This is a genomic window from Methylomonas stagni (assembly GCF_050154735.1).
GTDB lineage: Bacteria > Pseudomonadota > Gammaproteobacteria > Methylococcales > Methylomonadaceae > Methylomonas > Methylomonas koyamae_A.
In genome coordinates this window covers 4,180,861-4,293,003 of sequence record NZ_CP189557.1, presented here as the reverse complement: position 1 = coordinate 4,293,003, position 112,143 = coordinate 4,180,861, and the positions used below count along the sequence as shown (strand labels likewise).

Annotated in this window: 118 protein-coding genes, 1 tRNA gene, 1 pseudogene and 1 riboswitch (2 of these 121 cut by a window edge); of the genes and pseudogenes, 51 read left to right on the top strand and 69 right to left on the bottom strand. The window is 56.1% G+C overall.

From position 1 onward, the window contains the following. On the bottom strand, positions 1-599 hold the 5' end (the start) of the coding sequence (locus ACP4CD_RS19880; RefSeq protein ID WP_426992265.1) for a multifunctional CCA addition/repair protein. Its footprint begins 652 nt before the window's first position; only the first 599 of its 1,251 coding nucleotides appear in the window; the start codon lies at positions 597-599; its stop codon lies off the left edge, out of view. A 242-nt stretch (positions 600-841) separates the two neighbouring features. Between ACP4CD_RS19880 and pqqA the strand changes: the two genes are divergently transcribed. From pqqA to pqqE, 7 genes are all read left to right on the top strand, one after another. Beyond that, positions 842-916 (top strand): pyrroloquinoline quinone precursor peptide PqqA, encoded by a 75-nt coding sequence (gene pqqA / locus ACP4CD_RS19875; RefSeq protein WP_054760176.1) that lies wholly within the window; start codon positions 842-844, stop codon positions 914-916. A gap of 105 nt (positions 917-1,021) precedes the next feature. Further along, positions 1,022-1,933 carry a pyrroloquinoline quinone biosynthesis protein PqqB gene (gene pqqB, locus ACP4CD_RS19870; RefSeq protein WP_426992264.1) on the top strand — a complete coding sequence of 304 codons (912 nt, stop codon included), beginning with the start codon at positions 1,022-1,024 and terminating at the stop codon, positions 1,931-1,933. A gap of 12 nt (positions 1,934-1,945) precedes the next feature. After that, entirely contained in the window at positions 1,946-2,674 is a 729-nt protein-coding gene (gene pqqC / locus ACP4CD_RS19865) for a pyrroloquinoline-quinone synthase PqqC (protein ID WP_426992263.1), read from the top strand. 2 nt (positions 2,675-2,676) lie between these two features. Then, complete coding sequence (locus tag ACP4CD_RS19860) at positions 2,677-3,234, top strand: Uma2 family endonuclease (protein ID WP_426992261.1); 558 nt, start codon at positions 2,677-2,679, stop codon at positions 3,232-3,234. A 9-nt stretch (positions 3,235-3,243) separates the two neighbouring features. After that, entirely contained in the window at positions 3,244-3,720 is a 477-nt protein-coding gene (locus ACP4CD_RS19855) for a Uma2 family endonuclease (protein WP_071158765.1), read from the top strand. Between the two features lie 9 nt (positions 3,721-3,729). Next, the gene (gene pqqD / locus ACP4CD_RS19850) at positions 3,730-4,002 is read left to right on the top strand and encodes a pyrroloquinoline quinone biosynthesis peptide chaperone PqqD (RefSeq protein ID WP_426992260.1); all 273 of its coding nucleotides are present in this window, start codon (positions 3,730-3,732) and stop codon (positions 4,000-4,002) included. Beyond that, positions 3,980-5,110, top strand: a complete 1,131-nt coding sequence (gene pqqE / locus ACP4CD_RS19845) for a pyrroloquinoline quinone biosynthesis protein PqqE (protein ID WP_426992259.1) — start codon at positions 3,980-3,982, stop codon at positions 5,108-5,110. The genes pqqD and pqqE overlap by 23 nt, the downstream gene beginning before the upstream one ends. An 18-nt stretch (positions 5,111-5,128) precedes the next feature. On the opposite strand, the gene ppa is transcribed toward pqqE, so the two are convergent. Continuing rightward, positions 5,129-5,674 carry an inorganic diphosphatase gene (gene ppa / locus ACP4CD_RS19840; protein WP_064031479.1) on the bottom strand — a complete coding sequence of 182 codons (546 nt, stop codon included), beginning with the start codon at positions 5,672-5,674 and terminating at the stop codon, positions 5,129-5,131. A gap of 70 nt (positions 5,675-5,744) precedes the next feature. Between ppa and ACP4CD_RS19835 the strand changes: the two genes are divergently transcribed. Then, positions 5,745-6,560, top strand: coding sequence for a DUF2797 domain-containing protein (locus ACP4CD_RS19835; RefSeq protein WP_426992257.1), 816 nt, complete (start codon positions 5,745-5,747; stop codon positions 6,558-6,560). A 1,084-nt stretch (positions 6,561-7,644) separates the two neighbouring features. Beyond that, positions 7,645-8,682, top strand: coding sequence for a DNA cytosine methyltransferase (locus tag ACP4CD_RS19830; RefSeq protein ID WP_426992255.1), 1,038 nt, complete (start codon positions 7,645-7,647; stop codon positions 8,680-8,682). On the opposite strand, the gene ACP4CD_RS19825 is transcribed toward ACP4CD_RS19830, so the two are convergent. Beyond that, a complete protein-coding gene (locus ACP4CD_RS19825) occupies positions 8,679-10,661 on the bottom strand; it encodes a BbrUII/HgiDII family restriction enzyme (protein WP_426992253.1) in 1,983 nt (660 codons plus the stop codon). The genes ACP4CD_RS19830 and ACP4CD_RS19825 overlap by 4 nt on opposite strands. Before the next feature lie 36 nt (positions 10,662-10,697). Then, on the bottom strand, positions 10,698-11,102 hold the full coding sequence (locus ACP4CD_RS19820) for a very short patch repair endonuclease (protein WP_426992251.1): 405 nt from the start codon (positions 11,100-11,102) through the stop codon (positions 10,698-10,700). 605 nt (positions 11,103-11,707) lie between these two features. Here ACP4CD_RS19820 and ACP4CD_RS19815 point away from each other — a divergent pair. After that, positions 11,708-11,869 (top strand): hypothetical protein, encoded by a 162-nt coding sequence (locus ACP4CD_RS19815; RefSeq protein WP_426992250.1) that lies wholly within the window; start codon positions 11,708-11,710, stop codon positions 11,867-11,869. Positions 11,870-11,905: 36 nt separating this feature from the next. Further along, complete coding sequence (locus ACP4CD_RS19810) at positions 11,906-13,042, top strand: SpoIIE family protein phosphatase (RefSeq protein WP_396642711.1); 1,137 nt, start codon at positions 11,906-11,908, stop codon at positions 13,040-13,042. A gap of 19 nt (positions 13,043-13,061) precedes the next feature. On the opposite strand, the gene ACP4CD_RS19805 is transcribed toward ACP4CD_RS19810, so the two are convergent. The 6 genes from ACP4CD_RS19805 to ACP4CD_RS19780 form a co-directional block, all read right to left on the bottom strand. Further along, positions 13,062-14,285, bottom strand: a complete 1,224-nt coding sequence (locus ACP4CD_RS19805) for a heme biosynthesis HemY N-terminal domain-containing protein (protein ID WP_426992247.1) — start codon at positions 14,283-14,285, stop codon at positions 13,062-13,064. A gap of 12 nt (positions 14,286-14,297) precedes the next feature. Next, complete coding sequence (locus ACP4CD_RS19800; protein ID WP_426992246.1) at positions 14,298-15,467, bottom strand: uroporphyrinogen-III C-methyltransferase; 1,170 nt, start codon at positions 15,465-15,467, stop codon at positions 14,298-14,300. After that, the gene (locus ACP4CD_RS19795; protein ID WP_426992244.1) at positions 15,451-16,233 is read right to left on the bottom strand and encodes a uroporphyrinogen-III synthase; all 783 of its coding nucleotides are present in this window, start codon (positions 16,231-16,233) and stop codon (positions 15,451-15,453) included. Before ACP4CD_RS19795 ends, ACP4CD_RS19800 begins: the two co-directional genes overlap by 17 nt. After that, entirely contained in the window at positions 16,230-17,156 is a 927-nt protein-coding gene (gene hemC / locus ACP4CD_RS19790) for a hydroxymethylbilane synthase (RefSeq protein WP_064023975.1), read from the bottom strand. The genes ACP4CD_RS19795 and hemC overlap by 4 nt, the downstream gene beginning before the upstream one ends. 167 nt (positions 17,157-17,323) lie before the next feature. After that, positions 17,324-18,043, bottom strand: a complete 720-nt coding sequence (locus ACP4CD_RS19785; protein WP_426992243.1) for a pentapeptide repeat-containing protein — start codon at positions 18,041-18,043, stop codon at positions 17,324-17,326. A 427-nt stretch (positions 18,044-18,470) separates the two neighbouring features. Beyond that, positions 18,471-18,674 carry a hypothetical protein gene (locus ACP4CD_RS19780; RefSeq protein ID WP_064023976.1) on the bottom strand — a complete coding sequence of 68 codons (204 nt, stop codon included), beginning with the start codon at positions 18,672-18,674 and terminating at the stop codon, positions 18,471-18,473. A gap of 547 nt (positions 18,675-19,221) precedes the next feature. Here ACP4CD_RS19780 and ACP4CD_RS19775 point away from each other — a divergent pair. Together ACP4CD_RS19775 and ACP4CD_RS19770 are read left to right on the top strand one after the other, a co-directional pair. Next, on the top strand, positions 19,222-19,905 hold the full coding sequence (locus ACP4CD_RS19775; RefSeq protein ID WP_426992242.1) for a hypothetical protein: 684 nt from the start codon (positions 19,222-19,224) through the stop codon (positions 19,903-19,905). A 139-nt stretch (positions 19,906-20,044) separates the two neighbouring features. Then, positions 20,045-23,143: an efflux RND transporter permease subunit gene (locus ACP4CD_RS19770; protein WP_426992241.1), complete on the top strand. Its 3,099-nt coding sequence runs from the start codon at positions 20,045-20,047 to the stop codon at positions 23,141-23,143. Positions 23,144-23,185: 42 nt separating this feature from the next. Here ACP4CD_RS19770 and ACP4CD_RS19765 read toward each other — a convergent pair whose 3' ends face one another. Beyond that, positions 23,186-23,515, bottom strand: a complete 330-nt coding sequence (locus ACP4CD_RS19765; protein WP_217631690.1) for a hypothetical protein — start codon at positions 23,513-23,515, stop codon at positions 23,186-23,188. Positions 23,516-23,666: 151 nt separating this feature from the next. On the opposite strand from ACP4CD_RS19765, the gene ACP4CD_RS19760 reads away from it, so the two are divergent. Further along, positions 23,667-24,143 carry a hypothetical protein gene (locus ACP4CD_RS19760; RefSeq protein ID WP_139306274.1) on the top strand — a complete coding sequence of 159 codons (477 nt, stop codon included), beginning with the start codon at positions 23,667-23,669 and terminating at the stop codon, positions 24,141-24,143. Positions 24,144-24,233: 90 nt separating this feature from the next. Here the strand turns inward: ACP4CD_RS19760 and ACP4CD_RS19755 are convergent, their stop codons facing one another. The 12 genes from ACP4CD_RS19755 to ACP4CD_RS19700 form a co-directional block, all read right to left on the bottom strand. Beyond that, positions 24,234-24,710, bottom strand: coding sequence for a NifB/NifX family molybdenum-iron cluster-binding protein (locus ACP4CD_RS19755; protein WP_426992240.1), 477 nt, complete (start codon positions 24,708-24,710; stop codon positions 24,234-24,236). 121 nt (positions 24,711-24,831) lie between these two features. Next, a complete protein-coding gene (locus ACP4CD_RS19750) occupies positions 24,832-25,149 on the bottom strand; it encodes a hypothetical protein (protein WP_426992239.1) in 318 nt (105 codons plus the stop codon). Positions 25,150-25,889: 740 nt separating this feature from the next. Beyond that, on the bottom strand, positions 25,890-26,504 hold the full coding sequence (locus ACP4CD_RS19745; RefSeq protein ID WP_281021510.1) for a hypothetical protein: 615 nt from the start codon (positions 26,502-26,504) through the stop codon (positions 25,890-25,892). Between the two features lie 7 nt (positions 26,505-26,511). After that, a complete protein-coding gene (locus tag ACP4CD_RS19740; protein ID WP_426992238.1) occupies positions 26,512-26,856 on the bottom strand; it encodes a hypothetical protein in 345 nt (114 codons plus the stop codon). After that, positions 26,849-27,598, bottom strand: coding sequence for a TIGR04255 family protein (locus ACP4CD_RS19735; RefSeq protein ID WP_281021512.1), 750 nt, complete (start codon positions 27,596-27,598; stop codon positions 26,849-26,851). Before ACP4CD_RS19735 ends, ACP4CD_RS19740 begins: the two co-directional genes overlap by 8 nt. A gap of 360 nt (positions 27,599-27,958) precedes the next feature. Continuing rightward, positions 27,959-28,714, bottom strand: a complete 756-nt coding sequence (locus ACP4CD_RS19730; RefSeq protein ID WP_426992237.1) for a hypothetical protein — start codon at positions 28,712-28,714, stop codon at positions 27,959-27,961. 238 nt (positions 28,715-28,952) lie between these two features. Beyond that, positions 28,953-29,093: a hypothetical protein gene (locus ACP4CD_RS19725; RefSeq protein ID WP_426992235.1), complete on the bottom strand. Its 141-nt coding sequence runs from the start codon at positions 29,091-29,093 to the stop codon at positions 28,953-28,955. Beyond that, positions 29,090-29,887, bottom strand: coding sequence for a flagellar motor protein MotB (gene motB, locus ACP4CD_RS19720; RefSeq protein ID WP_426992234.1), 798 nt, complete (start codon positions 29,885-29,887; stop codon positions 29,090-29,092). The genes ACP4CD_RS19725 and motB overlap by 4 nt, the downstream gene beginning before the upstream one ends. 13 nt (positions 29,888-29,900) lie before the next feature. Beyond that, positions 29,901-30,746, bottom strand: coding sequence for a flagellar motor stator protein MotA (gene motA / locus ACP4CD_RS19715; RefSeq protein ID WP_064030896.1), 846 nt, complete (start codon positions 30,744-30,746; stop codon positions 29,901-29,903). Between the two features lie 70 nt (positions 30,747-30,816). Continuing rightward, positions 30,817-33,495, bottom strand: a complete 2,679-nt coding sequence (locus ACP4CD_RS19710) for an MMPL family transporter (protein WP_426992233.1) — start codon at positions 33,493-33,495, stop codon at positions 30,817-30,819. Between the two features lie 2 nt (positions 33,496-33,497). After that, complete coding sequence (locus ACP4CD_RS19705) at positions 33,498-34,481, bottom strand: calcium/sodium antiporter (protein ID WP_168028137.1); 984 nt, start codon at positions 34,479-34,481, stop codon at positions 33,498-33,500. A gap of 45 nt (positions 34,482-34,526) precedes the next feature. After that, a complete protein-coding gene (locus ACP4CD_RS19700; RefSeq protein ID WP_313730469.1) occupies positions 34,527-35,354 on the bottom strand; it encodes an undecaprenyl-diphosphate phosphatase in 828 nt (275 codons plus the stop codon). A gap of 281 nt (positions 35,355-35,635) precedes the next feature. Between ACP4CD_RS19700 and ACP4CD_RS19695 the strand changes: the two genes are divergently transcribed. The 3 genes from ACP4CD_RS19695 to ACP4CD_RS19685 all read left to right on the top strand — a co-directional run bounded on the left by ACP4CD_RS19695 (position 35,636) and on the right by ACP4CD_RS19685 (position 38,824). Continuing rightward, on the top strand, positions 35,636-37,216 hold the full coding sequence (locus tag ACP4CD_RS19695; protein ID WP_426992232.1) for an AAA family ATPase: 1,581 nt from the start codon (positions 35,636-35,638) through the stop codon (positions 37,214-37,216). Next, complete coding sequence (locus ACP4CD_RS19690; protein ID WP_064030901.1) at positions 37,213-38,202, top strand: zinc-dependent alcohol dehydrogenase family protein; 990 nt, start codon at positions 37,213-37,215, stop codon at positions 38,200-38,202. The genes ACP4CD_RS19695 and ACP4CD_RS19690 overlap by 4 nt, the downstream gene beginning before the upstream one ends. A gap of 187 nt (positions 38,203-38,389) precedes the next feature. Continuing rightward, positions 38,390-38,824 carry a hypothetical protein gene (locus ACP4CD_RS19685; RefSeq protein WP_071158810.1) on the top strand — a complete coding sequence of 145 codons (435 nt, stop codon included), beginning with the start codon at positions 38,390-38,392 and terminating at the stop codon, positions 38,822-38,824. A 396-nt stretch (positions 38,825-39,220) separates the two neighbouring features. Here the strand turns inward: ACP4CD_RS19685 and ACP4CD_RS19680 are convergent, their stop codons facing one another. The 3 genes from ACP4CD_RS19680 to nikR form a co-directional block, all read right to left on the bottom strand. Further along, positions 39,221-41,431, bottom strand: coding sequence for a TonB-dependent receptor (locus ACP4CD_RS19680; RefSeq protein WP_426992231.1), 2,211 nt, complete (start codon positions 41,429-41,431; stop codon positions 39,221-39,223). A gap of 108 nt (positions 41,432-41,539) precedes the next feature. Then, a complete protein-coding gene (locus ACP4CD_RS19675; RefSeq protein ID WP_426992229.1) occupies positions 41,540-42,826 on the bottom strand; it encodes a HupE/UreJ family protein in 1,287 nt (428 codons plus the stop codon). Between the two features lie 172 nt (positions 42,827-42,998). Next, positions 42,999-43,466 carry a nickel-responsive transcriptional regulator NikR gene (nikR, locus tag ACP4CD_RS19670; protein ID WP_071158816.1) on the bottom strand — a complete coding sequence of 156 codons (468 nt, stop codon included), beginning with the start codon at positions 43,464-43,466 and terminating at the stop codon, positions 42,999-43,001. Between the two features lie 111 nt (positions 43,467-43,577). On the opposite strand from nikR, the gene ACP4CD_RS19665 reads away from it, so the two are divergent. The 6 genes from ACP4CD_RS19665 to ACP4CD_RS19640 all read left to right on the top strand — a co-directional run bounded on the left by ACP4CD_RS19665 (position 43,578) and on the right by ACP4CD_RS19640 (position 46,181). Further along, positions 43,578-43,706, top strand: coding sequence for a hypothetical protein (locus ACP4CD_RS19665; protein ID WP_426992228.1), 129 nt, complete (start codon positions 43,578-43,580; stop codon positions 43,704-43,706). A 29-nt stretch (positions 43,707-43,735) separates the two neighbouring features. Beyond that, a complete protein-coding gene (locus ACP4CD_RS19660) occupies positions 43,736-44,155 on the top strand; it encodes a hypothetical protein (RefSeq protein ID WP_426992227.1) in 420 nt (139 codons plus the stop codon). A gap of 16 nt (positions 44,156-44,171) precedes the next feature. Continuing rightward, entirely contained in the window at positions 44,172-44,576 is a 405-nt protein-coding gene (locus ACP4CD_RS19655; RefSeq protein WP_426992226.1) for a hypothetical protein, read from the top strand. Between the two features lie 21 nt (positions 44,577-44,597). Continuing rightward, complete coding sequence (locus ACP4CD_RS19650) at positions 44,598-44,981, top strand: copper resistance CopC family protein (RefSeq protein ID WP_426992224.1); 384 nt, start codon at positions 44,598-44,600, stop codon at positions 44,979-44,981. Then, positions 44,978-45,598, top strand: coding sequence for a hypothetical protein (locus tag ACP4CD_RS19645; protein ID WP_426992223.1), 621 nt, complete (start codon positions 44,978-44,980; stop codon positions 45,596-45,598). Before ACP4CD_RS19650 ends, ACP4CD_RS19645 begins: the two co-directional genes overlap by 4 nt. Before the next feature lie 91 nt (positions 45,599-45,689). Beyond that, positions 45,690-46,181 carry a hypothetical protein gene (locus ACP4CD_RS19640; RefSeq protein WP_426992222.1) on the top strand — a complete coding sequence of 164 codons (492 nt, stop codon included), beginning with the start codon at positions 45,690-45,692 and terminating at the stop codon, positions 46,179-46,181. 190 nt (positions 46,182-46,371) lie between these two features. Here ACP4CD_RS19640 and ACP4CD_RS19635 read toward each other — a convergent pair whose 3' ends face one another. The 3 genes from ACP4CD_RS19635 to katG form a co-directional block, all read right to left on the bottom strand. Beyond that, positions 46,372-46,740: a hypothetical protein gene (locus ACP4CD_RS19635; protein WP_426992221.1), complete on the bottom strand. Its 369-nt coding sequence runs from the start codon at positions 46,738-46,740 to the stop codon at positions 46,372-46,374. Between the two features lie 135 nt (positions 46,741-46,875). After that, on the bottom strand, positions 46,876-47,436 hold the full coding sequence (locus tag ACP4CD_RS19630; protein ID WP_426992220.1) for a HupE/UreJ family protein: 561 nt from the start codon (positions 47,434-47,436) through the stop codon (positions 46,876-46,878). A 758-nt stretch (positions 47,437-48,194) separates the two neighbouring features. Further along, positions 48,195-50,417: a catalase/peroxidase HPI gene (katG, locus tag ACP4CD_RS19625; RefSeq protein WP_426992219.1), complete on the bottom strand. Its 2,223-nt coding sequence runs from the start codon at positions 50,415-50,417 to the stop codon at positions 48,195-48,197. A 373-nt stretch (positions 50,418-50,790) separates the two neighbouring features. Here katG and ACP4CD_RS19620 point away from each other — a divergent pair, with 373 nt between their 5' ends. Continuing rightward, a complete protein-coding gene (locus tag ACP4CD_RS19620; RefSeq protein WP_426992217.1) occupies positions 50,791-51,666 on the top strand; it encodes a LysR substrate-binding domain-containing protein in 876 nt (291 codons plus the stop codon). A gap of 212 nt (positions 51,667-51,878) precedes the next feature. Here the strand turns inward: ACP4CD_RS19620 and ACP4CD_RS19615 are convergent, their stop codons facing one another. The 5 genes and pseudogenes from ACP4CD_RS19615 to ACP4CD_RS19595 all read right to left on the bottom strand — a co-directional run bounded on the left by ACP4CD_RS19615 (position 51,879) and on the right by ACP4CD_RS19595 (position 55,307). Next, a complete protein-coding gene (locus ACP4CD_RS19615; RefSeq protein WP_426992216.1) occupies positions 51,879-52,175 on the bottom strand; it encodes a type II toxin-antitoxin system RelE/ParE family toxin in 297 nt (98 codons plus the stop codon). Further along, positions 52,169-52,357 carry a hypothetical protein gene (locus tag ACP4CD_RS19610; protein ID WP_168028170.1) on the bottom strand — a complete coding sequence of 63 codons (189 nt, stop codon included), beginning with the start codon at positions 52,355-52,357 and terminating at the stop codon, positions 52,169-52,171. The genes ACP4CD_RS19615 and ACP4CD_RS19610 overlap by 7 nt, the downstream gene beginning before the upstream one ends. 207 nt (positions 52,358-52,564) lie before the next feature. Further along, positions 52,565-53,869, bottom strand: a complete 1,305-nt coding sequence (locus ACP4CD_RS19605; RefSeq protein WP_426992215.1) for a TonB-dependent receptor domain-containing protein — start codon at positions 53,867-53,869, stop codon at positions 52,565-52,567. 563 nt (positions 53,870-54,432) lie between these two features. Further along, positions 54,433-54,864, bottom strand: a pseudogene (locus ACP4CD_RS19600) (TonB-dependent receptor plug domain-containing protein); the annotation flags it as partial. Positions 54,865-55,007: 143 nt separating this feature from the next. Beyond that, entirely contained in the window at positions 55,008-55,307 is a 300-nt protein-coding gene (locus tag ACP4CD_RS19595; protein WP_426994714.1) for an ATP-binding protein, read from the bottom strand. Positions 55,308-55,524: 217 nt separating this feature from the next. On the opposite strand from ACP4CD_RS19595, the gene ACP4CD_RS19590 reads away from it, so the two are divergent. Then, a complete protein-coding gene (locus ACP4CD_RS19590) occupies positions 55,525-55,962 on the top strand; it encodes a hypothetical protein (protein ID WP_426992214.1) in 438 nt (145 codons plus the stop codon). Between the two features lie 96 nt (positions 55,963-56,058). Then, positions 56,059-56,352, top strand: coding sequence for a hypothetical protein (locus ACP4CD_RS19585; RefSeq protein WP_426992213.1), 294 nt, complete (start codon positions 56,059-56,061; stop codon positions 56,350-56,352). Here the strand turns inward: ACP4CD_RS19585 and ACP4CD_RS19580 are convergent. Next, complete coding sequence (locus ACP4CD_RS19580) at positions 56,328-56,993, bottom strand: response regulator transcription factor (protein ID WP_064030918.1); 666 nt, start codon at positions 56,991-56,993, stop codon at positions 56,328-56,330. The two genes, ACP4CD_RS19585 and ACP4CD_RS19580, sit on opposite strands and share 25 nt — an antisense overlap. Positions 56,994-57,050: 57 nt before the next feature. Further along, positions 57,051-57,452: a hypothetical protein gene (locus ACP4CD_RS19575; RefSeq protein WP_064030919.1), complete on the bottom strand. Its 402-nt coding sequence runs from the start codon at positions 57,450-57,452 to the stop codon at positions 57,051-57,053. Positions 57,453-57,562: 110 nt separating this feature from the next. On the opposite strand from ACP4CD_RS19575, the gene ACP4CD_RS19570 reads away from it, so the two are divergent. The 4 genes from ACP4CD_RS19570 (at position 57,563) to ACP4CD_RS19555 (ending at position 60,217) form a co-directional block, all read left to right on the top strand. Beyond that, the gene (locus tag ACP4CD_RS19570) at positions 57,563-58,963 is read left to right on the top strand and encodes an exonuclease domain-containing protein (protein WP_426992211.1); all 1,401 of its coding nucleotides are present in this window, start codon (positions 57,563-57,565) and stop codon (positions 58,961-58,963) included. A gap of 108 nt (positions 58,964-59,071) precedes the next feature. Continuing rightward, positions 59,072-59,698, top strand: coding sequence for a transcriptional repressor LexA (gene lexA / locus ACP4CD_RS19565; protein WP_426992210.1), 627 nt, complete (start codon positions 59,072-59,074; stop codon positions 59,696-59,698). Between the two features lie 14 nt (positions 59,699-59,712). Beyond that, positions 59,713-59,862 carry a hypothetical protein gene (locus tag ACP4CD_RS19560; RefSeq protein ID WP_157197959.1) on the top strand — a complete coding sequence of 50 codons (150 nt, stop codon included), beginning with the start codon at positions 59,713-59,715 and terminating at the stop codon, positions 59,860-59,862. A gap of 22 nt (positions 59,863-59,884) precedes the next feature. Continuing rightward, positions 59,885-60,217, top strand: coding sequence for an NGG1p interacting factor NIF3 (locus tag ACP4CD_RS19555; RefSeq protein ID WP_426992209.1), 333 nt, complete (start codon positions 59,885-59,887; stop codon positions 60,215-60,217). A 632-nt stretch (positions 60,218-60,849) separates the two neighbouring features. Here the strand turns inward: ACP4CD_RS19555 and ACP4CD_RS19550 are convergent. From ACP4CD_RS19550 to ACP4CD_RS19535, 4 genes are all read right to left on the bottom strand, one after another. Next, on the bottom strand, positions 60,850-61,389 hold the full coding sequence (locus ACP4CD_RS19550; RefSeq protein WP_064030923.1) for a hypothetical protein: 540 nt from the start codon (positions 61,387-61,389) through the stop codon (positions 60,850-60,852). A gap of 108 nt (positions 61,390-61,497) precedes the next feature. Next, complete coding sequence (locus ACP4CD_RS19545) at positions 61,498-62,340, bottom strand: endonuclease/exonuclease/phosphatase family protein (protein WP_064030924.1); 843 nt, start codon at positions 62,338-62,340, stop codon at positions 61,498-61,500. A gap of 30 nt (positions 62,341-62,370) precedes the next feature. After that, positions 62,371-62,583 (bottom strand): DUF6447 family protein, encoded by a 213-nt coding sequence (locus ACP4CD_RS19540; RefSeq protein WP_064030962.1) that lies wholly within the window; start codon positions 62,581-62,583, stop codon positions 62,371-62,373. Between the two features lie 125 nt (positions 62,584-62,708). Then, on the bottom strand, positions 62,709-63,869 hold the full coding sequence (locus tag ACP4CD_RS19535; RefSeq protein ID WP_426992208.1) for a PilT/PilU family type 4a pilus ATPase: 1,161 nt from the start codon (positions 63,867-63,869) through the stop codon (positions 62,709-62,711). Between the two features lie 118 nt (positions 63,870-63,987). Between ACP4CD_RS19535 and ACP4CD_RS19530 the strand changes: the two genes are divergently transcribed. From ACP4CD_RS19530 to ACP4CD_RS19510, 5 genes are read left to right on the top strand one after another with little or no spacing between them, the layout of a single operon-like run. Next, on the top strand, positions 63,988-65,031 hold the full coding sequence (locus ACP4CD_RS19530; RefSeq protein ID WP_426992206.1) for a tRNA (5-methylaminomethyl-2-thiouridylate)-methyltransferase: 1,044 nt from the start codon (positions 63,988-63,990) through the stop codon (positions 65,029-65,031). Next, positions 65,028-65,252, top strand: a complete 225-nt coding sequence (locus tag ACP4CD_RS19525) for a sulfurtransferase TusA family protein (RefSeq protein ID WP_426992205.1) — start codon at positions 65,028-65,030, stop codon at positions 65,250-65,252. Before ACP4CD_RS19530 ends, ACP4CD_RS19525 begins: the two co-directional genes overlap by 4 nt. A 44-nt stretch (positions 65,253-65,296) precedes the next feature. Continuing rightward, positions 65,297-66,511, top strand: a complete 1,215-nt coding sequence (gene argJ, locus ACP4CD_RS19520) for a bifunctional glutamate N-acetyltransferase/amino-acid acetyltransferase ArgJ (RefSeq protein ID WP_426992203.1) — start codon at positions 65,297-65,299, stop codon at positions 66,509-66,511. A 1-nt stretch (position 66,512) separates the two neighbouring features. Then, a complete protein-coding gene (mutT, locus tag ACP4CD_RS19515) occupies positions 66,513-66,974 on the top strand; it encodes an 8-oxo-dGTP diphosphatase MutT (RefSeq protein WP_426992202.1) in 462 nt (153 codons plus the stop codon). Beyond that, the gene (locus ACP4CD_RS19510) at positions 66,953-67,468 is read left to right on the top strand and encodes a thiamine phosphate synthase (RefSeq protein WP_426992200.1); all 516 of its coding nucleotides are present in this window, start codon (positions 66,953-66,955) and stop codon (positions 67,466-67,468) included. The genes mutT and ACP4CD_RS19510 overlap by 22 nt, the downstream gene beginning before the upstream one ends. On the opposite strand, the gene yacG is transcribed toward ACP4CD_RS19510, so the two are convergent. The 7 genes from yacG to thiC all read right to left on the bottom strand — a co-directional run bounded on the left by yacG (position 67,453) and on the right by thiC (position 74,901). Further along, complete coding sequence (gene yacG / locus ACP4CD_RS19505; protein ID WP_426994713.1) at positions 67,453-67,635, bottom strand: DNA gyrase inhibitor YacG; 183 nt, start codon at positions 67,633-67,635, stop codon at positions 67,453-67,455. The genes ACP4CD_RS19510 and yacG overlap by 16 nt on opposite strands. 21 nt (positions 67,636-67,656) lie before the next feature. Beyond that, a complete protein-coding gene (gene zapD / locus ACP4CD_RS19500; protein WP_426992198.1) occupies positions 67,657-68,427 on the bottom strand; it encodes a cell division protein ZapD in 771 nt (256 codons plus the stop codon). Next, positions 68,424-69,035: a dephospho-CoA kinase gene (coaE, locus tag ACP4CD_RS19495; protein ID WP_426992196.1), complete on the bottom strand. Its 612-nt coding sequence runs from the start codon at positions 69,033-69,035 to the stop codon at positions 68,424-68,426. Before coaE ends, zapD begins: the two co-directional genes overlap by 4 nt. Further along, positions 69,035-69,901 (bottom strand): prepilin peptidase, encoded by an 867-nt coding sequence (locus ACP4CD_RS19490; protein ID WP_426992194.1) that lies wholly within the window; start codon positions 69,899-69,901, stop codon positions 69,035-69,037. Before ACP4CD_RS19490 ends, coaE begins: the two co-directional genes overlap by 1 nt. 48 nt (positions 69,902-69,949) lie before the next feature. Further along, positions 69,950-71,167, bottom strand: a complete 1,218-nt coding sequence (locus tag ACP4CD_RS19485; RefSeq protein ID WP_281021546.1) for a type II secretion system F family protein — start codon at positions 71,165-71,167, stop codon at positions 69,950-69,952. A 2-nt stretch (positions 71,168-71,169) separates the two neighbouring features. Then, a complete protein-coding gene (pilB, locus tag ACP4CD_RS19480) occupies positions 71,170-72,885 on the bottom strand; it encodes a type IV-A pilus assembly ATPase PilB (protein WP_064030935.1) in 1,716 nt (571 codons plus the stop codon). A 147-nt stretch (positions 72,886-73,032) separates the two neighbouring features. Beyond that, positions 73,033-74,901 (bottom strand): phosphomethylpyrimidine synthase ThiC, encoded by a 1,869-nt coding sequence (thiC, locus tag ACP4CD_RS19475; RefSeq protein ID WP_071158861.1) that lies wholly within the window; start codon positions 74,899-74,901, stop codon positions 73,033-73,035. Positions 74,902-74,937: 36 nt separating this feature from the next. Beyond that, positions 74,938-75,046, bottom strand: a riboswitch (TPP riboswitch). 132 nt (positions 75,047-75,178) lie between these two features. Between thiC and recD the strand changes: the two genes are divergently transcribed. Next, positions 75,179-76,813, top strand: a complete 1,635-nt coding sequence (recD, locus tag ACP4CD_RS19470; protein WP_426992192.1) for an exodeoxyribonuclease V subunit alpha — start codon at positions 75,179-75,181, stop codon at positions 76,811-76,813. After that, positions 76,810-77,229, top strand: a complete 420-nt coding sequence (locus ACP4CD_RS19465) for a hypothetical protein (RefSeq protein WP_426992191.1) — start codon at positions 76,810-76,812, stop codon at positions 77,227-77,229. The genes recD and ACP4CD_RS19465 overlap by 4 nt, the downstream gene beginning before the upstream one ends. A gap of 111 nt (positions 77,230-77,340) precedes the next feature. Here ACP4CD_RS19465 and ispB read toward each other — a convergent pair whose 3' ends face one another. Beyond that, positions 77,341-78,345 carry an octaprenyl diphosphate synthase gene (gene ispB / locus ACP4CD_RS19460; RefSeq protein WP_071158868.1) on the bottom strand — a complete coding sequence of 335 codons (1,005 nt, stop codon included), beginning with the start codon at positions 78,343-78,345 and terminating at the stop codon, positions 77,341-77,343. A gap of 209 nt (positions 78,346-78,554) precedes the next feature. Here ispB and rplU point away from each other — a divergent pair, with 209 nt between their 5' ends. The 4 genes from rplU (at position 78,555) to proB (ending at position 81,380) form a co-directional block, all read left to right on the top strand. Continuing rightward, positions 78,555-78,866, top strand: coding sequence for a 50S ribosomal protein L21 (gene rplU, locus ACP4CD_RS19455; RefSeq protein ID WP_064030963.1), 312 nt, complete (start codon positions 78,555-78,557; stop codon positions 78,864-78,866). Between the two features lie 19 nt (positions 78,867-78,885). Further along, a complete protein-coding gene (gene rpmA / locus ACP4CD_RS19450; protein ID WP_064030940.1) occupies positions 78,886-79,143 on the top strand; it encodes a 50S ribosomal protein L27 in 258 nt (85 codons plus the stop codon). Positions 79,144-79,225: 82 nt separating this feature from the next. Continuing rightward, positions 79,226-80,272: an Obg family GTPase CgtA gene (gene cgtA / locus ACP4CD_RS19445; protein WP_426992190.1), complete on the top strand. Its 1,047-nt coding sequence runs from the start codon at positions 79,226-79,228 to the stop codon at positions 80,270-80,272. Further along, positions 80,259-81,380 (top strand): glutamate 5-kinase, encoded by a 1,122-nt coding sequence (gene proB, locus ACP4CD_RS19440; RefSeq protein ID WP_426992189.1) that lies wholly within the window; start codon positions 80,259-80,261, stop codon positions 81,378-81,380. The genes cgtA and proB overlap by 14 nt, the downstream gene beginning before the upstream one ends. Positions 81,381-81,397: 17 nt before the next feature. Here the strand turns inward: proB and apbC are convergent, their stop codons facing one another. Continuing rightward, positions 81,398-82,486, bottom strand: a complete 1,089-nt coding sequence (apbC, locus tag ACP4CD_RS19435) for an iron-sulfur cluster carrier protein ApbC (RefSeq protein WP_168028210.1) — start codon at positions 82,484-82,486, stop codon at positions 81,398-81,400. Positions 82,487-82,711: 225 nt separating this feature from the next. On the opposite strand from apbC, the gene ACP4CD_RS19430 reads away from it, so the two are divergent. Then, positions 82,712-84,001: a L,D-transpeptidase family protein gene (locus tag ACP4CD_RS19430; RefSeq protein WP_426992187.1), complete on the top strand. Its 1,290-nt coding sequence runs from the start codon at positions 82,712-82,714 to the stop codon at positions 83,999-84,001. Positions 84,002-84,008: 7 nt separating this feature from the next. On the opposite strand, the gene ACP4CD_RS19425 is transcribed toward ACP4CD_RS19430, so the two are convergent. The 4 genes from ACP4CD_RS19425 to ACP4CD_RS19410 form a co-directional block, all read right to left on the bottom strand. Continuing rightward, positions 84,009-86,279: an EAL domain-containing protein gene (locus ACP4CD_RS19425; protein WP_426992186.1), complete on the bottom strand. Its 2,271-nt coding sequence runs from the start codon at positions 86,277-86,279 to the stop codon at positions 84,009-84,011. Beyond that, entirely contained in the window at positions 86,276-86,614 is a 339-nt protein-coding gene (locus ACP4CD_RS19420; RefSeq protein ID WP_064030946.1) for a hypothetical protein, read from the bottom strand. The genes ACP4CD_RS19425 and ACP4CD_RS19420 overlap by 4 nt, the downstream gene beginning before the upstream one ends. A gap of 263 nt (positions 86,615-86,877) precedes the next feature. Further along, positions 86,878-87,141 (bottom strand): hypothetical protein, encoded by a 264-nt coding sequence (locus ACP4CD_RS19415; RefSeq protein ID WP_426992184.1) that lies wholly within the window; start codon positions 87,139-87,141, stop codon positions 86,878-86,880. A gap of 257 nt (positions 87,142-87,398) precedes the next feature. After that, the gene (locus ACP4CD_RS19410) at positions 87,399-87,797 is read right to left on the bottom strand and encodes a hypothetical protein (RefSeq protein ID WP_426992183.1); all 399 of its coding nucleotides are present in this window, start codon (positions 87,795-87,797) and stop codon (positions 87,399-87,401) included. A gap of 225 nt (positions 87,798-88,022) precedes the next feature. Between ACP4CD_RS19410 and metG the strand changes: the two genes are divergently transcribed. From metG to ACP4CD_RS19395, 3 genes are all read left to right on the top strand, one after another. Beyond that, entirely contained in the window at positions 88,023-90,083 is a 2,061-nt protein-coding gene (metG, locus tag ACP4CD_RS19405; RefSeq protein ID WP_426992181.1) for a methionine--tRNA ligase, read from the top strand. Continuing rightward, the gene (locus ACP4CD_RS19400; protein WP_426992180.1) at positions 90,049-90,651 is read left to right on the top strand and encodes an RnfABCDGE type electron transport complex subunit B; all 603 of its coding nucleotides are present in this window, start codon (positions 90,049-90,051) and stop codon (positions 90,649-90,651) included. The genes metG and ACP4CD_RS19400 overlap by 35 nt, the downstream gene beginning before the upstream one ends. 184 nt (positions 90,652-90,835) lie before the next feature. Beyond that, a tRNA-Arg gene (locus ACP4CD_RS19395) sits at positions 90,836-90,912 on the top strand. Between the two features lie 127 nt (positions 90,913-91,039). On the opposite strand, the gene ACP4CD_RS19390 is transcribed toward ACP4CD_RS19395, so the two are convergent. The 4 genes from ACP4CD_RS19390 to ACP4CD_RS19375 form a co-directional block, all read right to left on the bottom strand. Further along, positions 91,040-91,165: a helix-turn-helix domain-containing protein gene (locus ACP4CD_RS19390; protein WP_082885655.1), complete on the bottom strand. Its 126-nt coding sequence runs from the start codon at positions 91,163-91,165 to the stop codon at positions 91,040-91,042. A gap of 154 nt (positions 91,166-91,319) precedes the next feature. Next, a complete protein-coding gene (locus ACP4CD_RS19385) occupies positions 91,320-91,832 on the bottom strand; it encodes a GlcG/HbpS family heme-binding protein (protein ID WP_083386047.1) in 513 nt (170 codons plus the stop codon). A 51-nt stretch (positions 91,833-91,883) separates the two neighbouring features. Next, on the bottom strand, positions 91,884-92,372 hold the full coding sequence (locus ACP4CD_RS19380; protein ID WP_426992178.1) for a cupin domain-containing protein: 489 nt from the start codon (positions 92,370-92,372) through the stop codon (positions 91,884-91,886). Between the two features lie 150 nt (positions 92,373-92,522). Next, positions 92,523-92,939: a 4-oxalocrotonate tautomerase gene (locus tag ACP4CD_RS19375; protein WP_426992176.1), complete on the bottom strand. Its 417-nt coding sequence runs from the start codon at positions 92,937-92,939 to the stop codon at positions 92,523-92,525. Between the two features lie 162 nt (positions 92,940-93,101). Here ACP4CD_RS19375 and ACP4CD_RS19370 point away from each other — a divergent pair, with 162 nt between their 5' ends. Further along, positions 93,102-93,683: a TetR/AcrR family transcriptional regulator gene (locus ACP4CD_RS19370; RefSeq protein ID WP_426992175.1), complete on the top strand. Its 582-nt coding sequence runs from the start codon at positions 93,102-93,104 to the stop codon at positions 93,681-93,683. A 248-nt stretch (positions 93,684-93,931) separates the two neighbouring features. On the opposite strand, the gene ACP4CD_RS19365 is transcribed toward ACP4CD_RS19370, so the two are convergent. From ACP4CD_RS19365 to orn, 6 genes are all read right to left on the bottom strand, one after another. Then, positions 93,932-94,069 carry a GNAT family N-acetyltransferase gene (locus ACP4CD_RS19365; RefSeq protein ID WP_217631691.1) on the bottom strand — a complete coding sequence of 46 codons (138 nt, stop codon included), beginning with the start codon at positions 94,067-94,069 and terminating at the stop codon, positions 93,932-93,934. Between the two features lie 200 nt (positions 94,070-94,269). Next, positions 94,270-94,542, bottom strand: coding sequence for an acylphosphatase (gene yccX / locus ACP4CD_RS19360; protein WP_064030954.1), 273 nt, complete (start codon positions 94,540-94,542; stop codon positions 94,270-94,272). Then, on the bottom strand, positions 94,539-96,734 hold the full coding sequence (gene rlmKL / locus ACP4CD_RS19355; protein WP_426992173.1) for a bifunctional 23S rRNA (guanine(2069)-N(7))-methyltransferase RlmK/23S rRNA (guanine(2445)-N(2))-methyltransferase RlmL: 2,196 nt from the start codon (positions 96,732-96,734) through the stop codon (positions 94,539-94,541). Before rlmKL ends, yccX begins: the two co-directional genes overlap by 4 nt. Positions 96,735-96,881: 147 nt before the next feature. Beyond that, positions 96,882-97,271: a group I truncated hemoglobin gene (locus ACP4CD_RS19350; RefSeq protein WP_064030956.1), complete on the bottom strand. Its 390-nt coding sequence runs from the start codon at positions 97,269-97,271 to the stop codon at positions 96,882-96,884. Between the two features lie 192 nt (positions 97,272-97,463). Then, a complete protein-coding gene (serS, locus tag ACP4CD_RS19345) occupies positions 97,464-98,735 on the bottom strand; it encodes a serine--tRNA ligase (RefSeq protein ID WP_426992170.1) in 1,272 nt (423 codons plus the stop codon). Positions 98,736-98,860: 125 nt separating this feature from the next. Then, the gene (orn, locus tag ACP4CD_RS19340) at positions 98,861-99,406 is read right to left on the bottom strand and encodes an oligoribonuclease (RefSeq protein ID WP_071158897.1); all 546 of its coding nucleotides are present in this window, start codon (positions 99,404-99,406) and stop codon (positions 98,861-98,863) included. 93 nt (positions 99,407-99,499) lie between these two features. Between orn and ACP4CD_RS19335 the strand changes: the two genes are divergently transcribed. Together ACP4CD_RS19335 and rsgA are read left to right on the top strand one after the other, a co-directional pair. Then, positions 99,500-100,750 (top strand): M48 family metallopeptidase, encoded by a 1,251-nt coding sequence (locus ACP4CD_RS19335; protein WP_426992169.1) that lies wholly within the window; start codon positions 99,500-99,502, stop codon positions 100,748-100,750. Further along, positions 100,750-101,649: a ribosome small subunit-dependent GTPase A gene (gene rsgA, locus ACP4CD_RS19330; protein WP_426992168.1), complete on the top strand. Its 900-nt coding sequence runs from the start codon at positions 100,750-100,752 to the stop codon at positions 101,647-101,649. Before ACP4CD_RS19335 ends, rsgA begins: the two co-directional genes overlap by 1 nt. 492 nt (positions 101,650-102,141) lie before the next feature. On the opposite strand, the gene ACP4CD_RS19325 is transcribed toward rsgA, so the two are convergent. From ACP4CD_RS19325 to ACP4CD_RS19300, 6 genes are all read right to left on the bottom strand, one after another. Continuing rightward, positions 102,142-103,440, bottom strand: coding sequence for an NUDIX domain-containing protein (locus ACP4CD_RS19325; RefSeq protein WP_426992167.1), 1,299 nt, complete (start codon positions 103,438-103,440; stop codon positions 102,142-102,144). Then, positions 103,413-103,781 carry a hypothetical protein gene (locus tag ACP4CD_RS19320; RefSeq protein WP_426992165.1) on the bottom strand — a complete coding sequence of 123 codons (369 nt, stop codon included), beginning with the start codon at positions 103,779-103,781 and terminating at the stop codon, positions 103,413-103,415. Before ACP4CD_RS19320 ends, ACP4CD_RS19325 begins: the two co-directional genes overlap by 28 nt. 1,333 nt (positions 103,782-105,114) lie before the next feature. Next, the gene (locus tag ACP4CD_RS19315; RefSeq protein ID WP_426994712.1) at positions 105,115-106,452 is read right to left on the bottom strand and encodes a methyl-accepting chemotaxis protein; all 1,338 of its coding nucleotides are present in this window, start codon (positions 106,450-106,452) and stop codon (positions 105,115-105,117) included. Positions 106,453-106,484: 32 nt separating this feature from the next. Continuing rightward, positions 106,485-107,081 carry a hypothetical protein gene (locus ACP4CD_RS19310; RefSeq protein WP_426992163.1) on the bottom strand — a complete coding sequence of 199 codons (597 nt, stop codon included), beginning with the start codon at positions 107,079-107,081 and terminating at the stop codon, positions 106,485-106,487. Between the two features lie 56 nt (positions 107,082-107,137). Next, the gene (locus tag ACP4CD_RS19305; RefSeq protein WP_281021567.1) at positions 107,138-108,787 is read right to left on the bottom strand and encodes a methyl-accepting chemotaxis protein; all 1,650 of its coding nucleotides are present in this window, start codon (positions 108,785-108,787) and stop codon (positions 107,138-107,140) included. 361 nt (positions 108,788-109,148) lie between these two features. Beyond that, the gene (locus tag ACP4CD_RS19300; protein WP_064030746.1) at positions 109,149-109,679 is read right to left on the bottom strand and encodes a hypothetical protein; all 531 of its coding nucleotides are present in this window, start codon (positions 109,677-109,679) and stop codon (positions 109,149-109,151) included. Between the two features lie 171 nt (positions 109,680-109,850). On the opposite strand from ACP4CD_RS19300, the gene ACP4CD_RS19295 reads away from it, so the two are divergent. The 3 genes in view from ACP4CD_RS19295 to ACP4CD_RS19285 are tightly spaced (at most 53 nt apart) and all read left to right on the top strand, a layout consistent with a single transcriptional unit that may run on beyond the window. Beyond that, positions 109,851-110,333: a YajQ family cyclic di-GMP-binding protein gene (locus tag ACP4CD_RS19295; RefSeq protein ID WP_064030771.1), complete on the top strand. Its 483-nt coding sequence runs from the start codon at positions 109,851-109,853 to the stop codon at positions 110,331-110,333. Positions 110,334-110,340: 7 nt separating this feature from the next. Continuing rightward, on the top strand, positions 110,341-111,009 hold the full coding sequence (locus tag ACP4CD_RS19290) for a TlpA disulfide reductase family protein (RefSeq protein ID WP_426992162.1): 669 nt from the start codon (positions 110,341-110,343) through the stop codon (positions 111,007-111,009). A gap of 53 nt (positions 111,010-111,062) precedes the next feature. Continuing rightward, on the top strand, positions 111,063-112,143 hold the 5' portion of the coding sequence (locus ACP4CD_RS19285; protein ID WP_426992160.1) for a helicase HerA-like domain-containing protein. Its footprint extends 395 nt past the window's final position; 1,081 of the gene's 1,476 nt are visible here — the first part of the coding sequence; the start codon lies at positions 111,063-111,065; its stop codon lies off the right edge, out of view.

The window sequence follows — 112,143 nt, the reverse complement described above, 5'->3', positions numbered from 1 at the left end:
CAATCGCGCAACACTTGAAAAAACGCCGCAGGACGCGGTTCCACTAAAGCCTTGGACAATTCCGCCCAAACCCGCTCGGCTACCAAATAATCGGCCTCGCCGGCCGCGACCATGTCCGCCATCAAGGCCATCGTCTCGTCGGCCACGACAAAGCCCAAATGAGCGTAACGTGCCGAGAACCGCGCCACCCGCAGAATCCGCACCGGATCTTCGCAAAACGCCGGCGAAACGTGCCGCAACAAACGATTTTGCAAGTCGCGTTGGCCGTTGTAGGGATCGATCAACCGGCCGTCGGCGTCGAGCGCCATCGCATTGACCGTCAAATCGCGGCGTAATAAATCTTCGTCCAGCGTCACTTCGGGCGAAGCGTCGATGGCAAATCCTTTGTAACCCGGCGCGGTTTTGCGCTCGGTGCGAGCCAGGGCGTATTCCTCGTGAGTTTCGGGATGCAAAAACACCGGAAAATCCTTACCGACCGGTCGAAATCCTCGCGACAACATGGCCTCGGCGGTTTCGCCAACCACCAGCCAATCGCGCTCCGTCACCGGAAGATCCAGCAAACGATCACGCACCGCGCCGCCGACCAGATAGGTTTTCATGCACTCGAAACTCACCGCTTAATGACCAGTGCAACAGTATAAAGGACTCCCGCCGAGAGCGTCTGGCTTATTCCACCGCAAACACCCCGGCGCCGGGAACTTACGCAGGGTAGCGCGCTCGAAAAGCCCGCTACCCGAGGACGATTTGCGTCAGTTGCGGAATAAAACGCTTCATCGTATACTTCGGGCAGCTTTCTTGATCAAGCTAGCACACTACAACAAAGCCTCTGGAGGGTATACAAATGAAATGGGAAACACCTGCTTACAATGACATGCGTTTCGGCTTCGAAGTCACCATGTACATCTACAACCGTTAATCGCAACGGTTGTTCCTAAAAAGGGGCAATTTTCCTGCCCCTTTTTTTGCCTGGCGTTTTTGAATCCCGTATCATGCGGCGCTCTTTCATTCACGCGAATCACTCATGAAAATCAGAGTTCTCGGCGCCGGCGCCGGCGGCGGTTTCCCGCAATGGAATTGCAATTGCGACAATTGCGGCCGTTACCGCAGAGGCGAATTCAACGGCAAGGCCCGCACCCAATCGTCGATTGCCGTCAGCAGCGACGGACGCAACTGGTTGCTGTTCAACACCTCGCCCGATATTCGGGCCCAACAGGAAGCCTTTCCGGCCATCCAGCCCAAAACCGGTATCCGCGACACCGGCATCAAGGCCGTTTTGTTGATCGACAGTCAAATCGACCACACTACCGGCATGCTGATGCTGCGCGAAGGCAAGCCTTTGGAAGTGTATTGCACCGAGATGGTCAAGCAAGATCTGACCAGCGGTTTCCCGCTGTTCACGATGCTGAAAGACTATTGCACGATCAACCATCATCCGATTGCCTGCGACGAAACGCCGTTCGAGATTCCCGGCATAGACGACATTCGCATTTACGCCCATGCCTTGAAGAGCAAAGCGCCGCCGTATTCGCCGCACCGCCACGATCCCCACGACGGCGACAACATCGGCGTCGTCGTCGAACAAATTTCCACCGGCAAGAAGCTGTATTACGCACCGGGCCTCGGCGAAATCGAACCGCAGGTCATGGCGGCGATGCAAAACGTCGATTGCCTGATGGTGGACGGCACTTTCTGGACCGACGATGAAATGGTGGTGCGCAACATCAGCCACAAACACGCCCGCGAAATCGGCCACTTGCCGCAATCCGGCGCCGGCGGGATGATCGATGTATTGAACGGCGTGCCGAACGCCCGCAAGATTTTGATACATATCAATAACACCAACCCGATTCTCGACGAAGATTCGCCGGAGCGTAAAACCCTGGATGCCAACGGCATCGAAGTGGCTTACGACGGACTGGAAATTGACTTATAACCAAGGTGTTACATGACTGCAGATAATCAACCCTGGAGCCGCGAAGAATTCGAAGCCAAACTGCGCGGCATGGAAAAGTTCTACCACATTCATCATCCGATGCACACGCTGATGAATGAAGGCAAGCTGACCAAGCAACAATTGCAAGGCTGGGTCGCCAACCGCTTTTATTACCAGGTGATGATTCCGATCAAGGACGCCAATATCATGGCCAACTGCCCGGACCGCGAAACCCGCGCCAAATGGGTACAGCGCATTCTGGACCACGACGGCCATCCCGGCGACCCAGGCGGTATTGAGGCCTGGATACGTTTAGGCATCGCAGTCGGCTTGACTCGGGAAGAGATTACTTCGCTGGAACACGTGCTACCCGGCGTGCGCTTTGCCGTGGACGCCTACGTCAATTTCGCCCGCCGCGCCGAATGGCACGAAGCCGCCAGTTCGTCGCTGACGGAACTATTCGCCCCGAAAATTCATCAACAACGCCTGGACAATTGGCCGGACGTGTATCCTTGGGTCGAACAAGAGGGTTACACTTACTTCCGCAAGCGCCTGACCGAAGCCCGCCGCGATGTCGAACACGGCTTGGAACTGACCCTAGACTGGTACAAAACCCGCGAACAGCAAGAACGCATGGTGCAAATTCTGAAATTTAAACTGGATGTGTTGTGGAGCATGGCCGATGCGATGTATCTGGCTTATGTTGCCGAGATGCCTCCGTACTTCAACATCGAAAAATAACGATGCAAACCGCCGAGCGGCTTCGTTTTAGTGCCGAGGAGTATCTGGCTTGGGAAGAAACCCAGGCCGAGAAGCACGAATTCGTCGCCGGCGAGGTGTTTGCGGCGCCGGAAGTGCAACGGGATCATGTTATCGCCACGGGTAATATCATGGTCGCTCTGAAATTGCGTTTACGCGGCACACCCTATCGTCCATACATATCGCAGCTGAAGTTGCGAGTCGAAGCCGCCGACGCCTTTTTTTACCCCGACGTGATGGTGTCCTGCCATCCCGGAGACTTAGGCAACCAGCAATATATTTCCAACCCGTCGCTGATCGTCGAAGTCTTGTCCGAATCGACCGCCGATTATGATCGAGGCGGTAAATTCGTCGCCTACCGCAAGCTAGAATCGCTGAGGGAATATTTGATCGTCGACATCGAAGCCCGCCGGGTCGAATGCTTCCGCCGCACCGCCGACAACGACTGGCTGTTGCACGACTATGTCGGCGACATCGATTGCCAACTGCGCAGCCTCGGCATTCGCATACCGACGAGCGAAATTTTTGAAGATATTGCTTAGGAGGCAATCATGCGCTGGCAAGATGTACTCGCAGATCCATCGCTACAAAATCTGCCTTATAAAATCGAATTGAACGAAAAGGGGGTCATCGAAATGTCACCCGCATCATTCAGTCATAGCCGGTTGCAAGCCAAAATCGCCGTGCAATTATCGCTACAATTGGGCGGCGAGGTATTTACCGAATTGGCGATCCAAACCAGCCAAGGCGTCCGGGTTCCCGATGTCGCCTGGGGATCGGAAAGCTATACCCTGATGCATCAAGCCGAATTGTGGGCGTCTTCCGCCCCCGAACTGTGTGTCGAAATCCTGTCGCCCTCAAACACCGCCAAAGACATGCTGGAACGGGTCGAGCTATTCCTGCAAGCGGGTGCCATCGAAGTCTGGTTGGTCGAAGAAAACGGCACCGTCAGCCAGTACGACAGCACCGGCCAGATCACGACATCCCGATTCGCGGCCAATTTACATCATTGCTTTGCCAGCCATTGACATTAACCCATGAGCCTTAACCCCGACCAAATCCTGCAATTCTCGCCGCTGCACCGCCTGCAATGGGAAGAAGCCCAACAAAAATACGTGATTCTGTACCCCGAAGGCATGGTCGAACTCAACCAAAGCTCGGCGGAAATCCTCAAGCTGTGCGACGGCGCGCACAATCCAGCGCAAATCGTCGAAGAATTGGAAACCCAATTCGAAACGACCGGCTTGAGCAACGACATCCACAATTTCCTGAACATCGCTTTGCAAAATGGCTGGATCAAACAAGGCTAACATTACCCCGCCGCGCTGGCTGCTGGCGGAGCTGAGCTACAAGTGTCCGCTGCAATGTCCGTATTGCTCGAATCCGCTGGATTACGCCAAATATCCGGACGAACTTAGCACCGACGACTGGAAGCGGGTACTCAGCCAAGCCCGTAAAATGGGCGCGGTGCAACTGGGTTTTTCCGGCGGCGAGCCGCTCACCCGCCAAGACTTGGTCGAACTGGTAGGCCACGCCCGCGAGCTGGGTTATTACTCCAATCTGATCACCTCCGGCTATGGCCTGACCGAACAGAAAATCGTCGACTTGAAGCAGGCCGGCCTAGACCATATCCAAATCAGCATTCAGGCTAGCACTCAAGAGCTCAACGACCACATCGCCGGCACCGCGACCTACGAACATAAACAGGAAGTCGCTCGCCTGATCAAGAAACACGGCTACCCGATGGTGCTCTGCGTGGTCATCCACCGCGAAAACATTCATCAGATGCCACAGATTCTGGAAATGGCCGAAAATCTTGGCGCCGATTATCTGGAACTGGCCAACACCCAATACTACGGCTGGGCCCATATCAATCGCGACGCGTTGCTGCCGACCAAGGAACAGTTCGAGGAAGCCGAAAAGATCGCCCAGGCCTACAAGGAAAAAGTCGCCGGCAAGATGAAGATTTACTACGTCGTGCCGGACTTTTACGAAGACCGGCCGAAAGCCTGCATGAACGGCTGGGGCACCACCTTTTTGACCATCGCCCCGGACGGCACCGCGCTACCTTGCCATTCCGCCCGCGAACTGCCCGGCCTGGACTGTCCCAACGTCAAGGATTTCAGCATCGAACAAATCTGGAACGAATCGAAAACCTTCAATTTCTTCCGCGGTACCGAATGGATGCAGGAGCCTTGCCGCAGTTGCGACGAAAAAGGCAAGGACTTCGGCGGTTGCCGCTGTCAGGCTTTCCAGTTCAACGGCGACATGTACAGCACCGACCCGGTCTGCGGCAAATCACCGGAGCGGCACCGCATCGATGCGGCGATCGCCTCGGCACGAGAACTGACCTTATCCGGCGACGAAAAACCGCTGGTGTTCCGCAACAGTAAAAACTCGAAAAACCTGTTCGGTTAATCCGCCAATCGCCGGCGCTCAGCGTCGGCTGCTATGCGAGTTTTTGTAACGTTCGATACCTTCCAGGATTTCATTTCTGGCGTCCTCGACGCCGCCCCAACCTTCCACCCTGACCCATTTGCCGTCTTCCAGGTCCTTGTAATGCTGAAAAAAATGGGTGATTTTCGCCAGCTTGTCCGGCTGCAAGTCCCGGTAGTCGGTCACGTGATTGTAAAACGGCGTTAGCTGCGGCATCGGCACCGCCAACAGCTTCGGATCGGGTCCGGCCTCGTCCACCATTTTTAATATCCCGACCGGCCGGCAGTGGATCACGCAGCCGCTCAGCAGCGGCGCGGGGGTGATAATCATCACATCGACCGGATCGCCGTCCTCGGACAAGGTTTGCGGAATGTAGCCGTAATTGCAGGGATATTGCATCGCGGTACCCATGAAGCGGTCCACCGTCAACGCACCGGTGTGTTTATCCACTTCGTATTTAACCGGATCGCTGAAAGCCGGAATTTCGACCACTACATTCATTTCGAACGGTACGTTGCCGCCGGCGGCGACTTGCATAAACGACATCAAATCCTCTTTGAGCACGTGGGAAAGGCTGTCATTATAGTCGCTGTTCCCCAGTCTTCAGGATAAACAGGTGATAGGCAGTCTGGAAAAAATGCGCGGCGCACTGGCCAATCCGGTGCAGTACAGCTTGCCGGTCGGCGAGCAACAACTCCCGTTAAACCCGCTGATCGGCAAAACTTTGACGCTACGTCATACCGGAAAAATCTTTTGCGTGCATTGCGGCACTAAGACCAAGAAAAGCTTTAACCAAGGCTATTGCTACCCTTGTTTCATCAAGCTGGCACAATGCGATATGTGCATCGTCAAACCGGAAACCTGCCATTACGCCGCCGGCACTTGCCGCGAACCGAGCTGGGGCGAAGAGTTTTGCTTCCAACCGCACATCGTCTACCTGGCCAATTCGTCCGGCATCAAGGTGGGCATCACCCGCCGATCGCAAATTCCGACCCGCTGGATAGACCAGGGCGCCGTACAAGCCATTCCAGTATTCGAAGTCGCCTCCCGCCACTTGTCCGGGCTGATCGAAGTCGCGCTGGCCGAACACGTCAGCGACAAAACCAGTTGGCAGCAAATGCTGAAAAACAACACCGTCGAACTGGACCTGCCGGCCTTGCGCGACCAACTGCTGGATAAATGCCAAGCCGAACTGGCCGCCATTAACGAACGTTTCGCCGAGCAGCCGCCGACGCTGCTGTCCGACGCCGAAGCGGTGCAGTTGGAATACCCGGTGCTGGAATACCCGACCAAGGTCAAATCCTTCAATATGGATAAAGACCCGAGCGTGGCCGGCACCTTGCTCGGCATCAAAGGCCAATACCTGATTTTCGACAACGGCGTCATCAACATCCGCAAATACGCCGGCTACGAAATCGAAGTCGAAACCTGAGTCTCAAAACAGTGGGTCCTCGCCCGGCAACACATGCCGTTATTAACCCGGCTCTTAAATACCGTTCGCCTGTCGAAGGGCACGCCAGCCGGGGCTTCGCCGAGCTCGTCCCGAACGGAATAGCAGTGACCGATAAGGACCAAGTTAATCAGTTAAACCTTTCGTGGCGAGCTTGTAAATCGTTCCTGATGAACTCGTAAACCGTTCGCTACGAGCCTGTAAACCATTCATGGCGAACTGGTAAACAGTTCGTGGCGGGCTCGTAAACCGTTCGTGGTGAGCTTGTCGAACCATGGACGGTTACCAGTTCGCCCTTCCACCGCACTCCGGACCAACGGTTAACGTTACCGCATCGTCCCGGCGACAACCGGCAAGTTGCAGCCAGCAGGCTCCGAGAGTGGCGCTCAAGGTTTGGAGCATTGCGATTATTACTCGGAGTGTTGCGCGCAAGGCTTTTAGAGTTGCGAGCAAGGCTCGAAGCCTTGCGTTTATTACTCGGCGTGTTGCGCGTCAGGCTTTTCGAGTTGCGTTTAAGTCTAAAGGCCTTACGCTTGCTGCCGGGGAAATCATCGGCAACACGTGCAGCCTTGGCGATCCGGTTTTGAATCGTAAAACCCGATCCAGACGCATCGAACGGCGCAAACCCCGCTATCGATACTCGGCTCGAAACCCACCGGCCGGATTCGTCTATGCCGACAACCGGATTCGATTCGGGCTCGCTCGGCACGACGGAATGCCAACAGGCAAACCATAGCGTTCCCGCCCCATAAACGAAACGAAGACCGGCGTGTGCCTTTATTGAGCTTGTAAAACGTTTGCCGGTATATCTGTTTTCGCGCGTCAATCCTCTCGGGATTTTGGAAATCAATCGATCGTCGTCAGGTGTCCTCAAGATTATTTGGCGGGTCAATTCGGTCAGAAGCAGATTCCTAAATGACTGTCGCGAGTGACAGCAATAAATACGACATCTTTCCTTCAGGCTTTAGAGATTTGAAAGGCCGTTTTGCTTCAATCTATTGCTGCGGCTAGTCGGACGCACGGTATTATTTGGCGTTCGATTCAAAGCATTACTACAATATAGGTTATGAAAAATCACACAGCAATCGATTTATTTTGCGGTGCAGGCGGGCTGACATGCGGGCTTGAACAAGCTGGTTTTCGCGTGCTTGCAGGTGTTGAACTGCTGGACATTGCAGCCGAAACCTACCGCCATAACCACAAAAGAACCCTGTTACTGGAAGACGATATTTGCAACCTATCGCCGGCTGAAGTCATGTCTGCGTTGGGGTTGAAGCCCGGAGAATTATCCTTACTTGCAGGCTGTCCGCCTTGCCAAGGTTTCTCGTCGCTGAGAACCAGAAACAAAAAATCGAGTGTAGACGATCGACGTAACGATCTTGTTTTCGAATTTGTTCGCTGGGTAAAAGTGTTTCTGCCCAAATGTATAATGATGGAAAATGTCCCAACACTTGCGAAAGATACAAGAATGACCGATGCAATCGCACAACTTGGGGACTTGGGCTATCGGATCGGTGATTCAAGTTTACGTATCGATGATATTGCCGATTACGGCGTCCCTCAAAGACGTAAACGCATGATTTTTACGGCCAGTCGATTTGGTACGGTCGAACAACCGAAACCTGCTGAAACTAAAGCCATTGTAAAGGAGGCTATCGCCTGGTTACCGAAAGCCGGGGAAAGCGGCGATCCGCTGCACGACTTGCCTGAAATAAGGTCTGAAAAGGTCGGTAAGCTGATTTCTTTGATTCCCAAAAACGGCGGCAGCAGATCGGATTTACCGCAGGAATATTGGTTGGAATGCCATAAGCGTTATCCGGACGGTTTTAGGGACGTCTACGGCAGAATGCGTTGGGACGACGTATCACCGACCATAACTGGCGGATGCCACAATCCGTCGAAAGGTCGCTTTTTGCACCCCGAAGAAAACAGAGCTATCACTTTACGGGAAGCAGCATTACTGCAAACCTTCCCTAAAGATTACTATTTTTCTCTGCGCAGAGGCAAAGACTCGGCGGCGTTAATGATAGGCAATGCCTTACCCCCGGAATTTATTCGACAGCAAGGCGAAGCCATCTTGAAACATTTAGAATCCGTCGATTAGATTTTTTGCACCAATTGCTCGATTTTCGAGGCTTTTTGATGTGCATTCAAATATTCCTGATACACCCTGAATGCATTTTCTATTAAGCCTTTATAGGTAACGATTCTGGCATTGGCACTCTGAAGCATGTTTTTTTGATCCTCATCCATCGCAACGTCCTTTTCGAGCAGAAGGCATATATCGATAGCATCTACCGAGCCGTGAAAAGTATCAGGGTGATCGATAAGAAACTGTTTGACGGCATCTTTATATTTCTTAGCCTGTTTCAATAACTTATAGAAATCCGGCGTAATGCCCGGCTTTTTCAGTTCGATAATAATCTGACGACCAGCGCTGTTTCGATAAGCTATATCGATTCTGGCTCCGCTGTCCGCATCCGGTTTCGCTTTCTTTAATTCATCGGTCAGCGTCAATTCAAGATGCTCGGAGCCTTTAATTCTGTCCCAAGTCGGATCGAGAAGCCATAAATGCTCAAATAGATATTCTTGCGCGACTTTCTCAAGCTCTTTTTTATCGACGATATCTTTGAACTTTTCGATGATATGCAGGCGATTATTGGTGATGTCCCAATAATAGGTTTCCTCCATATCGTCCAACGAGCGAAATATCGCTTGAAACTCGGGGCTGGTAACACTGCTGATCGTTTCAAGTCTTGCCAACTGTTTCTTGGCCTTAAGTTTCTCGAATCCAATAATCGTACTTCGATATAAATCCTTTTTGTATTCGTCGTTTTGCTCTTGGTTGGAAGAGAATTGATTGTTGTAAACACTCATGATCAAGCGTTCGGCCGATTTTCTATCCCGCTTGTCGGTAAGACTGTTAAGCCAGTCTTCCACAAACGGATTTTTATCCGGCAAATTCTCGTACCCGAGAGCTTTACGCCAATCGTCCCAGGCGCCAGCCACTTTTTGCATCTGCGTTCTTAAATGGCCGAGCAATCCCATAAATTTAGGGTCGTTCTGCTTAATGGCTTCCCGGCTGGCCGTTGCCCTGTCTACCTCGTCTTGATCCAAAAAATCGGCGTGTATTTCACCGACCAAATAGCTATTGAAATGATCACTATTACTTAATATCGGCAACACATCCTCTTGAAAAACGCGGCCGTTAGCGAAAATCGATATTTGGTTGATATTGGTGTCCTTTTCCTTCAACTGTTTCGGCTTGGTGACCGAGGCGATATAACCCCGAAGCACCAAGTCGGAGTCATGCGGTACCGAAGGATCGAGCACCATTATTCTTTGGGCTTTCGTCTCTTTATCGACGGCGAGATTCTTACACAGTTTTAAATTGTCGTCAGCTTCGACGCCACCGAAGCTCCAGAAAAATTGCACGTCGTCATGAAAACCTCGGTCGGCGATAGTGACTTTGTCCTCGTTAATGTAAATCTCGAATGGCAACTCGCCGCTATTGCCGATGATGCTGAAGCGCCTGGACAGCCGCAGTTTTAAATTGGATTCCGTCGTCGAGATAATCGATTTATTCAATTGAGATAGCCGAATAACCGTTCCGTGAGAGCCATCCAGCTTAGTCGAAGGTGTTATGGAATTAAGCCTATATGGTTGGTGTTCGTTAATAGTGCTTTTTAGTTCGGGTACGTTTACCGAAACCCCTATCGCCTCTTTACTTTCTTGCTTGGTTGAAATATCGACAACGTCGGCCAGCGAAAACATAGCCAATTTTCCGATACCCTTTCTACCCATCACGCGCCGCTTCTTGTTAATCGTAAAGTCGGAAAAATTCCGCCTTGCATAACCGACGTTTAAAAACTTGTCTTGCAAATCGTCTTCGGACATACCGTGACCATTGTCCGCAATGGTAATGATATGCTGACTTTTATCGATGGAAATAGTCACTTCCGTAGCTTCGGCATCGTAGGCGTTCGCGATGATTTCCGTTAAAACAGCCGGCGTGCTGCTGTATAACCCCAATCCCAAATGATTCAACACGTTCAAATCGATTTTAAAAGCGAATTCCGTCATTAAATTATCCTTAACAATAGCGCGTCGCGCCGACGACTAAGTATTTAAAAAATTGATTATTGTTGTTTTTAAAGCATCTTTGTCTTTCAGTTGGCATTGCCAAATAACCAAAACCTTCCAACCCATGCTATCGAGTCTGCCGAACGTTTCTGCATCGCGTACTTTATTCTTTTCCAGCTTCGGAAGCCAAAATTCTTTGTTCGTCGCCGGTACGGTCCCGCGTTTGCAATCGTGACCATGCCAAAAACAGCCATGCACAAAGATAACCTTCTTACGGCTCGGAAAAACTAAGTCCGGCTTGCCGGGCAGGTTTTTGGCGTGCAGGAGATATCGATAGCCGAGGGAGAAAGTCAATTTGCGCACGGCAAGTTCCGGAGAGGTGTTTTTGCTCCGAACCTTGCTCATGATTTCGCCGCGTTTTTCTTTGGTAATTATGTCCAAAATAATTACGCGGCTAAGTTAGGTGGCTAAGAATCATTAACAAAAATCGATTTAACTCCCGTTTGACGCCAAATTATAGTCATCTCCTTTAAGCAATGCTAAGCGATTGCGCCAATTTGCCAAGTCCAGAAGCGGCCATTCAATCCTGATGTAATGTATCGGAATCGATGGCAGGGTTTGAATCGGAACCGGTGGCTGATTTGAATTGGAATAGACATCCCCACATGAGTTGACCGATTTTCGCGGGTAGGGCTTGCAGACCGCCCGTCAGCGATTCGGACTTGGCGGACTTTCCGCATACCTCGGCCACCCGCTCGCTTCACGGCTTTTGTCTACCGACCATCCGATACTAATCAACCTCGAATGCCTGAGTTCATTGGGCCGGAATTTTATCGCCGGCCAAGTCCCGAACGCCACGCCGGCTTCGAAGGCCGGTGATTGCTTTCTTCTCGGTTTTTTGGACGTTTTCCGCGCCGTGGCGCGGTCCGGGCGGACGTTCAAAAGTCGCAAAGTTTTTCGCTTAATTTTACTTTGTCAGATTCTCGGTAGTGCTCGTCATTTCGGCAGGGATTGCCGAAATCCAGACCCCACGGACGGATCGAAGCTTGCCATCCATGGCACTGGATGGCCGCATCCCGGCGGGCATGACGGCGTTGCTTAAATCCGACAAAGTAAAATTAAGCGGCTGTTCAATTTTTCTGGGCCGGCTACAGGATGAAGATGTGATTAAAAAGGTCGATGGGATGTGGGATCGCTGGTTCGTTTAAGCTAGACTTCCCGCTTTACCGCCAAGCCCACCGCCGATGAAAATCCTGGTCGCCGACGACGTTCCGGAAAACCGTATCTTGCTGCAAAAACTGCTGGCCAGGATGCAGCACCAAGTGGTGTTGGCCGAGGATGGCGAACAAGCGGTTGAGGTGTTCAGGCGCGAAGCGCCCGACCTGATCTTGATGGACATCATGATGCCCCGAATGAACGGCCTGGATGCGATCCGGGCTATCCGCGCCGAGGCGACCGACCGTTGGGTGCCGATCTTCGCGATCAGCGCGCTGGCCGAAATCAACGATGTGGTCAATGGCCTGCAGGCCGGCGCCGACGACTATTTGCCCAAACCCTTCAACCAAGCGGTGCTCAGCGCCAAACTGCTGTCGGCGCAACGCTCGGTGGCGATGCAAAAGCGCATCGTCGAAGACAGCCGGCAACTGCAGGCCTATCGCGACCAAAACGAAGCCGAACAGCAGTTTTTGCAGGGTTTGATCGAGCGCATGACCCGCCAAAACGATCTGAACGACCGCAGCCTGGCGGTGTGGCTGATGCCGGCCCAGCGTTTCAGCGGCGATCTGCTGTCGGCGCGGCGCATCAGTAGCGGCCAAATCTATTTTCTGCTGGCCGACGCTTGCGGCGAAGGCTTGGCGGCGGCGCTGCCCACCGTGATCATTCATCAGGCTTTTCAATCGATGACCAAGAAAGGCTTGTCGATTACCGTGATTATTCGGGAAATCAACCGCTTGCTGGGTGTGCAAATGCCGCCGGGACACACCGTTGCCATCGCGGTCGGCATCGTCGACAGCCAGCGGAATTCTATCGAATTGTGGAACGGCGGATTGCCTGACTTACTGGCGCTGGACGGCGACGGCCAACCGTTGTTCCGCTTCGAGTCGCGCCACCCGCCGGCCGGAACCGTCAACGACAGGGAATTCAGCGACCGCTGCGAAGTCTGGCATTGGCCGCAAAGCTGCCAATTGTTGATGTATTCGGACGGTTTGATTGCCGCCGAAAACGGCGAGGGTCAGCCCTTCGGCCGGGAAAGGCTGCTGGAAATTGCCGCCGCCGCGCCGCCGGCGCGCCGGGTGGCCGAATTGACGCAAGCGTTGACCGCGCATATCGGCGACCGCAATGTCGCCGACGACATTTCCTGTATGACGATTAACTGCGGATAACGCCGAGGCCGATTGGCCGTCAGGCGTTCAAGCCCCTGATCATTTCGTTGGCGGCCAGTTCGATACCGCGTTTGAAGTAGTCGCAAGCCTGATCCTTGTCGCCCTTGGCGAAAAACACTTCGCCGAGCAACTGGTAAGCGGCCACGCTGGCCTCGATATGCAGGCTTTTCAATAGATACTGCTCGGCCTTTTCCATCTGCCCGGCTTTCAGCGCCAATCGGCCCAGCACTTGGAACAATACCGCGCTGTTCGGATAAACCGCCAGCCATTGCTCGACACCTTGCAATTGCTTGGCGTCGTCACCAGTATCCACCGTTGCGTACAGGGCCAGCAGGGTTTCATCCCAATGCTTGGCGAGTTGCGCCATGATGGCGTCTTCGACGCGAACGCCGGCGCCGACGGCGATCATCGCCGCGAAATAGATATTGGCGATACCCGGCACGACTTTGATGTGGTTGGGTACGTCGGCCCAACAGGCGGCGATCGCGGGTTCGTCGTTGCTGGCGGCGGCCTGCTTCAACAGGCGACTGTAGGTTTCGGTTTCCAACAATTTGACTTCGGCTTCCATCAAGATTTTGTGCTGTTGCAAGGTCGGCAACAGTTTGCTCAAGCCTTCCCAATCGCCCAAATGCTGATAGGCCTGATGCATCATTTTCAACACCCTGGCGTGACCGGGATTGATCGAATGCAGCTTACCCAACGCTTGTAGGGCTTGCTCGAATTGTTTCTCCGACAAATGTAGTTCCGCCTGGGTCAGGCCGACGATCAAATCGCTGTCGGCCGATTGCTCGGCGGCTTTCTTCAGATATTCGTCGCGTTTATCCATCGCCCCGCGCGAATGCGCTGCCCGCGCCGCGGTCAGATAGTGCAGCAGCGGCGCGCCGCTGTGCGCGGCGTGCTTGATCAAGACTTTTTCGGCGCTTTCCCAATTGCCGTCGGCCGCGTCGACCAAACCGGCGACCAGCGCCTCTTGCGAGCGATTGAAGCGAATCGTCCGCCGACGTTTGCTAATCTGCGCCGGCATCCGAACGAGCACGCCCAACAGCCGGAACAGGCTGTACAACACGAAAAAACCCAGGACCTGGCCGACGGTAAACACGGTCAGCGAGGTTTCCAACGACCAATGCCCAAAGCCGATCAGCACGTAACCCGGATCGTTATGCTCGGCCAGCCAGCTATGCAATAAAAACGCGACCAGAACGGCGGTCAGCAGCGAACCGAGAAAATACATCAGATTCTTCATGACTGTACTCGCTTATGGCTGAGCGTTGCCGGAGGCGGGTTGGGCGGCCGGTTCGGCGGGCGCGCCGGTGATAATAGCCTTGTCGGTTTCCAGGCGCAGCTTGCCGATGTCTTTCAGCAGTTTCAACGAGCCGGAAACGTCCGGATATTGGCTGCGGATTTGCACGGCGGCGAGTTTGTCCAATTCGGCGACGAATTGCTCGGTCTTTTGGCCCTCGGCAAAGTTTTTCTTCAGCCATTGCTTGGCGTCGGCGATGCTACTGGCGAACAAGGTGTCGTTCTGCTGAACCAAGGCGATTTCGATCATTTCCAGCCGGACCTTCAACTGCTGCTTGAGAAAATGCGCTTCCTCGGGCGTCAGGATGGCGTTGACCGGTTGCTCGGTATGGCGTAACACGACATAACCTTCCAATTGCTTGGCGACTTGCTGGAGAATTTCATGACCGTTTTCGGACAAGTCATTATTCGGCTCGGCTTTTTCCGGCTGCTTGCCGGCATGCGGCAAAAATACCGACAGACCTTCGACCGCGTCCTGCAAGTGCTGGATACCGGCGTAAATGCCGACAATGTCCGGCACTGTCGCGCTATTCAGCAGCGCCAGTTCCTTGGCGATTTGCTCGCGTACTTTGAAAACCGCCGCGTCGCCGCTTTCCCGCAAACGTTGGTCGGCGGCTTCCAGCGCTTCGCGAGTAGTGTGGACGTCGCCGACCAGATGCAGACGCTGGTTGGCGACGGTCAGCAAGTATTCGGCGTCGGCCAACAACCAGTCGCCGCGCGTCTTACCCAATTGCCGCTGCAAAACTTGAATCGAAGCTTCCAGTTCCTTGCGGGCGGTTTCCAGCCTTTCCTCATGGAGTTTCGAGAAATCGGTCAGCGTTTGAGTAAAGTGATTGTCCTTGCCGGTCATTTCGGCGTTCAGATTGGCGAGCTGCGACTGCAGGCCGGACAACTGATCCTGCAAACCGTTGATTTCCTTATCGACTTCAATCAGTTTCAGATTGTCCTGATTGTTTTCGGTGTCCTGGCTGGCCCGCAATTGCTGAAAGAAATAAAAGCCGGCCGCCGCCAAGCCAATCACCAATAGAATCGCGACGATACCTATCCACAACCCGGCGAGAGACTTTTTTACCACCACGGTGGGGGTTTGATTTTCTTGTTGTTGTTCTTCAGTTACTTCCGCCACTGTTTTCCCCGTTCAATATCGTCGTCAAGGTCTCTAAAATCGCCGCGTCGGCCGGTTGCCGACACACCGCCACGCTGGAAAATCCGAGTTCCGTCGCGGCCGCGCCTATCCTTTCGCTGACCACTACCAACGGCAAGGCCCGCAACGCCGCCACCGAGGTTTCGTCCAACATGACCAGCAGATTCTCCAAGGCTTCCAGGCTGGTCATCGTTGTGGCGCTCAAGCGGCCCGCCGCCAACGCCGCCATGAGTTCCGTCGTATCGGTAGCGGGTCTGACCCGCCGATAAACCTCCAAATACGCCACGTCGGCACCGCGAGCGCGCAATGCCTCGGCCAGTTTTTCGCGACCGCCGACTCCGCGCACGATCACACATCGCTGCTCGGCGACCGCCTGCATCGGCGCCTCGGCCAATAAGCCCTCGCTGCTGAAATCGCAGGTCGGCACGCAGTCGACGCGCCATCCCGCCGCGCGCAAAGCCCCGGCAGTCGCCTCGCCCACCGCGGCAATCCTCGGCCGATGCAAGCCGGGCATTTTGCCACCGAACGCGGCGATAGCAAAATCCACAGCATTCGTACTGGTAAAAATCAGCCAGTCGCTAGCGGCAGCCAATTGCAGACTTGGCTCGGCCAACGCCTCGGCGACTATTTCCAGGACCGGGAATCGGACGGCCTGTCCGCCGGCGCTTTCGATCAAACCGCATAAACGCTGGGCTTGCGCGGTCGGCCGGGTGACCAAGATTCGAGCGCCGCGCAAACCCGGCGTCACTGATACAGCTCGCGTAGAATTCGGTCCGCGCCCTGCGCCAGCAATGCGTCGGCGACTCGTTCGCCCAGCGCCGTGGCGTCCGCCAAACCGCTTTCGGCTTCGGCACGGTAAAGCACCGAACCGTCCGGACTGCCGACCAAACCGCGCAGCGCCAGGCTTTCGCCGCGAATTTCGGCAAACCCGGCGATAGGTACTTGGCAGCCGCCATTCAAACGGGCATTCATCGCCCGCTCGGCGGTGACCCGGATGCTGGTGGTCTCGTCGTGAAGGACTTTTAAATAGTCGTGTATTTCGACATCGTCGCTGCGGCACTCGATGCCTATCGCGCCTTGCCCCATCGCCGGCAGACTTTGCTCCGGCGTCAGCGGCGCCGTGATCCGTTCAGCCAATCCTAAGCGTTTCAGGCCGGCCGACGCCAGAATGATCGCGTCGTATTCGCCGGCATCGAGTTTAGCCAGCCGGGTGTTGACGTTGCCGCGCAGGCTGAGAATCTCGGCCTTCGGGAATTTTTCCTTGATTTGGCATTGGCGACGCAGGCTGGAAGTGCCGATGCGAGCGTCGGCCGGTAATTCGGCCAAATCGCGGTAGCGATTGGAAACAAAGGCGTCGGTGGGGTCCTCCCGCTCCAAAATCACGGCGAGATGCAGCCCTTCGGGAAATTCCACCGGTACATCCTTCATCGAATGCACCGCTATGTCGGCCGCGCCGTCCAGCATCCCTTGCTCCAATTCCTTGACGAACAAGCCCTTGCCGCCCACTTTGGCCAACGGCGCGTCGAGAATTTTGTCGCCGCGCGTCACCATCTTGACCAATTCGGTACGCAATCCGGGAAACGCTTGTTGGAGCCGGGCCGCGACATGTTCCGCCTGCCACAAAGCCAGCGGACTTTGTCGAGTCGCGATACGAATGATTCTGTCGGCCAATTGCGCTCCTGACTATCGGCATCGGCTGGGCGATACCGGGGTTAAACGTAAATAGCCGCTATTGTAATCCGATTCGAACGGGAAGGTCTTTAGAAGTTGCTTTCCGGAACACGAGCAAACGTGCCGCCGGAGAGCGTCGAGAGGAATGTAAGCGAGCGCGGGACGCGTTAGTCCATGCCCGCCGCGGAACCGGCGCCCTTGACGCCGCGCAGGCTGGTGCCGTCGAAATTGGCGTTACGGAAATCGGCGCCGTCGACGTCGGCGTCGCTCAGATTGGCGCCCCCTAAATCGGCCCAGCGCAGATTGGCCCGGCGTAAATTGGCGCCTTGGAATTGCGCGTAGCTCAAAATCCCGTGCATCAGGTTGGCATCGCTGAGGTCCGCGCCGCGCAGTTTGGCGTTGTTCATTTCGACCCGAGCCGGTGCCATGCCCTGATTCGCCATATCCGCGCCCAAATTGGCACGCCTCAGCAGCGCACCGCTCAGATTTACGCCGTTCAACAAACCGATGATACGGCTGCCGCTCAGATCGGCGCCGCTTAAGTCGGCACCGTCCAACACCACCGCGTAAAGGCTGGCTCCAACCAACGTCGCTTGGCGCAAGCTCGCTCCGCGCAACTGCGCGCGGTTTAAATTGGTATTCGCCAAGTTCGCGCCATCCAAGCGGCAAGCGTCCAGATTGGCGGAAAATAAATCCGCGCCGCGAAAATCCAAGCCGGACAAATCCAGTCCCGACAAATCCTTGCCTGTCAATTTCGGACGCTGCGTAGCGCCGGAAATCTCGGCCGCCACTTGCTCGCGCGTCATCTCGGCGGCGACCGCCAAGTCGGGGATAAACACCGAACAAGCGACCGCCGCAAGCGCGACACGCCAGACCCCAACCGTCATATGCCCACCTGTTCCGAACGCCCGCCATTCGGGCCAGCCAACCCTAACAAGCGCCAGGACCACTGGCAAGGGAAAAATCCCCGTATCGCCTTTGACCGCATCTCGGCGCCGCCCAAACCTACTTTCGGGCAGCCAGCCTTCGCGAACCCCAAAGCATCGCGCCGGCCGCGATGGATTCGCAGGCCATAGATTGGGCATTGACCCGAGCGTTCCGCTCGGCCGCGAAAGCTGTAACCGGCCAATACCAGTCGGCTAGCAATCCTGAAACCGCTGTATCGCCCGGCGAATGGAAGTCAACGGCGCAAGCGGGGCTTTAACCACGATCGATAGCGCTCCGACACCGGCACAGCCTCGGCATTTCCAACGACCTTCATCGCATAAAGCGGCTTAAACCCGCTTCGCGCGGCGATTGCGGCCTGCAAATCCGCTAAGCTCCGCGTATCCAAGGCCTGACCATGTCGCGTATCGAGGCGCCGTGCTGGCGGTAGTCGTCGAACAGGCGGTGTATGTCCTGCGGATTGAGGTAAACGTAAACGCCGCAACCGGTGCGCGCGATGAATTCGCCGCTCAACGCGTCCAAAAAAGCGGCATGGGAAATATCGTTTTGCCGAAATGACGTTAAGGTTGACATGATTGCATCCTCCGAATTGTTATTTTCTAAGGCTCCGCCGGCGTGGCGAGGTTCCCATCCTTGCCGCCTCCGTCGCGAGGCTTAGCGCTCGCGATCGGGATTCCTCCCACGCTGACAGTCTACGGTCGCCCACATTGTTTACGCTGTCTGATTTTTCACTGACAAACTGTCGTATTTTCGGCACTTTCTCCGAACGGCCACCGAGCCTTTCGGCTAAAACCCCTCCGGCTCAATACCTGGGGAGCGCGGGCGGCCTCTTAGAGCCGGCATCACGTAAAACGATGGCTCGCGGCGATTTCAACACCAGCCATTTTTAACCCCCTCCGTTTGGTCGCGCAAAAAATAAGATCCCTCGATTCCGAGCCTGCTTGACCGGCCTTGCCGTGCAGGCCGCGCACGAGGGACCGACTTAACGCCCGGCCCCTCAACGGCACCCGGTTGTTATACATCCGCCCAGTCTCTTCTAAACTATCGGAACGCACGACTCGGAACGCAAACCCGGCGCCTGACGAGTCGCACTTTTTCCGTCCATTTTGCAAGGATACCCATGAAGACATTAAGCGCCGCCGCGCTGCTACTCTCGTCGACACTAACCGCATCGCCAATCCTGGCCTCTCCTATTTCAGGGGTCGTCGAGCAAGGTTTCGATCCGTTCGGCTGCGACCAAGTGTTCCCTTGCGACGTTCTGGAACTGACTCAAACCCTGTTCGGCGGTAAGCACGGCACGTTGATTTCTGTGGCCGACGACAACCCCGATAACGACAATCTAAGCTTGAATTTCGATTATCGGCTCGATACCGTCTATATCGAACGCGCCCGCTTGCGGGTCTGGCTGCGCGACGATACCCGATTGGTCGCGGACGCGTTGTTGTTCAATTCCGGTCTACTGGACACGCGCGAATATGCCGCCATCACCTCGATCAACGGCGAGCCGATCAGCGCCGACTGGGTTGAAGTGGGCGGTTTGAAACAATACCTGGAATTGGACATTACCGACTTTTTGTCGTTGAGCGGGGCCAACACCTTCAGCGCGACGTTGGGCGTCATGGACACCGGCAGCCGGGACTATCTATTCGCGGGTGCCGAATTTTTCGTCAAATACTGCGACCCGGCCACGCCTATCGATAACGGCGGCATCGGCACGGTGCCGTTGCCCGGCGCGATCTGGTTAATGGGCTCGGCGCTACTTGGCATCGGCGCGGTTAACACCAAATCGCGCCGGGCCGCCTAGCGTTTTCGAGCGGTTTCCCGCTGAACGATCCATTTAGCTCGGAACAAGCCACCGCGCCGGTCAGCGATTACGCGCGGCTGGCGTGGACCAAATTCGATCGGACAGGCAAAATAGCCGATTCGCCAACCGCCGCTCAAACATGCTCGCACTCCTGGTCCGTTTTTCCATCCGCTATTCCGGCATCGTCATCGCGCTGGCCCTGCTGCTATTCGGCTACGGCGGCTATCGCTTCGCCAATGCCGGCCTGGACATTTTTCCGGAGTTCGCGCCAAAGCAAGTCATCATCCAAACCGAAGCGCCTGGCCTGGCCGCCGAGCAAGTGGAAGTGTTGGTCAGCCAGCAGATCGAACAGGCCGTTAGCGGCCTGATCGGCCTGAAAAACTTGCGCTCGCAATCGATACAAGGCCTGTCCATCGTCACCGCTACCTTCGAGGAAAGCAGCGACGTGTACCGCAACCGGCAGTTGGTCGGCGAGCGGCTGACCGGCATCGCTCAGCGACTGCCGGCCGGAGTCGGTACGCCGATTCCGCTGCCGCTGTCGTCATCGTCGGCCACCGTGATGACGATAGGCTTGCGGGCCGGCGGCAAATCGTTGCTGGAATTGCGCAGCCTGGTGGATTGGACCTTGGTGCCGCGCCTGCTGGCGGTACCCGGCGTCGCCGACGTCAACGTGTTCGGCGGCGACATTCAGCAATTGCAAATCCAGCTGCTGCCGGCGGCCTTGCAGCGTTACAACTTGTCGGTCGACGAAGTGGTCACCGCCGCCGCTAGCGCCAGCGAAATCAGCGGCGCCGGCTTCATCGACAACGGCAATCAGCGCTTTTCGCTGCAGCTCAGCGGCCAACCGAGCAATCCGCACCAATTCGAACAGTTGGTGGTCAAGCGTTTGAACGGCAGCAACATTTTGCTCGGCGATGTCGCCGAGGTCGGCTATGCGCCCGCCCCGGCGATCGGTGCCGCGCAAATCCAGGGCCAGCCGGCCATCGTGATGATGATCATCGGCCAGTACGGCGCCAACACTTTATCGGTGTCGCGGCAAGTCGAAACGGTGCTCGAGGAGTTTCAACCGCTGTTCGAGCAACAAGCCATCGCCTTCCACGCCCATCTGTTCCGGCCGGCCGACTACATAGAAACCTCGCTGCACAATCTGGCCGGCCATTTGTTGCTCGGCGGCGCCTTCGTGTTGTTGGTGCTGTACGGCTTTTTGTTCGATTTGCGCAGCGCGCTGATCGCCGCTACCGCGATTCCGTTGTCCTTGCTGACCGCCGCCCTGGTCTTGCTGACTTGCGGCGTGAATTTAAACATTATGGTGCTGGGCGGGCTGGCCATTGCGTTGGGCGAAGTCGTCGACGACGCCATCATCGACACCGAAAACATCTTCCGGCGCCTGCGCGAAAACCGCCTGAAGATTCACCCCGACCCCAGCGACGAAGTGATCTACCAAGCGTCGCTGGAAGTGCGCGGTTCGGTGGTTTACGCCAGCTTCATCGTCGCGCTGGTGTTCGTTCCGCTGCTAACCCTGGCTGGCGTCAGCGGCCGTTTGTTCGCGCCGTTGGGCGTGTCCTACATTCTGGCGATCATGATGTCGCTGCTGGTGGCGCTAACCCTGACCCCGGCGCTCTGCCACCTGCTGCTGCGGCGGCGCCTGCCGGACACCGCCGAGCCGCCGTTGATCAAGCGCCTGAAACCCTGGTACGCCAAACATTTGCTGTGGACCACTCGCCATTTCAACGCCGTGGCCGGCATCGGCCTGATCGCTTGCGCGGCCGGTCTGGCGGCGTTTTTACAGTTGGATCATCAATTTCTGCCGGAATTGCGCGAAGGTCACTTCATCGTCCATACCGCCAGCGCGCCGGGCACTTCGTTGCAGGAATCATTGCGGGTGGGCGCCTTATTGAGCGAACAATTCGCCGACATCGAAGGCGTCGAGTCGGTGTCGCAGTGGGCGGGCCGGGCCGAACGCGGCGCCGACACCTACGGTAGCCATTACAGCGAATACGAAGTGCGATTGAAACCGCTGTCCGGCCGCGACCAACAACGGGTTTTGGACAGCCTGCGCGACGTGCTGGAACAATTTCCCGGCATCGGCTTCGAAGCCAACACCTTTTTAACCGAGCGGGTCGACGAAACCATTTCCGGTTACACCGCACCGGTGGTCGTGAATCTGTACGGTAACGACTTGAACGAACTCGACGGCAAGGCCCGACAATTGGCATCCTTGATCGCCGGCATCCCCGGCGCCGCCGACATTCAGATGCGCTCGCCGCCGGCCACCGCCACACTGCAAATCCAACTCGACGGCGAGCGTCTGAAGTTTCGCGGCATCAGCCCCGCACAAGTCATGACGACCCTGCAAACCGCTTACGAAGGCCGCATCGTCGGCAAGCACATCCAGGGCAACCGCATCTTTAACGTAGCGGTGACCTTGCCGCCGGAAAAGCGCAACGACCCGGAATTCCTGGGGCAACTGCCGTTGAAAAACGCCGACAGCCAGCGGGTGTTGCTCGGCGACATCGCCGACATCCGCCACGGCGAAGGTCGGTACAACATTCTGCATCAAGGCGCGCAGCGTATACAGACCGTGACTTGCAAGGTTGAGGATAGAGACATGGACGAGTTTGTCGCCGAACTGAAACGCCGGGTCAACAGCGAAATCGCCTGGACCGGCAGCGCCCATCCGCAATTCGTCGGCGCGGCGATGGAGCAGGCCGAAGCGCGCGAGTCCTTGCTCGTGCATGCCTTGCTGGCAGGCGTCGGCGTGCTGATTTTCGTGTACATCGCCCTGGGCAGCCTGCGCCACATGCTGCTGACCTTGCTGAATCTACCCTTCGCGCTGTTGGGCGGCGTCGCGGCCGTCGTCGTCACCGACGCCACCCTGTCGGTCGGCTCCTTCGTCGGCTTCGTTACCTTATTCGGCATCACCGTGCGCAACTGCATCATGCTGATTTCGCATTACCGGCATTTGATCGAATTCGAAGGCCAGGTTTGGAATCAGGCGACCCTGGTCCGCGGCGCCCAGGAGCGCCTGCCGGCGATTTTGATGACGGCGCTGGTCACCGCGCTGGCAATGTTGCCGATTGCCTTCGACAGCGACAACCCGGGCCGGGAAATCATGGGACCGATGGCAGCGATCATCATCGGCGGCCTGGCGTCATCGACGCTATTGAATTTACTGTTGATGCCGGCGATCCTGCAACGCTACGGCCGCTTTTCGGTGGAATTCGAGCCGCAGGTTTGACGGTTTGGCCGACGGCGGACCGGCGCGGTCATTCTCGCACCCTCAACCGCCGTCGATTTCCTGTTCCAGCAGGGTCCGCAAGCCTTCCGGCATTTCCAGCGTCAGCGGGTCCCAGCCCTCCAGGCTCAACACATCCTGCAGGCAATCCTCCATGATCCGATGCGCGGCCAACGTGGCCTCGGCGATGCGTTCGTGCACTTGGCTTTGCAATTCGCTACGGCCGCGCTCGGCGCAATCGGCTTGATATTCGTACAGCTTGCGCAGGCTGTCGATCTGCACGCCGACTTGCGACGGACAGGAACACAGATAGAGAATCGATTGTAAATTGATGCGCCGCAACTGCGCATTGCTGAACTTGGTTTCCAAACTCATGAATCCAAACCTCTCGGTTGCTGTTGTTATTATAATTTTTCGGTCGCGCGCAACCGCTATAAGACGGGTAGTCCGGAGAATGGCCGTCTAAACCCAACGCGCGTACCCGCTTGAAATCGAAACGATTTCAGCGTCGCCAACTTTACAGGGATTGCCTAAAGATGCAAGTTCGGCACCGTCGATACGCGGACACAACCGCCCGGAACGCTTGTATCCGGGCACGCGGGGTTTTGGGCGACGGACAAACCCAAAAGACATGGCATGGGCTTTGCTTTTGCAATATCTCCAAATCCATAGAGCCAGCCATTATTTCCGCCTCATGAGCAACAGTCATAACGAATTAAGCCCGGTACAAATCGAACATTTATCGTCGTTGCGATATATCAACCCAATCGATGAACACATGAAAATCGTATCCAGCGTCAAGGTGCTCGATAACGCTCACCCGCACGACACGTCGGCGCTTTTGATACTGGACATTTTTATTGACGACAAGCAAATCGACCGAATCAGTTTCAATTTACACCATTATGCCTATGAAGAAATCATAGAGCTTGCCCGGCATATTCGCGACAATGATTATATTTTGCGAGCGGTGGACGCCGCTCTGGCGGGAGATATTGAATAAATTCAGCGTTGCCACGCTAGCGATCAACTCGAAAGCGTGGCAAATATTAGAAGTTCGAAAGGCATTTAATTCAAATGACCGGACGTCGTTTTATTCATCCCATTCTTCGTCCGCCATCTCGTCAAAACGGCCCTGATCTTTACCGGATTTTTGTTTAAAAATGCGCTCCAGCAGCGGAGACAAGGTACCGGCCAATTCTTTTTGTATCTCGGTCACTACTTCTTCAATATCCGGCCCGCCTTTAACGATGACTGGATGCGCGCCCAATTTGATCAACTCGTTGGTCGCGGAGCCGCCAACCGAGCCGCAGTAGACCAAATCGCAGCCGTTCAACCAAGCCAGTTTCGGTTTCAGCTTGTCTTCGTTACCGTCGCGTAGCTCCTTGCCAAATGATTTAGCCGCCAACGGGGTCGCGCTATCGGCATCGATACCGTACACGTGAAACCCAGACGACGAGCCGAAATGCTGATTGATAATTTCCCCATCCGAGCTTGCAAACGCCACCAGCAGCTTATCGGCTTCGACTTCAAGATCCGCAACACAATTTACTTCGGCAAGTTGACTCATATAACACTCCTCAAAGACTATTTTGACTCGAAAACGATTAAGTTAATATCCGGCTATCGACGATAATTAGCGCCGGAAATCGCCTCCAAAATAACAGGCGAAATTACCAAAAACCACCGGATTACTTTCGCTGGCGATATTCCGCGACCAGCACTTTAATCTTCAATCGCATAATTTCTTTCAGCATACGCATTTTTCGATCGTGTTCCTGATGCGCAATATCGTAGATTTGTTTTCTCAGCGTTTCATGGCTATCTTCAGGCAGACTCAAGGACCATTCGGTGAAAAAGGTATCGAAGCCGTCTATCGTTTTAATCAATTCAAATCTCAGTTTCTCTCTGTCGTTCTTCGGAATGGCCTTTAGCGCATCGTCGATAACCGCATCGAGCTCCGATTTTTGTTGCCTGTCCGGAACGGGGAACAGAATGATTTCAGACATAAATACCGACAATTGATAAGCAAGCGAACACAACATTATTTTTGCATAACGTGCTTAATTCATATTTTACACCACTTTATAAGCAATTGATTTAACGACAAAAAGATTGTATTTGTTTGTTGTGTTTGTAACAAACAAGAGCCGGCCGCGAGCGCGATGTTTGAATGGTTACAGTGGCGGGTGAGTCCTGAGTCGCCACCCGTTTTGAAATGCGGCCGGAGGTGCCGAAGTACCGATCGCCCAGGCAGAGGATAGACAGCAGAGGGAGCAAAACCCGCATCGCGGCGGCGGAGTTTGTCCGTTGCGTCCGGCAATTGCCGGACCGCCCCATCCCCCCAATCGGCGACTCCGGACTCCCCGCGATAACAAGCGTTCAAGTTCGCACGGTTTCCCACTTCGCGGAATTCGCAGCGCGGGAACCTCTATCGCAAGGCCACTAATTCGGCCCGCAACGATAAACGTCCGAATAGCGGTGCTCCGAGCGGGCAACGTAAGCGCGGACCCTCGCGCAGCAATAAACCGCGCCTTGCAAGCGGAAACTAGCCGAGAACCATGCAATCCGGTTTAGCCGACACAAATTATGACCGATATTCGGTTCGCCCAGCGAAACACAATGCGGTACGCCGTTTGACAGTCTCAGGGCGAGGAAAAGGTAAGGCTTGATCGGCCAAAAGCTGTCAATGACCTATTTTTTTGAATGACCGATTAAGGTTACATAAGCCCCATTAGCCATGAGTATTCTAGGATGCCTGTTGCTGATCATAATCACGAAATACGTTTTCATGAAATCTGCAGAAATGTATAGACAGCTTAAACAGAAATAAGTAAAACCCAGCCTGACTAAGGGTAAATTGTTTTTTTCTATCTGTTTTTTTGCAGAAAAGTTGTACGGGCAATGTGTGCAAGTCATCTAGCACAGCAATATGATCTGACTCCAAACATCCTCCTTTGGGAAGATAGAACAACGAAGTCACTCGTTGTAGTTTAATTGAGCTAATTTTCGTTGAAACTTTCTCTACATCAATTCCGTTCCTAGTCAGCAAATTTTCATATAGAGAAAGAGGAATGATGGGGGCAAATATCATGCGCGCCGGAACCTCTCTTGGATTTTCCGGACTAATATCGCAACTGTTGCTAAGAATAATTCCTCTTATTGACTTCCGATCACCGCTTTCTAGATTAATTATATCAAGACCGTTCCAGCCATCGCCTTGCAATAATTCATCTTGGCATTTTGTCGTGTAATAATTAATTTTCTCAGGAAAATCTTTAAGTGCTTTAACAAGGCCATTTTTTGCTTCCTGAGTCAAATAATATGGGATGTGATCGTTAATGTTCTCTAAAGTAATACCCATAAATAAGTTAGCTTTGATACAAGTCCCATAAATTATCAAATAAAACCCGCTCAAATTCATGGCCTAGAGCTTCTTGATTTGAAGAAAGCTCCTCATAAAAACCAGTAATAGCAACTTCAAATATTGTTTCCTCTGATGCCGCGTATTGTCTGGTCAAAATATTCTTGTTTGGTTCATGCGTTGGAGATGTTCCAAGCAGAACAAAAGCATAATTATTGCTATTCGTGAAATTTAATGCACTTGAGGATGGCTCACTATTGCAATCGGAAGGCAAGAAGGTGCCGGCCAATATTCCTGCTATCACAACCGTGCCAAATGTTCGGGATGTCTGTGCAGTATGGTATTTATTCATATTCTGGCTCCAGTCGCGCGATAGTCTGTTCAGTAATGCAATCGAAAAATGTCTCTTTGTTTATCCGATGAATATGCTCAAGTGCGTTATCCAAATCTACCTCAAGCTGTTCAACGGAAATGCCGCCAGTGTCCTTTATAGTATCAATATCAATCACAACACCGTGACGTTCAGAGTTGTTTGGCATAAGCACTTTCGCTCCAGAAATAATCTGTAGGATGTTGATGAACCCCTCAACGGAAATTTCCATTCGCACTTGATAAGGCTCCTTAGTTAAGTTATGACTTCCAATTCTCAACGATAAATTAGCTAAACTAACTTGATCAGCGAAGTCATCAGATTCTATAAGATCAACATATTTGGTCGAATAGCGTACAACCTTGTCAATTAATCTACTTTTCTTTAAAATACCAATCAATTTAATAATTGTTGGCTTAAAATCATTCCATCCTTTATATGGCAAGTTGCAAGAAACAGCTATACTGCGATCACCAATTAAAAAACTATAATTATCTAAACGAATACGGACGAGTGGAACATATTGTAAATTTGGATCGCTGTTTCGTAACGCTTCTGGTATTTCGAACTGTGGAAGCCGTTCTAATTGCTTTTCTCCTTCAAATTCCGAAAACAGAATTCCAGGCAGTATACTGGACACGGGAAAATGAGTAATAAAACGACACTCAAAAAGGGCGTCCAATAGTGGTTCTTTGCAAAGTCGCTTTGGAAGTCTGTTGGCCATATTTACGCTAAGTATATGTGTTTTTTGAATTTAAACGGCAATGAATAGCTTAATTAATTACTATGCCCAGATGCTACCTTCACAGAGAAAGGCAAACTGTTTCGTGCCTGCAGACATACAAGCAATACAAGGAATTAAATATTTAATCGTAGATATACCACCAAATTTACTTCTATATAATATCGATTAAATCTGTGTATGTTTTTATCTATCCGTATATCATTGCCACGAGTTAGCAATGGCCGGTAAAGATCAAAGCAAAGACATTACACCAGATGGAGCGACTGACCGCAATGGGCCGAAACCCGCCATCCCCAAAATTCAGCGCGGCTCTAAAACGTCATCGGCGTAACTCACCGTTTATGTTACTCCTCCCGGTCCACCAAGCTCGGGCAGGCGGTAGCAGTATAGGCGGGTGCGGCGGGGATCGGAGAGTTCGACGACGGTTTCAGGCGGCCAATCCGGAATCGGGAACGACGAGGAAACGAACAGGCTGCCGGGGCGCATTTCGGCGCGGACTTTGCCGCCGATTTGGATCATCACGGCCGGAGACAGAAAGGCGTAACCCAAGTCGTATTCGGCCAAGGACTGCTGCCAGAGGTTGCAACGTTGGACCGCGACATTGGCTTGACCGCGACAGCGCCAGCGGGCCAGCAGCCAGGGCAGTGGCGCTCGCTCCCAGGCGGCAATCCTCAGTTTGGGACACTGCCGCGCCAGCGGCAGCGCGACGCTACCGACGCCCGCGCCGATTTCGACGCAGGTTTTCGCCCCCTCTGTTTTTGCAATGTCCGCCAGCGCCAGCGCCACGGCCGGCGAGGACAAGAACAACGGCACGTCGCCGCGAAACGTCCCCCAAAACACCAGCAGCGTGACCAAAAATCCGGCCAAGTACCAGACCGGCGACAATTGTAGAGTCGTAGCGAGTACCAGCGCCGGCAGGAAGACCAAATGGATAGGCAGCCACCACTTGGGTTGGCGAAGCAGACGAGAGAATACTCCGGCGGCGGCGGCCTGGATCAGTAACAGCCAGCCTAGCGGTTGCGGCCAGTAGCGATTTAACGAAGCGGTCAGGACGAGTGCGGCGGCTTGGCAGGCCAGAGCTTTGAGCCATTGCATTGCGACCTACTTCAGCCGGATTTCGCGTGGAAAGTCAGGACGGGAACGACGCTTTGTCGAAATTGGGTGTTGTTCTTCGGCACGAAGCTTCATTTTCCGGGACAATGCGGCGGCGTCATAACGGCGGCTCTAAAAATCCGTTTGGCAATATACCGTTCCGGTGCCGGAACGTCTTCGATCGCGGCTGAAGTCGCTCCGCCCCTCTTTTCATACTCCGAGACGAAAATCCGTTCGGCCGTCAGGAAGTCGGCCCGATCTTGGTATTTTGCTGTATCGCCGGAGATACATTTTGCAAGGCCGGCAGGTCCTCCGCTCCGTCGTGCAGCACCTGGTTTTCGGTCTTCTTGTTCATAACGATGATCGAAATACGCCGGTTCATCGGGTCGGTCGGGTCTTGCACGTTGTAGGAAATACTCGATGCCAGCCCCACCACCCGCAGTACCTTCTCCTCGCCCAACCCCCTTGGGTCAGCTCCCGGCGCGCCACGTTGGCCCGGTCGCTGGACAGCTCCCAGTTGGAATAGCCGCTCCGGTTGCTGGGAAACGGCAACGCGTCGGTGTGACCGTTGATCGTCACCTTATTGGGCAGTTCGTTGATCACCGGCGCCAATTCGCGCAGGATGGCCTGAGCATAGGTTTCAATCCCGGAACTGGCCAGCTTGAACATCGGCCGGTTTTGGGCATCGATGATCTGGATTTTCAGGCCTTCCGGCGTGGTTTCCAGTTTGATTTGATCCTTGTATTCGGCCAGTTTGGCGTTGGCATCCAGCATGGATTCGATTTTTTCCTGCAATTTTTCCAGCTTTTGCTTTTCCTGTTCCTCGGCCAGTTTTTCGATGTCCTCGGGCGAAGGTGGCGCCGGCGGTGGCGGCTTGTCCTCGCCCATGTGAACCTGACCGACATCCTTGGAGGCCAAATCCGAGCCGCCGGCCTTAATGATGTTGGCGCGGTCGCCGACGCCGGAACCGCTCATCGCCACGCCGAACGGGTTTTGGAAATACTCGGAAATCCCTTTCTTGGTGGCTTCGTCGGTCGAACCCAGCAACCACATCAACAAGAAAAACGCCATCATCGCCGTCACGAAGTCGGCATAGGCGATTTTCCAAGCGCCGCCGTGGTGGCCGCCGTGACCGCCTTTCTTGACCTTCTTGATGATTATCGGTTGTTCGGCCATCGCGGATTACCCTTTACTTGCCGGCTTTCAAGGCCGCTTCGAGTTCGGCAAAGTCGGGCCGAGAGTGATGCGGAATCGTGGTCCGCATAAATTCGACGGTCATGGCCGGCGACGTACCTTTCGCGCAATTCAGCAAGCCCTTCTGGGTGCATTTGTAGGCATTGCTCTCTTCTTCCAGGCGCGCTTCCATCACCGACGCCACCGGGCCGATAAAGCCGTAAGACACCAAGATACCGAGAAAGGTACCGACCAAGGCCGCCGCGATCAATTTACCCAGCTCGGCCGGCGGAATACCGACCGACTCCATCGTATGCACCACCCCCATCACCGCCGCGACGATACCGAAGGCCGGCATGCCGTCGCCGACTTTTTGGACGGCCTTGATCGGTTCGTTGCCTTCGGCATGATGGACTTCGATCTCGGCATCCATGATGTCCTCGAGCTGATTGACGTCGACGCCGGTCAGGATCAAGCGCAGTTTGTCGCAAATGAATTCCATCAAATGATGGTCGTGGACGATTTTTTCGCCGAAGATCGAGCTGCCTTCCGGATCGTCCACCACTTTTTCCAGGGATAACAAGCCTTCCTTACGGGCTTTTTGACTCAGCGCGTTAAAGCTCATCAGCAGCTCCATGTAATATTCCTTGGTATAGGTGCTGCCCTTCAAGGTGGCGGTACCGCCGGCCATGGCCGCCTTGCTGACCGTCAGCGAGTTGCTGGCCAGGAAGGCGCCAAACGCCGAACCGACGATGATCAACACCTCGACCGGCTGCCACAGCACCCCGAGATGTCCGCCGGCCATCAAGAAACCACCCAGTACGCAGCCCAGGATGATTACATAACCAATGATTACGAACATTGTTGCCCCTAAAAGTTAACTAGAACATTCAAGCGATGGATTTTGCCGGCTACGCGTTGGCCTCGCCCCGCTAAACCGATGGCGCCGGCAGCGGTTCGACCGGTTTCAACACCAATTTGCTGAGGGCCGGCAACACCACGAAGGTGCAGGTCATGATCCAAAAAATGCCTATCGTGATGACCAAGCCCATGCTGGCGATGCCTTGATGCGGCGAAAACGCCAGACCGATGAAGCTGGAAATCGTCGTCAACGCACCGTAGAACATGCCGCGGGCGGTACTGGACTGATAAATGTTTTGCTCCTCGGACAAGGAGTGGTGCAGTTTCTCGACCATGTGTATTCCGTTATCGACACCCAAGCCCATTAATAAAGGCAGCGCGATGATATTGGCGAAGTTGATCGGCGTGCCGGTAAACACGGTGGTCGCCATCGTGAACAAGCCGGCCAAGACCAGCGGCGCCATGACCAGCAGCGTATCGACGATGCTGCGCCGAATAAACAATAGCAGCAACGCGATGGCGGTCAATGCGATGATGATGGCTTCCTGGAACGAAGCGATAACGGCCTTCATCGACTCCCAATACATCACCGGCAGGTCGGTGGCGTCGGGCGCGACGGCCTGCACGTCGGTGATAAAGGTTTGCAAAGCGTCGAGATCGTTCAAGTCTTCCTTAGGAAAAATCTGGATCCGGTACAGCCCGTCCTTGCTCAGCCAGCGTTCGCCGATTTCCGGCGGAATGCTGGCCATCGTCACCGATTCGGCGTGAAAGCCGGTCAGCAACTGGTTCATCACGGTCGGCAAGGTCCCGAGCAGCGATGTCTGAATTTTTTCGATAAACACGCCGCGATCGGGCTGCAAGCGGGCATCCAGCTCGACCAACACGTCTTGCAACTCGCTTTTAAAGGTTTTTAGCGACTCGATTTCGGCGGGTTTGGTCTTCTTCGGCAAATTGGCGTCGATCGCCGCAATCATTCGCTTGATGGCCTGCAGCGGATCGGAGCCGACTTTCAATTGCGGAAAAGATTGACTTTGCGGCCCCAAGGTCAGCATCATGTCGTCGATGATCGCCAATTTATCGTCCTGATCCTCCGGCACGAAATCGAACAGACTAACGGTCTTGTCGACGGTTTTCAGCGCGGTCAATTTCTTTTGCATGTCGCGGGCCTCGGCTTCGTTCTTGGCCAGCACGGTCAGCGTCATCGGCGAGGTATCGCGCTCCTTCATCAAATCCTTAAAGGCAATGACCGATTCGGTATTCGGGTCGCGCAAATTCAAGGGATTGAAATCGGTCTGCACCTGGAAGACGAAATAAATCGCGGCCGCCGCCAGAACCAGCGTCGCGAACGCGATAGGCTTGGCGTAATGCAGCGTAAAGGTTGCCAAGCTGGCGGACAGCTTGGAGGCGCCGGGTTGTTCGCCGTGCAGATCGTGGAACGGCGGCGCCGGAATGACTTTCAGCAATACCGGCAAGACCGTCAGCGTCACGAACAAACAGATGAACAAACTGGTACCGGCCAACAAACCCAATTCCGAGATGCCTTGGTAGTCGGTCGGAATAAAGGCGTACAAACCGATCGAGGTCGTGCCGGCGCACAGCATCAGCGACGGACTGGTCGCCAGCAGCGCCGAGCGTATCGCCTGGGTCTTGTCCTTGCCGTGCAGGTCCAGATTGTCGCGGTAGCGCAGGCAGAAATGGATCGCGTATTCAACGCCCAAGCCGATATTCGACACCGCGAAGGCCACCGAAATCAGGTTCAGTTGCTTGACCGCGACCGACGCGAACAATCCGCAAAATACCATGCCCAAGGCCAGCGTCGCCAGCGTCGCCAACATCAGCAGCCAGGAGCGGTAAGCCACCAGCAAGATGCCGCACACCAACACCACCGAGAAGATGCTGGCCGTGAACGTGCCTTCGCTCATGCCGGCCATTTCGTCGTGTTCCAGGCCGACTTCGCCGGTGATCCAAACCTTGACCTTGGGTAGATTGGGGTCCTGGATCTTGTCTACCGCCCGGCGTATCGTGTTGATGGCCGGCTCGACCGGCAGAATCTGGCTGAAATCGAATTTAGGCGTAACGAAGATGAAGGCCTTGTCCGACTGCTCTTCGCTAATATTGTTTTCGGCGATCAATTTTTGCCAGGACAGCAGGTCGGTTTCGCCGTTCAGCGTCTTGTGCAGAGAGTTGCTGACCTTGTCGATCAATGAAATCAGGTCGATGGGCACTTCCTCGGTTTTGGTTTCGGCGTTCAGCGCGTCCTCGAAAATCGAGAAAAACCCGGTCAGGCTGGGATCGGCGGAAATACGGCCGATGAAGGGCTGGGCCTGGGCCAAGGTCACCGAAAAATCCTGCAGCTTGTCGGTATCCAGATAGAGCAAGCCGTTGCGTTGGAAAAACGCGTTTTCGTCGGGCCGGTAAACCTTGGTGAAATGCTCGGTGTCGGACCGCAACTGACGCGCCAAACGCGCGGCGGCGGCCTTGGTCAATTCCGGGCTGGAGGACTCGACCACCAGCAGCATCGTATGGATTTCCTGTCCGAAGGCCTTCTCGAAATTGCGACGATTTTGCTGAAACCGCGATTCCGGCGCGATCAACTCGGCGGTATCGGTATTCACGCTCAAATGCGTGCTGGTGTATTCGATCGCGCAATAGGCCAACAGCACCGCCACCGTCAACAGCAGCCCCGGCGAATACATCAGCCAATTGCCCCAGCGGAACACCGCGTTGCGCAAACCTTGTTCCCAGTTCATATTCAAGCGCTCACCACGGTTTCGATCAGGTACAAGGTATAACCGACGTAAACGGCCAGCAACAAGCCGCCCTCGACCCGGTTGATACGACCCGAGCCGCGTTTGCCGGCGTAGCCGAGCGCGAACAGCGACAACGTTAGCAAAGCCATGACCGGCCAATCGCGATTGACGATTTCGACCGGAATCGCCATCGGATGAATCGCGCCGGCCAAGCCGACCACGGCCAGGGTATTGAACAAGTTGGACCCTATGATGTTGCCGACCGCCAGGTCGTGCTCGCCCTTGCGAGCCGCGACGATAGACGAGGCCAACTCCGGCAGCGAAGTGCCGACCGCGACGATGGTCAGACCGATAATCAAATCGCTGACGCCCAAATCGTGGGCGATCGACACCGCGCCCCACACCAGCAAGCGCGAACTGATCACCAACAAAATCAAACCGCTGACCAACCAAATCATGGCTTGAGCAAACGACATCCGGTGTTCGTCCAACTCGTCTTCGATTTCGCTTTCCAACACATCGGCCTGCCGGGATGGGTCCTTGGCGCTTTGCCACACCATCCAGCCCATCACCGCCGCGAATACCGCCAATTCCAGGAAGGCGTCGCTACGCGACATGTCGCCGTCGTATAGCTGGCCGAACGCAAACAAGGTCACGCCGAACAGAATCGGCAATTCCTTCTTGATGATTTGCGACTGAACCACAATGGGACTGATCAACGCGGTAACGCCCAAAATCAACGCAATGTTGGTGATGTTGGAACCGTAAGCGTTACCCAGCGCGATGCCCGGATTGCCTTGCAAGGCCGACAAGGCCGACACGCTCAGTTCCGGCGCCGAGGTGCCGAAGCCGATGACGACCATGCCGATCAGCAACGGCGACATTCCCCAAAACCTCGCCAGCGCCGCCGCGCCTTCCACGAACAAATCGGCGCTCCAGACCAATACGATCAGCCCGATGACTATCATCAACAACGGCAAAGCCATAAACTACCCTTATAAAGCAAACATTAAAACCAAGAACACGACCGATCAATCGACGGTCCAGTTGACCCAGCCGCCATAGGCGGTGGCGATGACGACGATACCGAACACGATCCGGTACCAAGCGAAAATGATGAAATCGTGGTGGCTGATGTAACGCAGCAAGCCCTTCACCGCCAGCAGGGCGCTGAAAAACGCCGCGATCATGCCGACGCCGATCAAGGCCACGTCGCCGTCGGTTTTCAGCAAGTCGCGAAATTTGTAGAGTTTGTAGGCGCTGGCCGCGGTCAAGGTCGGAATCGCCAGAAAAAACGAAAACTCGGTCGCCGCCTTGCGCGACAAACCGAACAACAAACCGCCGATAATGGTCGCGCCGGACCGGGATGTGCCGGGAATCAACGCAAAGGCTTGGGCCAAACCCAGCTTCAACGCATCCAGCGGGCTAAGCTCGTCGACGCTCTCGACCCTGACAACGTGTTCGCGCTTCTCGGCCCAAATGATGACCAGGGCGCCGACGATAAAGGCCAACGCCACCGGCACCGGCCGGAACAACACCGCCTCGATTTGCTTGCCGAACAACAAGCCCAGCACCGCCAGCGGCATAAAGGCGATCGCCAGGTTCAACACGAATTTCTGCGAAGTCCGCTCGGTCGCCAGACCGGCGAATACCGAAACGATCTTGGCCCGATATTCCCAGCAAATGGCCAGGATGGCGCCCACCTGAATCACGATCGTGAACAGTTTGGCCTTGTCGTCGTTAAAGTCCAGCAGATCGCCGGCCAAAATCAAATGGCCGGTACTGGAAATCGGTAGAAATTCGGTCAACCCTTCGACGACGCCGAGAATCAGGGATTTGATGAGCAGGGTAATGTCCATGGTTTAATCAGGCTCCGCGCCTTGTCGACGCTAGAAAGGCTATCAGCATGTGGAAGGGATGTATCGAAAGACGACAAACGACTTTAAAAAAGCCACGCAAATGCGGCGGGATTATAGTCGAAAACTCCGCGGCGAGTCAGCATGGCTACTCCGCCGCGCCGGCCGTGCATTTCCAGATTTGGCGACCCGGTGGACCCGAGCGGCGAATTCGCGGTGCCGCGACTTTGCGCCGCGCCCGCCGATCTGCCAGAATGCGGCGTCGGCCGCTTCCGAGGCAATCCATGAACGCTACCCGCGAATACCCGCCGCTGATCGCCGCCTTGCTGAATCCGGCGATGTACCCGCATCCGGTCAAAACGGTGGCGATTCTGGAAACCCATATCTCGTGGGTCGTTCTGGCCGGGCGCTACGCCTATAAAATCAAGAAGCCGGTCGATTTCGGATTCTTGAATTTCACCGACTTGGCGCAACGCGAGTTTTTCTGCCTAGAAGAGTTGCGCCTGAACCGACGCCTGGCGAAATCGCTTTACTTGGACGTGGTGACGCTGGGCGGCACGCCGGGACACCCCGGCTTTGGCCTGAGCCCAACGGTGGAATACGCGGTAAAGATGCGCCGCTTCGGCGCCGGCAGACTATTGGATGAGTTGCTGAATCAAAATCGGCTCACGCCGTCGCACATCGATCATCTGGCCGACATCATCGCCCAATTCCACGACGGCCTGCCGCCCGCGCCGGCAACATCCGCATTCGGCACGCCGGACGCCGTCGCCGGGCCAGCCCGGCAGAATTTCCAACAGTTGGCCGAAACGGCGGCGGGCCGGAAATTCGCTGATCTAACCCAGCTGGCGGCCGCCAGCGCGGCCGAATTCGCCGCCGACGCCGACATCTGGCCGCGCCGCCGCCAAGCCGGCCGGATTCGCGAATGCCACGGCGACCTGCATCTGGGCAATATCGTGTTGCTGCGCGACCGGCCGGTCGCCTTCGACGGCATCGAATTCGCCCCCGAACTGCGCTGGATAGACACGATCAACGACAGCGCGTTTTTGGTTATGGACTTGCTGCATCGCGGCCGCGCCGATCTGGCCTACCGGTTTCTGAACCGCTACCTGGAAACCGGCGGCGATTACGCCGGCTTGGCCGTGCTGCGTTTTTACTTAAGCTACCGGGCCACGGTGCGCGCCAAAATCGCCGCGTTCCGCGCAGAACCAAGCGGCGACCCGATCCACCAGTCCGAATGCCACGCCTACCTAAAGTTGGCCGAAGCCAGTCTGCGGCGGCGGCGGCCGGTACTGCTGATCACGCACGGCCCGCCGGGCTGCGGTAAGACCGCGATTTCGCAGCTGTTATTGGAAGGTTTCGGCCTGATCCGACTGCGGTCCGACGTCGAGCGCAAACGCCTGTTCGGCTTAAGTCCCACCCAGGCCAGCGGCTCCGGGCTCGACGCCGGCCTGTACGCGGCCGAAGCCGGCCGGCAAACATACGTCAAACTTGCCGACACGGCCGGCGCGTTGCTGCGGCTGGGCTACCCGGTCATCGTCGACGCCGCATTTTTGAAACTGGAGCAACGCCGAGCGTTTCGCGATCTGGCCGCCGAACTCGACGCCGCCTTCATGATCGTTGCGGTGACGGCGGAAACTAGTCTGGCGCGCCGCCGCATCGAACGGCGCCTGACAACAGGCGGCGACGCTTCCGAAGCCGATCCGACGGTGCGGGCCCATCTCAGCGCCTCCGCGGAGGCCCTGACCGACACCGAGCTCGAACATACGCTGGTCTGCCGCAACGACACCACCCCACCACAGCTCCCCGAAATCTTATCCGCCAGGCTGCGGACTTTACTGAACCCGGAGGCGACCCAACCATGAAAGCCATGATTTTCGACCGTCCCGGCCTGCCGCTCCGGGCCGCCGAGCGGGATATTCCGGAATGCGGCGCCGAACAAGTGTTATTGAAAGTCAGCGCTTGCGGCGTTTGCCGCACCGATCTGCATATCGTCGACGGCGAACTGACCGAGCCGAAACCGGGATTGATCCCCGGCCACGAAATCGTCGGCCGGGTCGTCGCCAAGGGCGCCAGCGTAGAACGTTTCGCGATCGGCCAGCGCCTGGGCGTGCCGTGGCTGGGCCAGACCTGCGGCCACTGTCGGTATTGCCTCGGCGGACGGGAAAATCTGTGCGACCAGGCTCGCTTCACCGGATACACACTGGACGGCGGCTATGCGCAATACGCGGTGGCCGACCAGCATTATTGCTTCGCGCTGCCGGACGATTACAGCGACGCCGAAGCCGCGCCGTTGTTGTGCGCCGGCTTGATCGGTTACCGGGCGCTGGTCGCGGCCGGCGATGCCGAAACGGTCGGCATTTACGGCTTCGGAGCCGCCGCCCACATCATCAGCCAGGTGATGGTCTGGCAGGGCCGCAGCTTGTTTGCGTTCACCAAGCCCGGCGACGACGCGGGCCAGCGCTTTGCCCGGCAATTGGGCGCGTCCTGGACCGGCGACTCGAATAGCGCGCCGCCGCGCGCCATGGACGCGGCCATCCTGTTCGCGCCGGTCGGCGCGTTACTACCACAAGCCCTGGCACATACGGTCAAGGGCGGCCGGGTGGTTTGCGCGGGCATCCATATGAGCGAGATCCCGGCGTTTCCGTATTCGATCTTGTGGGGCGAACGCAGCATTCAGTCGATCGCCAACCTGACCCGCCAGGACGGCGAGGCATTTTTCGAGATCGCGCCGCGCGCCGGCGTACGCACCAGCGTGGAAACCTTTGCGCTCGGCGATGCGAACCTAGCGTTGGCTAGCTTGAGAGCCGGATGCATTCAAGGCGCGGCGGTATTGACGATGCCGGATTGAACCGTTTCCACCAATCGCGGCCTATAAACCGGCTATTCCCGACTTCGCCGAAATTTTCGTTTGGCGCTTGGCTAAGCGCGATTTCCGGGTAAATTAGCGGCCGGATAACCGCATTTCCTAGCAAGGGCCAACTTTGCTAAAATCACGCTCCCGCCTTCACGATAATAACTATTACTATTCAAGAGCCATGAACAAAAAGAAAATCATCATTTTCGCCGCCTGCCTCGCGGGCTTGCTGGCGATCCAAATCAAATTCTTCCTGCCCTTTATGTACGATATCGCCGCATCCGACCTGTTCTTGGTCGAAAGCAAAGACGCCGCCAACCCGATGCCGGTCAGCAACGATATGACCGCGGTGGCCTTTGCGCACTGCAACAACTACATCAAGGCCGACGCGGACGAAGATCAGAATTTTAATTTCGCCGGCCAACCCACCAACGTCTGGAGCTTGGGTAATTACGAATACATCGTCAACGCCGATGTCGAGATCAGCGGCAAGGACACCGCTCCGGTACTGCGTCACTACGCTTGCCGCATTCAATACACCAAGGGCGACGATACCTCCGGCGCGGCCGACATCGAAAACTGGTCGTTGGACGGCATCAGCGGCTTGAAGGACTAAGACGTCGGCCCAATCCTAATCCCAATCCCCCGCTTTAACCGTTTGCCCGACATTAAACCGGGCGGACGGTTGTTCAAGCTCCCCAACGACGGCGTTCGCCGTCAATCGATCCGCTTTAAGCCGACCCGCATCCGCCGATAGCTAAGCGGATAGTCGGAAATTACGCCGGCCCTTGCCCAAACGGCCGTCCGGCCGGTTCGACCGGAACAGTCCGCATAACCGACGAATAGAGACAGCGGCTCCGCTAACCGAAGTAGGCGGCGCTTAAACTGCCGCCACCACTTGGAATCTCGGCTTAAGCCTTACTCAACGGCCGCTACCATCCGTGTCAACGAAACGGGTTCCCAAACCATCCCCAGCCGAATCCGCAAGACTCGGCCGAGCGGCCGGGACCCGCTAAAAGTTGATCGTGATGGTGCCGCGTACCATGCGCGGCTCGACCGGATGCTTCAAAATGCCGGTGCCCGGATTATTGTAGGGATAGTTGTAATCGTAGGCGTAGGCGATGTCGTTGCTTTGCGAGCCGAGCAGGTTGAACACGTCGATTTCCAATTTATATTGCTTGCGCTTGATACCGGCGCCGAGATTGACGATGTTGGTATCGCCGGCCCAAAAGGTGCCGGATTCGTCCAGCGGTACGTGGCCGAAGTGGCGGAAGCGAAGCGTGCCGAACAAGCCGGTGCTGCCGGTCGGATCTTCGACGGTAATCCCGGTGCTAATCACCCGGCCAACCGAGTTGGGGACGAAGTTGTCGGTCGCGCCGTCCGGCCGCTCGGCGAAACGGGCCGTGGTCAACGCATAGTCGGCGTCCAGCGTCAGCCAATCGGTCGGCTTGTAGTAGTTGGTCCACTCGATACCATAGCGGTGCGACTTGCCGTTGACCTCGGTAGTGCCTTCGTCGCCGACGAACACCAGCTCCTGGCTGGACTCCAGCCACCACAACGCGAAGGTGCTGTTCAAGCCGGGAATGAAATTGCTGCGGATGCCGGCCTCGCCGCCGCGCGACCACGCCGCCGGCGTAATCCGCGCCGAGGAACCCGATAGCAAGGCGCCGCTGGTCGGCTCGTAATTGAGCGTCGTGCCTCTGGCATCGTTGGAATGGTAGCCGTAACCGATATTGAAGAAATACTCAGTGTTGTACCAGGGACCGATCACCAAGCTGAGTTTCGGGCTGATCATCGCCTTGCCGCGACTGCCGGAGTTGGCGGCGGCCACGTTGGCCGAACCGCTGCCGGTATCCAACACCTCGACGTCGTTATTGATGAAATCGCCGCGCAGGCCGGCAATCGTTCGCACTTTATCGTGCCAGTGGGTCGTGTTCTTGAAATAAGTGCCTATCGTGGTCACGCCGACATTACTTTTGCTGACGGTATTGACGATTTGGCGCGCTTCGGTTTTGTACAAGCCCAGGCCCATGATCTGATCGTTACGGAATTGCAAGCCGACGCTGTTATCCATATCGAAGCCGAACCATTTGTTGTAACGGGTATGTTCGAAATGACCGCCGGTCTGCACCCGGCGCTCGGTTTGCAGGATTTGATCGCCGCCGGGACCGCGTGTGAAACCGCTGAAGTTGGAATACAAATTCAAGTCGGTGTACAACACGTACAGATTGGCATCGTTTTTCCAGTCGCTGCCTTGGTTCCAAAAACTGCTGGAAACGCTGTAACGGTTGGTTTCGCCGCCGTCGGTCGGGTCCATGCTGCCGTAGAGTCCGATGCCGCCGTTGTCGACCGCCGCCTGCGGAATCTGGTTGGTCGCGGTCCAACTGTTCGAATACGCCTTGGCGTTCAAGGCCAGCCCCCAATCTTCGCCGCCCAATGAATAGCGCAGTTGGCCGTTGAATTTCTTGGAATCTTCCGGCACCTGCCAGACGCCGTTGTAAAGGTTGAACTCGCCGGCATACAGCAAGTCGCCGTCGCCCAGCTTCATCGAGTCGGCGACCAAGGTGCGGTAGTAATCGTACTGGCCGGCGGTGAATTTCAATATGCCTTGCGACAATTTATCCATCGTGTACATCTTGGCGTAACCGGCCGCCGAGAAGTCACCGACTTCCGCGTAGTAGGGCCCCTTGCCGTATTCGACTTTCTTAACCAACTCGGGAATGATGCTGTTGATGTCCATATAGCCCTGGCCGTGGGCGTGGGTGGTCATGTTCATCGGGATACCGTCCACATAGGTCGTGAAGTCGGTGCCATGGTCCAGGTTGAATCCGCGCAGGAAATATTGATTGGCCTTACCGGAACCGCTGTGCTGGGTGGCGACCGCGCCGGGTATGACTTCGACCAGCTCGCCGTTACGGGACAACGGACGATGCTCGAATTGTTTTTGGCTGACCTCGCCCTGCGAGGCCGATCCGGCAATGCCGATCAAATCCTTGGCGCGGCCGGGTTCCTCGACCTCGACGGCTTCCATCTCTTCAATCTTCTCCTGCTTGGCCTTGGTTTTGCGCTTGACGGACTCGGCGCGCGCCGGCACGGCCTCAGCGGTTTGCACGGTCTGGTCCGGTTCCGCCGCGAAGCCGAACTCGGCAAGACCCAATCCTAAAACCAACTCCAGGCCGATGGCCAAACGGGTTGTTCCTAATTTTCTGTTGTAACACTTCATGTCAGCTCCGTGCATATTGCCGAGAATGTAGATTTGACGCCGGCCAATCCTGACCGGCGCGATGGGCGGCGCATGGCGCCAATGATTGCGAATGCTTCATCGTCTTCCTCAAGTGTCGAAAATTTCGTTATTTTTATGGTTTTGGTGTTGACCTTGACCGGAACCGGCCAGAGTTTGGCTAACGCGAGCGGCGACTTGTCGGAAATAAGCCGGCGCGAACGAAACTTGAAATCCACCGATACGACGCGCTTCGGGACTACGAGAAGCTAGGTCCGGTGCGATCGCGAAACGCAGCGATGGGACAGGCAGGAGATCGACAGGGCGATACCGGCTATCGGAAAATGTTACGAAGGTAAGGCCGCCGGATACGGCAAGCATTGCGCGAAAACAGTGGTTTTCGGCGGGAAAAATCGGGAAGGTATCTAACGGGGCAAAAACGAAGCGAGCGGAAACGACGGGCAAGGCAGGCGGCGAAGTCAGGCCGACGCCGTTACTCAGCAGCGATTTGCCCGGCGTGTGATTAATGCTCGGAAAAAAATGCTTGAAGCGGATATGAGCGGAACCGCCGTCGTCCGGCGCAATCAGGGCTAAACCCGATTCGGGCCGCCCACCACCGTCGGCGGTTTCAGCTAATCCGCGACGGAGTTCGCAATCCGCCACCGCTTGAGCCATGCCGCGCCGCGCCGATGCCGACACCGCCTCCGACACGCGTTCGACCGATTGCCAAGCCGGGAGATGCCCGTCCTCGAAGCCCTCGATTGCCAAGCTTTCGGCCGCGAAAGCAGGCGGTGCGGCTTTCGCGAGCGCTATGTTCGAGAAACAGGCCGTCAGCAGAAAGGCGGCAACCAGCACCGCCAGCTTGGCGACCAGGAAGCCGGCGCCGTGCAGCAGCAGGGTCGCCAACATGAAACCTGCGGTATAGGACAATAAGCTTGCCGAAGCCGAAATTTCCTGGCCGTGCGCAAGCCCGTGGAAAAAAGCGAAAAACGCCACGATGGCCAGATTGACAGTCGTGCCGTAACTGACCCGCCGCCCAATCAACACCGCAAATACTACGCAAGACAGCAAAATCAGCCCTTCCATGCTGGGAATCGCCAACCCGGCCGCGCCGGCCAAACCGCCTAAACTCATCACGCCGACGAAGGCCAACGGCAACATCCAGACGGCGCGGCCGCGTAGTTGCGCGGCCCAGATACCGACGGCCAGCATCGTCACCAAATGATCCCAACCCTTCCAGGGGTGGTTGAAGCCGCTGCTCCAGCCGCCGATGTCGGCGCCGGCGAATGGCCCCGCCCAAAACCCCAAGCCCACCACCGACAACAAGCCCAACGCCAACCAACGCGCGAGCACGGGTCGCTGGCGATAGGCGGCGGTTATGCGAGTAGTGGGCGACATCGGAGATACTCTGGGAGTGGTTAGGGCTTAAAAAATATTTGTAGGATGAATTGACAATCTATCATACGGCAGATCATACTGCTTTCCGAATATGAATTTTAAAAAAACATCCCATCGCTACGGTAATCGAATGTTGCTGCTCGATTTACGCGCCACCAAAACTGTATCGCCTTCAACTATGCGGATGGAAATGGGTGTGGGTTTGCCCGTGATGGCTATGTTGATGCTGCACGGCCGCCAGTTTGACCGGCACCAAGTTCAGCGCGCTATGCCTAACGCCGGTTTCGGCGGAAAGTTTGTCGGCGAAACCGCGGATGCGCTGGGTCAAGCCGCGCAAAAACAAAGTCTCCAGGCAATCGTCGTGGTCCAGATGGACGTGCATCGACGACACCACCAAATCGTGGGCCTCGTGTTGATGACTGGTCAGGCGTTCGGACAAATTCCGCTCGTGATGGTTGTAAACGTAGGAAAGCGTCGCGATGCTGTAGATGGCTTCGTCTTCGATCAGGCGCTTGGTTTCGATTTCCTTGCGCAACAAATCACGCACGGCTTCCGAGCGGTTGGAGTAACCCCGAGCGCTTATCCATTGGTCGAATTCAACGGCCAATTCGTCGCTCAAAGAAATGGTAAATCGTTCCAAGACCGGCTCCTGTCGTTATTGTTATCGGAAACGCCCGATTATAACCCAAGCCGACCGGCGCCCGATCTGCAACCGGAAACACGCCGGCCTTGTCTCGTCAACGGAGCCTGAATGTCCTCCGGCCCCTACACTCACGATCATTTCAGCAAGATCTTGATTCGCGGCCAGGCGGCGATTGCACTGCTATTGCTGCTGCTACTGCCCGCCGCCAACTTTTTTATCCCACCGCTTACAGCCTGAAGGCCGGCCTGCACGGCGTCTGCGCGATATTGGCAGTCGTCGCCGGCACCTATCTGACCCACCGCGCGCTGCCGCTGGTCCGAGGACTGCCTGTCGATCAGACCTCGCTGCGGTATTGGCTGCTGACCGCGACACTGCTAAATCTGGCAGGCGCGATTAGCGGCAACTGGATCTACATGCGCTATCGCGGCCAGCACGGTCCGCGCGACTGGATATTGCAACAGGTGCCGGCCTTCCACAACGTGTTGATGGAATTCAAGGAATTCGTTTCGCTGTTTCCGTTTCCGCTAATGTTGTCGGCCACCTTTCTGTTGTATTACTACGGCCTGCCGAACGCGCTACGCCGCGACGTCGCCCGCTTTGTCGGCGTGACGATCTTAGTGTCCTGGAGTTTTCTGCTGCTGGGTTTCGCGGCCGGCCTAATCCTGGCGAAACTCCGCTTCGTTTGACCTTTACGAGCCGACCATGACAGATTCCACCGAAAACCGAACCTCATATTCCGGCCCGGCCGTCGCCGCCAGCCTGTCCTTGCTGTTGGCTTTTTTAACCTTGATGATCACCCACCACATCTCGCGCCTGACGCCGACGCTGGATAAATGGGTGCACGGTTACGGCTACTGGATACCCGGCTCTCGCGGCAGCGGACCGGACGGCAGCATCGGTTCCTATTCCGGCAAGGAAACCCTGGCGCTCGGGGTCTGGCTAGGCAGTTGGCTGATTCTGCATATTCTTTGGCGAAAACAGGAGCTGGCTCTGCAAACCTGGACGCGGCTGTTCGTGATCGGTTTGGCCTTGATCACCCTCGGTTTCTTCCATCCGCTCGCCGATCCCATCGTGTTGTTCATCGCCGGCTGGTTCGGCCTTCCCTAAAGCGCCATGCGGACAAAATTCATGCTTCGCCACACACTTATCGCGATCCTTGGTTTGGCAACAACTGCCGCCAGCCAGGCCGAAGGTATCCTGCTGAAATCCGATCCCAAGAACGGCGCCGAAATCGGCGAGTTCGACGGCACGGTCAAATTTTGGTTTAGCGGCAATGTTGGCGGTCGCTCGCCTTCGGTCGTGGTCGTCAACGGCAACGGCCAGCGGGTCGACAACGGCGATGCCCGCTTGGTTCTCGGCGAACGGCATCGACTAACCGCCACCACCAAGCCCTTGCCGCCCGGCCCTTACGCGATGCGTTATCGGGTGATTACCGAAGACGGCCTGATCGTCAGCGGCGTGTCGAAATTCGTGATCGCCGCAACCCCAGCCGCCCCGGAGAAACATCCATGAATCGCGCTCGACTGATTTTCGGTCTCATCCTGTGCGCGGGCGGCATCGAACAAGCCGCGGCGTCGGTGCCGCTCGGCGGCAACCGCAAGGGTGCCGGCGGCAGCTACGACCTGTACGGCTGCATGCTCAGCAACGATTACTACGTCGTCAATTTTGCCGCCTATCAGTTCGACCCGACCCAGGCCAAGGACAGCAAGGCCTTACCTCAAGCTGAATGCGTGGACATTCCGGCGACCGGCAAGACCCAGCTCAGCGTCGACTTGCTAGACCTGGACGTCCGCAAGAAACCGGTAGCCTTGAAAATTCTACGCGAGGACGGCCAAATCATCGCCGAGCTACCAATGACGGTCGCCAAGCAAGGCGTGCTGACCACCACCGTGGATTTCAAAACCCCCGGCAAATACCAAGCGATACTCAGTGTCGACGACACCGATCTGCATACCGCGCCCGAAGTCGGCGCGCTGCGCATGCCGCTGACGGTCGGGCTAGCCGTGGAAAGCACCGGCCCCGCTAGCCGCCTATCCGTTCTGATCGGCGCCGTCGGCATCGCCATTGCCGGCGCGGCCTATTTTGTGCCCCGCCTGTTAAAACCTCGACCGGCCGATTCGACCGGCTGAGCCGCGCTCATCATCCGGCCGACAAGGGTACCGCAAAATCCCGCTAAGGCAGGGACATCCACCGCTTATCCAACCGTCACAGGAATCGACGATGAAAACTCTGATTTTTCCACTGAGCTTGGTCGCGGCCTCGGCCTTGCTGTCCGGCTGCGCCCATCGCCACGACGAACAGAGCTCCGAGCAAATCCAACAAAACTTCGTACCCGGCCTCGGCGAATTCATGGCCCAAACCGCCGCCCGCCACGCCAAACTCTGGTTTGCCGGCCAAGCCCGGAACTGGCCGCTGGCCGCCTACGAAGTGGACGAACTGCACGAAGGCCTGGAAGATGCCGGCCGCTATCACCCGAGCCACAAACACATCAAGGAGCCGGTTCCAGCCTTGATTGCCGCGCATTTGGATCAACCGTTAGCCAGCCTGGAGCAGGCTATCGCGGCGCGAGACCCGCAAGCATTTGTCGAACATTACGATAAGCTGACCGAAGCCTGTAATAGCTGCCACCGGCAAACCGAGTTCGGTTTCAACGTGGTCGTCCGTCCCACAAGCAATCCGTTTACCAATCAGGCGTTCGGCACGTCCGAGTAATGACGAAGGTGGCGCCCTGCGTGGCGCTATCCCCCAAACGCTTTCTACCTCAAACCTGCCCGTTCAAGACAAGAATGCTAATCTCCGCCGGGCCCGGCAACACCTAAACAATAAAAAGCCGTCAGTCCAACGGACTTGACGGCTCAATGCCAGGCATCGAACTAAACTCGCTCGATGCCAAAACCCCCGTTTATTGGTATTTCGGCAGATTCGCGAAACCTTCCTTGGCAGTCTTCAGCTCTTGTTCGGCGCCGGCAAAATCGGATTTTTTCACCAGCTCCCTGGACTTTTTCAGCTTGAGTACCACTTTGTCGCGTTCGAATTCGAATTTGTAGTTGGCGCTCAGTTCGCTGGCAATTTCAGACGCATCCTTGATATGGGTCGCGATTTCTTGAGCATTCCCGGAAGGTAGCGCGTCCAATGCCGCCTGAATTTTCACATCGACTTCTTTCAAAATCTCGGGGATCGGTTTTTTTACTTCTTTCGCGAACGTCGAGCCGCTAAAGCCCAATAAAGACAAAAACAGCGCGAAGGCAACAAACATTTTTTGAAACGACATGGGGTCTAAACCTCTAAATATAACTGACTGATAATTAAAATTATTGTTTCGGATACATCATTAATTGCGCACTTACCTAAATACTCCTTTTTTATCAAACGTAAAAAACGGCGAATGGAACTCTCCGCTAACGATCTAGCGCGCCATCGGCCTTGCTTGCCGATACTTTCGCGCTAAACGACCGAGCAAGCTCCCGATTCCAACGCCGACAACCAGCAAGATCAACGTCGCCAGCGCAAAGCCCCCTGAATACGCGACGGCGTCGGCATCCAGCCACATGTCATAGGCATGCAAGTAACCGTGCAGCACTGCCACCAGCTCGACGCTCAACAGTCCGGCGCCCACCGGCACTCTCGCGCCCAAAACCAACAACAAGCCCAGAATCGATATCGAAGCGACCATGACCGCTTCTGCAAAGGGAATTTCAACGGGGATCAGCGTCAAGCCGCAACCGACTGCCATAGCCGCCACAAACCCCAGCGGCAACAAACACCGCAAAAGGCCGGAGGTTTGCGAAATCCATAATCCGACGGCCAACATCGTCAGCAGATGATCAGTGCCGGTCAACGGATGAAGTAAGCCACCGACAAAGCCGACGGATTCAGCCCCCCAGTGAAACGGATGGGCCTCGACAACCAGCGGCTGTAACAGAAGGACCGGAATCGTGCGTTGTAAAAAATCTGCCCTGCCATCCATCGCTACCTCCAATCAAGGCGGTTGAATACTGACCGATACCCCAGGCGTCTTGCCGGAAAAGGCGAAAAACTTGGCCCGGCCGAGCGGATTCAATCCAGGCAACCGCGCCAAGAGCGGACATGCCAACTGTGAAGACATGGCGGGGGCCGAGAAAACCGGCACTTGGACAGCAGTCCAAAATAGGCCGCCCCTAACCATTAGGGTATCGCTATGCCTTACCCAACCAAGCCTGGAATGCCTCAAGGCTGAGCGGATGAATAAGACGAGTTCATTTTAGCAGGAATAGGAATAAATAAAAATATTTCATAACAGTCTGATTTTTTTGCCGACCCAGCTCAACGCCGGCGTGCGAAGCGGCCTCAACCGGTCTCGGCGGATGCCGTCGGTACGCTTTACCAACCGGATTTACGATGGGAAATTAAGTTGAGCTGTTCTGCGACAATCCAATTGCGGCAACCACCTATTGACGATGGAGGAGTGGGAATTACGTCGATTTGCGGCGTAACTCCCTGTATCCGAACGCTAGAAACAATCGCAGTGACTGACCCGTGCGCTCGGCATTCCCGGTTTGGACACGAAAGTCAGCCTGAAGCTTGACGGCGATTATGGTCGCGGCGATTGATCAAATCGGCCGACAAATTCAGGACCACTCGCCGCAATGATCTGAAACGTCGGCGGTTAACATTAAGAAACTCAAGCTTAGTAACACGCCCCACTTGCCCGAGCACGGGACAAGCGAGACCGCGAACAAACGCTGCTCAGCGGGCGTCGAACCGATCCAAGTCCATCACCTTGGCCCAAGCCTTGGCGAAATCCCCCACGAACTTTTCCTTGGCATCGTCGGATGCATAGACTTCCGCGACCGCCCGCAACTCGGAATTGGAGCCGAAGATCAAATCCACCGGCGTTGCAGTCCATTTAAGTTGGCCACTAGCCCGGTCCTTACCGTCGTAAACGCCTTCGGTCGTCGACTTGCTCCACTGAGTTGACATATCCAGCAAATTGACGAAGAAGTCGTTAGTCAATTCGCCGGGCCGACTGGTGAACACGCCGTGCTTGCTATGGCCTGCGTTGGCATCCAGCGCGCGCATACCGCCGATCAACACCGTCATTTCCGGCACGCTCAGGGTCAGGTAGTTGGCGCGTTCGACCAGCATTTCCGCCGGCGAATGGGCGTTATCCTTGCCGAAGTAGTTACGAAAACCGTCGGCTTTGGGCTCGAGTACCGCCGCCGAGTTGACGTCGGTCTGTTCCTGCGAGGCATCCATCCGGCCCGGTTTAAACGGCACCTGTACTTTAAAACCGGCTTGCTTCGCGGCTGCTTCCACGGCTGCCGAACCGCCCAACACGATTACGTCGGCCAGCGAGACTCTCTTGCCGCCTTTCAAGGAACGGTTGAAGTCGGTTTGGATGGTTTCCAGGCGAGCCAGCACTTTGGTCAGTTCGGTGGGATCGTTGGCTTCCCAGTCCTTCTGCGGAGCCAAGCGAATTCTGGCGCCATTGGCGCCACCTCGCATATCGGTGCCGCGAAAGGTCGCAGCCGATGCCCAGGCGGTTCTGACCAATTCCGGTATCGTCAAATCCGAGGCCAGGATGGTTGCTTTTAATTTGGCGGTGTCCTTGGCGTCGATCAGCTTGTGATCGACTTTCGGGATCGGGTCCTGCCAGACAAAATCCTCGGCCGGCACTTCGGCACCGACGTAACGGGCCTTGGGCCCCATATCGCGGTGCAACAGCTTGAACCAAGCCCTGGCAAACGCGGCTTCGAATTCTTTCGGATTATCCAGAAAGCGCTTAGAAATTTTTTGATACTCCGGGTCCATTTTCAACGCAATATCGGTCGTGAACATGATGGGCGCATGACGTTTGTTGGGGTCGTGCGCGTCCGGCACAAAGTTTTCGCCTTTGTTATCCTTGGGAATCCATTGGGTGGCGCCGGCCGGACTCTTGGTTTGCTGCCAATCGAAGGTGTACAGCCAGGTCAGGTAGTCGTGGGTCCAACGGGTCGGATTGGTAGACCAGGCGCCTTCCAGACCACTACTGACGGTGTCGGCGCCATATCCGGTTCCGCATTTATTGGCCCAGCCCAAACCTTGCTGTTCTATGCCGGCGGCGGCCGGTTCCTTGCCGACGCATTCGTCGGGTTTATGAGCGCCGTGGGCCTTACCGAAGGTGTGGCCGCCGGCGATCAGCGCCACGGTTTCTTCGTCGTTCATCGCCATCCGGCCGAAGGCCTCGCGAATATGCTTGGCGGCCGCCAACGGATCTGGATTGCCGCCAGGACCTTCCGGATTGACGTAAATCAGCCCCATTTGCGTGGCGCCCAACGGTTTCGCCAGTTCGCCGTTGGCGTCATGGCGTTCGTCGGCCAGAAATTTCTTCTCTATGCCCCAGTTGACGACCTCGGCTTCCCAGTCATCGGCCCTGCCGCCGGCGAAACCGAGGGTTTTGAAACCCATATCTTCCAACGCGACGTTACCGGCCAGCACCATCAAATCGGCCCAGGATAATTTAGCGCCGTACTTCTGCTTGACCGGCCACAACAAGCGGCGGGCCTTGTCCAAGTTGACGTTATCCGGCCAACTGTTGAGAGGCTCGAAGCGTTGCTGGCCGCCGGAAGCGCCGCCGCGGCCGTCGAAGATACGATAAACGCCGGCGCTATGCCAGGCCATCCGGATGAAGAACGGACCGTAATTGCCGTAATCGGCCGGCCACCAGGGCTGAGAGGTATGCAACACGTCGGCGATGTCTTTTTTGACCGCTTTCAGATCCAGGGTTTTGAATTGTTCCGCGTAGTTAAAGGCCTTACCGAGCGGGTTGGACTCGGCCGCATTCTGGCGCAGCGGTTTCAAATCCAGTTGCTCCGGCCACCAGAAATTGTTGGTGGTGGGCTGTATGTCGGCCTGTACCGGCGCGACATGCAAGGCCGTGATAATAGCGACCGCCAAAGCGGAAGCCAGGAAGGTTTGTCGGGTTTTCATGATGCACCTCTAGTCCTGATGATGATTGGTCGAAAATGCTTGCCGTCGCCCGCTCGGTCAACTTCTCCGCTATCTGGCCAAACGAAGGCAAGCAAAATTGTAGAACCGATGTCCGGAATCGACCGACTCGGCCTTCGGCGGCGACGGCATTGCCGAACCGTTAAACGTTATGCAAGGACGCGCCATCGAATTTCGCGCTCGCCTTGTGATGTTGTCGGCGAGACTATTCAACCGAATTCCGCCATCGGACTGAAATTGATTTCTTGGATGGGCCGATAGCTCGCATCAATAGCAGCGGAACCCGCGCAATCATGGATAATGTTTCCGGCCGTCGGTTCCTTTCGGCACACCTTAAATACACGGGTCACCACGAATGAATTTGCGCGATTTAAGCTATCTGGTCGCGGTAGCGGATTTAAGAAACTTCAGTCAAGCCGCCGAACATTGTTCGATTAGTCAGCCCACCCTGAGCACACAGATCAAGAAGCTCGAGGAGTATCTGGGCGCGGACTTGTTCGTGCGGGAGAAAAACCATGTGGATTTGACCGAAGCCGGCCGCGAGGTTCTACCCCTCGCCCGCCGCATCCTGGACGATGCCCGCTCGATCCGGCAAATCGCCGCCCACGCCGGCGGACGCTACCGCAATCACTTATCGCTGGGCGCGTTTCCGTCGCTGGCAAGTTACGTACTGCCGGAATACGTGTTTCGCATCAAGCAACACTATCCGGAACTGAAACTGCAGTTGGTCGAGGAAAAAACCCAGGCTCTGATCGCGTTGCTGCTGAGCAAAAAGCTGGACGCGGCGCTGCTGGCCCTGCCGGTGGCCATCGACGCTCTGGAACAACGCACCTTATTCGAAGATCCGTTCACGCTGGCGGTTTGCGCCGACCACCCGTTGGCCGAGTTGGACGAAGTGGAGTTGGGCATGGCGGCCCAAGAGAATCTGCTATTACTGGACGAAGGCCACTGTCTGCGCGACCAAGCGCTGAAGCTGTGCGATCCGTCCCGATTCGTCGAACACGATTTCCGGGCCTCCAGCCTGGAAACCCTGCGCTATATGGTCAAGAACGGCGTCGGCGTGACGCTGATGCCGTCGGTAGCGGTGCAGCCGGACGACAAGGACATTCGCTACATCGCTATCCGCCAGCGGCCCAGCCGCACCATTGCGCTGGTGTGGCTGAAGACCCATCCCCGCGCCGGCTTGCTCGAAGATTTGGCCGGATTACTGGCTTACAAACCGCTGGTCTGAGATTCGTTCCACCGCCTTCGCGCGCCGATCTGCCGCGCGGAAGTCCCTTGAGTGCCTCTTGCTCGACGCGCCCAGTATGTGTTGACAAATTACCGCACTCGCACCACCGGGCTGGAAGCCTTTGCGTTGTAGGTAACGGCCAGCAACGCGCCCTGAACCGGCAACCGCTAGTCTGGAATACGGCACCACGCGCCGGACTCGCTTCGTTATTACTACTCGCGTAGAATCTCGTCCGTCCGTAAGTCGCGGCGCTTGTGAACGACTGCTAACACTTCAATATGGGAGGGTTTGATCTCGTAAAGGATGCGGTAGGAGTAAAGCGAAAGTTCGCGTACTGCCTCGTCGCTCAACTCCGGTACCATGCGCCCAATACGGGGCAGTTGATCCAAGTCAAGCGTTTTAGCGACCAACGCTTCGGCCACCCGTTTGGCATAAATCGGTGAGTCCTGTGCGATGTAGTCGTGAATGTGACGAAGCTGGCCCAATGCGTGATCGGTCCACTTCACCACGCTTGAATATCTCTCAGCACCTGTTCGGCGGGTACGGTTCTGCCCTGTTCGGCGTCTTTCCGGCCGCGACGGATATTTTCGAGCACATAGAGCCGGTACATGATTTCTTCCATGTCGGCGGTATCGGGTAAGCGCTGGATGATGGCAAGGGCTTCTTGTTTAGTGGTCCGTTGTCGTTGCATGGTGTACTTCTCCTTTGGTCGCTGACGGTTTTAGACTTATCCGGCATGGCCCGGAGCACTGATATAGTGTGCATTAGCGACCACCATTCTACCGGTTGGACGCGGTAACCACCATCGTCGAGAAACAGGACTCTTCAACACCGTCCGCGCAAGCCAGTTCTAAGGTGAAGCGGAAGACAAGATACACAACGTTGCGAGGTCGCCTCGCTAAAACTCGTACTTAAACCCCGCCTGCACCAAACGCGGCGCGCCGGGTTGGATGCCGCGCACCCGGTCGACGATGTAGGTGTTGTCCAGCATGTTTTTCATCGACACGAACAGGGTCAAGTCTTTTCGCACCTTGTAGGAGCTGGCGAAGTTGACCACCACGTAATCGTTAATCTTGCCGAACTGGCCGGATTTGATCAGCGCGTTGCGTTGAGCGGTGGTGCCGACATCCAACGGCAGGTCGCCGGCGCTGTTCAGGTTCATGAAGTCGGCGAATTGCTCGCCGACGAACACCGCTTCCAAGTGCGCATCGAAGCCGCTGGCATGCGAGTAGCCCAGCGTCGCGGTCAGCAGGTTTTCCGGCGCGTAGGGCGCGCGTTTGCCTGCCGCCGAGCCGAATACGTTCCCGCCCGGACAGAATCGGGTGAAGGTCGCGTTCTGGCTGGAGCCGGTCGCCTGGCCGCTGTCGGTCAGGCAATGAAACGGCGAGGTGGTTTCGGCGGTCGGCAGCCAGGTGTAGGCGACTTGCGCATACGGGTTATGCGTCCAGTTAAACACGTCACCGAAATCGGTCCGCGCCATCAACTCGATACCTTCGTACAACGCTTGGCCCTGCGCCACCGGGGTATCGACGCCGCCAACCGTACCCAAGGCAGTCAGGGTATCGAAATCGTTGTGGAAATAGGTTGCTTCGGCTTTAACGCCGCGCGCCGGTCTGGCCCTGACGCCGAATTCGGCGTTCCAACTAATTTCCGGGCCAATCTCCACCGCCGCGCCGTTGGCATTGTTGACGCTGTCCTCGACGCGCGGCGGCGCGAACCCGCGATGAATACCGAAAAACAACGTGGCCTGATGGATTGGACTGTAGGTCACCGCGAACGACGGCAGGATTTCGGTCATGCCGTTGCCGCCGGCGATCCCGGTTCGCACATCCTTACGCTGGTAACTCGCCGATTCGACCCGAACGCCGGGGTCGCCGTCCAGTTTCCCCAAATGAATTGATTTTGGAAAAAACCGGAATAGGCATCGGCGAAACGCTGATTGTTTTCCAGCAAGGTGCCGTCGCGCGCGGTCGGCGAGCTGCCCTGGATTTGCCGGCGGTATTGGTTCTCGAAGTGCGCGCGAAAACCCGCATCCAAATGGCTTTCGACGCCGAACAGATCGTGCTTGGCATGTAGAGTCGGGGCAATGCCCCAGGTTTCGTAATTGCGCTTGCGACCGATGTTGTAGTTGCAGTCGTTCATATCCACCGCGATACCGTTTTCGCGATTTTGCACGTAATTGGCGATGCCGCGGCTGCTGCATTGGTTTTCGGTCGGGAACTGATTCTGCTGCCGCCACCAGTTGCGTTCGTAGGCCGACCAGTAAAAGCTGGTTTCCAAGGTCACGTCCTTATTGAAGTTGTGCTCGTAGGTGGCCGAGGTGGACCAGCGGTCGTTGATGAAGCTGGCGTTCTTGTCCGGATTGTAACGAGCGCCCAGCTTGCGGTATTCGGCGTCGGTCAAGCCGAAGGCCGCGCCTTGCTCGTCCTGGTGGTAAAAATCGCCGCGTAGCGTCAGGCGATTGCGCGCGTCAAAGTCGATGATGCTTTTCAGGTTGGCGTCGTCCACCACGGCGAAGGTGTTGTCGCGATTTTCGATGCCTTCCTTGTGAATGTAATCGACCACGCCGCCGACCGCATCCAGGCCTTGCACGTTCTTGACCATGCCGCCGTAACGGGCATGGCCGTTCAGATAATCGCGGTTGCCGCCGGTAAAGCTGACGAAACCGCCGGGCGTGGTCGGTACCTTGGGCGTCAGATAATTGATCGCGCCGTTGATGGTTTGTGGGCCGAATTGGGTCAAGTCGGCGCCCTTGTAAATTTCGATGCCATCGTAGCGCTCGATCGGCGGATGGTAGTAGATGTCGTTATCGCCGTAGGGCGCGAAGTTGAACGGAATGCCGTCCTCCAAAAACAACACCTTGGTGGAGCGAAACGGGTTTTGGCCGCGAAACGCGATATTCGGCCGCAGACCGAAGCCTTCCTCGTCTCGCACGTAAATACCCGGCGCCTTGCGCAAGGCCTCGTTGACGGTGAACACCTGGTCGCGCTCCAGGGTTTGCTTGTCGATCACCGAGGTGGAGCCGGAGAAGGTCGCGGCCTTCTCGACGCTTTCGGCCACTTCGACGCTGGGCAGGGCCTCCGCCCGGTCGGCGTCATTGATTGGATCGAAGTTGACCTCGGCAGGCTCAACCGCCCAAGCGCCTTGAGCCAATACACCCACCAGCAACACCGGCCATACTCCGCATTTATTTCGCATTTCGTTCAGTTCCCGTTCGAATTTGAGTTGGCACATCCGCCGCCCCGGCCGGCTTTCCCGCCGGAATCCACCAACCGAAGCGAAGGATGCTTAACGCAATTTAACGAACACGCGTGAATCGAAACTGAAAATCGGCTCTGGATTTAGCGGCTCAACGGTAGACGCACCGTCGCCAGAAATCCGCCCAAGGCCTTGCTGCGGCCGAGGTGCAGGCTGCCTTTGTAACTATCGACGATGTCGGCGACGATACCCAAACCCAGGCCGTGACCTTGCACCGACTCGTCCAGGCGTGCCCCGCGCCGGGTTAACCCCGCCAATTCGGTTTCGGCGCAGCCCGGCCCGTCGTCGGCGACCCGCACCAACACCTCGTCGGCAAAGGCCAATTCGACGTCGATGCGCCGCCTGGCCCATTTGCAGGCGTTGTCCAGTAGGTTGCCGAGCATTTCCATCATGTCTTCTCGGTCGAAATGCACGGATGCGTCCGGGGCGGTGATCTGAATATCCAGGTCCTTCTCGGCATGGATCGCCCGCAGGGTTTTTTAACGCCACCAATTCCTTGCGGGGATTGAACGCGGCGCTGGCCTGCTGGTCTCCGGCGATCCGGGCACGTTTCAGTTCCCGCTCGATGCAGCGCCGGATGGTTTCGGTTTGCCCCCGCACTTGCTCGCGCAAGTCGGGATGGTCCAGAAACGCCGGTTCTTCGGCGACCCGAAACAGCAAGGCCAGCGGCGGCTTCAGCGCGTGCGCCAGATTGCCGATCGCGGTACGGGACTGCTGCAAGCGCCGGGCGACCAGTTCCAGCAAATGATTGATCTCGTTCACCAACGGCCTGATTTCGTCCGGCACGTCCAATTCGATACGCTGACGCCGACCGGCGCAGACTTGTTCCAGTTCGCCGCCGACCAGCGTCAGCGGCCGCAACGCGCGCCCGACATCCCAGCTCAGCACGCCGATCGCAGCCATCAGAATCGTCAGCGTCAACGCAAAGTAGGCGGCGCGTATCCAGGTGATATCGTGATCGACCGCCGACAAATCCTCGGCGATATGAATGTTGATTCTATGGCCCAAGCGCACCGCGCCCAGGCTCAACACCAGTAACGGTCGATTTTCCGGACCGGACAGATGATAAAGCGTCTGCTGTTCCGGCCCGACGGCTTGAATCGGTAACGGAAAATCCAGCAGCGACGGCGACGGATGGGCTTCGGCGTCGACTTTGACCAGATAGTAATGGCCGGACAGCGGCCGGCTGTAGACCGAGCTGATGCGCAAGCGGTTGAACGAGAGTTTATCGTCGTCGGCGTAGGCCAGCGATTCCAGCAAGGAATAACCGTCGTCGGCCAATCGATTCGCCATCTGACCCTCAGCGACGGTGCGGATGACCCAATCCGCCGCGATCCAATGCACGACGAAAATCACGCACAGCGCGGCGATCAGGCCGCGGCCCAGGCGCTCGCGCAACGCCATCATGGCCGGCTTCCGAACACGTAACCCTGGCCCCGGCGAGTCTGGATCAAATCGCTGCCGACGATCTTGCGCAGGCGCTTGACGTAGACTTCGATGACATTGCTGTCTGGCTCGTCCGATTCGCTGTAGATATGTTCGCCTAATTGCGACTTGGTCAGGACTTTGCCGGCGTTCATCATGAAATAGCGCAACAGCCGAAATTCGATCGCGGTCAGCGGGTAAGCCTCCCCGCCATTGACCGCTGCGGTTTGCTCGTCCTCGTCGAGCAGGACGCCCAGTACCTGCAACGTAAACTGATTATGGCGGTGAACCCGTTTCAAAATGGCTTGCAGCCTGACCAGCAATTCTTGCGGATGAAACGGCTTACCCAAATAATCGTCGGCACCGGCCTTGAAGCCGTCCACTTTCTCGTACCAAGCATCGCGGGCGGTCAAGACAATCACCGGCGTGGTATTGCCGGCATCCCGCCAGCGTTTCAAAACATCGAGGCCGGCCAATTTGGGCAAGCCTAAATCGAGTATCGCCGCGTCGTAATCTTCGGTAGCGCCGAGAAACTCACCGTGCTCGCCGTCCGCGGCCGTATCGACGACGTAGCCGGCTCGCTCCAAGTCCATCTTTAGCGGCGCCGCTAATGCAACGTCGTCTTCAACCAACAGCAATTTCATCGCCTAAGCTCCATGCTCCGCGTTTGCCGGGACAAGCGCCGACTCGGCGCGCGCCGATCACTGAATCCGCAATAAATACCCGTCGGTTTTCTCGCAACCCGGCTTGCTGTGCGCGGTGACGTTGAGCCGCGCGAAACCGTGCTCGATCGGCCGAGGCAATTTGCCCCTGACTTCGGTCTGACCATTTTTCAGCGGAAAAAACTTCAACTCCTTGGCGGATAAATGGTATTGAATAGACCCTGAACTGATATTGGCGACGATGGACGTCGTCGTGGTATTGGACGAAACGATAAAGCTGAACTCGGTAAACGATTGCAGGTATTTATTCGGCGCCGGTTGAAACTCAGTGAATATCGGTTTGTCGCAATGGCCGGAACTGGAAGAACTGCCGTATGCCAGCGCATCGCCGGCCGCCAAGCCCAACGCCAACGCGATAACGGTCTTGATTGAAGCCTTCATGTCTTACTCTCCCGTTTAGTTATTATTTTGGACATAGCTTATCAACAAATTCGCGACGAGCGGATGAATTCGACCCTGCTGCCCTTACAGTATTTTAGCGACTCAACACCATGCCAGCCCTAGCCTTTGTCGATTTGGAAACCACCGGCGCCTCGCCGCGACAAGACCGGATTACCGAAATCGGTATCGTCTTGGTCGATGCCGACGGCGTCCTGGAATGGAGCCAACTGGTCAACCCGCAAATGCGCATTCCGCTGTTCATCGAACAAATGACCGGCATCAGCAACGAGATGGTCTCAGGCGCGCCGCCGTTCTCCGCGATCGCGCGCCAAGTCTGGGAACTGTTGGAAGATCGAGTATTCGTCGCTCATAACGCCCGTTTCGATTACAGCTTTCTGAAAAACGAATTCAAGCGCCTGGACCTGCCGTTTCAGCCGCAAGTGCTTTGTACGGTCAAATTGTCGCGCGCACTCTATCCCCAATACCACCACCATAATCTGGACAGTCTGATCGAAAGGCACGGCCTGACCGCCAACGATCGGCATCGCGCGCTGGCCGACGCCCAATTGATTCATCAATTTTGGGAGCATCTGCATCGCGAATTCCCGGCCGAGCGTTTGACCGACACGGTGGCCGGTTTGCTCGGCAAATCCAGCCTGCCCTCGCGGATCGACCCGCTGTTGACCCACGAATTGCCCGACGGACCGGGCGTCTATTTGTTTTACGGCGAAAACGATTTGCCGCTCTACATCGGTAAAAGCGTGAATATCCGGCAACGGGTACTCGCCCACTTCGCGGCGGACCACCGCCACGACAAGGAAATGAATCTGTCGCAACAACTCAGGCGCATAGACTGGCTGGAAACGTCCGGGGAATTGGGCGCGCTGCTGACCGAAGCCAAGCTGATCAAACAAATGATGCCGGTCTATAACCGCCGTCTGCGCCGCAAGAATGCGCTGGGCGCTTGGCGGCTGGCGCAACACGGCGAACAAGTGCGCCCCGAACTGGTCTGGGCGGACGCGCTGGATTTCGGCGGTCAGGACAATCTGTACGGCCTGTACCACAGCCAGCGCGACGCCCAAAAAGCCTTGCGCGGTCTGGCCGAGCAACACGGCCTTTGCCTGAGCGTGCTGGGCCTGGAGAAAACCGTGCCGGGACGACCCTGCTTCGGCTATCAATTGAAAAAATGCGCGGGCGCCTGCGTCGGGGCCGAACCACACTTGGCACATGCCGGCCGCTTATTCGTTGCGATGCAAAAACTTAAATTGGCGACTTGGCCCTATCCCGGCCCGATAGGCGTTCGGGAAGGCGACGACATGCACGTCATCGACCGCTGGTGCTACCTGGGCAGCGCCCGCACCGAAGCCGACGTCGCCGAACTGCTCGAGGCCGGCCGGCCGGCTTTCGATCGCGATACCTATACCTTGCTCGCCAAGATGCTGAAAAAGGCCCGGATTATTCCGCTGGCAAGCCGCTCACCCGCTGGGCTCGATCTGGCCGACAACTTCTAAACTACTGCCCACCGAACCGCCGCCCGGCACGAGAATAGAACCAATAAAAAACACTTGTTCTTGATTTGTTTTGTTTGTATAGTCTTTCAAAACAAACACAGAACAACCATGACACTGACCCGTAAACAACAAGCGCTTTTCGACTTCCTGCTGCAAAACCAGGACAGCTTCACCCATCCGCCGACGCTGGAAGAACTGTGCGCGGCAATGGGCTTGAAATCGCGCGGTTCGCTGCATAGCCAAATCAAGGCCCTGATCGACGCCAACCTGGTCGAAGCGCCGGAACGCAAGCAGCGCGGCATCCGCCTGACCGATTACGCCAAATCGTTGGCCGCCCCGACCCAGGATTCCAGTCTGCTGCCGCTAGTCGGCTATATCGCCGCCGGCCGGCCGATCGAAGCCATCGAAAACATCGCCTACATGGCGGTGCCCGAACCGCTGAAAACCGACAAACCTTGTTACATCCTGCGGGTCAAGGGCGACTCGATGCAGGAAGCCGGCATCTTCGACGGCGATTGGGTCGTGATCGAGCAACGCAGCCACGCCCGCAACGGCGAAATCGTCGTGGCCTTGGTCGACAAGGCCGAGGCCACCTTGAAATTTATCGAGCAATACCCCCTCGAAACCCTGCTGGTTCCCGCCAATTCTCAGATGCAGGCCATGCGTTTTCGGCCCGAGCAAGTGGAGATACAAGGCGTGCTGGTAGGCCAGATGCGCAGTTACACCCACCCTTAAAACCGGAGGCAATCATGATTCGTCACACCGTCCATATGCGCGACCAAAAAGCCAACCAAGTCGCGATGCTGAACCGGGTCGCCCGCCAGTCGGCGATCAATATGCTGGAAGAAATCACGTTGGTGATCGTATTGTGGGGTGTGTTTTTGCTGGCGACCGGTTGACGCCAGCCTACGGATATTGACGATGTATAAGCTGTGCTTTTTCGTACCCGCCAGCCATCTGGAGCCGGTCAAAAACGCGCTGTTCACCGCCGGCGCCGGCCATGTCGGCGATTACGACCGATGCTGTTGGCAAAGCCTCGGCATCGGTCAATTTCGGCCGTTGCCCGGTAGCGTCCCCTACTCCGGCCGAACCGGCGAGGTGGCGCAAGTCGAGGAATACAAAGTCGAAATGGTTTGCAGCGCGTCCGCGATACGTCCGGCGCTGGCCGCGCTGCTCGCCAGTCACCCCTACCAGCAACCGGCTTACGAAATCCATCGCTTGATCGATCCCGACGCGCTACCCACAGCCGATTAGGCGACTCGCCAACCAGCCTCGCTCCTGCTCGAGACGTCGCCAACGCCGCATTTTTCGATTTTAAAACGGCTTGAAGACGTTGCCGGCGTTTTTTCAGACTTCCGGCACAGCCGCCCGCGCTTCCGCCGACGGTTATCGCATGCTAAACCGTCCCGACCGGATATAAAAATCTCCGGAAGGCAGTTACCGGAGTCTCGACCACACCCGCGCCACCCTCGGTGGCACGCTCAACATCGGCCACGGCGCCGCAGCAACCGGCGGTAGCCCCGCCGAAGCTGCTGGAAGTAGGGTCCGGCGCGTTTTGTACGCCTCCGGCCTGGATTTATATCCAGTCCATGTCAATGGAAGTATGGTCCAAACGAATTTTGAGCTGTTATTCGTCGTCAAGCACGCGGATTCCGCGACCTTAAGCTTCGTCCGGCGCGGACTTCGGCTCCTTCTCGCAAAAGGGTAGCCGAACCCAAACACGAAGATCGTTCGCATCCGTTATGCTGCACGGCGTTAACTCTTCCCCGGCTCAAGCTTCTTGGCCTTTCAGGCTTTCCGCGGATGGATGGCGCCCCCAGTCCTAGCCGAATTGGACGCTTCTCCGAGGCGGATCGATAGCGGGGCTATCTGGGGAAAACCGGTCTTCAATGAATTTCATTGAGCACATCGTCAACGATGTAAAAACGGTTTTCGGTAATCACGTCCGCCGCGATTCGGCTGTTTAGCAGGTTGTCCACATCATCCAGCACACGGTCGAGTACGCTCGGGAGTTCGGCGCGTTCGGCCGATTTGCGCAAGGCTTCGCCCCATATCGCGATATGCCGGGTCGTGATGCGGCGCACCGTATTATCCTTGGCCCACTCCGCCGCGATGGCGGCTCCCAAACGCTCCAGTTTTGCTTGCGTCTGGTGTTTTAGCGAGGGATCGGCAAGCTTGGTCGTCAAATCCCGGCTAATTTCAATCCAGCCCGTCGGATGCAGCTCCCAACCCCGGTAAAAACGTTCGACCCAGGTCAGATATTCCTGCAAACTTTGCAACTCGGCATTTTGGCGGTCTCGCTGGTAATGTTCGGCAAATCCGACCGGCGCCGGCATGCCCTCGGGCCAAGCGGATCGGCGGAAATCGGCTGTCGAGCAACCCCAAAGCAAACCCATCGTCAAGCAAATCAGAACGCGGACTTTCATTGCATTGCTTCCAGTTCGGAAAGGAATGCGGGGATTGTAGAGCGGCGCCGATGACAGGACGATTAAGGTCCGGTTACCGCAATTTGACGACAGCGCCGCCAGCCCGACTCAGAACAGCTCGAATCGAGCCAAGTAGCCGAAGTGGTCCGACACCGTGGGATAAAATTCGTCGTTGAAGATGGGTGTCATCTCGCGGATGCGCAACGGATGCCCGTTACGTTTGAAGATGTAATCGATACGCCGGGGCGGACTATGCCGCCAGCCGTCGATCTGCCCGCGAAAGGTCGGTTCGTGAAACCGATGCGGATGCAACTCGTAATATTGATCGACGTATTCGCCATTGCCGACGATATGGCAATAGGCGTGGTCGCCGGCCGGCGCATTGAAATCGCCAACGATCAAATCACCTCTGACGCCGAAATGCCGGCGGGAAGCGATCAACTGTTTCAAGCGGGCGTATTCCTCGTGGAAACCGTGATGCGCCCAACTCAGATGCACGTTGGCAACGTGCAGCAAGCCAAACCGAGGCAGGTCGATGCAGCTGACGGTCACATTGCGCGACATATAGTTATCTTTGCCGCGATCGTGAGACACGTAAGCGGCATAGTTATGATGCAACGGATAGCGGCTCAGGATGGCCGTGCCCTCCCGCCATAGCTGAAAGCCGATATGACTCCAGTCCTGGTGGATATGAAACCACTGCCCCCATTCCCGCAAACGCCGGCAAATTCGAAATGCCATATTCGACGGCGACTCGCCGTACGGGCGCGTTATCGGATCGTACCGGTATTCGCCGACTTCCTGAAAACAGACAGCGTCGATACGCTGCTGAGCGATGGCTTCGGCGATGATTTGCACTTCTCGCTCGTGCAAATGCATGGTTTCGAAACAGTTTTGCCGTGGATGTTGCTGATAGGTATGCAGATTCAGCGTTAACAGCGTGAACGCCATGGTTCTGGACGGCGGCCGATGCCGATGGCGTTAACCCAATTTGGCGAATTCGGCCTGCAAGGTGGCGAGAAAGGTTTCCCGCGCGACCTGGGCGATGCCCAACTGTTGTTGCAGCCGTTGGATTTCGGCGTCGACGATTTGCAGATTGGACAATTGAGTCTTGGCGATGTCGCTAAGGCTGTCGATCGGGTGAGTTTTGTCGCCTATCGTCAAGGTTGGAATGCTGGTGTTTGGATCGGCCATCGAATATTTCCGGAATAGATCAAAGTGAGCGGTTCGGCCCGCACGGCCGACCGTATGCGAGTTTAATCGGCGAATATGACAAATTCGTTTCGACGGCGCCGCCATTCCGGGAGTCAAACCGCCGATCAATGCCCGCCCTCGTCTTCATTTTCCTCAGGCTTGACGATTTCCTGCAACGACAAGGTATCGGCCAGGCTGGGTTTGTCGTCGCCGGTCGCCGAACCCAGGCCTTCGCTGAGATTGATTTTGAGTTTCAAATTGTTCGGCGAGTCGGAGTTGCGCAATGCTTCGTCCAGCGAAATCACTCCGCTTTTGTAGAGCTTGAGCAAATGGCTGTCGAAGGTTTGCATGCCGATGTTTTCCGATTTTTCCATCGCTTCCTTGATCGCGTGCACATCGCCTTTCTGAATCAAATCGCTGACCAGTTTGCTGCCCAACAAAATCTCGATCGCCGCCACCCGCTTGCCTTCCACGGTCGGCACCAAGCGTTGCGACACAAAGGCCTGCAAGTTCAGCGACAAATCCATCAACAATTGCGGACGGCGTTCTTCCGGAAAGAAATTGATGATCCGGTCCAAGGCCTGATTAGCGTTATTGGCATGCAAGGTGGACAGACACAGATGGCCGGTTTCGGCGAAGGCCAGCGCGTGCTCCATCGTCTCCTGACTGCGTATCTCGCCGATCAAAATCACGTCGGGCGCTTGGCGCAGCGTGTTTTTCAGCGCGTCTTCATAGCTGAGCGTATCGACGCCGACCTCGCGCTGATTCACCAGCGATTTCTTGTGCGGATGGACGAACTCGATCGGATCTTCGATGGTAATGATGTGGCCGGACGCATGGCTGTTGCGGTAATCGATCAAGGCCGCCAGCGAGGTGGATTTGCCGGAGCCGGTGCCGCCGACGAACAAGATCAGGCCGCGCTTTTCCATAATTTTGTCTTTCAGCACCTGCGGCAAGCCCAGGGTGTCGGCGTTGGGAATATCGACCTTGATGTTGCGGATCACCAGCGCGTAATTGCTGCGTTGCTTGAAAATATTCACCCTAAACCGGCCCACGCCTTCCTCGGCGATGGCTAGATTCATTTCCGGTACCTGTTCGAAGGCCGCGCGCTGATCGGCATCCATGATGGCATGGGCTATCTCTTTAAGTCTTTCGTTGGTCAGTCGAATGTTTTCCAGCGGCCGCAGCGTGCCGTGAAATTTAGCGGCCGGCGGCGCGCCTGCGGTCAGATATAAATCCGAACCGTCTTGTTGAACCAAAATTTTCAGGTAATCTTTAAATTCCATTGCACAGCCTCGCGTCGGGAAATCCGCCAAAGTGTAGGCCAAGCCCTCAACAAGTTGAAGCCCCGCCGCCCCGAACCGGTATAATGCCCGGCTTTTTCTCGATTAGACGTTTGCGGTTATGAGTCAACAACGTAAGGCAGTAGCGTTGATTTCCGGCGGCCTGGATTCCATGCTGGCCACCAAGGCTATCCTCGAGCAAGGCATTCATGTCGAGGGCATCAATTTTTTCACCGGATTTTGCGTCGAAGGCCATACCCACGCCATTCGTAAACAGGACGAAGCCAAAACCAAGCGCAACAATTCGCTGTGGGTCGCCGAGCAACTGGGCATCAAGCTGCATATCATCGACATCATCGAAGAATACAAGCAAGTTCTGCTGAATCCCAAGCACGGCTACGGCGCCAATCTGAACCCCTGTCTGGACTGCAAGATTTTCATGGTCAACAAGGCCAAGCAATGGATGGCGGAAAACGGTTTCGACTTCATCATCACCGGCGAAGTCGTCGGCCAACGGCCGATGTCGCAACGCAAGCAAACCATGCCCATCGTCGCCGCCGAATCCGGCGCCGACGACTTGCTGGTAAGGCCCTTGTCCGCGCAAAACCTGCCGGCGACCTTGCCTGAGCGCGAGGGCTGGATCAGCCGAGAAGCATTGTTCGGCTTCAGCGGCCGCTCGCGCAAACCGCAGATGGCGCTAGCCAAGCAATACGGTTTCAGCGATTACGCCCAACCGGCCGGCGGCTGCTGCTTTTTGACCGACGCCGCCTATTCCCAAAAATTGGCCGACTTATGGCAGGCGCGCGGCAAGCGCGACTACGACTTGGACGACGTGATGCTGTTGAAAGTCGGCCGGCATATTCGGCCCAAGCCGCATTTCAAACTGATCGTAGCCCGCGAGGACGGCGAGGCCCGCTTCATGAGCGGCTATAAAAAAGAATTCGTCAGCATGAACTGCGCGAGCCATCGCGGCCCGTTGGTGCTGATCGACGGCACCCCGGACGAAGACGATCTGCATTTGGCTGCCCGCATCCTGGCCCGTTACGGTCAAGGCCGCGATGCCGCGAACGTGGACGTAACCATCCGCGACCGGCAGGGCAACGAACGCCAAATCAGCGTGGCCCCGTTGGCGGCCGATCAAATCCCCGAGGCTTGGTTTGTATGAACGAATTCACGCTAAACGCCCGCCGCCTGCTCTGCCCGTTGCCGGTGATTCGCACCCAGGATAAAGTCAAAACCCTGCAAAGTGGCGACCAACTCACCGTGGAATGCACCGATCCCGGCGTGATGCAGGACATCCCGGCCTGGTGCCGGATTAACGGTCACGCCGTGCTGGAGACCCGCGCGGAAAACGGCGAGTATGTTATTGTTCTGCAAGTAGGATAAGTTCCACGTCAGAGTTTTCGGACCACAGGTTAACAGGATAGAAAATGGCAGTAGGTCACACCGAATTTCCGATCATGCACGCCATCCAAGGCGTCAAACTGGGTACCTGCAACGCAGGCATTAAACAAACCCAACGCGACGACATTCTGGTCGTCGAGATGGCCGACGGCGGCAGTTGCGCGGCGGTATTCACCCAGAACGCCTTTTGCGCCGCGCCGGTTCAATTAGCCAAATCCCATCTGAGCATGGCGCCGCGCTGGCTGTTGGTGAACTCCGGCAACGCCAATGCCGGCACCGGCAAGCAAGGCTTGCAAGACGCGTTCGCCTGCTGTGCCAGCCTGGCCGGCGAAGTCGAGGGCCTCGCCCAGCAAGTGCTGCCGTTTTCGACCGGCGTCATCGGCGAACCGCTGCCGGTCGCCAAGTTAACCGCCGCGCTACCTAAGGCGGTCGCCGATCTGGCGGAGACCCACTGGGACCAGGCCGCCCGAGCGATCATGACCACCGATACGTTCCCGAAAGGCGCATCGACCGTCGTCGACATCGGCGGCCATCCGGTCGCGATCACCGGCATTTCCAAGGGCGCCGGCATGATCCAACCCAATATGGCGACGATGCTGGGCTTCATCGCCACCGACGCGACCATCGACCAGTCCCTGCTGCAACAATGCCTAGCAGCGGCGGCGGAAGTCTCGTTCAACCGGATTACCGTCGATGGTGATACATCGACCAACGATGCCTGCGTACTGCTGGCCAGCGGCACCAGCACGGCGCCGGAGATTCTGGCCGACAGCGAGCACTACGCAAAATTCGCCGACGCAGTCACCGCCGTGTGCAAGCGGCTGGCCGAACTGATCATCCGCGACGGCGAAGGCGCCACCAAATTGATCCGCATCCGGGTCGAACAAGCTTCGAGCGCAGCCGAAGCGGTACAAGTCGCCAAGACCATCGCCCACTCGCCGCTGGTCAAAACCGCGTTCTTCGCCAGCGACCCCAACTGGGGCCGCATCCTGGCGGCGGTCGGCCGGGCCGGCGTCGTAAACCTGGTACTGGAAAACATCGAAATTTATCTGGGCACCGTCTGCATCGTCGAGAACGGCGGCCGCTCGCCGCTATATACCGAGCAAGACGGCCAACGCGTGATGAACCTGGAAGAGATTCTGGTCACGGTCCGATTGGGCCGGGGCGAGGCGTGCGAGGAAGTGCTGACCTGCGATTTCTCCTACGATTACGTCAAGATCAACGCCGAATACCGGACCTAATATGCTTGGCGCCAGCCGCCTCCTGCATGTCGCAGTCGGCGTGATTCGCGGCGGCGACGGCCGCATCCTGATCGCCGAACGCGCCAAGACCGCTCACCAGGGCGGACTTTGGGAGTTTCCGGGCGGTAAGGTCGAAACCGGCGAAACGGTACTGGAAGCCTTGTGCCGTGAGTTGCACGAGGAAATTGGTATTCGCGTCACCGACGCCGCGCCGCTGATCAAAATCGCTCACGATTACGGCGACCGCCAAGTGTTGCTCGATGTGTGGGATATTCGACGATTCGAAGGCCTAGCCCACGGCCGCGAAGGTCAGGCCATGCAATGGGTCGCCGCCGAACGACTGAACGAATTCGCCTTCCCGGCCGCTAACCGCCCCATCATTGCCGCCGCGCGATTACCCAGGAATACGCCATTCTGGAAGCCGCCACCCAACGACAAGCCTTGGACCGCTACCGCCTGTTGATCGATCAAGGCATCCGGCTGATTCAAATCCGGCTGAAATCGCTGCCGACGGCCGAATTGGCCGCCACGCTGGAAGGCATCGCCTCGGAAAGCGCCGGCGCCGACACCACATTGCTGATCAACGCCGATCTGCCGATATCCGACGCCGACTACGCTGGTTTGCACCTGAGCAGCCGGGCATTGCGCGCCTGCAAGACTCGGCCGGCCGGCTATCGCTGGGTCGCGGCGTCCTGTCACAATTTGGACGAGCTGCGCTTGGCGGAAGATCTGGGCTTGGATTTCGCGGTACTGGCGCCGGTCCAAACGACCGCCTCGCATCCGGGCGCGGCCGCGTTGGGCTGGGAACGCTTCGAAGCGTTGGTCGAGCGGGTCGGTTTACCGGTTTACGCGCTGGGCGGCTTGCAACGCGAAGACGGCGCCCGTGCCGCCGATGCCGGGGCGCAAGGCATCGCCGGCATCGGCGCGTTTTTGAACGCCGCTCAATCGCCGGGATAAGCGTCGTCGTCGGACAGCTCGTCGACTAGCGGCTCGCCGGGAATTTTATGGGCCTCAGTGGCCCAATCGCCCAGATCGATCAGCTTGCAACGCTCGGAACAGAAGGGTTTGAATGTTTCGGCGGCCACCCAGGCCACCGGTTTTCGACACGTGGGGCAAGCCACCATCGTTACTGAACGGTCGGCCATTTAGAACATGCAGCGGGTCAATTGGAAATCGATATCGTCGAGAATTTGGTTGGGGCGGTTTTCGTCGGTGGACGGCTTCATGAAGCGGATGCTGAAACGGTGTTTACCGCCGCTGATTTCAGCGAAACACGGCATGGCCGCCGCGATCCCCACTCGCAATAATTGCACCGGATGGCTTTTGTCCAACGCCAGTTGAAAGAATCCAGCCTTGGCGACTTCTTGAGTCGGCACGTGGCTTTGGCGGATAAAACCTAGGATCAAGTCTATCGCGACCCGAATCGCGACGAAGGGCTGAGTCCAGCGTTCCAAGTCCTTTTGTTGCTCCGCCTCGTCTTGTTCCAGCCAATAGTGGAACGCCGGCAAATCGAACGAACAACTACCGCCCGGTATCGAATTGCGTTGGGATATACTTTGGAACAAATCGCTTTCCATGACACTGATGCCGATCTTGCCGTTGGCGCTGTATAGGCTGCGGCTGGCCTGACTGACCTCGGCCAAAATCTCCTGGAGCTTTTCGCCGTCGACACCCTGGCTATTAGCCAGCTGATTCAAAACCTTGGTATGCCTGTCCAGCTCCTTAAGCAATTCGGATTTCAAATCGCTACGGCTGAAGATGGTCAATATATCCAACAAGACGGAGATCGCGGCGCGTTTGTCGAACACCGAGGCGCCCAACATGAAGTGACTAAGTTGTTGAAAGAGCTGCTCCAAGCGCATAAACACACGAATTCGTTCATTCAGAGGGAATTCGTAGATGGTGAGTGTATTCAAGCCGTGGGTGTCCTAACAGAGGCTAATAAATTATAGGAATTGTGCAGGCTTTTAACCTGTTCTGCAAGCCGCTCGGGATCGCCGCCGTTGTCCAAAACATCGTCGGCCCGCGCCAGACGCGCCTCTCGGGAAAGCTGGCTGGCGATAATCGCCCGCGCCTGATCGATCGCCAATCCGTCCCGAGCCAGCACCCGTTGCAGTTGCTCCTTCGGCGGGCAATCGACCACCAACACCCTATCCACCCGACGATCGCCATCGGTTTCCAGCAATAAGGGCACCGCGACGATGACGTAGGACCCAGTCAAACCCTCGACTTGTCTAGCGATTTCGGTATAGACCAAGGGATGCAATATGGCTTCCAAACGGCATTTTTGCTCCGGATCGGCAAACACCTTGGCCCGCAAAGCGGCTCGGTCCAACGAGCCGTCGGCTTGCAAAACCGCGCTTCCGAAGGCCGCGACGATGTCTTGCAAGGCCGGCTGACCGGGTTCGACCAATTGCCTGGCAATCAGATCGGCATCGACGATGGGCACGCCCAACGCCTCGAACAGCCGGCAAACCGTGGATTTGCCGCAGCCGATACCGCCGGTCAAGCCGATCGTCAACATCAATTCAATCCGGCAAAATGCAGATACCAACGGTTGATGTCGTCGCCCCACAGCATGGCAATCCAGCCGGCCGCCGCCAGATAAGGCCCGAACGGAATCGGCTTGGACGCTTCGCGCCGCCCGGTCGCGATCATCGTCACGCCGACCAACGCACCGAACAAAGACGACAACAACACGATCTGCGGCAAATATTGCCAACCGAACCAGGCGCCGAGCAAAGCCAATAATTTGAAATCGCCGAAGCCCATGCCCTCCTTGCCGGTCAGCAGTTTGAAGCCCTGGTAAACGCTCCACAGTACCAAATAACCGGCCGCCGCGCCGATGATCGCGTCGCGCGGTTCGGCATAAACGCCAAACAAACTCAGCAACAAACCCAGCCACAACATCGGCAAAGTGATGCTGTCGGGCAACAATTGATGGTCGAAATCAATGAAACTCAACGCAATCAAGCTCCAGGTCAACAACAAACCGAATGCCATTCCCAATCCGAAACCCAACTTCCAGGCCACCAGCGCGGAACACAATCCGGTGAACGCCTCGACCAGTGGATAGCGCCAAGCGATCGCGGTGCCGCAGTGCGCGCACCGGCCAGCCAACAGTAAATAGCTCAACACCGGAATGTTCTGATAGGCCTTGATCGGCGCGTTACAGGCCGGACAATGCGAAGCCGGCCACATCAGATTGAAAGCCTCGGTGGGCTCCGAATACGGCAGTTGTAAAAACTCGTGGCAATCGCGCCGCCAATCGCGTTGCAGCATTACCGGCAACCGGTAAATCACCACATTCAAGAAGCTGCCGACCAGCAGACCTAGCAGCAGCGCCACACCCATCAGTAGCGGCGGAAATTGTTCTAACATCGTCAGCATAAAATCTCGCGGAAATCCCGCCCGGCCAAACCGATCAGCGGAGGACGCCTATATCGCGGCGCCGAGCTTGAAGATGGGCAAATACATTGCGACGATCAGGCCGCCGACCAACACGCCCAAGATGGCCATGATAATCGGCTCCATCAGGCTACTGAGATTGTCGACCAGATTGTCCACCTCTTCTTCGAAGAAATCCGCCACCTTATCCAACATCGCGTCGATAGAACCGGATTCCTCGCCGATGGCAACCATTTGCACCACCATATTCGGAAACATGCCGGTTTGTTCCAATGCCACCTTCAACTGCTGACCGGTGGATACTTCGTCGCGGACGTTCATTACCGCATCGTGAAACAGAATGTTGCCGCAAGCGCCCGCGACCGACACCAAGGCCTCTACCAGCGGCACGCCGGCCGCCGACATCGTCGACAGGGTGCGGGCGAAACGGGCGATCGCCGATTTTTCCAAAATCATGCCGACCACCGGAATCTTTAATAACGACTTATCCAGAAAATGATTGAACGCTTTCGAGCGTTTTTTAAAGTAACTGAAGGTGTAACCGCCACCGCCGACCACCAGCAATACCGCCCACCACCATTCCTGTACCCAGGCGGACAAAGCGATCACGAATTGAGTGAAGGCCGGCAGGTCGGCGCCGAAACTTTTAAACAAGTCCTCGAACACCGGCACGACAAAGATCAGCAAAATCGCGGTCACGATGAAGGCAACCACCAACACCGCGACCGGGTAGGTCAGTGCCTTTTTGACCTTTTTCTTGATCGACTCGGTTTTTTCCTTGTAGGTGGCAATCTTGTCCAGCAAGGTTTCCAACACCCCGGCATGCTCGCCCGCGGCGACCAAATTGCAGAACAAATCGTCGAAATAGATAGGCCGTTTCGCCAAGGCCTGAGCCATCGTGTCGCCGCCTTCGATGTCGGCCTTGATCGCCAGCAACAGCTCGGCCATACTGGGATTGTCGTGGCCGCGGCCGATAATGTCGAAGGACTGCACCAGCGGCACGCCGGCTTCCAACATCGTCGCCAACTGTCTGGCAAATATCGCGATATCCGCGCTGGTGATTTTCTGCACCTTGGCGCCGAATAGCGGCTTAGCCTTGCGCTTGATGCCGACGACGCGTATCCCCATCCGCCGCAGCTCGGTTCGGGCAATCACTTCGCTTTTGGCCATGATCGTGCCCTTGGTTTTTTTGTTTTGCTTATCGAAACCGTCCCAATTGAACTCGATTTGCTCGTCTTGCTTTGCCATGTTTATTCCTTGGTGACGCGGTCGATTTCTTCGAGCGACGTAATACCCTGTCGTATTTTTAATAAGCCGGAAGCCCTAAGGTCGTTGATGCCTTCGGTTTTGGACAGCGCGGCCATGTCCATGGCATTGCCGCCACGCAAAATCAACGCGCGCATCGCTTCGCTGATCGGCATCACCTGATAGATACCCACCCGCCCCTTGTAGCCATTGTTGCAATGCTCGCAACCGACCGGTTCGTAAATTTTGAAGGTGCCGATTTCTTCCTTACTAAAGCCGGCCGACAACCAGATGTTTTCCGGAAAGTCGGCCTCCTTCTTGCAATGCTCGCAAAGCCGCCGCGCCAAGCGCTGGGCCATGATCAGATTCACCGCCGACACGATATTGAACGGCTCTATCCCCATCTGCACCAAGCGATTGATGGTTTGCGGCGCGTCGTTGGTGTGCAGGGTCGACAATACCAAGTGACCGGTTTGCGCTGCCTTGACCGCGATGCTGGCGGTTTCCAGGTCGCGGATCTCGCCGACCATGATGATATCCGGGTCTTGCCGCAAAAAAGCCCGCAAGGCTTCGGCGAAGGTCAAGCCGGCTTTGGCATTGACGTTGACCTGATTGATACCTTCGACCGTGATCTCGACCGGATCTTCGGCGGTCGAAATGTTCCGCTCGACGCTGTTCAGAATGTTCAAGCCGGTGTACAGCGACACCGTCTTACCGCTACCGGTTGGCCCGGTCACCAACACCATCCCGTAGGGCCGGTGAATGGCGTCCAAAAAGTTTTTTTGTTGAACAGGCTCGAAACCCAATTTTTCGATACCGATCTGGGCGCTGGTGGGATCGAGTATCCGCATCACCACTTTTTCGCCGAACAGCGTCGGACAGGTATTCACCCGGAAATCGATGGCCCGATTCTTGGAAATTTGCATTTTGATCCGGCCGTCCTGGGGCACCCGCCGCTCGGCGATGTCCATTTTCGACATGACCTTGATCCGGGATATGATCCGATTGGCAATACCGACCGGCGGACTGGCGACTTCGGACAAAATGCCGTCGGCCCGAAACCGGATCCGGAACTTCTTCTCGAACGGCTCCATGTGAATATCCGAAACGCCGCGCTTGATCGAATCGAGCAGAATTTTGTTGACGAAACGGACGATGGGCGCATCGTCGATGTCCGAGCCGCCGACTTCCTCGGCCGGCTTGGCTTCGTCGCCGGCCGAAATATCGATGTTATCCAGATCGTCGTCGAGCAAATCCTTCATGGATGTATCGGCCGCTTCCAGCGCGGTATCGATCATCTTCATCAATTTGTCTTCTTCGACCAAAATGTTCTCGGTATTGTGCCGAGTATGGAACTTGATCTCGTCCAGCGCCTGGAAATTGGTCGGATCGGCGGTGGCGACGAACAAGCGGTTACCGCGTTTGAACAGTGGCAGAGCGTGATGTTGGCGGATCAGCTTTTCGCTGACCATTTTGATAGGCAGCGACGCCACGTCTATCGCATCCAAATCGAAAAACGGCACGCCGAACTCGGCGGAAGCGATGGAGGCCACGGTCCGACTATCGAGCACTTTATGCTCGACCAGATAACTGACGAAGGCTTGCTTGCGTTTTTGGGCTTCTTGCAGATAGGCGGCGGCAGTCTCTTCAGTCAACAGGCCTTTTTGGATCAGGCACTTGGCCAAGCCGCTGAAATGAATATTGGAAGGAGCTGTCGCCATGAAATCGAGTCGGGAATGGATTTACTGGAAGTTTAGGCTGCAACTATAGATGATGTAAGGATTTAATCCAAACTCCACGTCGCGCTCAAATCGACTCCGCAGGCATCGGCACCCCCGGCCCGACTGACAGGGGGTGCCTAAATAGCCTTAAACCTCGTGGTAAATTGCCGCGCCTTCCTTCAGGAATTGCTCGGACTTTTCTTCCATGCCTTTTTTCAGCGCCTCTTCTTCTTCCAGGCCTTTTTGCTCGGCGTAGTTGCGCACGTCCTGGGTGATTTTCATCGAGCAGAAATGCGGGCCACACATTGAGCAAAAGTGAGCAACCTTGGCCGATTCCTTGGGTAAGGTTTCGTCGTGGAAGGAGCGGGCTTTTTCCGGGTCCAGCGCCAGGTTGAACTGGTCTTCCCAGCGGAATTCGAAACGGGCCTTGGACATCGCGTTGTCGCGAATTTGCGCGCCGGGGTGGCCTTTGGCCAAGTCGGCGGCATGCGCGGCGATTTTGTAGGTGACGATGCCTTCGCGGACGTCCTGTTTGTTGGGCAGGCCCAGGTGTTCTTTCTGAGTCACATAGCACAGCATCGCGCAGCCGTACCAGCCGATGTTGGCGGCGCCGATCGCCGAGGTGATGTGGTCGTAGCCGGGGGCAATGTCGGTGGTCAGCGGCCCCAAGGTATAGAACGGCGCCTCGAAGCAGTCTTCAAGCTGTTTGTCCATGTTGACTTTGATCATTTGCAGCGGCACATGGCCGGGACCTTCGATCATGGTTTGCACGTCGTGTTTCCAGGCGATTTGGGTCAGTTCGCCCAGGGTTTCCAGCTCGCCGAACTGGGCAGCGTCGTTGGCGTCGTAGATCGAGCCCGGACGCAAGCCGTCGCCCAAGGAGAACGACACGTCGTAGGCCTTCATGATTTCGCAGATTTCTTCGAAATGGGTGTAAAGGAAGCTCTCGGTGTGGTGAGCCAGACACCATTTGGCCATGATCGAGCCGCCGCGCGAAACAATGCCGGTCAAACGCTTGGCGGTCAACGGTACGTGCTGCAGGCGCACACCAGCGTGTATCGTGAAGTAATCCACGCCTTGTTCGGCCTGCTCGATCAGTGTGTCGCGGAAGATTTCCCAGGTCAGTTCCTCGGCCTTGCCGTCGACTTTTTCCAGCGCCTGGTAAATCGGCACGGTGCCGATCGGTACCGGCGAATTGCGCAAGATCCATTCGCGGGTTTCGTGGATGTTCTTGCCGGTGGACAAGTCCATGATGGTATCGGCACCCCAACGGATGCCCCACAGCATTTTCTCGACTTCTTCCTCGATCGACGAAGTGATCGCCGAGTTGCCCAAGTTACCGTTGATCTTGACCAAAAAGTTGCGACCGATGATCATCGGCTCCAATTCCGGGTGGTTGATGTTGGCCGGAATGATGGCGCGGCCCCTGGCGACTTCGGAACGCACGAATTCGGGCGTGATGAAGGACTGAATATTGGCGCCATAGGAAAAGCCCGGATGCTGGCCTTGGTAACGGTCGCGCATCGCTTCCAGGTTCTGGTTCTCGCGGATCGCGATGTATTCCATTTCCGGCGTGATGATGCCTTTGCGGGCATAATGCATCTGTGAAACGTTGTGGCCGGCTTTGGCGCGGCGCGGATGACGGGTTAGCTCGAAACGCAGGTGCGCGGTTTTGGGGTCGTGCAAACGTTCATGGCCGAATTTGGAGGTTGGTCCGCTCAGCAATTCGGTATCGCCGCGTTCTGCTATCCATAGTCCGCGTACCGAGTTCAAGCCTTGGTGCAGGTTAATGTCGACGTTGGGGTCGGTGTAAGGGCCGGAAGTGTCGTAGACGAAGATCGGCGGATTCTTCTCGGCTCCGAAATGCGCCGGGGTATCCGACAGGTTGATCTGGCGCATCGGTACTTGCATATCGGGTCGGCTGCCGGCGATATAGACTTTTTCCGAAGCCGGGTAGGAATCGATCCGGATGCTACTGCCGGTATCGGTCGTAATTTCGTTGCGGACAGCGCTCATGCTTATCTCCAAAAATCAGAATAAATCGCGAGCGCAGGGAAAAGATTTGGGCTTTCCTACGCCGGCATTAACCGGTTCAGGTTCGAAGGGTTTTTCTCAGCTTTCCGGATTAAAGTTTCGACGGAAAGCACCCCTAGCCTTTCAGGTGGTCGCTTACGGTATATGATTATGTTTGGAAATGCAAGTCCGCCAAGGACTAATCCCAACACAAAAAGCTTATAAAACAATGGGTTTTAGCCTTTTGCACCCAACAAGCCAGCTAAATTTAACCGCCTCGATGACTTCGCCCGAAACGCCTCACGACAAGCTGGCCAGCCACTTCGCCGACTTCCTGACCTCGCGCAGCGTTGTCTCAAGCGCCGACAACACCCGCCTTTACGCGCTGGCGAAAACGCTGGCCGAACAACAAGCCGCCGGCCATAGCTGTATCGAGCTGGACCCGGCCGACGCCAATTTGCTGCTGGCGTCCGGCCTAGCCTCGAATAACGCATTGACGCCGTTGATCGTTGAATCCCAGCGTCTCTACCTGCGCCGATATTGGCAGTACGAATCCCGACTGGCCATGCAACTGGCAACGCTCGCCGCCATTCAATTCGACATACTCGATCCGGAACCCGCGCTGGCGCGGCATTTCCCGACGGACCGACAGGAGTCCGACGCGCAGCAACAGGCGGCGCGCGCGGCGTTAACCCAAGCATTGACGGTCGTCACCGGCGGACCCGGCACCGGCAAGACCACCACGGTTTTGAAAATCCTCGCCTTATTGCTGGAACTGAACCCAAACCCGCCATTCATCGCCTTGGCGGCGCCGACCGGCAAGGCGGCGATGCGTCTGCAACAAACAATCGTTGCCAATAAAGCCCATCTGAATTGCCCGGAAACGATCAAACAAGCCGTACCGGAAAGCGCCTGCACACTACACCGCCTACTCGGCGCCAAACCGCCATCCCCGTACTTCCGTCACAATGCCGACTTCCCGCTACCCTACGACGTGGTCGTAGTCGACGAAACGTCGATGGTCGACCTCGCCTTAATTAGCAAACTGGTCGACGCGCTAAAACCGGGCGCGCGCCTGATTCTGCTCGGCGACAAGGACCAACTCGCGTCGGTCGAAGCCGGCGCGGTGTTGGCGGACATTGCTCGCGGACTACCGGAGCAAACCGTCGAGCTGCGCCACTCGCACCGTTTTCAAGGGCAAATCAAGGCGCTGGCCGAGGCCGTCCATCGCGGCGACGCCGAACAAGCCTGGCAATTGCTGCTGACCGGCGACGACGCGATCCACCGACTAAAACACGACGCGATCAGCTATATCGGCGAGCGCTATCGCCGCTATTTCGAACTGATAGCGGCCGGGGCCGGGCTGAACGAAATCTTCACCGAGTTCCAGCGTTTCCAGGTGCTATGCGCCAATCAACAAGGTCCGTACGGGGCAGAAGACATCAACCGTCGCGTGGAACGCGCCGCCGCCCAAGCATGGCCGCAGAGCATCGGCCATACCTGGTACCCCGGCAGGCCAGTGATGATTTCCCGCAACCACGCGGCTACCCAACTATACAACGGCGATATCGGCATCTGCCTGCCGGACCCCGCCGACGGCCAACCGCGCGTCTATTTTCCGGACCGTGACGGATTTCGCGGTCTGCGCCCTGCTCGGCTGCCCGCGTGCGAAACGGTTTACGCAATGACCATTCATAAAAGCCAGGGCTCCGAGTTCGACGAGGCAATGCTGGTACTGCCGGAACGCGCCAATCCGGTGCTCAGCAGGGAATTGCTGTACACCGGCATCACCCGGGCGAAACGCCGAGTAAGCGTGTTCGCCGAGCGCGACATCTTCGAAACCTGCGTCGCCCGCCCAAGCGTCAGACACAGCGGCTTGGGCGAAAAGCTAATCGCGACCGGGAGCCAAGCATGAAAACGACCAAAAAACGCGGCAAACAACTATTGAGAGACATTGAGGGACAAGCCGGCGAATTGGCGATGCTGACCGACGGGCTGAGCTTGCTGAGCGAACTCCACACTCTGGCGCGGCGGGTCTTGGAATTGGCGAACACACTGACCTTGCAAACCGAAGATCTGAAGAAGAAACACTACCTAAGCGCGCTAATCTCGTCCGAAGCCTTAGGCGAACTGGCCGAAATCGCCGACACCGACGCCGCCAGCCAACTCGAAGATCGGCTGTTTGCGGCAAACGCGGACTCGCAGGTGGCAAGCGACCGATTTTTTCAGGAGTTATTGGAGAAAATCGACGCGCGTTTCGCGCGTCTGACCGATGCGATACAGGATTTACTACATCTGGCCGAGCTGGATCCAGGCCGGGAAGACGATTAGAAGGCTATCCCCGTCCGGAATAGCCGTACGGCCTGACTGGGACAGCCCGCCCTCAAAACCAGGCCAACAACCGAAAAACTAGCAGCCGGAAAGATTCATCGCCGCGCGACGTTAATGACTGCGCTGCACCGAGAAATGAGCCAAGGTTTCCAAGGCGCGCTTGTAAGCCGAGTCCGGCAAGCATTGCAGTGCCTCAATGGCGGCCGCGGCGGCTCGATCCGCGCAACGCTCGGTGTATTCGATCGCGTTCGTAGCCTTGACGACTTCGTAAACTTCATTGAAAGCGTCCCGAGAGCCCTGCCGAATCGCATCTACCACCACTTTGGCCTGACGCTCGTCGCCATGTTGAATTGCGTAGATCAGCGGCAAGGTCGGTTTACCCTCTGCCAAATCGTCGCCCAGGTTTTTACCCAGTTCCTCACTGTTAGCCTTGTAGTCCAGTGCATCGTCGATCAATTGAAATGCCACGCCCAATTGTTGCCCATAGACCGCCAAGCCGTTTTCGACGACAGCGTCGGCGGCCGAAACCACCGCCGCCAACCGAGTCGCCGTGCTGAACAGGATCGCGGTTTTGCGGGCAATCACTTCGAGGTATTTAGCTTCGCTGGTTTCGGGATTGTTGCAATTCAACAGTTGCAACACTTCGCCCTCGGCGATAGCCGTGGTAGTTTTGGACATGATGTCCATCACCCGCATGTTGTTGGTGCGGACCATCATTTCGAACGCACTCGAATACAGATAATCCCCGACCAAAACGCTGGCGGCATTACCCCAGACCGCGTTGGCGGACTCCTTGCCGCGTCGCATCGCCGATTCGTCGACAACGTCGTCATGCAATAGCGTCGCGGTATGGATAAATTCGATGACCGCCGCCAGCGTCAAGTGATGATCGCCAACCTCGCCCAACGCCTTCGCGGCCAACAACAACAACATAGGCCGCAAACGCTTACCGCCGTTACCTATGATGTAATGCCCGATTTGATTGATCAGGACGACATCCGAACTTAATTCTTGCAAAATTAAGCGGTCGACAGCTTGAGACTCCTCGCTGGTCAAATTTTTGATCGAATCAAAATCTATGGCACCGCTAGTCGGCGCTGAATCTGTGGCTATCATGGAAAGAGTCTGAACGCTGATCACTACGGCAAATTTTGTCTGGTTAGCCGGTCATGCTATGAATAATACCGAATAGTGTCAATAGTACCAGTCCGAACATGGCTTTAAACCGTTAGTGCTAAAAGCATTTTTTGTTTGACGTAACTTGCCGCCAAACATATAATCCGCTGTTCACTATTAACAGTTTATGCTTGATGGAGCTTACGCCGATGTATGCGGTAATTCAAACAGGTGGCAAACAGTACCGTGTCGCAGAAGGTACTACCTTAAAAATCGAAAAACTGGAACTAGGCGCGGGCGACAGCGTGGAGTTCGACAAGGTATTGATGGTTCAATCAGGCGACTCTGTAAAAGTTGGTCAGCCTTACGTTGAAGGCGGAAAGGTCACCGCAACCGTGGTTTCTCAAGGCCGCCACAAAAAAGTCCGTATCATCAAATTCAGAAGACGCAAGCACCACATGAAAAAACAGGGGCATCGTCAATATTACACGGAAGTCCAGATCACTGGTATTTCCGCATAACATTCACAGAGGTTAGATCATGGCTCACAAGAAGGCAGGCGGTAGTACCCGCAACGGTCGCGATTCCAATGCACAACGCCTGGGCGTCAAACGTTTTGGCGGCCAAGTGGTTAAAGCGGGCAATATTCTGGTTCGCCAACGCGGCACTCAATTTCACCCTGGCACCAATGTCGGCATCGGTAAAGACCACACCTTGTTCGCGACTGCGGACGGCAAAGTGGTTTTTGAAGAAAAAGGCCCGAAAAACCGCAAATACGTTAGCATCGCAGCAGCGTAACATCGCCAGCAGTGCTGCAAGGCACCACTGAAAGGAAAAGCCTCGTTGTTTAGCGGGGCTTTTTTGTTTATACCGGTACATTATGAGATTTGTTGACGAAGCGGAAATCCGCGTGGAAGCAGGCGACGGCGGCAACGGCAAGGCGTCGTTCCGCCGAGAAAAATATATTCCGTTGGGCGGCCCCGACGGCGGCGACGGCGGCGACGGCGGCAGCGTTTATCTGGTGGCCACGGAGAACGTTAACACCCTGGTGGACTTTCGCTATCACTCGGTGCACCGCGCCCAACGCGGCCAAAACGGCGGCAGCCGCGACTGCACGGGTAAAAAAGGCGATGATTGCTTCGTCCCGGTACCGCCCGGCACGATCGTTTACGAAGCCGACACCGGCGAGAAAATCGGCGACCTAACCAAGCCCGGCCAACAACTTCTGGTTGCCAAGGGCGGCTTTCACGGCTTGGGGAACACCCGCTTCAAAAGCAGCATCAACCGCGCGCCTCAGCAAACCAGTAAGGGGACGCCGGGCGAACACCGCATGCTGCGTCTGGAATTGATGGTGATTGCCGACGTGGGCCTGCTCGGCATGCCCAATGCCGGCAAATCCAGCCTGATTCGGGCCGTCTCGTCGGCGCGCCCGAAAGTAGCCGACTATCCGTTCACGACGCTACATCCCAATTTGGGCGTCGTTCGGGTCGACGACATGCGCAGCTTCGTGATCGCCGATATTCCGGGCGTCATCGAAGGCGCGGCCGAGGGCGCGGGGCTCGGCCTGCAGTTTCTAAAGCACTTGTCGCGTACCGGCCTGCTGCTGCACATCCTCGACATCGCCCCCTACCAAAGCGACGAAACGCCGGTTTCCGCCGCCCGGAAAATCATTGCCGAAGTCGAAAAATGGAGCGACGAACTGGCCGAAAAGCCGCGCTGGCTGGTACTGAACAAAATCGACAACGTCCCGGACGACGAGCTCGACGCCCACTGTCAAGCCATCCTCGACGAACTGGACTGGAATGGCCCGGTATACAAGATTTCCGCGCTGAAAAACCAGGGCACCCAAGAACTGATGTACGCGATCATGGATTTTCTGGAAGCGCAACGCAATTCGCTGGAGCCCATCCCCGATGAGCCGGTCTGATTTCTCTAAAGCTAAACGCGTCGTCGTCAAAATCGGCAGCTCACTGCTGACCGACGGCGGCCGCGGCCTGAACAAGACCGCGATCGCCGGCTGGGTCGAGCAAATGGCGGCGCTACGCCAGTTGGGCGTCGACGTGGTATTGGTCTCGTCAGGATCGGTGGCGGAAGGCATGAGCCGCCTGAAATTAAAAACCCGTCCGAAAACGCTGCACGAACTGCAAGCCGCTGCCTCGGTCGGCCAGATGGGCCTGGTGCGCCGCTTCGAAGACGAATTCCAGACGCATGACTTACTGGCGGCCCAGGTCTTGCTGACCCACGACGACCTATCCGACCGGCAACGCTATCTCAATGCCCGCAGCACCTTGCTAACCCTGTTGGATTTCGGCGTCGTTCCGGTCATCAACGAAAACGACGCGGTGGCTACCGAGGAAATTCGCTTCGGCGACAACGACACCCTGGGCGCGCTGGTCGCCAATCTGGTCGAAGCCGATTTATTGCTGTTGTTGACCGACCAGCTTGGCCTGTTCGACGCCAATCCCAGCCTGAATCCCGCCGCCCAATTGATTTCCGAAATCAGCGTCAACGAAAGCCTGCTCGACGAAGTGGCCGGCGGCAGCATTAGCGGCCTAGGACGCGGCGGCATGTTCACCAAGGTTCGCGCCGCCCGGTTGGCGGCCAGATCCGGCGCCGCCACCGTCATCGTCTCCGGCAAGCTGGACCAAGTCGTCAACCGAGTGTTTGCCGGCGAAGCGCTCGGCACCTATATGATACCGAACATCGCCCCGCTGGCGGCCCGCAAGCAATGGCTGGCCGGGCAATTGCAGCTCAAAGGCAGCGTTACGCTGGACGACGGCGCCGTCAAAATTCTGAAAGCCGCCGGCAAAAGTTTGCTGGCCGTCGGCGTCAAGACGGTGAGTGGCTCATTCCAACGCGGCGACTTGGTATCTTGCCTGGACGCCCACGGCCAGGAAATCGCCCGCGGCCTGATCAACTACGGTGCCGACGATGCCGCCAAAATCGCCGGCAAACCCAGCAGCGAGTTCGAAGCCTTGCTGGGCTATGCCGATGACGACGAACTCATCCACCGGGACAATCTAGTACTGGTCTAGCCGGACCCAGCTCCGGATCAAGTATTCTGAATCACGATATTCGGGAATCGGCCGCTGAAATCCTTGGCTCTCAGCGCCAGTTTCGCGGCCATTTTGCGGGCGATGGCCTTGTAGATTTGCGCCGGCCGCCCGTCCGGATCGGCAACTACCGTCGGTCGGCCACTGTCGGCAAACTCCCGGATTTTAATATCCAACGGTAACGCACCCAACAGATCCACCCCGTTTTTGGCGGCCATCGCCACGCCGCCGCCTTGGCCGAAAATAGCCTCTTCGTGACCGCAGTTGCTGCAAATATGCAGACTCATGTTTTCGACCAAACCCAGAATCGGCACATTGACCTTTTCGAACATGCCCAAGCCACGCTGAGCGTCTATCAACGCAATGTCTTGCGGCGTGGTCACGATGACCGCGCCGCTGACCGGAATCTGCTGAGCCAGCGTCAACTGGATGTCGCCGGTACCCGGCGGCAAATCGATGATCAAATAATCGACGTCATGCCATTGGGTTTGACCCAACAATTGTTGCAATGCACCGGTTACCATCGGGCCGCGCCAAATCATCGGTTGATCGGGATCGACCAGATAACCAATCGACATGGTCTGGACGCCGAAAGACAACTTGGGTTGCAACATCTTGCCGTCCTCACTGTCCGGCTGACCGGACAAACCCAGCATGGTAGGAATGCTGGGGCCGTATATATCAGCATCCAAAATACCGACCTGAGCACCCTCCGCTGCCAGCGCCAGCGCCAGATTCACTGAAGTCGTCGATTTACCGACGCCTCCCTTGCCCGACGCCACCGCGATAATATTTTTCACATTCGGCAAGGGCTTCAAGGTCTTTTGCACGGCGTGCGACACAATCTTGAAGGACACTTCGACCTCCAGCTTCCCAAGCCCCGGCAACGCGCGCAAGCGTTGCTCCAACTCGGCGCGCAGCTCGCCAACGTAACTCTTGGCCGGATAGCCCACTTCGACGACAACGCTGACCGCGTCGCCGTCCACCGTAATCTTTTTGACGGCCTTAGCCGACACCAAATCGGTCTCGACATTCGGGTCAATGAAATTTTTCAATATATTTTCGACAGCCGCTTTTTCAATAGCCATTCACAACTCCTACAATAAGCCAGTAACCAAGCAAAATAGTGGGGGAAGATACCATCTTCCGGGAAGCCAAGAAACCCGGACAACCAAATCCACGGGCTTTCTTGCCAGGCCGCGCCAAACGCGCTACTCTCCGGGCGGAAACAACCATCCGACGCCCCCAGTCCCGTCACCGTCATGATCGCCTTAACCCGTCCGCCTATCCGCCATTCCCCGACCCACTCTCCGTTGCTTATACCATTCGCGCTGATACTGGCGTCGTTGCTAAGCGGCTGCCAAACCTTAGCCTTCTTTTCCGAACCGCAATCGGAAAAAGTCACCTGGACGGTCAAACCCAACGAAGTCGTCGAGACTCACCAATTCAGCCTCTCCGCCGACTTGAACATCGTCGGAGGCCTGGCCACGCTCTCCAGCCGGGAAAACGATACGCTCTCGGACATTGCTCGCCATTACGGCCTGGGATACAACGACATTACCCTCGCCAATCCCGGCCTGGATCCCTGGAGCTTACAGAACGACAGCACGGTATTGCTGCCCTTGCAATTCATAATCCCCGACGCGCCGCGCCAAGGCATCGTGTTGAACCTGGCCAACATGCGCATGTTTTACTTTCCGAACACCCGATCGGTCTTGACCTATCCGGTCGGCATCGGACGAGAAGGCTGGAATACGCCGCTGGGTCAGACGCAAATCGTCGCCAAGAAAGCCAATCCGGCCTGGACCGTGCCGGAATCGATCCAACGCGAACACCAGGCGCTGGGCGACCCTCTCCCCAAAGTCATCCGCTCCGGCCCGGACAATCCTCTCGGCTATTACGCAATGCCGCTGGGTTTTAAGGGCTATTTGATACACGGAACCAACAAGCCCTACGGGATCGGCATGCAAGTCAGCCACGGCTGCGTACAGCTCTACCCGGAGGACGTGGAAAACCTGTTCAAGCAAGTCGACATAGGCACGCCGGTACGCATCGTCCACCAACCCTTCTTAGCCGCCTGGGCGGGCGACGCGCTGTATCTGGAAGCCCACCAACCATTGGATAAATGGGAAAAGCAACGCAAGCAACTGGAAAAAGACCTGCGCGGCAAATTGAAGCAGCTCGCCGCGGAACGGCAAGCTACACTGGATTGGCCCAAGGTGGAAGCCATCCTCAAGCGCGCCAACGGCGTGCCGACACCGGTACTCGTCAACAGTCCGAACCTTGCCGAACTAAGCGCCGCCGCGCCGCAGATCGAACATCCGGAACGACTGTTCGGCCAACCGGAAATCGGCGAACTGGACGCCGACGCCTGGTCGACGATCATCGCCGATGTGTTCCAGAGCGAAACCGAAGCGCAAAAGCTGGCGGCCATGCTCAATCACCAAGGCCCGCCGATCCCGGCCCGCAAGATTGCCAGCAACGGCAATTACCGCGTCTTGGCCGGGCCGTTCAAAACCAAATCCGAAGCCAGAGCGGCGGCGAAACGCATCAAACAGAACTTCGATATCGACGCGATGCCGCAAGCACCGTCGGCAAACTAAGCCGCCGTCATTCCGACAAGGCCCCCGGCTTCAGCAACGCGGTGGCTTGCTCCACCGGCACCGGCTTGCTGAAGTAATAGCCTTGGCCGTAATTGCAACGCTGTCCGGACAGGAAGACCAACTGCTCCAAGTCCTCTATGCCCTCCGCGACCAACTCCAATTTCAACTGGCCGGCCATCGCGGTAATCGCGGCCACGATCGCCCGGTCGCTGTCGTCGGTGGAAACGTCCTTTACAAAGGCCTTGTCGATTTTCAACGTGTCGAGCGGAAAACGCTTTAAATAGCTCAGCGACGAATAACCGGTGCCGAAATCGTCCACCGAAATACGCACGCCCAGGCTCTTTAAGCCTTGCAGAGTGGCTAGCGTGGTATCCACATCGCGCATCATGATGCTTTCGGTGATTTCCAACTCCAATAATTCCGCCGGCAAGCCGGTTTCGGCCAACACGGTCGCAACCACGTCCAACAAGCCGCGTTGATGTTGAAAATCCTGGAACTGCCGACCGGATAGATTGACGGCGACGCGCACCGGCGTACCTGTCTCGCGCCAGCACTGGGCCTGTTCGCAAGCGGTCCGCAACACCCATTCGCCTATCGGCACGATCAACCCGGTTTCCTCGGCCAAACCGATAAACTGATCCGGCATCACCATGCCCAAGGTCGGACTATGCCAGCGCAACAGCGCCTCCATGCCGATTACCGCCCGGCTATCGATTTGCACTTGCGGCTGGTAGTACAGCGACAGCTCGCCCTGACCGAGCGCGCAACGCAAATGATGCTCAAGCTGCAGATACCGCTGCGCGGTACTGTTCATTTCCGACGTAAAAAACTGATAGTTGTTCTTGCCGAGCTTTTTGGCGTGGTACAGCGCGGAATCGGCCTGCGCCAGCAGTTCGTCCAGATTGCCCGAGTTCTCCGGAAACACGCTGATGCCTATGCTGGCCCGCGAATAAATCTGGTGTTGGTTAATGACAAAGGGTTCATTCAGTAGCCCCAAAATCTTGACCGCCACCTTGGCGGCATCCAGGCTGTCCTTGATGCCGGGCAACATGATAATGAATTCGTCGCCCCCCATGCGTGCCGGCGTGTCGCCTTCACGCAAGCACGAGGCGATGCGCTTGGCCACCTCTCTGAGCAATTCGTCGCCAACTGTATGGCCGAACGAATCGTTGATAGTCTTGAAATTGTCCAGATCGAGAAACAAAAAAGCCACCACCTCGCGTTTGCGCTGCGCGCGCGCGATGAATTGCAAGGCGCGGTCGGTCAGCAGCGTGCGATTGGGTAGATCGGTCAGCGCATCGAAATGCGCCATGTAATCCAGGCGCTGGCGAGCCCGCTTGACCTCTTCCATCTCCCTGGCGTTGTCGATCACCAACGATAACGAATGCGCGAAACTGGCCGCCAACTCCTCGTCGTTGGCGCTAAACGCCTCGCCGCCGACTTTGTCGCACAAATAGATCCGCCCGTACACCCGACCGTGCCGGGAAATCGGCACCGCCAACAGCGATTTCATCGGCGGATGATGCGGCGGAAATCCGATGCTACGCGGATCGGTGCGCATATCGCTCAGGCGTAGCGAAATATCCTCTTCGATCACGACGCCCAACAAACCCTTGCCTTGCGGCAGCTCGCCGATTTGCTTGGCCTGAGCCTCGCTGATTCCGGAATAAATGAATTCAGCCATCCCGCCGTGCTCATCGACGATACCAATCGCCCCAAAATCGGCGTCCAACAGCTTACGCAAGGCATCGAGCCCAGCTTGCAGCAATTCGGTTTCTATCGACGTCCGGGCCAACACCCCCAACAAGCTTCTGGCGGCCTCGTTGAGGGCGGCCAAGCGCTCGACCCAAATCACGGTCTGGCGATGGTTTTCCTCGGCAATGTCCCGCAAACGCACGCTTTCGAGTAACAACTGCCGATCGCGTTCCAGCAAGGCCTGCAAAATGCTTTCCCGGGTCACGACGCCGACAAATTCGTCGCGGCTCATCACGGCCAACACTTCCATGCCATGCTTCCGCATGGTTTTCAACGCGGTACGGATACCGGCACCGACCGGCACGGCCGCGAGCTTGCGATGCTCGACCAAGTCGGCAAAAATCCAGCCAGGGTGCAGGGAAATGTCATGGTGGGTAGCCACGCCGCAAAAATCGGCACTAAGTTCGCCATCGCGAAATACCGCGTACACGGTACTGCCATTCGCCCGCCCCTTTGGCCGGTCTTCTTCCCGGACCCTGACCACATCGGGCCAAAGACAGGCCTTTACCGTCAATTCCTTCATACCTTGGCGCTCAAGCGCACCGAGACGTCCAAATCGGCGTGCAAAATCTCGTCGATGCTCATCAGCGGCTTAACCTGACCTATCACAAACTCGATCAATGCCTCGCGCGAAGCCCGGTTCAACAGGCTTTTTCGGACCAAGATATCGCTGATGATTTCGTCGTCGCACTCGATATGCTCGAACGGCGCTTTCACCAATAATTCAATGGCGCGGCGCATCGCGATACAGCCGATTGGCGAATCGCGCCCCAAAATCAACATGTCTTTCAGTGGAGGAATGGTGTATTCGCCAAGCACGGCGGAGATATTGACCTGATTTTGAGTTTGCTTGAACATGCCGGTAACCTTATTTCCCTAAGTTTGACCGGTAATTTAGCAGAAATTAAGCACTCTCAGGACTGGGCCCAAGGACGGAACTCACCGGAGCGGGTTAATCATTACGGAACAACGGAAAGCCGAACCGCCGGGCAGACGGCTTGCAAGAACGAAAGACAGCAACGCCAATCCAGATCGGCGAAAGTGAAAATTGAGAGTTGGAACACAAAAAACCGGACGGTAAGGCTACCGCCCGGCTGACAGAGAAAACGCCGGCAGAAAAATTAGTTTCCGCCCTTGAAGCTAATTTGCAAAGCGTGCAGCGAATTCACGCAATCCGCGCTGGCTTGAAGGTTAGGATTATCGTGGCAGGTTTGGTTTTGCGCCTTCGCTTCCTTGATATTGGCCACATACCAAGCAACGGATTTACCCTCGGTAGCCGCCTTGTCTTCGTTAACCTCGGAACTAGCATTGGTTACATTCAGGATCACGGCTCCCCCGAGTACCGCAATCGCGGCGGCAGCTATAAATTTGTTGGCGTTTTTCATAAAGACTCCTTCGCTATCTGTTACCGGAAATTTGGAATCCCGTATTGGCGGGACACCGGTAATCTAACAAAAAAGTCTAGCGTTAAAAATGTGGCGGATTGCCGCGCGACAATCTGTCCGAATATCACGGCAAATAACATAATTTAATTAAAACATCGAACAAGTCAGCATAGCAAAGACACTAGCCGACTGTCTTAAGATTAGCCCGCGAGTAGCGGCGCACGGACCTTGCCGATCGCGCCGCGAAGCGGACTGGCTTATTTGATTTTCAACAACTCCTTGCCGTCGCTAGCGAATTTACAAATCCCGGCCGCAAAATAAGTACATTCTTCGGATTGCTCCAGCTTGGCGCCGTTTGGGGTCAAATGCACTTTTACCGAGCACGAACGCGCCTCGCCCTCGATATGCTTTTTCAAAACCAACTCGTTTTCGGCAATGACTTTAGCTTCGCCAGAAATTAGAGCAGAACATGCGTGCTTGCCGGCCTCGTCGGGATTCGGTTCGAAATCCACATCCACGGTGACATTGGTATCGTTGCCGACCGCATTAATCTTCAAATGCTGAACGTGGTTACCGTCGCGCAACAGATAGTGATCGGTCGCCGCCATTACGGAACCGGACATTAGCGCGATGGCCAAGAACAAGGTTTTTTTCATGATGTAGCCTCTTTTATTGTGATTTGAAATCGGGCAAGCCCCACGCGGAAAAATCCCGATCGGCACCCCGGCGTCGCCGAAGCGTCGAGCTTGGCGGCGATTGTACCCTACTGCCCGACGTTGCCCAAGAACCCTTGCCCGCCGCCGGCTTGTCGCGCCTTGCAATGAAAGCCCAGGCGATTTATGCCATAATCGCCGGCTCCTTTTTCCGGCCGTTTTACCGCCATGTCGAAACGAAAAATCCTTGTCACCAGCGCCTTGCCCTACGCCAACGGCCCGATCCACCTCGGCCATCTGGTCGAATACCTTCAGACCGACATTTGGGTGCGTTTTCAAAAACAACGCGGCCACGAATGCTACTACGTCTGCGCCGACGACACCCACGGCACACCGATCATGCTGCGCGCCGACAAGGAAGGCATTACGCCGGAACAACTGATCGCCGGCGTCGAGCAAGAACACCGCGCCGACTTCGACGCCTTCGGCGTGGCGTTCGACCAGTACCACAGCACCCATTCGCCCGAAAACAAGGCCTGCGCCGAACTGATTTACCTCAGGCTACGCGAGGGCGGCCATATCAGCAGCCGCAGCATCACTCAAGCTTACGACCCGGTCAAAAACATGTTTCTGCCGGACCGCTTCATCAAGGGAGAATGCCCCAAATGCGGCGCGCCCGACCAATACGGCGACAACTGCGAAGCTTGCGGCGCCACCTACTCGCCAACCGAATTGAAAAACGCGGTGTCGGTCGTGTCCGGCGAACAACCGATCGAAAAAGACTCGGAGCACTATTTCTTCGAACTCGGCCACTTCGCCGAAATGCTGAAAGACTGGACCACCGCCGGCCACTTGCAAGCGGAAGTCAGCAACAAAATGGCCGAATGGCTGCAAAACGGCTTGCAACAATGGGACATTTCCCGCGACGCACCGTATTTCGGTTTCGAAATCCCGGACGCGCCCGGCAAATATTTTTACGTCTGGCTGGATGCGCCGATCGGTTACATGGCCAGTTGCCGGCGCTTATGCGAGCGTACCGGTTTAATTTACGATGACTTTTGGAGCCCGGACAGCGACGCCGAGTTGTACCACTTCATCGGCAAGGACATCATTTATTTCCATGCGCTATTCTGGCCGGCCATGCTGCACGGCGCCGGCTTCCGCACGCCGAGCGCGATCTTCGCCCACGGCTTTTTAACGGTCAACGGTGAGAAAATGTCCAAATCGCGCGGCACCTTCATCAAGGCCCGTACCTATCTGGACCATCTGAACCCGGAATACTTGCGCTATTACTTCGCCGCCAAACTCAGCGCCGGCGTCGACGACATCGACTTGAACTTCGACGATTTCACGCTCCGGGTCAATGCCGACCTGGTCGGCAAAGTGGTCAACATCGCCAGCCGCTGCGCCGGATTTATCGCCAAACGCTTTGAAAACCGGCTATCCGCCGCCTGCGCCGAACCGGAATTGTTCGGCCAATTCGTCGCCGCCCATCAAGCCATTGCCGACCTTTACGAAAGCCGCGAATTCGGCAAGGCGATGCGCGAAATCATGGCCCTGGCCGACAAGGCCAACCAATACATCGACGAGAAAAAGCCCTGGCTGATCGCCAAGGAAGAAGGCCGCGACACCGAGTTGCACGACGTTTGCAGCATGGGCCTGAACTTGTTCCGCTTGTTGGTGGTTTATCTGCGCCCGGTAATACCGACGCTGGCCGCCAACGCCGAAGCCTTCTTGAACATCCCGCCGCAAGGCTGGCCGGCCGACGCCCAGCCGCTGACCGACCACGCCATCAACGCGTTCACGCCATTAATGACTCGAGTCGAGGCCGACAAAATCGCCGCGATCGTCGAAGCCTCCAAGGACAACCTGGAGAAGACTCCGTCGGTCAAGGCCAAGCCCGCCAAGACCGTCGGCGAAGCCGCCAAACCCGCCGAAAGCCAAAAGCTGGAGCCGATCGCCGAAGCCATCGAAATCGAGGACTTCGCCAAAATCGACTTGCGCATCGCCCGTATCGTCAAGGCCGAAGCGGTGGAAGGCGCCGAAAAACTGCTGCAGTTGACCGTCGATCTCGGCGACCACACCCGCAACATCTTTGCCGGCGTGAAGTCGGCCTACGCGCCGGACGATTTGGAAGGCAAGCTGACCGTCGTCGTCGCCAATCTGAAACCCCGCAAAATGCGCTTCGGTACCTCGGAAGGCATGATGCTGGCGGCCGGCCCAGGCGGCAAGGACATTTTCGTACTGTCGCCGGATGCCGGCGCCCAACCCGGCATGCGCGTCAAATAAAACGGAACCGAGCATGCTGGCCGACAGTATCGACGCCCTGCTGCCGCAGACTCAGTGCCGAAAATGCGGTTTTAACGGCTGTCGGCCTTACGCCGAAGCGATCGCTCGCGGCGAAGCCGACATCGACCGCTGTCCGCCCGGCGGCGATGCCGGTATCGCCAAATTGGCCGAGTTGCTGGGCATCGCGGCCAAGCCGCTGAATCCCGGCTACGGCATTGAACGGCCGCGCCTACTTGCGATCATCGACGAAGACGCGTGCATCGGCTGCACCAAATGCCTGCCGCCTTGTCCGACCGACGCCATTCTAGGCGCCTCCAAGCACATGCATACCGTCATTGCCGATCTGTGTACCGGCTGCGAATTGTGCGTCGCGCCGTGTCCGGTCGCCTGCATTGCCATGGTTCCCTCACTCAACCTCACTTGGACCGAGACCGACGCCGACCGCGCCAGGCTGCGCCATCTCGCCAAACAACAACGCCTGACCAAACTGGAAGCCGAAAAGGCCGAGCGCTTGCAACGTCAGAAGCAGCTATTGTCAAAAGCCAAATCCGCGAAAAACCAAGATTAACGCGATCGGCCATGACTTTAGCCGCAATTGCTTTTATAATAAGCAGCTCTGCAATACACGCCCGTAGCTCAGATGGATAGAGCCCAGCCCTCCGGAGGAAACAGTCAGCCGGATTTAGGGTTCTAGGGAAACGGTCAAAACCGTTTGACCGAACAGACTGTATCGTAAGACCGCAAATCCCATTGCGCCCGTAGCTCAGCTGGATAGAGCGCAGCCCTCCGGAGGCTGAGGCCAGAGGTTCGAATCCTCTCGGGCGCGCCATTTTCACATCTTCCACAAACTGCCATTTTCCCCTGGTTTGGCATAGGCGGCCATTCAGCGGCCAGCTAAAATTGATGTTATTTGTCGTCACCCGAATTTGACATTTGCCCTCAACGACCAAACATCCTTAATCTTTAGGGTTTACGTTTTGACTGCCTGTTAAAAGATCTTCAGAAACATATTCAACTAAATCTTCAATTCTGCAGTGAAAATAAGCGCAAAGTTTATCCAGATTGTCTGTACGGTGCTGTATTCTCTATGGTTTAGGAACCTCTGATTAATTCGTAACCTAGAATTCTATAACTAATTAAATCAATGACTTGTGTGTTCGAATGTTTTGAAAAACTGAATTAATCAGAGGTTCCCTAAGCACAATAACTGTAATTTTCCCATTTTGAATAGAATGATTATTCCGGCAATCTACTGCTGATTTTGTCAATACCCGCTTGAGCACAGGCTTCATCTTTATCGCCACCCGGTGCACCGCTGACCCCAATCGCACCTATTATATTTCCTTGCACTTTTATCGCTAATGCGCCGGGCAATGGCGTGACATTGGGGATGGTGAGTGCGGCATTATAAAACGCCGGGTTTTTGCTCATTAGGTCGGCCACTTGACCGCTGGTTTCTAAATGATAGTTGGGGCCAAACGTCACGATAGTGTAGGCTTTTCGATAGGCCGTCTCGAAGGTATGCGGCGTACTCTTGTCGCTTTTTAGCTGAACTTTGGGCTGACCGAACATATCGACAAAAGCCACCGAAACGTTATATCCCAAAGCTTCGCAGGAGCGTACCGTTTCGCTGGCAGCTTCGACCGCTAAAGTAAGCGGAAGCGTATAACTATTTCCCGCAGCATGCGCATTGGCTTGCAATAACAAAAGTATCGAAATGACCTGCAAACCTTTTCGTTGTTTATTCATAGCGTATTTCCGGTGACGTGATGTCCCAAATGCCCAATAAGCGCTTTGGCATTAAGGAACCATCAAAAATGGTTGGCCTTTTTGGGTGGTATAAGCGATTAAATACTTCAGCGGATTAATCCTGTCGGCATTGCGAAAAATCAGGTGTTGAGCGTTGGCCTTGTCTTGGTAGCTATCCCCTGCTCTGAAGGTTAGTATTGGCTCGTCAACGTACTGCGATTCCGCTATCCCCTCAAGAATGTAATTGAAACCGGCTGAGGGATGATGGTGAACTGGCAAGCCCACTCCTGGAGGATAGGTGGTCATGACCAAACGAAATTCGTTGCCTTCATTATCTTCATGACTTTGCAGGATAGTTCGAACGATACCGTCGCTGGAGACTGTCGTATTGCCCTGCGATGTGATTTGTGCGAACAACGGCGTCGCGGTGAATGCGCCTACCGCACCGACCATCCCAGCCAGCAACAGTCGTCGTTTGATATCGCATTCGATGTTAGGTGTCATGACTTCGACAGCTTTCGAGGTATAACCGTTTGACATATCTCTTCCTTTTATCAATGTGCGTTTACTAGACGCTAGCGTAATGTTTTGGCAGCTTTGCGGGCGGCTTTTGGGCATGGGCCGCCTGCCGAGTGAATAAACATTGTTACTCGCGGGCGATGAGAGATCGACCCGCGAATCGATCTAAATTTAACCTGTGGAAAGTGCCTCGCCTAACTGTTTATTGGTCAACGCCTGACCAGCGATTCCCCAGGCGCCATCAACAGCATGGACGACATTAGCCCAAATTTGGTGTTTAGGCAGGCTGCCGCCCGAGAGTTCATGAATAATGTTGGTGGCTTCTTCGATATGTCCCTGCTGAATTTCAGGTGTGTTAAACGCAAATGACGGCACCTTCCATTCGATAAAGGCGATGTCGGTTTCTTGCAATCCTGAATAGGTTTGATGTTTGGGCAGCAGATGGATAGCGCCAACGACATTGGGCGTCATCACCTTATTGCCGGATAGCCCGTGCCATTTCAACATCGAATCGCAAATTCTGCGAAAAGCCAGTTTTTCAGTTCCCGCGGGTAAGACACCTTCTGTGAGCGTAAGAGTAAGCGGCATGTCGGATTCCTGTTGTTTGGGGTTACGCGTAGCGGAAGCTACGCGACGAACATTAAATAACGATCGCTACACAATATTATATAACGGTCGTTATCTTGTCAAAGATGCCGATGCTGGCCATTTGATACAATGTCCATCCAAAATAGCATTGGATCTACCCGCGTGAGATATACAGCAGACCAAAAACAACAAACCTGCCAGCGCATTATTGAGGCGGCCGGGCGTTGCTTTCGAAAAGGCGGCTACAGTGGCATCGGCGTCGATGGTTTGGCAAAGGAAGCCGGCGTGACGTCAGGGGCGTTCTACGGACACTTCAGCTCCAAAGCCGATGCGTTTAAAGCGGCGATCATTGCCGGAATGGAGGACTTGAAATCCGGGATCGACACTTTTCAGCAGAAATATGGCGAAAACTGGTGGGAAGAATTTGCAACGTTTTACATGGGTCCAAAACGCACCTGCGATCTGGGCGACAGCTGCATACTTCAAAGTGTAACTCCGGAAGTCTGTCGCTCCGAGGAAACGATACGAGCTGCATTTGAGTCGGAGTTGCTAAAGATAGTCAAACTTGCGGCAGAGGGTACATCCCAAACAACCGATCAGGCGGCTATTGATAATGCGTGGGCTAACTTTGCAATGCTGATTGGCGGCGTAACGTTAGCGCGCGCGGTTAGCAACGAAAAAATCGCCAATGAAATTGCAACGGCCGTTCAACAAGCGGTGATCGCCCGACAAAAGAATACTTAAATTCAATGGATTCGTCCGGTCGTCCGAATTCCATCCACGCTTACCCAACCCAACCGCCGTCACAAAACGAAACCAAAGTACGCCGAGAACGATGCAGCTTGAAGCCCACCTCGCGAAGCGATACGGCACCCAGTTTACAGCCACATAGATTATGGCGCAGCGGGGTTAGGCAACAAATCCGCCATTTAGGTGTTCAACAAAATGCATACCCTTCGCCGATAAGCCTTGTCGGTAATAGCGTCGTTGTGCTAGCGGCATGTATATAAGCGGGTATCCAGAACCAGATTATTGCAGTTTGCAAATTGGGCTGCCTGTTTGACATATTCAATGAGACGTTTGCCTATACCCTGATTTTGCCGCTTACCCTTGACGACCAGATCATCCACATACAGATAGCGAGCATAGCGCAGATTCTCGCTGAATCGTTAGCCGACCAAGCCTTGCCAACCGAATTCGTAAAACCCTGAGAGATGATAGCCCGCCTGAAATTGGCGCAGGATTTGTGCGACAAATCGCGCCTGATCCGACAAATGTAGCCTGAGTGCTGTCATCAACGTTAGACGTTCGAGGTTGATTCAGCTCAATATCAACGAATCTCGAATGCTTGCCAATGTTCGTCGGGCTGATGGGCATTGACGACAAGCTCGGCAACCTTGGCCAATAGCGGCCCTTTGTGACACCAGGCCACCAGCTTTTGCAAATCGTCCGGGTGTCCGGAAGCGACGATTTCGACGCTGCCGTCTGGCAGATTTCGGACGAAACCGGACAGATTCAGTTTGACCGCTTGCTTTTGGGTGTAGGCGCGAAAATACACGCCCTGTACCCGTCCCTTGACGATGATGTGCAGGCAATCCTTCATCGCGTGATTCTCCAGCAATAATGAATTTTTTGGTCTCGGGCGAAGTCCTCGGGAATCGTCGTCGCACTGATGTCTTCGATGTCCAGGCCGGCCAAGGCCTCGCGGTCGAGTTTAAAGCGGCGGAAGTTGGTCGAGAAATACAACACGCCGCCCGGCGCCAGCAACGCGGACGCGTTTTTCAACAAAATCACATGGTCGCTTTGAATGTCGAAGGCGTCGTCCATTTTCTTGGAATTGGAAAAAGTCGGCGGATCGAGAAAGATCAAATCGAATTGCGGCTTGTTTTTTAATGCCGCCTGCTCGGCCAGCCATTTGGGACAATCCGCGCGCACCAGCTTGTGGTCGCCGCGGATGCCGTTGAGTTCGAAATTGCGCTTGGCCCAGTCCAGATAGGTGTTGGACATGTCGACCGTGACCGACGCCGCCGCGCCGCCGACCGCCGCGTGCACCGTCGCGCTGCCGGTATAAGCGAACAGATTCAGAAAGCGCTTGCCCCTGGCTTCTTGCTGAATGCGTAAGCGCATCGGCCGGTGATCCAGAAACAAGCCGGTATCCAGATAATCCTCGAAATTGACCCAGAACTTGCAGCCGCCTTCCTCGACCACGTGAAAATGGCCTTGTTCGCCGAGCTTTTCGTATTGGTCGCTGGCTTTTTGCTTGCGGCGGATTTTCAGAAACACCTGGTTGGCCGGAATTTCCAGCACTTTCGGAATCTCCGCCATTGCCCCGGCCAGGCGTTGATTGGCCTTGGCCGGATCGATGGTTTTCGGCGATTCGTATTCCTGCACATTGACCCAAAGCTTTTCGCCGTGGTAAAGGTCCACCGCGACCGCGTATTCCGGCAGGTCGGCGTCGTACAGCCGGTAGCAATGCACCTGGTTTTGCTTGGCCCACTTGGCTAGTTTCTTCAGATTCTTGCGCAAGCGGTTACCGAACATCTCGGCTTGCGGATCGACTTGTTCGACTTGGGCGCGGCGCCAGATCGATTCGGCACGCTCCTGTTGCGACTTGGCCTTGGGCTCGAAGAAGGCTTTTTCCTCAATGTTAAAACGCAGCAATTTGCACTCCAGCGCGCCGTTGAACAACGTGATCGGCTTCTGCGAACGGATGCCCAACCTAAAACCCAGTTCGGGGTCGCTGATGATCATCGCCGCCTGCCAGCCGGCGAAGCGCTGTTTCAGCACCTCGCCGAAGCGACGGTACAGCGCGGCGGTTTCTGCTTCGTCGCCCAAACGCTCGCCGTAGGGCGGGTTGCAGGCGATCAAGCCCTTGGGCCAGCTTTCCGCCGCAGCCGCATCGCCGATGTCGCGTTTTTCGATATGAATCTTGCCGGACAGCCCGGCGTTTTCGACGTGCTGAACCGCAGTGGTGACGGTACGCCGGTCCTGGTCGAAGCCGACGATGGTCGGCATTTTGTTTAGTCCTGTTTCCCGGCGTTGGCGGGCGTCGTCGAGCAAACTTTGCCACAAACCGGCATCGTGTTTTTTCCAGCCCAGAAAGCCGAAATAATCGCGCTGCAAGCCGGGCGCGATGTCGGCGGCGATCAGCCCGCCTTCCAACAGCATCGTCCCCGAACCGCACATCGGATCGAGCAAACTGCCGCCTTGCTCGGCGATCTTCGGCCAGCCGGCGCGCAACAAAATCGCCGCCGCCAGGTTTTCCTTGATCGGCGCGGCGATGCTGACGTCGCGGAAGCCGCGCTTGTGCAAACTCTCGCCGGACAGGTCCAGGCTGAGCTGGGCCAAGTCGTTGTGCAGATAAACATTGACGCGAAGCGACGGCCGGTCGGTATCGACACTGGGGCGCTTGTTGAATTTAGCCCGCATCTGGTCGACGATGGCATCCTTGACCTTTTGCGCGCCGAAGTGGGTGTTGTTGATCGCCTGACTGTTCTTGGCGTTGAAGGATACCGCCAGACTGGCGTCGGGCTGGATATGCTCGAACCAATTGATGCGCTTGACGCCGTCGTACAGGTCCTGCTGGGATTTGACCTCGAAACTGCTCAGCGGCAGAAACACCCGGTTGGCCACTCGCGACCACAAGCACACCCGGTAAGCCAGCGCCAGATCGCCGTCGAAGGCCACGCCGGCCAGTTTTTCCTTGACGTTTTGGCCACCGAGGGCGTGAATTTCGTTGGCGAGGATGCCTTCCAGCGCCTTAGGCGCGGTGGCGTAAAGAGAATGTAGCGACATGACGACGACCGAATACGGAATGGTCGGCTAGGATACTAAAACCGGACGGGGGCGGCGGAAAATTTGTAAGGCTCGAGCTAGCGCCGAGGATGAGCCATCCCCAGGATTGCCGCCACGCGCCGAACCGCGCGCATGGCGGCACCGACATCAACGGCCGAGGACTTCGCCGCGAACGCTTTCGACCAAGGCGGCCGCTTCGCCGATTAACTCGGCCGGCACGTTCAGTTCCTGCATCGTCGCGCCCAGGTGTTCCATCACGGCGTCGAAGTGGCTGTCACTCAAACCCTTTTGAACCAATCTGGCATGGCCGTCGCGCAAGGAGCGGCCGGTATACTGGTTGGGACCGCCGAAAGCGACGGTCATGAAGGCTTTCAAGTGCTCGACTTGTTTAGCCATATCGGTTTTTTCGAAGAAGCGGTTAATTCGATAATCATCCAACACCTTACCGTAAAACACATCGACCGCCGCGTTGACGGCGGCTTCGCCGCCCAGACGTTCGTACAGCGACGGCTCTTGTACTTGATTGTTCTCGCTCATGTTAACCCCAGTCAATTATTAAAATTATGGTCGGAGCCGAGCAGAACCGAAGAGCCCGCCGCAACTCCGGCGGCGATGATACTCCAGGTTAGTTTTGGTTCAAAACTATTTTGCCAATCCCAGTAGGGGCATAAAAAAGCCGGGGCAACGATTGGGTCGCTACCCCGGCTTACGGTGTCCGGCCCTAATCGCTTAGCGAATTTCCGCAAGTCCGCCCATATAAGGCCGCAAGGCTTCCGGTACCGTGATTGAGCCGTCGGCGTTTTGATAGTTTTCGATGACCGCGATCAAGGTACGGCCGGCCGCCAGTCCCGAGCCGTTCAAGGTATGCACCAACTCCGGCTTGCCGGTGTCCGGATTGCGCCAGCGCGCCTGCATGCGCCGGGCCTGGAAATCCTTGAAGTTGCTGCAGGAGGAGATCTCCCGGTATTTTTGTTGCCCCGGCAACCAGACTTCCAAGTCGTAGGTCTTGGCCGACGAAAAACCGGTGTCGCCGGCACACAGCAGCATTTTGCGGTAAGGCAGATTCAGCAGTTGCAAAATCTTCTCGGCGTGGCCGGTCAATTCCTCGTGGGCCTGGGCGGACGTTTCGGCGGACACAATTTGCACCAGCTCGACCTTCTCGAACTGGTGTTGACGAATCATGCCGCGCACGTCGCTGCCGTAAGCGCCAGCCTCGCTGCGGAAGCAGGGCGAATGACAGACAAACTTCAGCGGCATCTGCTTGGCTTCGACAATGGCGTCGCGGACGATGTTGGTGACCGGCACTTCGGCGGTTGGAATCAGGTAGAAGGTCGGATCGTTTTGCACCGTGAACAAATCGGCCTCGAACTTCGGCAACTGGCCGGTGCCGCGCAGGCTGTCGGCGTTGGCCAGGAACGGCACATAGGTTTCCTGGTAGCCGTGCTCGTTGATGTGGGTATTCAACATCAGTTGAATGATGGCCCGTTGCAATGTCGCCAGTTTGCCGGCCAGCACGACGAAACGGGCACTGGCGATCTTGGCGCCCCATTCGAAGTTCATGCCCAACGGCTCGCCCAGATCGACGTGGTCCTTGGGTTGAAAATCGAACTGGCGCGGCTCGCCCCAACGGCTGACTTCCAGGTTATCGGCATCGCTTTTGCCGTCCGGCACCGCCGCGTCGAGGATGTTCGGTATGCCGGCCATCAATGCGTTTAACTGGTTTTGCACGTCGTTCAATTCGGCTTCGGCGGCCTTGAGCTGGTCGCCCAAATCGGCCACTTGATCCAGCAAGGGCTGGATGTCGTCGCCCTTGGCCTTGGCTAGACCGATGGCCTTCGAGCGGGTGTTGCGTTCGTTTTGTAAATCCTGAGTCTTGACCTGAATGTCCTTGCGGCGGTCTTCCAGGGCTTGATAGGCGGCGGCATCGAATTGAAAGCCGCGGCGTTGCAATTGCTGGCAAACCGTCTCCAGTTCGCTTCTAAATAAACGGGGGTCTAGCATGGCTGTGTGGTACCTGAAATTAAAGGGCGTGGGGCGAGCCAGGCATCTGGCAAGCCGATCTATTGATTCCGTATCGCTGGGCCAAACTCCGTCGTTAATGCAGCAAGCCAACCCAAGTGGACGGATTAATATTTAAAAAAGTGCTCGCGATAATGCCGCAATTCCTCGATGGACTCGAGAATGTCGTCCAGCGCCTTATGCGAGGCTTGCTTGTTGTAACCGTCCTTGACCTTGGGCGCCCAACGCGCCGCCAGTTCTTTAACGGTGGATACGTCCAGGTTGCGGTAATGAAAAAACGCTTCCAGCTTGGGCATGTAACGGTACAAAAAACGCCGATCCTGGCAAATGCTGTTTCCGCACATCGGCGACGCCCGTTCCGGCAACCATTGCCGCAAAAACTCCAACGTTTCGGCTTCGGCGGCGGCGGCATCAATGCGGGAATCCTTGACCCGTTGAATGAGCCCGGATTGGCCGTGATGCTGTTGATTCCAGTCGTCCATCGCCGCCAACGCCGCGTCGGATTGATGGACGGCGATCACCGGGCCTTCGGCCAGGATGTTTAAATTTGGATCGGTAACGACGGTTGCGATTTCGATGATCAAATCGTTATCCGGATCCAACCCTGTCATTTCCAGGTCTATCCAGATAAGATTGTTTGCATCCTGAGCCATTGGCTATTCCCTAGATTATTTATAAAGTTGCGGCAAATTGTAGCATTAGCTAATCTGTACCGCTAATCGTTAACCCCCAACCTCACGGCCTTGATGAACACCTTTACCGTCCTATTTCTCGTCGCCCTCGTCCTGTCTTACGGCGTCCAATTCTGGCTGGCAATGCGCCAGAAAGCCCACGTGCTGCAACATCGCGACCAAGTGCCGGCGGCATTCCGCGACCGGGTATCGCTGGCCGCCCATCAAAAAGCCGCCGACTACACGGTGGAAAAGAGCAAACTGGGCGACCTGGACAGCGTGGTCGGCATTGTGTTTCTGCTGGCGCTGACGTTGGGCGGCGGCATCAGCCTGGTATTCGACTTCTGGGCGACCTTCGATTTGTCGCCGCTGAAAGCCAGCTTGGCGGCGATGGCCAGCGTCTTTTTGTTGATGACCGTCGTCGAAATTCCGTTCAGCCTCTATCAAACCTTCGTCATCGAAGAAAAATTCGGCTTCAACAAAAACACCCTGCCGCAATTCGTCAAGGATCAATTGTTGTCGGTCGCGCTGACGCTCGGCATCGGTCTGCCGATTTTAGCGTTGATTCTATGGGTAATGGACAGTATCGGCGACCTGTGGTGGCTGTATGCCTGGGCCATCATGATGGGTTTTTCGCTGTTGATGAGCTGGCTGTTCCCAACCCTGATCGCACCCTTGTTCAACAAGTTCGAACCGATGCAGGACAGCTCGTTGAAGCAACGCATTCAAACCTTGCTGGAACGTTGCGGATTCAACAGCAACGGCATTTTCATCATGGACGGCTCGCGCCGTTCCGGCCACGGCAACGCCTATTTCACCGGCCTGGGCAATAACAAGCGCATCGTGTTTTTCGACACGCTGGTCAAGTCCCTCGACGAATCTGAACTGGAAGCCGTATTGGCCCACGAACTCGGCCATTTCAAATGCAAACACACGATCAAGATGCTGATCGCCTCGTCGCTGATGACCTTGATCAGCTTCGCGATTCTAGGCTGGTTGATTACCCAAGACTGGTTTTTCGACGGACTCGGCGTAGGCACTCACTCCAATGCGGCGGCCCTGTTGTTGTTCATGCTGGTGTCGCCGGTATTCACCACCTTTATGCAACCGATCAGCGCGTTCTTTCAACGTAAATTCGAGTTCGAAGCCGACGATTTCGCCACCCGCAACGCCGAAGCCGGCAAACTGATCAGCGGCCTGGTCAAACTCTACGAAGAAAACGCCAGCACGCTGACGCCCGACCCGCTGTATTCGGCCTTCCACTATAGCCATCCGCCCGCCGCGATCCGCATCGCCCATATCGAAGAAAAGATACAAACCGCTTGATGAGTGCTCAGCGGGAAGGTCTGGTCGTCGCTCATCTCGGCAAAGGCATCGCGGTAGAGTTGGACGACGCCACGCCGCCCGTCCTGTGTCAAACCCTGCGCAAACTGGATACCGTCGTCGTCGGCGACCGCGTCAAACTAACGCTGTCGTCGCCGGAGCAAGGCCGCATCGAAGCGATCCTGCCGCGACGTTCCACCCTGTTTCGTCCGGCACGCGGCAACGAAAGCCGGCCGGTGGCCGCCAATCTTGACAGCGTATACGTGGTGTTGGCGGTCGAGCCGGCCTGCGATTTTCTGTTGCTGGATCAATATCTGGCGGTCTGCGAGAACAGCAATATCGACGCCGACCTAATCCTGAACAAGATCGACCTGCCGTTGCCGGCCGACATCGACGCCGAGCTGCACTACTACCCAACGCTGGGCTACCGGCTACACCCGGTCAGCGCCAACCGCCAAATCGGCATCGCCGAACTGGCCCATACGCTGCAAAACCGCGCCAGCCTGTTCGCCGGCCAATCCGGGGTCGGCAAGTCGTCGTTGACCAACGCGCTGCTGCCGGACAAGACGCTACGCACCAATACCATTTCGGCGATCAGCAAACACGGCCGCCACACCACCACCGCCGCCACGCTCTACCACTTGCCCGGCGGCGGCGATTTGATCGATAGTCCCGGCGTCGCCATTTTCGGTTTGGCCGGATTGACCGAGGCGCAACTGGCCTGGGGCTATCGAGAATTTCAACCCTACATCGCCCGTTGCCGCTTCAACGATTGCAAGCACGTCACCGACAAGGACTGCGCGGTCCGCGCCGCCGCGGAAGCCGGCGAAATCCCGCTGGCGCGCTATCGGCGCTTCTTGAAACTGCGGGAAAAAATGCCGCCGCCGTCGCGTGGCGGATAGATCTTTACCATGAAAGCACCGGACGCGGTTACCCAATTCGGTGTCGGAGCGCTGTCAATCGCGGCTAAAGCCGCTCCCACACCATTGGCTTTCATTTGCAGGGGCAACGCAGCCGTTGCATGAGCGTTAGGCCCAAGGACGGATCCTCCCCATTGCAAGCCATGACCGTTCGAAAATGAGGTTTCCAACCGAGATCGAGATGGCCGCCATATAGTTGCATATTCCACCCCAAACCAGCCACCGATTCCGATTGAAAACCGCCACCGGTTTTAATCCAAAGTCGGACTGGGATTCCAACTACAAAGTCACCACTGACGCCGACGGATATTTACTGGGATGAAGGCTCGGTTTCGGCCAAAAGCCGACCTTCAGGTAGATTTTCGAACGGCAGGTTAATGCCAGAAATTGATCGTTTAACGCAAAGTTAAGCGGTCTGAGCAATAGCAAAGTTCCGCTTGAACGTTGAGCTAGACATTTTTTTAATTAAAACAACTAAATAACAGAATCAACTGTATCTGAGTCAAATGATTCCGAAGCCAAGATAGCAGCAAGCCCCATGGGCATGGCGATCTTAGATTTGTCAAATGATATACCTGATTGAATAATAAGTTGCGAACCATCATTAACTTCCAGTATTTCATGATAAGTTACTTTTCGAGATATACATTCTCGGAGTAATGCCGGGGTTAAATATAATATTGCCGCTATCTCTTCTCGCGGATATGGATTGCCACCATCTACTAACTCACTATGGTACCCTAAAAGCCATACTGTGGATTGGATTTGTGAGGAAACCCCAGGGCGAGTTCTTTTGTAAATATATTTTGGAGAAACAGGATCATCAAGATTAATTTCTCCAATATCTGAGTGGCTTGAGAGAAGTTTAGTAGTAAGGGCGTGATTAACTTGAATTGATATCCCTATTTCTTCATTTACTTCCCTTTTTAGCCCTTCTATATAATCTTCATTTTCAGCAACTTTTCCGCCAACCGAGTGAAAAGAAATAAAATTTTCGGCAGCTATAAGAAATCGAATTGGTATTACAAACAAAAATAGTTTATTAATTTTTAATATGGAAGCAACCGATACTGTCTTTGTTTCCAGGTCAGTTCCTCGAAATAAATCTCGAATATTGCGTATGCCAGTGTAACTTTTGTCCCATTTATGTTCGAAATATCTATCAAAAATATAATACAGGGAGTCACTAACATCATTTTTTTCATCACGTTCAAACTTAAATACTGGTGATTTATTAGTATTTGAGCGTTCGTAAAGGTAAGGTTGAACATAAGCGTAATGATCAAATACAAACATTAACCAATAATAGGATTCGTTATGTTGCCGACTTTGAACTACGCCGATACTTCTACGCTTTAAATTGTTGAGTTTGTTAATGGCATATTGAATATCAGAAATCCATTCGTCATAGCTAGAACTACGTTCGTAGGCAACACGACGAGATAAACTAGGATTGGTTAATCCTGCATGAAGTATGCGGACGGTCGCACCTGCTTTTGTCGATTTCTCAAGATACTCATAGATATTTGGTGTTCCAACAAGCACTGTTTTACCAAGTTGCAAGAAAATTTTTACAGATTTGGAATGTGTAATTGCATCTAAGATTTCTTGCTCACAGGAAGGCAGATTCGGAAACACTTTGACCAATCCTGGCATTATAGGGTTGGGAGATTTTCCGTTACCAATGGAAGTTATTGGGGCTGGCCAAGGAACAGTCATCATTGCTATTTCTTGGGCAGCAGTAACTATTGACGAAAATAATTTTTTTCCCATCCAGCCTGTTTTACATCGTAAATTATTGTTCTGATATGTTGTAAATCGAATGGAATGTCTTTTTTGGAGTTTGCAAGAAGTATTGTAGGCTTACCTATAGCGTGGGCTAAACCAAGTTCATAAAAAACATTCGGATTTCTTCCGCTCATCTCGCAAAGCATTAAATCAGAGGCAATTATTTTTTCTCGGATATCATCAATTATGGGGCGAGGCGCAAACAGGTCGTCAACACGCGTAACTAAGTAACCAGTAGACTCTAGTGCAGGTTTGTAAATATGATCAAAATACCCATCAAAGGGTTTTTTAAACGGCATTATTATAAAAGCTTTTTGTATAGGCATATCAAAAATCAATATTTAGTTGTCGGGCTTGAAGGCATGATGTTTAAATCAATAATATTTCGTCTAACAAGGGATTATATGGTTTCCGTGTGTCTACCGATAAAGATTGTCCAAACGATGATCTATTGATCTACATATGACTTCCATTTCTGTATGTAATTGAAGGCGAATGGATACGGCTGGTAATCAGCAAATTTCAACCATTGAATCAGTTTGTGCGACATACCGCAACGGGTCTATCTCGCTCATTGCGCCGACGCCTTTGCTCCGTCGGAGCGCCAACGCTATCCACCAAAACGTCCATGAACCTTACCAGCACCGCAACTTGTCGATCGCGGCGCTTGGCAAGGCGAACGTCGGCGCGACGGACCTGGAGCTACACTGGCGCCGAGACAGAAGCTTGGCGCAGATCTGGCGGGTTCTTGCTCGATCCTTCGCGGTTCGAGCGAATCGAAGCCGCTCTGGGTCCTTTTATCACTCGACGAGTTGTCATTGCAACACCGACACTCCATTGCGGACACGGACCGATGTTAGATAAACACCCACCATCCTTTGCTGAACATCGAGCAACGCCTGATCAACAGGCAAGCTTCTAATGCAAACACCGAGTGCCGCGTGTTTAACACCGGCGCTCCGCAACTCGACGCCGGACGTCCGCCGATGAACAGGCGACGATCTCGACTAAACACCGAGCCGCCACTGATTGACAGGCAGCCGTCTCTGCCGAACGGCGATGCGTGTCCGATCAACAGCGGCGCTTGCGTGTTAAACAAGCGGCGCTGACTGTCCATATTAGAAGGCTGCGTGTTTAGCGTGAAGGTCTGCATGTTCGGCAAGGAAGCGTGGATGTTTTTGTGGCGATACCGCGTGTTGAGATAAGAACGCTGCCGGTATCAACGGCAACCTAGCCTGTCGCGACGATACCGCTGCCGGTCGAACGCGGACATCTGACTGTTCAAACCGCGCCGCAGCCGGTTTCGACGGGACCGGTGCGATTGATCGGCGGCACTGTCAATGAAGATCATGCGAGGCCGGATTTATTTTCCCCTATTAAGGCCGCAATTCACGGCGCGCAATGACATTTTGAATGACCGCTTCTTGCCTTTTTCGGCCACCGCAACTTAAACCTTATCTGGCGGGATGGAGTCGATTTCGGCAATTGGCGACTTCCAGAAAAACCTCATTCCCTACTGGCGCAATCATATCGAAATTGATGGCGGTTTTTCGACCGGAATCGGTGGTCGACCTTGTATTGGAACAGATGGCCGATTTCAATTGGAATGGCTGGCTGATTTGGGTCGGAATATCCAATAGCCGGCCTGTTGATGCTCCCTCACGCCACCTTAAATTGCGCGATCAGGTTTTGTAGGTTTTGATTGACGTCGGAAATGGCCGACGCGCTGAGTTTGTTGGTCTGGGCTTCGTGCGTGGTTTGTTTGGCCAGTTCGGCGGTATGCGAGAAATTGTTGGCGATTCGTTCGGCGACTTGCGATTGTTGCAACGAGGCCGCCGCGATCACCCGGCTTTGGCTCAATACCTCGCCTATCGACGACTTGATGCCGGCGAATACCTGATGGACATGATCGACCGCCTCGGCCGTGGTTTTCGCCGCCGCTTGTTGTTGATTCATCAGCTTGACCGTGGTTTCGGTGGCCCGATTGAGCCTTTCGATCAAGCCGCGAATCTGCTCGGCCGAATCCGCGGTGTTCGACGCCAGTTTGCGAACCTCGTCGGCGACCACCGCGAAGCCTCGCCCGTATTGCCCGGCCCTGGCGGCTTCGATCGCGGCATTCAAAGCCAGCAAATTGATCTGGTCGTTGAAACCCTGAATCACGCCGAGCACGGTTTCGATGCCGGCGGCGTCGCGGCGCAGATGTTCCAACGACGCGGCGGTTTCGTCGGTGGCCTTGGCCAGTTCGGCGACTTGGACCTGAGTATGTCGCATATAGGCCACGCCACTATCGATCAGGCCGTGCGCCGAAGTGGTCGCATGTTGGCTGTCGGCCGCGCTGTTGGCGACATTCACGAAAGAACTGTGTAACTCGGTCATTTGTTGGGCGCCGGCTTCGGTGGCCTGGCGTTGGTCGGCGGTAATCGATTCCAGGCTTGCCGCGACCAGCAATATGTCTCGTCCGTATTGGTTCAAGGCCGAGGATTCCTGATTGATGTGGCGTATTAGCGATTCGAAATAATCATGCAATTTGTGTAGAGATTCCTTGACCAAATTGATTTCGGCGATTCGGCTGCGCAACGAAACCGAGCCGCGCAAATCGCCGCGCGCCAGCAGATCGACATGGTTGCTGATATGGGCGATGACATCGGCCAAATGGCGTTTGATATAAATCATCAGCATACAAATAGCGATCAAGATCGCGGTGCAGATCGCGACAATCGTGTACAGGATATGTTCGTAATACTGATATTCGCCGGCGATCTCGGTTTGCAGATCGGCGAACCGTTGTTGCAGCGTTTGCAGTTGCGCGGCGGCTTGCGTCCGGCTGGCGGCTTTTTGGCGCGCGAACTGTTCGGCGCTACCCAGATCGATGTCGTAACGCCGAATCAGCGCGCCGATCTCGCTGATGGGCTCCTCGGCGAGGTCGCGCGCCTCGGCCACTCGCTCGGTCAACCCCAGACCGAAGTCCGGCTCCGCGTTGGCGGCGTCGCGCATCACGCCCAGCAACGGCAACTGTTTATAACGATCGGCTAGCGCCAGCAGTTGGCGCTGATAACGCTGAATGTTTTCGGCCGAAACCGCTTCGCGGGCCGCGAAAAGCTTTGTCTCGCTCGAGACAAATTCAACACTGCCGCTTGGGTTTGGCCTATCAATTCCCAGTAGGGTTGTTTCGTCTTGGCATCCACCGGCGCGCGAGACGCGTAGTCGATTAAGCTTTGCAAATGCCCGGACATTTGCTGTTCGTTGTTAATCAGCAGGATTTGCGGATCGGCCAATTTCCCGGCCGAGGTCAACTCGACGACGATGGATTGTTGAACGGTCCGCAACAAATCCAGAAACGGCGCTTTCAGCCGGTCGTCCACCTCGCGATTCGCTTCGATGTCGCGCACAGCCCGACCGACATTGGTATCGATGTCGGTTAACAAGGTGGCATCGCCGCTGGCCAGGTAATTGAAAACCGGCTGACTGATCCGGGTGTAAAACTGGTTCTGCTGTTGACCGACGAATTCGACGGCCTTGAAAGCGTGGTTAAGGTGTTGCAAGGAGCGAACCACCGCAACCGTGAAGCCGGTCAGGGTGAGGACCAACAAGAGACTGACAATTTTGGAGATACGGCTGATTTTCATGATGTCTGGCTTGGAACCCAAGAGGAATATGTACGGTTTAGCGTTCCGACGGATGACTAGGCTTTGAACTGCGATGCCATCGCGCGCATGTCGCCGGCCAGCGTATCCATCCGGCCGGCCGCGTCTTTTAGGCGCGCCAGCGAATCGTTGTTTTTGTTACTCATCAGTTCGATGGCGGCCACTTTGCTGGCGATGCTCTCGCTCACCACCGATTGTTCGGCCAGTGCCGTCGCGATCGTGTTGGTGGCGTCCACGACGCGGATGCTGCCTTCGCGAATGCCGCCGATGGCCTCGCCCGCCTGATGGGCCAACGCGACGTTTTGATCGACGCCCTGCACCACCTTACCGATATTGACGACGGCATCCTGCGCGCTGGCCTGGATGCGATCGACCAACTGCGTGATGTTTTCTGTCATCCGGGTGGTTTTTTCGGCCAGCGTGCGGACCTCGTCGGCGACCACCGCGAAACCGCGGCCTTGCTCGCCGGCACGGGCCGCTTCGATCGCGGCGTTGAGTGCCAACAGATTGGTCTGATCGGCGACATCCTTGATGGTTTGAACGATGCCGGAGATTTCCTGGGATTGCTGGCCGACCCGCTCCACGACTTTAGCGGTTTCCATCACGCCGTTCGAGGTGTTTTGCATCGCCGAGACGGTTTTTTCGATCACCGAACTCCCGTCGGCGGATTGGCGGGACGAGGTGCTGGAAATGGTGTTGGCGTTTTGCGACGAATCGGAAATATGAGCAATGCTGGCGGTCATTTCTTCGATAGCGGCGGCCATTTCCGTGGTCGCCGCTTTCTGCGCGCCGACGCTGTAAGACAACTCGGCAACCGACGCCGTCATGTCGCGCGCATAGCTGGCGACCGAATCGGCGCTACGCTTTATTTGGCCGATCGCATTCTGCCAAACCTGCAACAAGTCGTTGAAGCTTTTGCCGATCGCCGATATTTCGTCGTCGCCGGCGGCCGGCATCCGCAAGGTCAGATTGCGATTGGCGCTAATGCCGGAGATGACTTGCTGAAAGTCCGCGACCTGCCGCGCGATATGCAGCGCGGTGAACAATACCAGGCTGCCGCAGATCACCAACAGCGCGGCGAAGATCGCCAACTGAGTATTGCGGATTTGCCGAAACTCGTCTTGAGAGCTTTGGATTTGCCGGTTCAGGCGATCATGCTGGCCGGTTTCGAACGCTTCCACCAACTTGTTAATGCTGTCGGTGGTGCTTCTATCCATGCCCTTGACCAGCGCATCGGTTTTCTTGCCGGCTTCCGGGTCGGCCTGATCGAATTGCGCCAAGGCCGATCGGTATTTCTTGCCCATCTCCCGATGCTCGCTCAGCAGATTTTCGATATCGCGCGCAAACGGCGACCCCACCGCGCGTAGCGCCTCCAATGCCTGAGTCAGTTTGGTGCCGACCAAGCTTTCCGAAGCGGAAAAACCCTGGGAATATTTTTCGAAATTGGCCGCATCGTTACCGCGCAGCAAGATGTTTTTCCATTCCTGCACCTGGGTCTTGAACGCGATGTTAGCGCTCTGAATCAGCACCAGCGTATGCATGCCGCTTTCGAAACTGCTGTAGTCTTCCTTAACCTTGCCGTGGATTTGTTCGATCTGATACAGGCTTCCCAGCCCCAGAAGCATAAATCCGCTGACTGCCGCGGCCAGGATGACGTAGAGTCGAGCTTTAATCGTTAGATTAGCCATAAGCCTATACTCCTGTGAGAATTGCCGACGTCGGATCGCCGGAATATTAAACGGTGTTTATGACAGTTTTGTTACAAGCGGGCCGGCAATCCGCCGCGTTATTTGCAGTTGCGTCGAGCTGTAACCCAGCTAGAACAATTGGCGCGGTTCATCAGAGTTGACTGCATGACGCATCGCTAGTATTGCAACTTAGCCGATCAAGATTTTAGTGTAGAGCGTTTTGCAAAAACGGGCGCTTAATTTCCAAGCTTGCCGCTCAGGTATCGCGACGACTGGAAAATACGGCGATATCGCGCTGAATCAAGAGCTAAAATCGACCGGATTTTGGCCGGTCGAACGGTAATACCGAAAGCGGCTCCGGCTAGTGCCAGCCGCCGTACTGCGTGGTGGGATCGCCGCGAAAACCGGCGGTAGTTTTGTTGGCGTCCGGAACGTGAGCGGTATTTTCGGCGGCGCGTACCAGATTGTTGTGGTTGTATCCGCCCATCGCCTTCGCGCTCTTGGCGATCGCGGTCGTGGTTGGGTTGATGTCGTATTTGCTGATTTCCGGATAAATCACCACGCTGGTCATCGTGTCGCCGGATTTTCCGGGTGGCGGGGCGTAGGTCAGTAATACCGGTAGCGGCGTTCCGGCCGGCGCTTCGATTTCGTAACGCTGGCTGTCTTGCAATTCAAGGCTGGTCAGCACCTTGCCGGCCTCGGTCGACAGCGTAACCGTACCGGCCTTAACCGGCCCGGTATTGTCGCTGACCGTGCCGCGCAATGTCGTGGCCCGCGGAAAGGTTTTGAGCGGCGCGTTCGCCGCGATGGCGGTTTGGGCTTGCTCCTGGCCGCAACCGGCCAGCAGGATGCCGGCCAGGATTGGGCCGCTTAGGTAAACAATAGCTCTCATAGTGGTTTTCCCCCGTTGCAATGCGCCGGTTCCGTTCGACGAATGGCCGGCTTAGCCACAAGATAACGGCTTCTCCGCCGGCGGACAAGTCCGCCGCGACACCCACCACAGTTGAATAATGGTCGCGACGCCGTTATAGTGGCGCGACTTTTATACTTGCAAATCAACGCCATGCCATCTTTCGACATCGTTTCAGAACTCGACGCCCACGAAGTGACCAATGCCGTGGACCAAGCCAACAAGGAAGTCTCGACCCGCTTCGATTTCAAGGGCTCCAACGCCAATTTCGAACAATCCGACGACGGCATTCAGATGAAGGCCGAATCGACGTTTCAATTGCAACAAATGTTGCCGATTTTATACGCCAAGATGGGCAAGCGCGGCATCGACATTTCCGCGCTGGAAAGCGGCAAAATCACCGACACCGGCAAGACCGCGACTCAGACCATTACGTTGAAGCAAGGCATCGGCAGCGACGCGGCGAAAAAAATCGTCAAATTGATCAAGGACAAGAAAATGAAAGTGCAGGCGGCGATTAACGGCGACAAGGTGCGGGTTACCGGCAAGAAACGCGACGACTTGCAGGAAGTGATTCAGATGCTGCGCGCCGAGGACTTGGAACAGCCGTTGCAATTCAACAATTTTCGCGATTGAAGCCGGTTTGGACACCGCGATCAACGAAGCCCGCATCGGCCTAACCGCGCCGCCTCTGGCGGTCGACGCCTGGCTGCAAGGCGATCCCACCTCGCTCGGCGATCTGGCCGGCCGCGTCGTCCTGGTCGCGGTATTTCAAGTCAATTGCCCCGGCTGTTTTTTGCACTGCCTGCCGCGCGTCGAAGGCCTGCATCGGCGTTACCGGGAACAAGGCTTGACGGTGTTGGGCCTGGCGACCGCCTTCGAGGATTTCGATAAAAATACCGTCGCCAATCTGCGCCTGTTGTTGGAAGAAGGCCGGGTCATCGGCGAAACCGAAAAACTGTTGAGCCAATACGGCTTGCTGGAGCGCGGCACCTGGCCTTATCGCTTGAGTTTTCCGGTAGCGATGGACCATTTGACGCCGCGCGAAACGGACGGGACAGCCGCCGAAGTCGAGCGCTTCATCGAACAACGGATCGACGATTTTCAGGCGCGGGCGCCCGCCGAGCAGCACGCACTGCGCACCCATTTGCGCGACTATTTTTCCCGGCAACCCTTCCGGCCGGAAAGCTTCGAGCGTTACCAGTTACAAGGCACGCCATCCTACCTGCTCATCGACCGGAACGGCCATCTGGTCGCCAGCCGCTTCGGCGCCTACGAGACGCTGGAAGCGGACTTAATCGCGTTGCTGTAAACCTTCTTGAGTCAGCTCCGGGCTGATCCGACCTTTTTTCTCCAGGACTCGCCATGACCACACCCTTGCTGATCGCCAAAGCCGGCACCGCCGAATTGAACCTGCTACCGGCGATGGCCAATCGCCACGGTCTGATTGCCGGAGCCACCGGCACCGGCAAAACCATCACGCTGCAAACGCTGGCCGAGGCCTTTTCGGACATCGGCGTGCCGGTATTCGTGGCCGACGTCAAGGGCGATCTGGCCGGCCTGAGCCGGGCCGGCGGCGGCAATCCCAAAGTGGTAGCCCGCTTGGCGGACTTGGCTATCCAGGATAGCCGGCCGGCCGCGGCGCCGGTGCTGTTCTGGGACGTGTTCGGCGTGAAGGGCCATCCGCTGCGCGCCACGATCTCGGATATGGGGCCGCTGCTGCTGGCGCGGATGTTGAACCTGAACGACGTGCAGAGCGGCGTATTGACCGCCGCGTTCAAGATCGCCGACGACCAGGGCTGGCTGTTGCTGGATCTGAAAGACCTGAAGACGATGCTGCAGTACGTTGCCGAGCACGGCGCCGAACTGGCCGACGACTACGGCAAACTCTCGGCGGCCAGCGTCGGCGCGATTCAACGCGGCTTGCTGCAACTGGAGCACGAGGGCGGCGAACACTTGTTCGGCGAGCCGGCCCTGGATTTCAACGATCTGCTGCAAACCGACGGCTCGCGAGGGGTGATCAACATCCTGGCCGCCGAAACCTTGTACCAATCGCCGCGCGTTTACGCGACGCTGCTGCTGTGGCTGTTGTCGGAATTGTTCGAAAACCTGCCGGAAGCCGGCGACTTGGACCAGCCCAAATTGGTATTTTTCTTCGACGAGGCTCACCTGTTATTCAACGACGCCCCGGCGGCCTTGTTGCAGAAAATCGAACACGTCGTGCGCTTGATTCGTTCCAAAGGCGTCGGCGTGTATTTCGTCAGCCAAAATCCCCAAGATATTCCGGACATCGTTCTCGGCCAGCTCGGCAATCGCATTCAGCACGCGTTACGCGCCTTTACGCCCCGCGATCAAAAAGCCGTCAGGGCCGCCGCCGAAACCTTTCGCGCCAATCCCGGACTGGACGTGGCCGCCGCGATCGGCGAGCTGGGCGTCGGCGAAGCCT

Bases quoted from the DNA above. Each gene is read 5' to 3' on its own strand.
- pqqB (WP_426992264.1), top strand. From the start codon at position 1,022: ATGAAAATCAGAGTTCTCGGCGCCGGCGCCGGCGGCGGTTTCCCGCAA.
- pqqC (WP_426992263.1), top strand. From the start codon at position 1,946: ATGACTGCAGATAATCAACCCTGGAGCCGCGAAGAATTCGAAGCCAAA.
- ACP4CD_RS19860 (WP_426992261.1), top strand. From the start codon at position 2,677: ATGCAAACCGCCGAGCGGCTTCGTTTTAGTGCCGAGGAGTATCTGGCT.
- ACP4CD_RS19855 (WP_071158765.1), top strand. From the start codon at position 3,244: ATGCGCTGGCAAGATGTACTCGCAGATCCATCGCTACAAAATCTGCCT.
- pqqD (WP_426992260.1), top strand. From the start codon at position 3,730: ATGAGCCTTAACCCCGACCAAATCCTGCAATTCTCGCCGCTGCACCGC.
- pqqE (WP_426992259.1), top strand. From the start codon at position 3,980: ATGGCTGGATCAAACAAGGCTAACATTACCCCGCCGCGCTGGCTGCTG.
- ppa (WP_064031479.1), bottom strand. From the start codon at position 5,674: ATGTCGTTTATGCAAGTCGCCGCCGGCGGCAACGTACCGTTCGAAATG.
- ACP4CD_RS19830 (WP_426992255.1), top strand. From the start codon at position 7,645: ATGAAAAATCACACAGCAATCGATTTATTTTGCGGTGCAGGCGGGCTG.
- ACP4CD_RS19825 (WP_426992253.1), bottom strand. From the start codon at position 10,661: ATGACGGAATTCGCTTTTAAAATCGATTTGAACGTGTTGAATCATTTG.
- ACP4CD_RS19810 (WP_396642711.1), top strand. From the start codon at position 11,906: ATGAAAATCCTGGTCGCCGACGACGTTCCGGAAAACCGTATCTTGCTG.
- ACP4CD_RS19805 (WP_426992247.1), bottom strand. From the start codon at position 14,285: ATGAAGAATCTGATGTATTTTCTCGGTTCGCTGCTGACCGCCGTTCTG.
- ACP4CD_RS19785 (WP_426992243.1), bottom strand. From the start codon at position 18,043: ATGACGGTTGGGGTCTGGCGTGTCGCGCTTGCGGCGGTCGCTTGTTCG.
- ACP4CD_RS19780 (WP_064023976.1), bottom strand. From the start codon at position 18,674: ATGTCAACCTTAACGTCATTTCGGCAAAACGATATTTCCCATGCCGCT.
- ACP4CD_RS19775 (WP_426992242.1), top strand. From the start codon at position 19,222: ATGAAGACATTAAGCGCCGCCGCGCTGCTACTCTCGTCGACACTAACC.
- ACP4CD_RS19770 (WP_426992241.1), top strand. From the start codon at position 20,045: ATGCTCGCACTCCTGGTCCGTTTTTCCATCCGCTATTCCGGCATCGTC.
- ACP4CD_RS19765 (WP_217631690.1), bottom strand. From the start codon at position 23,515: ATGAGTTTGGAAACCAAGTTCAGCAATGCGCAGTTGCGGCGCATCAAT.
- ACP4CD_RS19755 (WP_426992240.1), bottom strand. From the start codon at position 24,710: ATGAGTCAACTTGCCGAAGTAAATTGTGTTGCGGATCTTGAAGTCGAA.
- ACP4CD_RS19750 (WP_426992239.1), bottom strand. From the start codon at position 25,149: ATGTCTGAAATCATTCTGTTCCCCGTTCCGGACAGGCAACAAAAATCG.
- ACP4CD_RS19745 (WP_281021510.1), bottom strand. From the start codon at position 26,504: ATGGGTATTACTTTAGAGAACATTAACGATCACATCCCATATTATTTG.
- ACP4CD_RS19740 (WP_426992238.1), bottom strand. From the start codon at position 26,856: ATGAATAAATACCATACTGCACAGACATCCCGAACATTTGGCACGGTT.
- ACP4CD_RS19735 (WP_281021512.1), bottom strand. From the start codon at position 27,598: ATGGCCAACAGACTTCCAAAGCGACTTTGCAAAGAACCACTATTGGAC.
- ACP4CD_RS19730 (WP_426992237.1), bottom strand. From the start codon at position 28,714: ATGCAATGGCTCAAAGCTCTGGCCTGCCAAGCCGCCGCACTCGTCCTG.
- ACP4CD_RS19725 (WP_426992235.1), bottom strand. From the start codon at position 29,093: ATGAACCGGCGTATTTCGATCATCGTTATGAACAAGAAGACCGAAAAC.
- motB (WP_426992234.1), bottom strand. From the start codon at position 29,887: ATGGCCGAACAACCGATAATCATCAAGAAGGTCAAGAAAGGCGGTCAC.
- motA (WP_064030896.1), bottom strand. From the start codon at position 30,746: ATGTTCGTAATCATTGGTTATGTAATCATCCTGGGCTGCGTACTGGGT.
- ACP4CD_RS19710 (WP_426992233.1), bottom strand. From the start codon at position 33,495: ATGAACTGGGAACAAGGTTTGCGCAACGCGGTGTTCCGCTGGGGCAAT.
- ACP4CD_RS19705 (WP_168028137.1), bottom strand. From the start codon at position 34,481: ATGGCTTTGCCGTTGTTGATGATAGTCATCGGGCTGATCGTATTGGTC.
- ACP4CD_RS19700 (WP_313730469.1), bottom strand. From the start codon at position 35,354: ATGGACATTACCCTGCTCATCAAATCCCTGATTCTCGGCGTCGTCGAA.
- ACP4CD_RS19695 (WP_426992232.1), top strand. From the start codon at position 35,636: ATGAACGCTACCCGCGAATACCCGCCGCTGATCGCCGCCTTGCTGAAT.
- ACP4CD_RS19690 (WP_064030901.1), top strand. From the start codon at position 37,213: ATGAAAGCCATGATTTTCGACCGTCCCGGCCTGCCGCTCCGGGCCGCC.
- ACP4CD_RS19685 (WP_071158810.1), top strand. From the start codon at position 38,390: ATGAACAAAAAGAAAATCATCATTTTCGCCGCCTGCCTCGCGGGCTTG.
- ACP4CD_RS19680 (WP_426992231.1), bottom strand. From the start codon at position 41,431: ATGAAGTGTTACAACAGAAAATTAGGAACAACCCGTTTGGCCATCGGC.
- ACP4CD_RS19675 (WP_426992229.1), bottom strand. From the start codon at position 42,826: ATGTCGCCCACTACTCGCATAACCGCCGCCTATCGCCAGCGACCCGTG.
- ACP4CD_RS19665 (WP_426992228.1), top strand. From the start codon at position 43,578: ATGTCCTCCGGCCCCTACACTCACGATCATTTCAGCAAGATCTTGATT.
- ACP4CD_RS19655 (WP_426992226.1), top strand. From the start codon at position 44,172: ATGACAGATTCCACCGAAAACCGAACCTCATATTCCGGCCCGGCCGTC.
- ACP4CD_RS19650 (WP_426992224.1), top strand. From the start codon at position 44,598: ATGCTTCGCCACACACTTATCGCGATCCTTGGTTTGGCAACAACTGCC.
- ACP4CD_RS19645 (WP_426992223.1), top strand. From the start codon at position 44,978: ATGAATCGCGCTCGACTGATTTTCGGTCTCATCCTGTGCGCGGGCGGC.
- ACP4CD_RS19640 (WP_426992222.1), top strand. From the start codon at position 45,690: ATGAAAACTCTGATTTTTCCACTGAGCTTGGTCGCGGCCTCGGCCTTG.
- ACP4CD_RS19635 (WP_426992221.1), bottom strand. From the start codon at position 46,740: ATGTCGTTTCAAAAAATGTTTGTTGCCTTCGCGCTGTTTTTGTCTTTA.
- ACP4CD_RS19630 (WP_426992220.1), bottom strand. From the start codon at position 47,436: ATGGATGGCAGGGCAGATTTTTTACAACGCACGATTCCGGTCCTTCTG.
- katG (WP_426992219.1), bottom strand. From the start codon at position 50,417: ATGAAAACCCGACAAACCTTCCTGGCTTCCGCTTTGGCGGTCGCTATT.
- ACP4CD_RS19620 (WP_426992217.1), top strand. From the start codon at position 50,791: ATGAATTTGCGCGATTTAAGCTATCTGGTCGCGGTAGCGGATTTAAGA.
- ACP4CD_RS19610 (WP_168028170.1), bottom strand. From the start codon at position 52,357: ATGCAACGACAACGGACCACTAAACAAGAAGCCCTTGCCATCATCCAG.
- ACP4CD_RS19605 (WP_426992215.1), bottom strand. From the start codon at position 53,869: ATGCAGCAGCCGCGGCATCGCCAATTACGTGCAAAATCGCGAAAACGG.
- ACP4CD_RS19595 (WP_426994714.1), bottom strand. From the start codon at position 55,307: ATGCTCGGCAACCTACTGGACAACGCCTGCAAATGGGCCAGGCGGCGC.
- ACP4CD_RS19585 (WP_426992213.1), top strand. From the start codon at position 56,059: ATGGGCTTCGGCGTCGACTTTGACCAGATAGTAATGGCCGGACAGCGG.
- ACP4CD_RS19580 (WP_064030918.1), bottom strand. From the start codon at position 56,993: ATGAAATTGCTGTTGGTTGAAGACGACGTTGCATTAGCGGCGCCGCTA.
- ACP4CD_RS19575 (WP_064030919.1), bottom strand. From the start codon at position 57,452: ATGAAGGCTTCAATCAAGACCGTTATCGCGTTGGCGTTGGGCTTGGCG.
- ACP4CD_RS19570 (WP_426992211.1), top strand. From the start codon at position 57,563: ATGCCAGCCCTAGCCTTTGTCGATTTGGAAACCACCGGCGCCTCGCCG.
- lexA (WP_426992210.1), top strand. From the start codon at position 59,072: ATGACACTGACCCGTAAACAACAAGCGCTTTTCGACTTCCTGCTGCAA.
- ACP4CD_RS19560 (WP_157197959.1), top strand. From the start codon at position 59,713: ATGATTCGTCACACCGTCCATATGCGCGACCAAAAAGCCAACCAAGTC.
- ACP4CD_RS19555 (WP_426992209.1), top strand. From the start codon at position 59,885: ATGTATAAGCTGTGCTTTTTCGTACCCGCCAGCCATCTGGAGCCGGTC.
- ACP4CD_RS19550 (WP_064030923.1), bottom strand. From the start codon at position 61,389: ATGAAAGTCCGCGTTCTGATTTGCTTGACGATGGGTTTGCTTTGGGGT.
- ACP4CD_RS19545 (WP_064030924.1), bottom strand. From the start codon at position 62,340: ATGGCGTTCACGCTGTTAACGCTGAATCTGCATACCTATCAGCAACAT.
- ACP4CD_RS19540 (WP_064030962.1), bottom strand. From the start codon at position 62,583: ATGGCCGATCCAAACACCAGCATTCCAACCTTGACGATAGGCGACAAA.
- ACP4CD_RS19535 (WP_426992208.1), bottom strand. From the start codon at position 63,869: ATGGAATTTAAAGATTACCTGAAAATTTTGGTTCAACAAGACGGTTCG.
- ACP4CD_RS19530 (WP_426992206.1), top strand. From the start codon at position 63,988: ATGAGTCAACAACGTAAGGCAGTAGCGTTGATTTCCGGCGGCCTGGAT.
- ACP4CD_RS19525 (WP_426992205.1), top strand. From the start codon at position 65,028: ATGAACGAATTCACGCTAAACGCCCGCCGCCTGCTCTGCCCGTTGCCG.
- argJ (WP_426992203.1), top strand. From the start codon at position 65,297: ATGGCAGTAGGTCACACCGAATTTCCGATCATGCACGCCATCCAAGGC.
- mutT (WP_426992202.1), top strand. From the start codon at position 66,513: ATGCTTGGCGCCAGCCGCCTCCTGCATGTCGCAGTCGGCGTGATTCGC.
- yacG (WP_426994713.1), bottom strand. From the start codon at position 67,635: ATGGTGGCTTGCCCCACGTGTCGAAAACCGGTGGCCTGGGTGGCCGCC.
- coaE (WP_426992196.1), bottom strand. From the start codon at position 69,035: ATGTTGACGATCGGCTTGACCGGCGGTATCGGCTGCGGCAAATCCACG.
- ACP4CD_RS19490 (WP_426992194.1), bottom strand. From the start codon at position 69,901: ATGCTGACGATGTTAGAACAATTTCCGCCGCTACTGATGGGTGTGGCG.
- ACP4CD_RS19485 (WP_281021546.1), bottom strand. From the start codon at position 71,167: ATGGCAAAGCAAGACGAGCAAATCGAGTTCAATTGGGACGGTTTCGAT.
- pilB (WP_064030935.1), bottom strand. From the start codon at position 72,885: ATGGCGACAGCTCCTTCCAATATTCATTTCAGCGGCTTGGCCAAGTGC.
- thiC (WP_071158861.1), bottom strand. From the start codon at position 74,901: ATGAGCGCTGTCCGCAACGAAATTACGACCGATACCGGCAGTAGCATC.
- recD (WP_426992192.1), top strand. From the start codon at position 75,179: ATGACTTCGCCCGAAACGCCTCACGACAAGCTGGCCAGCCACTTCGCC.
- ACP4CD_RS19465 (WP_426992191.1), top strand. From the start codon at position 76,810: ATGAAAACGACCAAAAAACGCGGCAAACAACTATTGAGAGACATTGAG.
- ispB (WP_071158868.1), bottom strand. From the start codon at position 78,345: ATGATAGCCACAGATTCAGCGCCGACTAGCGGTGCCATAGATTTTGAT.
- rplU (WP_064030963.1), top strand. From the start codon at position 78,555: ATGTATGCGGTAATTCAAACAGGTGGCAAACAGTACCGTGTCGCAGAA.
- rpmA (WP_064030940.1), top strand. From the start codon at position 78,886: ATGGCTCACAAGAAGGCAGGCGGTAGTACCCGCAACGGTCGCGATTCC.
- cgtA (WP_426992190.1), top strand. From the start codon at position 79,226: ATGAGATTTGTTGACGAAGCGGAAATCCGCGTGGAAGCAGGCGACGGC.
- proB (WP_426992189.1), top strand. From the start codon at position 80,259: ATGAGCCGGTCTGATTTCTCTAAAGCTAAACGCGTCGTCGTCAAAATC.
- apbC (WP_168028210.1), bottom strand. From the start codon at position 82,486: ATGGCTATTGAAAAAGCGGCTGTCGAAAATATATTGAAAAATTTCATT.
- ACP4CD_RS19425 (WP_426992186.1), bottom strand. From the start codon at position 86,279: ATGAAGGAATTGACGGTAAAGGCCTGTCTTTGGCCCGATGTGGTCAGG.
- ACP4CD_RS19420 (WP_064030946.1), bottom strand. From the start codon at position 86,614: ATGTTCAAGCAAACTCAAAATCAGGTCAATATCTCCGCCGTGCTTGGC.
- ACP4CD_RS19415 (WP_426992184.1), bottom strand. From the start codon at position 87,141: ATGAAAAACGCCAACAAATTTATAGCTGCCGCCGCGATTGCGGTACTC.
- ACP4CD_RS19410 (WP_426992183.1), bottom strand. From the start codon at position 87,797: ATGAAAAAAACCTTGTTCTTGGCCATCGCGCTAATGTCCGGTTCCGTA.
- metG (WP_426992181.1), top strand. From the start codon at position 88,023: ATGTCGAAACGAAAAATCCTTGTCACCAGCGCCTTGCCCTACGCCAAC.
- ACP4CD_RS19400 (WP_426992180.1), top strand. From the start codon at position 90,049: ATGCCGGCGCCCAACCCGGCATGCGCGTCAAATAAAACGGAACCGAGC.
- ACP4CD_RS19385 (WP_083386047.1), bottom strand. From the start codon at position 91,832: ATGAATAAACAACGAAAAGGTTTGCAGGTCATTTCGATACTTTTGTTA.
- ACP4CD_RS19380 (WP_426992178.1), bottom strand. From the start codon at position 92,372: ATGTCAAACGGTTATACCTCGAAAGCTGTCGAAGTCATGACACCTAAC.
- ACP4CD_RS19375 (WP_426992176.1), bottom strand. From the start codon at position 92,939: ATGCCGCTTACTCTTACGCTCACAGAAGGTGTCTTACCCGCGGGAACT.
- yccX (WP_064030954.1), bottom strand. From the start codon at position 94,542: ATGAAGGATTGCCTGCACATCATCGTCAAGGGACGGGTACAGGGCGTG.
- rlmKL (WP_426992173.1), bottom strand. From the start codon at position 96,734: ATGTCGCTACATTCTCTTTACGCCACCGCGCCTAAGGCGCTGGAAGGC.
- ACP4CD_RS19350 (WP_064030956.1), bottom strand. From the start codon at position 97,271: ATGAGCGAGAACAATCAAGTACAAGAGCCGTCGCTGTACGAACGTCTG.
- serS (WP_426992170.1), bottom strand. From the start codon at position 98,735: ATGCTAGACCCCCGTTTATTTAGAAGCGAACTGGAGACGGTTTGCCAG.
- orn (WP_071158897.1), bottom strand. From the start codon at position 99,406: ATGGCTCAGGATGCAAACAATCTTATCTGGATAGACCTGGAAATGACA.
- ACP4CD_RS19335 (WP_426992169.1), top strand. From the start codon at position 99,500: ATGAACACCTTTACCGTCCTATTTCTCGTCGCCCTCGTCCTGTCTTAC.
- rsgA (WP_426992168.1), top strand. From the start codon at position 100,750: ATGAGTGCTCAGCGGGAAGGTCTGGTCGTCGCTCATCTCGGCAAAGGC.
- ACP4CD_RS19325 (WP_426992167.1), bottom strand. From the start codon at position 103,440: ATGGGAAAAAAATTATTTTCGTCAATAGTTACTGCTGCCCAAGAAATA.
- ACP4CD_RS19320 (WP_426992165.1), bottom strand. From the start codon at position 103,781: ATGCCTATACAAAAAGCTTTTATAATAATGCCGTTTAAAAAACCCTTT.
- ACP4CD_RS19310 (WP_426992163.1), bottom strand. From the start codon at position 107,081: ATGAAAATCAGCCGTATCTCCAAAATTGTCAGTCTCTTGTTGGTCCTC.
- ACP4CD_RS19305 (WP_281021567.1), bottom strand. From the start codon at position 108,787: ATGGCTAATCTAACGATTAAAGCTCGACTCTACGTCATCCTGGCCGCG.
- ACP4CD_RS19300 (WP_064030746.1), bottom strand. From the start codon at position 109,679: ATGAGAGCTATTGTTTACCTAAGCGGCCCAATCCTGGCCGGCATCCTG.
- ACP4CD_RS19295 (WP_064030771.1), top strand. From the start codon at position 109,851: ATGCCATCTTTCGACATCGTTTCAGAACTCGACGCCCACGAAGTGACC.